The 115,343-nt window shown below is 40.5% G+C and carries 97 protein-coding genes and 2 tRNA genes (1 of these 99 cut by a window edge); 52 read left to right on the top strand and 47 right to left on the bottom strand.

What is annotated here, in order from left to right; translation table 11 throughout:
- Together secD and secF are read left to right on the top strand one after the other, a co-directional pair.
- Positions 1 to 1,543, top strand: partial view of a protein translocase subunit SecD gene (gene secD / locus ATS75_RS03425; protein ID WP_058559007.1) — the 3' portion only. Its footprint begins 293 nt before the window's first position; 1,543 of the gene's 1,836 nt are visible here — the last part of the coding sequence; the start codon falls outside the window, past its left edge; it ends in the stop codon at positions 1,541 to 1,543.
- Positions 1,540 to 2,457 (top strand): protein translocase subunit SecF, encoded by a 918-nt coding sequence (gene secF, locus ATS75_RS03420; RefSeq protein WP_058559006.1) that lies wholly within the window; start codon positions 1,540 to 1,542, stop codon positions 2,455 to 2,457. The genes secD and secF overlap by 4 nt, the downstream gene beginning before the upstream one ends.
- A 68-nt stretch (positions 2,458 to 2,525) precedes the next feature.
- Here the strand turns inward: secF and ttcA are convergent, their stop codons facing one another.
- The 11 genes from ttcA to ccoN form a co-directional block, all read right to left on the bottom strand.
- Positions 2,526 to 3,434 (bottom strand): tRNA 2-thiocytidine(32) synthetase TtcA, encoded by a 909-nt coding sequence (gene ttcA / locus ATS75_RS03415; RefSeq protein WP_058559005.1) that lies wholly within the window; start codon positions 3,432 to 3,434, stop codon positions 2,526 to 2,528.
- An 87-nt stretch (positions 3,435 to 3,521) separates the two neighbouring features.
- Positions 3,522 to 4,445, bottom strand: coding sequence for a universal stress protein UspE (gene uspE / locus ATS75_RS03410; protein ID WP_058559004.1), 924 nt, complete (start codon positions 4,443 to 4,445; stop codon positions 3,522 to 3,524).
- Positions 4,446 to 4,536: 91 nt separating this feature from the next.
- Positions 4,537 to 5,271 (bottom strand): FNR family transcription factor, encoded by a 735-nt coding sequence (locus tag ATS75_RS03405; RefSeq protein WP_058559003.1) that lies wholly within the window; start codon positions 5,269 to 5,271, stop codon positions 4,537 to 4,539.
- Positions 5,272 to 5,305: 34 nt separating this feature from the next.
- Positions 5,306 to 5,977 carry a sulfite exporter TauE/SafE family protein gene (locus ATS75_RS03400; RefSeq protein ID WP_058559002.1) on the bottom strand — a complete coding sequence of 224 codons (672 nt, stop codon included), beginning with the start codon at positions 5,975 to 5,977 and terminating at the stop codon, positions 5,306 to 5,308.
- Positions 5,970 to 6,137: a cbb3-type cytochrome oxidase assembly protein CcoS gene (ccoS, locus tag ATS75_RS03395; RefSeq protein ID WP_058559001.1), complete on the bottom strand. Its 168-nt coding sequence runs from the start codon at positions 6,135 to 6,137 to the stop codon at positions 5,970 to 5,972. Before ccoS ends, ATS75_RS03400 begins: the two co-directional genes overlap by 8 nt.
- Positions 6,134 to 8,509 (bottom strand): heavy metal translocating P-type ATPase, encoded by a 2,376-nt coding sequence (locus ATS75_RS03390; RefSeq protein ID WP_058559000.1) that lies wholly within the window; start codon positions 8,507 to 8,509, stop codon positions 6,134 to 6,136. Before ATS75_RS03390 ends, ccoS begins: the two co-directional genes overlap by 4 nt.
- Positions 8,510 to 8,519: 10 nt before the next feature.
- Positions 8,520 to 9,011 (bottom strand): FixH family protein, encoded by a 492-nt coding sequence (locus ATS75_RS03385; protein ID WP_058558999.1) that lies wholly within the window; start codon positions 9,009 to 9,011, stop codon positions 8,520 to 8,522.
- A gap of 148 nt (positions 9,012 to 9,159) precedes the next feature.
- On the bottom strand, positions 9,160 to 10,125 hold the full coding sequence (gene ccoP / locus ATS75_RS03380) for a cytochrome-c oxidase, cbb3-type subunit III (protein WP_058558998.1): 966 nt from the start codon (positions 10,123 to 10,125) through the stop codon (positions 9,160 to 9,162).
- Complete coding sequence (locus tag ATS75_RS03375; protein WP_058558997.1) at positions 10,122 to 10,307, bottom strand: cbb3-type cytochrome oxidase subunit 3; 186 nt, start codon at positions 10,305 to 10,307, stop codon at positions 10,122 to 10,124. Before ATS75_RS03375 ends, ccoP begins: the two co-directional genes overlap by 4 nt.
- A 6-nt stretch (positions 10,308 to 10,313) precedes the next feature.
- Positions 10,314 to 10,988: a cytochrome-c oxidase, cbb3-type subunit II gene (gene ccoO, locus ATS75_RS03370; RefSeq protein ID WP_058558996.1), complete on the bottom strand. Its 675-nt coding sequence runs from the start codon at positions 10,986 to 10,988 to the stop codon at positions 10,314 to 10,316.
- A gap of 12 nt (positions 10,989 to 11,000) precedes the next feature.
- Positions 11,001 to 12,434, bottom strand: coding sequence for a cytochrome-c oxidase, cbb3-type subunit I (ccoN, locus tag ATS75_RS03365; protein WP_058558995.1), 1,434 nt, complete (start codon positions 12,432 to 12,434; stop codon positions 11,001 to 11,003).
- Positions 12,435 to 12,776: 342 nt separating this feature from the next.
- On the opposite strand from ccoN, the gene ATS75_RS03360 reads away from it, so the two are divergent.
- The 3 genes from ATS75_RS03360 (at position 12,777) to ATS75_RS03350 (ending at position 17,903) form a co-directional block, all read left to right on the top strand.
- Complete coding sequence (locus tag ATS75_RS03360; protein WP_058558994.1) at positions 12,777 to 13,202, top strand: hypothetical protein; 426 nt, start codon at positions 12,777 to 12,779, stop codon at positions 13,200 to 13,202.
- Between the two features lie 511 nt (positions 13,203 to 13,713).
- Positions 13,714 to 16,434 carry a TonB-dependent receptor plug domain-containing protein gene (locus ATS75_RS03355; RefSeq protein WP_058558993.1) on the top strand — a complete coding sequence of 907 codons (2,721 nt, stop codon included), beginning with the start codon at positions 13,714 to 13,716 and terminating at the stop codon, positions 16,432 to 16,434.
- A gap of 113 nt (positions 16,435 to 16,547) precedes the next feature.
- Positions 16,548 to 17,903 (top strand): hypothetical protein, encoded by a 1,356-nt coding sequence (locus ATS75_RS03350; RefSeq protein ID WP_058558992.1) that lies wholly within the window; start codon positions 16,548 to 16,550, stop codon positions 17,901 to 17,903.
- An 85-nt stretch (positions 17,904 to 17,988) separates the two neighbouring features.
- Here the strand turns inward: ATS75_RS03350 and ATS75_RS03345 are convergent, their stop codons facing one another.
- The 8 genes from ATS75_RS03345 to ATS75_RS03310 all read right to left on the bottom strand — a co-directional run bounded on the left by ATS75_RS03345 (position 17,989) and on the right by ATS75_RS03310 (position 29,739).
- The gene (locus ATS75_RS03345; protein WP_058558991.1) at positions 17,989 to 18,240 is read right to left on the bottom strand and encodes a hypothetical protein; all 252 of its coding nucleotides are present in this window, start codon (positions 18,238 to 18,240) and stop codon (positions 17,989 to 17,991) included.
- 14 nt (positions 18,241 to 18,254) lie between these two features.
- Positions 18,255 to 19,079, bottom strand: coding sequence for a peptidoglycan binding protein CsiV (locus tag ATS75_RS03340; RefSeq protein WP_058558990.1), 825 nt, complete (start codon positions 19,077 to 19,079; stop codon positions 18,255 to 18,257).
- The gene (mfd, locus tag ATS75_RS03335; protein WP_058558989.1) at positions 19,079 to 22,552 is read right to left on the bottom strand and encodes a transcription-repair coupling factor; all 3,474 of its coding nucleotides are present in this window, start codon (positions 22,550 to 22,552) and stop codon (positions 19,079 to 19,081) included. The genes ATS75_RS03340 and mfd overlap by 1 nt, the downstream gene beginning before the upstream one ends.
- A gap of 43 nt (positions 22,553 to 22,595) precedes the next feature.
- Positions 22,596 to 23,489, bottom strand: coding sequence for a carbon-nitrogen hydrolase (locus ATS75_RS03330; RefSeq protein WP_058558988.1), 894 nt, complete (start codon positions 23,487 to 23,489; stop codon positions 22,596 to 22,598).
- Positions 23,489 to 24,541: an agmatine/peptidylarginine deiminase gene (locus tag ATS75_RS03325; RefSeq protein WP_058558987.1), complete on the bottom strand. Its 1,053-nt coding sequence runs from the start codon at positions 24,539 to 24,541 to the stop codon at positions 23,489 to 23,491. Before ATS75_RS03325 ends, ATS75_RS03330 begins: the two co-directional genes overlap by 1 nt.
- 67 nt (positions 24,542 to 24,608) lie before the next feature.
- Positions 24,609 to 25,229 carry a hypothetical protein gene (locus ATS75_RS03320; RefSeq protein WP_058558986.1) on the bottom strand — a complete coding sequence of 207 codons (621 nt, stop codon included), beginning with the start codon at positions 25,227 to 25,229 and terminating at the stop codon, positions 24,609 to 24,611.
- A gap of 122 nt (positions 25,230 to 25,351) precedes the next feature.
- Positions 25,352 to 28,525 (bottom strand): efflux RND transporter permease subunit, encoded by a 3,174-nt coding sequence (locus ATS75_RS03315; protein ID WP_058558985.1) that lies wholly within the window; start codon positions 28,523 to 28,525, stop codon positions 25,352 to 25,354.
- A 14-nt stretch (positions 28,526 to 28,539) separates the two neighbouring features.
- A complete protein-coding gene (locus ATS75_RS03310; RefSeq protein WP_058558984.1) occupies positions 28,540 to 29,739 on the bottom strand; it encodes an efflux RND transporter periplasmic adaptor subunit in 1,200 nt (399 codons plus the stop codon).
- A gap of 214 nt (positions 29,740 to 29,953) precedes the next feature.
- Between ATS75_RS03310 and ATS75_RS03305 the strand changes: the two genes are divergently transcribed.
- Positions 29,954 to 30,547, top strand: a complete 594-nt coding sequence (locus ATS75_RS03305; protein ID WP_058558983.1) for a TetR/AcrR family transcriptional regulator — start codon at positions 29,954 to 29,956, stop codon at positions 30,545 to 30,547.
- A 49-nt stretch (positions 30,548 to 30,596) separates the two neighbouring features.
- On the opposite strand, the gene ATS75_RS03300 is transcribed toward ATS75_RS03305, so the two are convergent.
- Positions 30,597 to 31,361: a haloacid dehalogenase type II gene (locus tag ATS75_RS03300; RefSeq protein WP_082665379.1), complete on the bottom strand. Its 765-nt coding sequence runs from the start codon at positions 31,359 to 31,361 to the stop codon at positions 30,597 to 30,599.
- A 169-nt stretch (positions 31,362 to 31,530) separates the two neighbouring features.
- Here ATS75_RS03300 and ATS75_RS03295 point away from each other — a divergent pair, with 169 nt between their 5' ends.
- From ATS75_RS03295 to ATS75_RS03280, 4 genes are all read left to right on the top strand, one after another.
- Entirely contained in the window at positions 31,531 to 32,421 is an 891-nt protein-coding gene (locus ATS75_RS03295) for a LysR family transcriptional regulator (RefSeq protein ID WP_058558982.1), read from the top strand.
- A gap of 117 nt (positions 32,422 to 32,538) precedes the next feature.
- Entirely contained in the window at positions 32,539 to 33,093 is a 555-nt protein-coding gene (locus ATS75_RS03290; RefSeq protein ID WP_058558981.1) for an RNA polymerase sigma factor, read from the top strand.
- On the top strand, positions 33,090 to 34,160 hold the full coding sequence (locus ATS75_RS03285) for a FecR family protein (RefSeq protein WP_058558980.1): 1,071 nt from the start codon (positions 33,090 to 33,092) through the stop codon (positions 34,158 to 34,160). The genes ATS75_RS03290 and ATS75_RS03285 overlap by 4 nt, the downstream gene beginning before the upstream one ends.
- A gap of 40 nt (positions 34,161 to 34,200) precedes the next feature.
- Positions 34,201 to 37,200, top strand: a complete 3,000-nt coding sequence (locus ATS75_RS03280) for a TonB-dependent receptor plug domain-containing protein (protein WP_058558979.1) — start codon at positions 34,201 to 34,203, stop codon at positions 37,198 to 37,200.
- A gap of 60 nt (positions 37,201 to 37,260) precedes the next feature.
- Here ATS75_RS03280 and ATS75_RS03275 read toward each other — a convergent pair whose 3' ends face one another.
- The 6 genes from ATS75_RS03275 to ATS75_RS03250 all read right to left on the bottom strand — a co-directional run bounded on the left by ATS75_RS03275 (position 37,261) and on the right by ATS75_RS03250 (position 43,528).
- Entirely contained in the window at positions 37,261 to 37,656 is a 396-nt protein-coding gene (locus ATS75_RS03275) for an ExbD/TolR family protein (protein WP_058558978.1), read from the bottom strand.
- A gap of 636 nt (positions 37,657 to 38,292) precedes the next feature.
- Positions 38,293 to 39,231: a LysR family transcriptional regulator gene (locus ATS75_RS03270; protein WP_058558977.1), complete on the bottom strand. Its 939-nt coding sequence runs from the start codon at positions 39,229 to 39,231 to the stop codon at positions 38,293 to 38,295.
- A gap of 15 nt (positions 39,232 to 39,246) precedes the next feature.
- A complete protein-coding gene (gene aceK / locus ATS75_RS03265) occupies positions 39,247 to 40,971 on the bottom strand; it encodes a bifunctional isocitrate dehydrogenase kinase/phosphatase (protein ID WP_058558976.1) in 1,725 nt (574 codons plus the stop codon).
- A gap of 86 nt (positions 40,972 to 41,057) precedes the next feature.
- Positions 41,058 to 41,546 carry a DUF4124 domain-containing protein gene (locus ATS75_RS03260; RefSeq protein ID WP_235591112.1) on the bottom strand — a complete coding sequence of 163 codons (489 nt, stop codon included), beginning with the start codon at positions 41,544 to 41,546 and terminating at the stop codon, positions 41,058 to 41,060.
- A gap of 258 nt (positions 41,547 to 41,804) precedes the next feature.
- Positions 41,805 to 43,310: a DUF3413 domain-containing protein gene (locus ATS75_RS03255; protein WP_058558975.1), complete on the bottom strand. Its 1,506-nt coding sequence runs from the start codon at positions 43,308 to 43,310 to the stop codon at positions 41,805 to 41,807.
- A gap of 5 nt (positions 43,311 to 43,315) precedes the next feature.
- Complete coding sequence (locus ATS75_RS03250) at positions 43,316 to 43,528, bottom strand: DUF1414 domain-containing protein (RefSeq protein ID WP_058558974.1); 213 nt, start codon at positions 43,526 to 43,528, stop codon at positions 43,316 to 43,318.
- Positions 43,529 to 43,590: 62 nt separating this feature from the next.
- On the opposite strand from ATS75_RS03250, the gene yejK reads away from it, so the two are divergent.
- Positions 43,591 to 44,604: a nucleoid-associated protein YejK gene (gene yejK / locus ATS75_RS03245; RefSeq protein ID WP_058558973.1), complete on the top strand. Its 1,014-nt coding sequence runs from the start codon at positions 43,591 to 43,593 to the stop codon at positions 44,602 to 44,604.
- Between the two features lie 154 nt (positions 44,605 to 44,758).
- On the opposite strand, the gene rne is transcribed toward yejK, so the two are convergent.
- Positions 44,759 to 47,983: a ribonuclease E gene (gene rne / locus ATS75_RS03240; RefSeq protein WP_058558972.1), complete on the bottom strand. Its 3,225-nt coding sequence runs from the start codon at positions 47,981 to 47,983 to the stop codon at positions 44,759 to 44,761.
- Between the two features lie 670 nt (positions 47,984 to 48,653).
- On the opposite strand from rne, the gene rluC reads away from it, so the two are divergent.
- Together rluC and ATS75_RS03230 are read left to right on the top strand one after the other, a co-directional pair.
- Entirely contained in the window at positions 48,654 to 49,619 is a 966-nt protein-coding gene (gene rluC, locus ATS75_RS03235) for a 23S rRNA pseudouridine(955/2504/2580) synthase RluC (protein WP_058558971.1), read from the top strand.
- Complete coding sequence (locus tag ATS75_RS03230; RefSeq protein ID WP_058558970.1) at positions 49,616 to 50,263, top strand: HAD-IA family hydrolase; 648 nt, start codon at positions 49,616 to 49,618, stop codon at positions 50,261 to 50,263. Before rluC ends, ATS75_RS03230 begins: the two co-directional genes overlap by 4 nt.
- Here ATS75_RS03230 and ATS75_RS03225 read toward each other — a convergent pair.
- The gene (locus ATS75_RS03225) at positions 50,256 to 50,858 is read right to left on the bottom strand and encodes a Maf family protein (RefSeq protein ID WP_058558969.1); all 603 of its coding nucleotides are present in this window, start codon (positions 50,856 to 50,858) and stop codon (positions 50,256 to 50,258) included. The two genes, ATS75_RS03230 and ATS75_RS03225, sit on opposite strands and share 8 nt — an antisense overlap.
- Positions 50,859 to 51,000: 142 nt before the next feature.
- On the opposite strand from ATS75_RS03225, the gene yceD reads away from it, so the two are divergent.
- The 14 genes from yceD (at position 51,001) to ATS75_RS03155 (ending at position 62,748) form a co-directional block, all read left to right on the top strand.
- The gene (gene yceD, locus ATS75_RS03220) at positions 51,001 to 51,525 is read left to right on the top strand and encodes a 23S rRNA accumulation protein YceD (RefSeq protein WP_058558968.1); all 525 of its coding nucleotides are present in this window, start codon (positions 51,001 to 51,003) and stop codon (positions 51,523 to 51,525) included.
- Between the two features lie 9 nt (positions 51,526 to 51,534).
- Positions 51,535 to 51,705 carry a 50S ribosomal protein L32 gene (gene rpmF, locus ATS75_RS03215; protein ID WP_008109865.1) on the top strand — a complete coding sequence of 57 codons (171 nt, stop codon included), beginning with the start codon at positions 51,535 to 51,537 and terminating at the stop codon, positions 51,703 to 51,705.
- 11 nt (positions 51,706 to 51,716) lie between these two features.
- Positions 51,717 to 52,760, top strand: coding sequence for a phosphate acyltransferase PlsX (gene plsX / locus ATS75_RS03210; protein ID WP_058558967.1), 1,044 nt, complete (start codon positions 51,717 to 51,719; stop codon positions 52,758 to 52,760).
- Positions 52,761 to 52,820: 60 nt separating this feature from the next.
- On the top strand, positions 52,821 to 53,747 hold the full coding sequence (gene fabD, locus ATS75_RS03205; protein WP_058558966.1) for an ACP S-malonyltransferase: 927 nt from the start codon (positions 52,821 to 52,823) through the stop codon (positions 53,745 to 53,747).
- 13 nt (positions 53,748 to 53,760) lie between these two features.
- Positions 53,761 to 54,507, top strand: a complete 747-nt coding sequence (gene fabG, locus ATS75_RS03200) for a 3-oxoacyl-ACP reductase FabG (protein WP_058558965.1) — start codon at positions 53,761 to 53,763, stop codon at positions 54,505 to 54,507.
- Positions 54,508 to 54,747: 240 nt separating this feature from the next.
- Positions 54,748 to 54,984 carry an acyl carrier protein gene (gene acpP / locus ATS75_RS03195; protein WP_016707440.1) on the top strand — a complete coding sequence of 79 codons (237 nt, stop codon included), beginning with the start codon at positions 54,748 to 54,750 and terminating at the stop codon, positions 54,982 to 54,984.
- 113 nt (positions 54,985 to 55,097) lie between these two features.
- A complete protein-coding gene (fabF, locus tag ATS75_RS03190) occupies positions 55,098 to 56,336 on the top strand; it encodes a beta-ketoacyl-ACP synthase II (protein ID WP_058558964.1) in 1,239 nt (412 codons plus the stop codon).
- Positions 56,337 to 56,390: 54 nt separating this feature from the next.
- Positions 56,391 to 57,218, top strand: coding sequence for an aminodeoxychorismate lyase (gene pabC / locus ATS75_RS03185; protein ID WP_058558963.1), 828 nt, complete (start codon positions 56,391 to 56,393; stop codon positions 57,216 to 57,218).
- Entirely contained in the window at positions 57,206 to 58,201 is a 996-nt protein-coding gene (gene mltG, locus ATS75_RS03180) for an endolytic transglycosylase MltG (RefSeq protein ID WP_058558962.1), read from the top strand. Before pabC ends, mltG begins: the two co-directional genes overlap by 13 nt.
- Before the next feature lie 34 nt (positions 58,202 to 58,235).
- The gene (tmk, locus tag ATS75_RS03175) at positions 58,236 to 58,862 is read left to right on the top strand and encodes a dTMP kinase (protein ID WP_058558961.1); all 627 of its coding nucleotides are present in this window, start codon (positions 58,236 to 58,238) and stop codon (positions 58,860 to 58,862) included.
- A gap of 1 nt (position 58,863) precedes the next feature.
- A complete protein-coding gene (gene holB, locus ATS75_RS03170) occupies positions 58,864 to 59,751 on the top strand; it encodes a DNA polymerase III subunit delta' (protein ID WP_058558960.1) in 888 nt (295 codons plus the stop codon).
- 18 nt (positions 59,752 to 59,769) lie between these two features.
- Positions 59,770 to 60,096, top strand: a complete 327-nt coding sequence (locus ATS75_RS03165; protein WP_058558959.1) for a PilZ domain-containing protein — start codon at positions 59,770 to 59,772, stop codon at positions 60,094 to 60,096.
- 12 nt (positions 60,097 to 60,108) lie between these two features.
- Complete coding sequence (locus ATS75_RS03160) at positions 60,109 to 60,888, top strand: TatD family hydrolase (protein WP_058558958.1); 780 nt, start codon at positions 60,109 to 60,111, stop codon at positions 60,886 to 60,888.
- Positions 60,889 to 60,894: 6 nt separating this feature from the next.
- Positions 60,895 to 62,748, top strand: a complete 1,854-nt coding sequence (locus ATS75_RS03155) for a metallophosphatase (RefSeq protein ID WP_058558957.1) — start codon at positions 60,895 to 60,897, stop codon at positions 62,746 to 62,748.
- On the opposite strand, the gene ATS75_RS03150 is transcribed toward ATS75_RS03155, so the two are convergent.
- Both ATS75_RS03150 and rsmF read right to left on the bottom strand, forming a co-directional pair.
- Positions 62,745 to 63,557 (bottom strand): polysaccharide deacetylase family protein, encoded by an 813-nt coding sequence (locus tag ATS75_RS03150; protein WP_058558956.1) that lies wholly within the window; start codon positions 63,555 to 63,557, stop codon positions 62,745 to 62,747. The genes ATS75_RS03155 and ATS75_RS03150 overlap by 4 nt on opposite strands.
- Before the next feature lie 311 nt (positions 63,558 to 63,868).
- Positions 63,869 to 65,311: a 16S rRNA (cytosine(1407)-C(5))-methyltransferase RsmF gene (gene rsmF / locus ATS75_RS03145; RefSeq protein ID WP_058559081.1), complete on the bottom strand. Its 1,443-nt coding sequence runs from the start codon at positions 65,309 to 65,311 to the stop codon at positions 63,869 to 63,871.
- 255 nt (positions 65,312 to 65,566) lie between these two features.
- Here rsmF and ATS75_RS03140 point away from each other — a divergent pair, with 255 nt between their 5' ends.
- From ATS75_RS03140 to ATS75_RS03105, 8 genes are all read left to right on the top strand, one after another.
- A complete protein-coding gene (locus ATS75_RS03140) occupies positions 65,567 to 66,253 on the top strand; it encodes a GntR family transcriptional regulator (RefSeq protein ID WP_058558955.1) in 687 nt (228 codons plus the stop codon).
- Positions 66,254 to 66,369: 116 nt separating this feature from the next.
- Positions 66,370 to 67,248 carry a methylisocitrate lyase gene (gene prpB / locus ATS75_RS03135; protein ID WP_058558954.1) on the top strand — a complete coding sequence of 293 codons (879 nt, stop codon included), beginning with the start codon at positions 66,370 to 66,372 and terminating at the stop codon, positions 67,246 to 67,248.
- Positions 67,249 to 67,273: 25 nt separating this feature from the next.
- Complete coding sequence (prpC, locus tag ATS75_RS03130; protein WP_058558953.1) at positions 67,274 to 68,398, top strand: 2-methylcitrate synthase; 1,125 nt, start codon at positions 67,274 to 67,276, stop codon at positions 68,396 to 68,398.
- A 127-nt stretch (positions 68,399 to 68,525) separates the two neighbouring features.
- Positions 68,526 to 71,132, top strand: a complete 2,607-nt coding sequence (gene acnD / locus ATS75_RS03125; RefSeq protein ID WP_058558952.1) for a Fe/S-dependent 2-methylisocitrate dehydratase AcnD — start codon at positions 68,526 to 68,528, stop codon at positions 71,130 to 71,132.
- A gap of 10 nt (positions 71,133 to 71,142) precedes the next feature.
- Positions 71,143 to 72,312, top strand: a complete 1,170-nt coding sequence (prpF, locus tag ATS75_RS03120; RefSeq protein WP_058558951.1) for a 2-methylaconitate cis-trans isomerase PrpF — start codon at positions 71,143 to 71,145, stop codon at positions 72,310 to 72,312.
- A gap of 401 nt (positions 72,313 to 72,713) precedes the next feature.
- Positions 72,714 to 75,851 (top strand): hypothetical protein, encoded by a 3,138-nt coding sequence (locus ATS75_RS03115; protein WP_058558950.1) that lies wholly within the window; start codon positions 72,714 to 72,716, stop codon positions 75,849 to 75,851.
- A gap of 56 nt (positions 75,852 to 75,907) precedes the next feature.
- Positions 75,908 to 76,999 carry a hypothetical protein gene (locus tag ATS75_RS03110; protein ID WP_058558949.1) on the top strand — a complete coding sequence of 364 codons (1,092 nt, stop codon included), beginning with the start codon at positions 75,908 to 75,910 and terminating at the stop codon, positions 76,997 to 76,999.
- 9 nt (positions 77,000 to 77,008) lie between these two features.
- Positions 77,009 to 78,880, top strand: coding sequence for a hypothetical protein (locus ATS75_RS03105; protein WP_058558948.1), 1,872 nt, complete (start codon positions 77,009 to 77,011; stop codon positions 78,878 to 78,880).
- A 293-nt stretch (positions 78,881 to 79,173) separates the two neighbouring features.
- Here ATS75_RS03105 and ATS75_RS03100 read toward each other — a convergent pair whose 3' ends face one another.
- The 5 genes from ATS75_RS03100 to ATS75_RS03080 form a co-directional block, all read right to left on the bottom strand.
- Positions 79,174 to 80,064, bottom strand: coding sequence for a substrate-binding periplasmic protein (locus tag ATS75_RS03100; RefSeq protein WP_058558947.1), 891 nt, complete (start codon positions 80,062 to 80,064; stop codon positions 79,174 to 79,176).
- Positions 80,065 to 80,232: 168 nt separating this feature from the next.
- A tRNA-Val gene (locus ATS75_RS03095) sits at positions 80,233 to 80,309 on the bottom strand.
- 46 nt (positions 80,310 to 80,355) lie between these two features.
- Positions 80,356 to 80,432: transfer RNA gene (locus tag ATS75_RS03090), tRNA-Val, on the bottom strand.
- Positions 80,433 to 80,550: 118 nt separating this feature from the next.
- Positions 80,551 to 81,615 carry a DUF3080 family protein gene (locus tag ATS75_RS03085; RefSeq protein ID WP_058558946.1) on the bottom strand — a complete coding sequence of 355 codons (1,065 nt, stop codon included), beginning with the start codon at positions 81,613 to 81,615 and terminating at the stop codon, positions 80,551 to 80,553.
- Positions 81,596 to 82,948, bottom strand: a complete 1,353-nt coding sequence (locus ATS75_RS03080; protein WP_058558945.1) for an MATE family efflux transporter — start codon at positions 82,946 to 82,948, stop codon at positions 81,596 to 81,598. The genes ATS75_RS03085 and ATS75_RS03080 overlap by 20 nt, the downstream gene beginning before the upstream one ends.
- Before the next feature lie 147 nt (positions 82,949 to 83,095).
- Between ATS75_RS03080 and ATS75_RS03075 the strand changes: the two genes are divergently transcribed.
- Positions 83,096 to 83,722 (top strand): riboflavin synthase, encoded by a 627-nt coding sequence (locus ATS75_RS03075; RefSeq protein WP_058558944.1) that lies wholly within the window; start codon positions 83,096 to 83,098, stop codon positions 83,720 to 83,722.
- Here the strand turns inward: ATS75_RS03075 and ATS75_RS03070 are convergent.
- On the bottom strand, positions 83,719 to 83,922 hold the full coding sequence (locus ATS75_RS03070; protein WP_058558943.1) for a CPXCG motif-containing cysteine-rich protein: 204 nt from the start codon (positions 83,920 to 83,922) through the stop codon (positions 83,719 to 83,721). The genes ATS75_RS03075 and ATS75_RS03070 overlap by 4 nt on opposite strands.
- Before the next feature lie 152 nt (positions 83,923 to 84,074).
- Positions 84,075 to 84,935: a fructosamine kinase family protein gene (locus ATS75_RS03065; RefSeq protein WP_058558942.1), complete on the bottom strand. Its 861-nt coding sequence runs from the start codon at positions 84,933 to 84,935 to the stop codon at positions 84,075 to 84,077.
- A gap of 124 nt (positions 84,936 to 85,059) precedes the next feature.
- On the opposite strand from ATS75_RS03065, the gene ATS75_RS03060 reads away from it, so the two are divergent.
- A complete protein-coding gene (locus ATS75_RS03060) occupies positions 85,060 to 85,755 on the top strand; it encodes a hypothetical protein (RefSeq protein WP_058558941.1) in 696 nt (231 codons plus the stop codon).
- A gap of 60 nt (positions 85,756 to 85,815) precedes the next feature.
- Here the strand turns inward: ATS75_RS03060 and ATS75_RS03055 are convergent, their stop codons facing one another.
- Positions 85,816 to 86,181, bottom strand: coding sequence for a DUF3718 domain-containing protein (locus tag ATS75_RS03055; RefSeq protein ID WP_058558940.1), 366 nt, complete (start codon positions 86,179 to 86,181; stop codon positions 85,816 to 85,818).
- Positions 86,182 to 86,523: 342 nt separating this feature from the next.
- Here ATS75_RS03055 and ATS75_RS03050 point away from each other — a divergent pair, with 342 nt between their 5' ends.
- The 3 genes from ATS75_RS03050 (at position 86,524) to ATS75_RS03040 (ending at position 90,098) form a co-directional block, all read left to right on the top strand.
- Positions 86,524 to 87,309 (top strand): hypothetical protein, encoded by a 786-nt coding sequence (locus tag ATS75_RS03050; RefSeq protein WP_058558939.1) that lies wholly within the window; start codon positions 86,524 to 86,526, stop codon positions 87,307 to 87,309.
- 152 nt (positions 87,310 to 87,461) lie between these two features.
- The gene (locus tag ATS75_RS03045) at positions 87,462 to 88,844 is read left to right on the top strand and encodes an amidohydrolase (protein WP_058559080.1); all 1,383 of its coding nucleotides are present in this window, start codon (positions 87,462 to 87,464) and stop codon (positions 88,842 to 88,844) included.
- A 12-nt stretch (positions 88,845 to 88,856) separates the two neighbouring features.
- A complete protein-coding gene (locus tag ATS75_RS03040; RefSeq protein ID WP_058558938.1) occupies positions 88,857 to 90,098 on the top strand; it encodes an amidohydrolase family protein in 1,242 nt (413 codons plus the stop codon).
- A gap of 106 nt (positions 90,099 to 90,204) precedes the next feature.
- Here ATS75_RS03040 and ATS75_RS03035 read toward each other — a convergent pair whose 3' ends face one another.
- The gene (locus ATS75_RS03035) at positions 90,205 to 92,427 is read right to left on the bottom strand and encodes an NADP-dependent isocitrate dehydrogenase (RefSeq protein WP_058558937.1); all 2,223 of its coding nucleotides are present in this window, start codon (positions 92,425 to 92,427) and stop codon (positions 90,205 to 90,207) included.
- 439 nt (positions 92,428 to 92,866) lie between these two features.
- Complete coding sequence (gene cspD / locus ATS75_RS03030) at positions 92,867 to 93,082, bottom strand: cold shock domain-containing protein CspD (protein WP_058558936.1); 216 nt, start codon at positions 93,080 to 93,082, stop codon at positions 92,867 to 92,869.
- Positions 93,083 to 93,291: 209 nt separating this feature from the next.
- Here cspD and clpS point away from each other — a divergent pair, with 209 nt between their 5' ends.
- Positions 93,292 to 93,600, top strand: a complete 309-nt coding sequence (clpS, locus tag ATS75_RS03025) for an ATP-dependent Clp protease adapter ClpS (protein WP_180270382.1) — start codon at positions 93,292 to 93,294, stop codon at positions 93,598 to 93,600.
- Positions 93,601 to 93,669: 69 nt separating this feature from the next.
- The gene (clpA, locus tag ATS75_RS03020; protein WP_058558934.1) at positions 93,670 to 95,934 is read left to right on the top strand and encodes an ATP-dependent Clp protease ATP-binding subunit ClpA; all 2,265 of its coding nucleotides are present in this window, start codon (positions 93,670 to 93,672) and stop codon (positions 95,932 to 95,934) included.
- A 178-nt stretch (positions 95,935 to 96,112) separates the two neighbouring features.
- On the opposite strand, the gene infA is transcribed toward clpA, so the two are convergent.
- From infA to trxB, 5 genes are all read right to left on the bottom strand, one after another.
- Positions 96,113 to 96,331 (bottom strand): translation initiation factor IF-1, encoded by a 219-nt coding sequence (gene infA, locus ATS75_RS03015; protein WP_002962494.1) that lies wholly within the window; start codon positions 96,329 to 96,331, stop codon positions 96,113 to 96,115.
- A gap of 90 nt (positions 96,332 to 96,421) precedes the next feature.
- Complete coding sequence (locus tag ATS75_RS03010; protein ID WP_058558933.1) at positions 96,422 to 97,126, bottom strand: arginyltransferase; 705 nt, start codon at positions 97,124 to 97,126, stop codon at positions 96,422 to 96,424.
- Entirely contained in the window at positions 97,119 to 97,835 is a 717-nt protein-coding gene (gene aat / locus ATS75_RS03005; protein WP_058558932.1) for a leucyl/phenylalanyl-tRNA--protein transferase, read from the bottom strand. The genes ATS75_RS03010 and aat overlap by 8 nt, the downstream gene beginning before the upstream one ends.
- A 131-nt stretch (positions 97,836 to 97,966) precedes the next feature.
- A complete protein-coding gene (locus ATS75_RS03000) occupies positions 97,967 to 100,780 on the bottom strand; it encodes a bifunctional aconitate hydratase 2/2-methylisocitrate dehydratase (RefSeq protein ID WP_082665377.1) in 2,814 nt (937 codons plus the stop codon).
- 386 nt (positions 100,781 to 101,166) lie between these two features.
- Entirely contained in the window at positions 101,167 to 102,117 is a 951-nt protein-coding gene (gene trxB, locus ATS75_RS02995) for a thioredoxin-disulfide reductase (RefSeq protein ID WP_058558930.1), read from the bottom strand.
- Between the two features lie 288 nt (positions 102,118 to 102,405).
- Between trxB and pssA the strand changes: the two genes are divergently transcribed.
- Positions 102,406 to 103,731, top strand: a complete 1,326-nt coding sequence (gene pssA, locus ATS75_RS02990) for a CDP-diacylglycerol--serine O-phosphatidyltransferase (protein WP_058558929.1) — start codon at positions 102,406 to 102,408, stop codon at positions 103,729 to 103,731.
- A gap of 98 nt (positions 103,732 to 103,829) precedes the next feature.
- Here the strand turns inward: pssA and ald are convergent, their stop codons facing one another.
- On the bottom strand, positions 103,830 to 104,951 hold the full coding sequence (ald, locus tag ATS75_RS02985) for an alanine dehydrogenase (protein ID WP_058558928.1): 1,122 nt from the start codon (positions 104,949 to 104,951) through the stop codon (positions 103,830 to 103,832).
- A gap of 141 nt (positions 104,952 to 105,092) precedes the next feature.
- Here ald and lrp point away from each other — a divergent pair, with 141 nt between their 5' ends.
- The 6 genes from lrp to serS all read left to right on the top strand — a co-directional run bounded on the left by lrp (position 105,093) and on the right by serS (position 111,845).
- Entirely contained in the window at positions 105,093 to 105,572 is a 480-nt protein-coding gene (lrp, locus tag ATS75_RS02980) for a leucine-responsive transcriptional regulator Lrp (protein WP_058558927.1), read from the top strand.
- 135 nt (positions 105,573 to 105,707) lie between these two features.
- A complete protein-coding gene (locus ATS75_RS02975; RefSeq protein WP_058558926.1) occupies positions 105,708 to 108,188 on the top strand; it encodes a DNA translocase FtsK in 2,481 nt (826 codons plus the stop codon).
- Positions 108,189 to 108,815, top strand: coding sequence for an outer membrane lipoprotein chaperone LolA (lolA, locus tag ATS75_RS02970; protein WP_058558925.1), 627 nt, complete (start codon positions 108,189 to 108,191; stop codon positions 108,813 to 108,815).
- A gap of 5 nt (positions 108,816 to 108,820) precedes the next feature.
- Positions 108,821 to 110,164, top strand: a complete 1,344-nt coding sequence (locus ATS75_RS02965; protein ID WP_058558924.1) for a replication-associated recombination protein A — start codon at positions 108,821 to 108,823, stop codon at positions 110,162 to 110,164.
- Positions 110,151 to 110,537, top strand: coding sequence for a fluoride efflux transporter CrcB (crcB, locus tag ATS75_RS02960; protein WP_058558923.1), 387 nt, complete (start codon positions 110,151 to 110,153; stop codon positions 110,535 to 110,537). Before ATS75_RS02965 ends, crcB begins: the two co-directional genes overlap by 14 nt.
- Before the next feature lie 9 nt (positions 110,538 to 110,546).
- On the top strand, positions 110,547 to 111,845 hold the full coding sequence (gene serS, locus ATS75_RS02955) for a serine--tRNA ligase (RefSeq protein ID WP_058558922.1): 1,299 nt from the start codon (positions 110,547 to 110,549) through the stop codon (positions 111,843 to 111,845).
- 601 nt (positions 111,846 to 112,446) lie between these two features.
- On the opposite strand, the gene ATS75_RS02950 is transcribed toward serS, so the two are convergent.
- Positions 112,447 to 113,403, bottom strand: a complete 957-nt coding sequence (locus ATS75_RS02950) for an integron integrase (protein WP_058558921.1) — start codon at positions 113,401 to 113,403, stop codon at positions 112,447 to 112,449.
- Between the two features lie 353 nt (positions 113,404 to 113,756).
- On the opposite strand from ATS75_RS02950, the gene ATS75_RS02945 reads away from it, so the two are divergent.
- The 3 genes from ATS75_RS02945 to ATS75_RS02935 all read left to right on the top strand — a co-directional run.
- Positions 113,757 to 114,227 carry a hypothetical protein gene (locus ATS75_RS02945; RefSeq protein WP_058558920.1) on the top strand — a complete coding sequence of 157 codons (471 nt, stop codon included), beginning with the start codon at positions 113,757 to 113,759 and terminating at the stop codon, positions 114,225 to 114,227.
- 101 nt (positions 114,228 to 114,328) lie between these two features.
- A complete protein-coding gene (locus tag ATS75_RS02940) occupies positions 114,329 to 114,610 on the top strand; it encodes a hypothetical protein (RefSeq protein ID WP_152996170.1) in 282 nt (93 codons plus the stop codon).
- A 222-nt stretch (positions 114,611 to 114,832) separates the two neighbouring features.
- Positions 114,833 to 115,343: transposase (locus tag ATS75_RS02935; RefSeq protein WP_161936882.1), on the top strand; the 511-nt coding region annotated here is incomplete at its 3' end.

Genomic DNA, 115,343 nt, shown 5'->3' with positions numbered 1-115,343 from the left:
CAGCGCACAACAATTACTTAAACATCATTTTGCCGAACTGACGAGTAAAATTGTTAGTCACCAAACCAGCCCTCAATGGTTACAGAGTTTAGGACTCGCGCCTATAAAATTAGGGTTAGATCTGAATGGTGGCGTACTGTTTGTGTTAGATGTTGACCTTGCCAAAGCAGAGCAAGAGCAGGTAGATAATGCATTTGAGCAAACCAAAAGATTGATCCGTGAGAACAAAGCGCGAGGTGTGCGGGTACAAAAGAGCAGTGTAGGTTTTGAGCTTCATTCTCAAGACAAAGCGAGTGCGCTAGTAATAGAAAAAGAAGTACTCAGCCATTTTGAGTATTTACAAGCGGTTAGTCACAACCAAGGTAGTTTTATAGCGGTATCGTTTAGCTTTAGTGAACAGGGCTCCAATGAATTTGCAAAAGATATAATGAGTCAAACACTGACCACTCTCAGGGGCAGAATTGAGGAGTTGGGTATTACTGAGGCCGTTACGCAGCGCCAAGGAAAGCAACGGATCCGCATTGAGTTGCCTGGAGTTCAAGATCCTAGCGAGGCAAAACGGATTATTGGAGCCACAGCGTCATTAGAGTTTTACCAGATCAAAGAAGTGGGAGGGAAAACATTTAATTTGCAAGATGGTGGCACAATTCACTTAGATCCAGTGGCTATATTTTCAGGACAGCACATCAATAATGCTCAATCAGGACGTGATGAGTGGGGTAAACCCCTTGTGCAATTAAGCTTGGATAGTCAAGGTGGCGAAGCTATGTCTGCGTTTTCTAAACGTAACATAGGTAAGCCTATGGCAACGGTTTATTCTGAATATTATATAAATGAACAAGGTGATACGGTTAAAAAAAGTGAAGTAATAAACGTCGCAAATATCCTTGGGCATTTGAGTAGTCGGTTTAGTATAACCAATATGCAAAGTGCTCAAGCAGCCCAAGATTTAGCGCTATTACTGCGTGCAGGATCGTTGACAGCGCCGGTGACCATTGTTCAAGAGCAAACGATTGGCCCAAGTTTAGGGGCTGATAACATAAATAATGGCTTAGCTGCTTTGATGCTGGGTATGGGCATGACACTGCTGTTTATGGCGCTGTGGTACCGACAATTAGGGCTCATTGCTAATATTGCTTTATTATTAAACTTAACCGCATTGGTGGGTTTAATGTCGTTATTACCCGGTGTTGTCCTGACCCTCCCTGGTATTGCTGGGCTTGTATTAACCATAGGTATGGCAGTTGATACAAATGTGATTATTTTTGAGCGAATAAAAGAGGAGCGCTTGAAGGGGCGGGCACCCTATCAGGCAATCGAACAGGGATATAATCAAGCATTTAGCACTATTTTTGATGCCAATATAACAACCATGATAACAGCAATTATTTTGTATAGTATAGGGTACGGGCCTATAAAAGGTTTTGCGATCACCTTGGCGTTAGGTCTTATTACCAGTGTGTTTACCGGTGTATTTGTGGCAAAAGCCTTAAGCCAAACGCTCTATTTAAAACTGGCTAACAAACAAGGAGCAAATGTATGATATCTCGTGACTCTTTTTTAAAAAATGGGACACAAATCCGGTATATAGGACTAGTAATTTCAGTCTTATTTGTTTTGTTATCAGGTTTTAGTGTGGTGAATAAGGGCCTTAATATTGGCTTTGATTTTACCGGTGGGTATTTAACTGAGTTTACGACCGCAGTTGCAGTGAGTGATTCGCAGATGCAGCAAAAAATTGCAGCAACAGGGACTGAAAACTATGTATTAACTGCGCAGTCTGCGCAACACTTTCAAATAAAAGAAAGTGCTGAGCAATCAATGTGGTTACAAGCACTTAAGCAAGATCCCACGTTAGGGCTTGAGGTTATTTCGTCATCTTACTTAGGTAGTCAAGTGGGTGATGAGTTACTTGAACAGGGCGTTTTAGCCTTATTTACAGCGATGGTAGCGGTGATGCTTTATCTCGCTGTACGTTTTGAGTGGCGCTTGGCAATCGGCGCGGTAGCGGCTCTGTTTCACGATATAATAATTGTGCTGGGATTATTCTCATGGCTTCAGCTGGAATTTAATTTAACAGTGCTGGCAAGCTTGCTCGCTATTATTGGTTATTCTCTTAATGACTCGATAATTGTTGGTGATAGAGTGCGTGAATTATTACGGCATGATAACGCAGCGCAGCTAACAGTAAATAATGTTATTAATAATGCGATTAGCAGCACGTTAACGCGTACTTTAATTACCTCAGGCACGACTTTGGCCACTGTCGGCAGTGTTTGGCTTTTTGCAGGTGCACCTTTGCAGGGATTTTCAATAGCATTATTTGCAGGAATAGTTTTTGGTACTGTATCGTCAATCTGTATTGCGGTTACATTGCCGCAGTTGTTAGGCTTAAGTGCAGAAAACTACAAATTAAAGTTAGATGAAAAAAGCCAAGCATTAATGGATATGCCATAAAGAAATTAGATATTTTACAAACTAAAATGCCGCTATAAAAGCGGCATTTTTTAAACTTTTAACTTAAACTAGCTTAAGTTGATGGTAACAACTTCAGCAGATTCTTGTTCAGGAGCAGTTGCTGGTTGCTTTGGTATATCGGGTTTATCAAGTGCAATATCACCGCCATCAACCACTTCACCCGTTTTTAAGTGTTTAAAGTCAAACAACTCATTATCAGCTAAATGCGAAGGTACCACGTTTTGCATCGCTGTAAAGATGCTTTCAATGCGCCCTGGGTGTTCTTCATTCCACTTCGCAAGCATTGCTTTTGTGTGCTTTCGTTGAAGGTTCTCTTGCGAGCCACACAAATTACATGGAATGATTGGATAAGCTTGGTGAATTGCATATTGTTCAATATCCGCTTCTTTACAATACGCAAGTGGGCGAATTACCATGTGCTCACCGTTATCACTCATTAACTTTGCAGGCATGCTTTTGAGTTTGCCGCCGTAAAACATATTTAAGAATAGTGTCTCAATCATATCATCGCGGTGGTGACCAAGCGCAATTTTCGTTGCGCCAAGTTCTTTTGCTGTGCGGTACAAAATACCACGACGTAATCGTGAACAAAGAGAACAGGTTGTTTTACCTTCTGGAATGATATCAGTAACGATGCTGTAGGTATCTTCTTCAACTATTTTGTATTCTACGTCTTGTCTGTCTAAGTACTCAGGCAATACATGTTCTGGGAATCCAGGCTGTTTTTGATCAAGGTTGACAACAAAAAGTTCAAACTTAATAGGCGCAACACGTTGTAAATGCTTCAGCATTTCTAAAAGGGTATAGCTGTCTTTGCCACCAGATAAACAGACCATGATGCGATCGCCTTCTTCAATCATATTGAAGTCCATCACTGCTTGACCAGTTTGGCGACGTAAGCGCTTTTGTAACTTATTGAAGTTAAATTGAGCTTTGGCTTGAACAGAATGCGACATTACGGCCCCTTGAAATACTATACGTAAAAATAAGGGCCGTATTATATGCTGAAAGTGGCAATGCTCAAAACTTATTTATTGGCTAATTTATTTTGCCAATGGAGAAACATAACCATCGGGTTTAAGTGCGAGAACATCACAGTTCAAACTATCAATAACATGCTCTGCGGTGTTCCCGACTAACGCAGCGCTTAAACCGGTTCGACCTACCGTACCAATAACCACAAGTTCACTGTTTAAGCGTGCTGCAACGTCAGGGATAACGTCTTCAGGCAATCCTTCTTCAATGGCGCAATCTGAATGAGGGATAGTGTACTTATTTGCTAATTCATGTGTAGATTCAACATGGTGCTTTTTAACCGATTCATTATAGATACTGGGATTGAACTCAGGTATTTCAATGGCAATATTTACTGGCGTTGCTGGGTAAGCATTCACTAAATTAAGCTTTGCATTGGCAAGTTCACATAAAAACTGTGCATCTTTGATAATGCGGTTATTGAGTGCAAGGTGCTGGTCGTTTTCGCTGACTGAGTTGACCGCAGCTAATATGTTTCCTCGCTCTGGCCAAGCTTGTTCTTTAACTAGCAACACTGGGGCAGGGCATTTGCGAATTAAATGCCAGTCAGTTGGCGTGAAAATAACCGATTTTAGCGTGTCGTGTTGATGCGTGCCTTTTACTACCAAGTCAAAATTTTGCTCAATAACGGCATCTATAATGGCCTCGTAAGTGCGGTTATGCCAGACAACTTGGCTTTTTATTTCTATATCAGGGTATTGAGCAAGGATATCATCAAGCCATGCTTGACGGTCTTTGACAACGGCATTTCTCATTGCTTCACGCTCATCACTTGAAAGCATGGTGGTCATTTCGTATGAAAAATCATAAATACTCATAAAGGCAGTGATGCTGGCCCCTGATTTTTTTGCGAGATCGATTGAACGAGATAGACCATGCTGTGAATCAACAGTTGGGTCAATGACGGCAAGAATTTGTTGGATGGTATTCATTAGCTGCTCCTTTAACTACTTTTTATACAGTGTAACGTATAATGTGTGGAGTTAAAGGCACAGCTGAGTAAGTTTTGTTTTAGATCAAAATTTATTTTGCGGAAATAGCCGCGGTATCGCGTAAACCATCATTATCTAAAATAGTGATGAACTTACCTTCTACTTTTATAAGGTCTGCTTTTTGAAAGCGGCTCAATAAACGGCTAATCGTTTCAACAGTGAGACCTAAATAATTACCTATTTCGCCTCGCGTCATAGTAAATCTGAACTCTTTACGAGAAAAACCACGTTCACCAAAGCGATCAGACAGGTTATAAATAAAGCTGGCCAGTCGTTCTTCTGCTGATTTTTTATTCAATAACAAGAGCATTTCTTGATCGTAATTAATTTCGTTACTCATTAAACGCATTATTTGCTGGCGCAGTTTAGGTAATTTGCCAGATAACTCATCTAAGGTATCAAAAGGGATTTCGCATACCATTGATGTTTCAAGCGCTTGAGAAAAGCTTTGATGTTGCATTTTATTAATAGCGTCAAAACCCACTAAATCTCCGGCAAGATGAAACCCTGTAATTTGTTCATCTCCTTGCTCTGACAAGGTATAAGACTTAAACGATCCTGAACGAACGGCAAAAATAGCATTTAAAGGGGCACCCGATTCGAATAAAAAGTCACCTTTGTGTAAAGGTTTTTTGCGCTCGATGATTTCGTCAAGCTTATCCATTTCTTGGCCGTTGAGGGTAAAAGGCAAGCACAGCTGGCTGATACTGCAGTCGTTACAGCTAATTGTACAGTTGCTTTTTGCTTTGTTGTTAGAAAAATCCATCAGTTAAATCCATTAAAGTGCTTTTTTAGTTAGACTAATGCACTAATTTGTCAGTTGCAATAATAAGTAAGTATATACCGTACCAAATAAGAATGCTGCCCATCGCAATGCGCGCCCATGGGTGGTTCAATAGTTTATGTAAAACCTGTGCCCCCATGCCAATACTTAACATGGCTGGAAATGTGCCTAAGGCGAAAAAGAGCATGACGCCAGCACCTTCTAATGCTGTTTCTCCCGTCATGGCCCATGTAAGCGCTGTATAAACTAAACCACAGGGGAGCCATCCCCACAATGCACCATACGCCACTGCTTTAGGAATCGAGTTTATTGGCATAAGAAATCGATTTAATTTGACCAAATGTTGCCAAATAAGTGTTTTACCCAGCGATTCGAGCCATTGTAAGCTTGCGCCTAGACGCATGATATACAAACCGACTAATAACATAAACACGCCACTAAAAAAACTTAGACCCAATGAAAACCAATGGCTTTGACTTGCAAATTGGCTGCTAATGCCAGCAACGAATGCACCTGCGAGTATATAACTGGTGGCACGGCCAACATTATAGGCCGTTGTATACGCCAAAGGGCTTTTTTTATCAGTCGCTAATTGCAGTGAGCTGGCAATCCCACCACACATTGCTATGCAGTGGCCACTGCCGATGAGCCCCATAATAAATGCGCTAATGTAAAGAGGGTCAATCATTGCTTTTATTATGTTGCTCTTTGTCGTCTTCAAACAAAATGCTGTGACCTTGTTTGTTTAAATCTGAAAACTGTTCGCCACGTACTGCCCAAAAGAACACGCCAATGGCGATAATGACAAACAAAATTGCAATTGGGATTAAAATATAAATTATGCTCATAACTTTAATAGCCTCAATGAATTACTGATAACAATAATTGAACTTGCGGACATACCAATCACAGCCATCCAAGGCGCTACAAGCCCTAAAGCGGCAAGTGGGAGGATAGAGCCGTTGTAGATTAACGAGATGGCTAAATTCTGTTTAATTATACGACGTGTTTTTTTAGACACAGTCATTAGATGTGAAACCGCAGACAAATCGCTGTTCAGTAATACCACATCCGCTGTATTTTTAGAAATATCAGCCCCTGTTTCCATGGCAATCGATAAATGAGCACTGTTAAACACGGGGCTGTCATTTACACCATCACCTACCATTGCAACAACATCACCTTGGGCTGACCATTTTTCCACTTCAGTTTGTTTATCTTGTGGTAAACAGCCTGATTTATAACTGTTAAGATTCAGTTTTTCTGCAATTTTTTGCCCTGCGCTTGAGGCATCACCCGTTAGCATATGACAGGTTAAGTTTTGCTGTTGCAAAGTGGCGATTAAACCTTGTGCGTTAGGTTTAACTTCATCAATCAAGTAAAAGTGGGCAACAGGTTGATGATCAACATAAAAGGTGGCTTGCGCATTGCTTTTTGGTGTGTTGAACCATCCACTTTTACCAATGGCATAATGGCGCTGCTCATCTTCACCTGTTATGCCTTCACCGGGAACAATGGTGATGTTAGTTAAATCACGTAGGTGAGGGGTAAACTCATTAAATGCCGATGCAATAGGGTGTTCAGAATAGCTCTCTAATTGGGCTGCAAGCGATAAAATGTGCTCTTTTTGATACTGGCTATCAATAATGTCGATTTTTTCGAAGCTAAAACGCCCTTGTGTTAGCGTGCCTGTTTTATCAAACGCAATACGCGTTAGTTGCGGTAATGTTTCAAGCACATGGGCCTGTTTGATGAGTACACCTTTACGCGTAAGTGTGGCAACAGCACACGTTAGAGCAGTGGGGATCGCGAGACTTAATGCACACGGACAGGTAGCAACAAGTACCGCGATAGTAATCCAAAAAGCATGTTCAGGGTCTATTTGATACCAGCCAATCGCGGTTAATGATGCAAAAACTAACAAGCAAGCTACGAACCATTGTGCCACTTTGTCAGTTACTTCCACTAGTTTAGGCCGAGTAGCAAGTGCACTGTGTTGTAGTTTTATTATTTGATTTAACAGTGTATTTTGACCAAGCTTATTAATGCGAATTTCAATTACACCATCGTGATTAACGGTGCCTGCAAAGACTTGGTGTTCAATATACTTATTAACAGGAAGGTGTTCACCCGTCATCATTGATTCATCTACTGTAGTCGTACCCGCACACACAATGCCATCTGCAGGGATTGTTTCGCCAGCTTTAACCAATACACGGTCATCTAATTTGAGTTTTTTAGCTGCGATAATACGCTCATGCCCATTCTCATCAAGTGTACGCGCAGTCAACGGCAGAAGTTTTTGCAAGTTAGCGGTAAATTCGCTTGCTTTGAGGCGTGCTCTAAATTCTAAATATTTACCTAATAAGAGTAAAAAAGTGAACATGCAGATAGATTCAAAGTAAACTTCTCCGACCTCCATGACAGTGGCGTAACCACTGGCTGCATATGCACCAAATATGGCTAAAGAGACCGGTAAGTCCATATTTAACTGTTTAGCCTTAAGCCCATTGATTGCATTCGTTAAAAACGGCAGTGCACTGTATAAAATAACCGGCGATGCTAGGATTAAGCTGATCCAACGAAAGTACTGTTCAAAATCGTCTTCCATCCCAGAGAACATGCCAAAATACATGGCAAATGCAAACATCATTACTTGCATCGTCATCAAGCCTGCAACACCGAGACGGCGAATATATGCTTTTGCTACGAGTTGTTTCTGACTGGCTTCGATATCGGCTTGAAATGGGTAGGCTTTGTAGCCGATTTCAAGCAGGGATTTTATAATTTCACTAAGAGGAAGGGCGTCTTTGTGCCATTGGATCATGGCACGATTCGTTGACGTATTTACGTCGACTCGTTTCACGGCAGGCATATTCAGTAACTGTTTTTCAATTAGCCATGCGCACGCCGCACACGTTATACCTTCAACGGTTAAAAGGACTTCGCTAACGTCATTGTTTTGCGAAATAAACTCTTCTTGTATATCAGGATTATCATAGCTAGTAATAAATGCGAGCTGTTCAGGCACCAGCTGTTCAACTTTCCCAGCGCGCACTGTTCTAAATTTATAATAATCAGTCATACCTTGCGCCACAATTGTTTCAGCAACTGTTTGACACCCAATGCAACACATAGATTGAGGGCTACCGTCAATTTCGACGGTTGCACTAAACCCAGAGGGAACACTTTCAAGACAGTGAAAGCAATTATTAGCCATGATGATACAACTACTTATATTCAGGGTTAATCGCGATACTTTGCTGATTTGGCAAAGTAATGTTTTCTTTTAGCTTCCAACTTGCGTCAGTTGGCTCAAGAAACACCGTGTAAGTACCTTCACTGTATGGCTCAACTATCGCAGTAAATTCACCATTGGCATTGGGTGTCAAATGAACATTAAAGTCATGTTCTCCAATAGTACGATGATAAAAAGAGACTTTTAACGAATGAATATTACTGGTGTCGCCTTTTGTGAATTTAAAGCTGATTTTGTCATCTTCAGCTGTTAGGTTGCCGTGAAGGTAAAGTGCTTTGGCTTTGTCAAACTTGCTAAGCTCTAAGTTAATTGCTTTACCTTTTTTATAGTAGTCGTCAACGACCATGTCAGGTCCATTTCCGATCGCAGTGATAAACAACGATATACAGCCAACAATGGCAACAAGAGGAAAAAAGATTAAGAACCAAGGCCAGAAATTTTTATACCAAGGAGTAGGGCTCATAAATACACTTCATTAGTTTGTGATAGGGACATTTTATAGGATTTGTTTTAAAAAGACTAAAAAAAAGCCTCCGAATGGAGGCTTTTTTGATCTTAATTAATCTATTGAAATAAAAGATTAAAGTTTCAACATTTCATTAACGTTATGATTATTTATCTTGCGATAAACTGTAAACATAAGCCGTTAATAAGTGTACTTTGTCTTCACCTAAAATATCTTTCCAAGCTGGCATAACACCTGCGCGGCCATTAAGCAGTGTTTCTTCAACAGCACGTTGAGAACCACCATATAACCAGATATTGTCAGTAAGGTTAGGTGCGCCAAACGGTAAGTTATGAGCAACCGACCCTTTACCATCGGCACCGTGACACGCTGCACACATCGCAAACTTAGCTTCACCCGCTTTCGCGTCTTTCTGATTAACAGTTCGACCAGAAAGGCTAAGTACATGAGCTGTCATTTCTTTAATGCCTTGCTCACCTAAAGCAGCACCCCATGGTGGCATTGCAGCAACACGACCATAAAGAAGTGTTTCTTTGATCTTGTCAGGTGTACCGCCATATAACCAATCTTTATCAGTCAGGTTAGGGAAGCCCATACCACCACGTGCATCAGACCCGTGGCACTGTGAACAGTTTTGTGCGTATAAACGCTGACCAATTTCTAGGGCTTTTTCGTCTGCAACAAGTGATTCAATATCTTGTTTTGCAAAACCTTCGAAAATAGGACCAAAGCGTTCGTCTGCAGCTTCGTATTCCTTGTCAAGTTTAACGTATTCACCGTTTGCTTTGGCTTCTTCAGTTGCTTTTTTAGATTCAGCTAAAGAAGTAATACCTTGGTTCGAACTTGTCCATTTAGCCAAGCCTTCCCAATTACCAAGTCCTGGGTATGCTGCTAAATAATAAACTGCCCATACGAATGTTGCGAAAAACATGTACGTCCACCATTTTGGTAGTGGGTTGTTTAGTTCTTCAATGCCATCAAACTCATGCCCACAACTTTCACCTTCTTTAACACCAGTGTAGTTTGTTAAATTCCACACTAATAAGCCAAAGATAATAAGTAAGCATGCAAGGGTTAATACAATAACCCATATACTCCAAAAGCTAGTCATTTCTCAGACTCCTTTTCCTCGTTAGAGAGTGTTTTGTTGTGTTTACTCTCGTCTTCAAAGATAGCGTTAGCGGCGTCTTTAAAACGCGTTTTGCTACGTTTGCTATAAGCCCACACAACAATCACAATAAACAATACTAAAATTACCAGAGTCAATATGCCTCTGTATGTTCCGTAATCCATAATTAATTACTTCAAATGTGTGCCAAGCTGTTGCAAGTAGGCGATAAGGGCTTGCATTTCTGTTGCACCTTTACCGTCGTTCATTGCATCAACTTTAGCAATATCAGCGATTAGTTCTTCATCACTACCGTAACCTAAACCAGGGTGAGCTGGGTTTTCAGGGTTAATAGCAAATGTGTCACGGAAAATTTTCAGTTTTTTCAGAGTCAGGCTAGTATCAACGTGATTCTCAGCTAACCAAGGGTATCCTGGCATATTCGATTCAGGCACTACATCACGAGGATTAACTAAGTGCGCATAGTGCCAATCATCTGAATAACGTTTACCTACACGAGCTAAGTCTGGACCAGTACGCTTAGAACCCCATTGGAATGGGTGATCCCATACGGATTCACCAGCAACAGAGTAGTGACCATAACGCTCAACTTCGTCACGGAATGGGCGAATCATTTGCGAGTGACAGTTGTAACAACCTTCACGAACGTAAATATCACGGCCTTCCATTTCAAGTGCGTTTAATGGGCGTAACCCATCAACAGGCTTTGTTGTATCGTCTTGGAACATTAGCGGAGTGATCTCTACTAACGCACCAAAACTAATAGCAAAAACAGTTAAGATAGCCATCAGGCCGATATTCTTTTCAACTATTTCATGTTTGTTTTGTGAATTATTATTGCTCATCATCTCGCTCCGTTATGCTAACTGTGCTTGCGCGTCTAATTTCAACGAATCGTTCTTCGCTGCAATTGTACGGTAAACGTTATAAGCCATAACCAACATACCTGCTACGATGAACACACCGCCTAGGAAGCGCATAACATAGAAAGGATAAGATGCTTGTAGTGACTGAACAAAGCTGTACATCAATGTACCGTCAGAGTTAACTGCACGCCACATTAGACCTTGCATTACACCTGAGATCCACATTGCAACAATATAAAGTACAACACCAACGGTATGTAACCAGAAATGCGTATTTACAAGTTTCACACTGTACATGCGACCTTGTGAGAACAATGCTGGAATAAGGTGGTAAATAGCACCGATTGATATCATAGCAACCCAACCTAATGCACCAGAGTGAACGTGACCAACAGTCCAATCAGTGTAGTGAGATAATGCATTTACAGATTTAATTGCCATCATTGGTCCTTCGAAGGTAGACATACCATAGAAAGAAAGTGAAACAACTAAGAAACGAAGTACTGGATCAGTACGTAGCTTATGCCATGCCCCAGAAAGAGTCATGATACCATTGATCATACCACCCCATGAAGGAACGAATAAGATAATAGACATAACCATACCTAGACTTTGCGTCCAATCAGGAAGCGCAGTGTAGTGTAAGTGGTGAGGACCAGCCCAAATATAAAGCGAAACAAGCGCCCAAAAGTGAACAACTGATAAACGGTAAGAGTAGACAGGGCGACCTGCTTGTTTTGGTACAAAGTAATACATCATACCAAGGAAACCTGCAGTTAATAAGAAGCCAACCGCGTTGTGACCGTACCACCATTGAACCATTGCATCTACAGCACCAGCATAGATTGAGTATGACTTAGTAAGTGATACTGGAACAGCCATGCTATTAACAATGTGTAATACAGCAACAGTAACAATGAAGCCAGCATAGAACCAGTTTGCAACATAGATATGTGATACTTTACGTTTTGCAATAGTACCCATAAATACGATAGCGTAGGTTACCCATACAACCGCAATTAAAATATCGATTGGCCATTCAAGCTCTGCATACTCTTTAGATGTTGTGATACCTAAAGGTAATGTTATAGCTGCAAGGACAATAACTAATTGCCAGCCCCAGAAGGTGAAAGCAGCTAATTTGTCTGAAAGAAGGCGCGTTTGACAAGTACGTTGCACAACATAATATGATGTTGCAAAAAGTGCACTTGTACCAAATGCGAAAATAACTGCGTTCGTGTGTAACGGACGAAGTCGAGAGTATGTTAACCATGGTGTATCAAAGTTAAGTGCTGGCCAAGCTAATTGGGCAGCAATCAGAACCCCAATACCCATGCCAACGATGCCCCAAATCACTGTCATAATAGCGAATTGGCGTACAACTTTATAATTGTACTCAGTTTGTGATGCTACTGTTTGGCTCATTTTCTGGCTTCCGCTGCAATATATGCGTTTAGAAATGAATTACCCACTTAATAAAAAGCGGGGCCTACTATTACTCCACAAGCGTGTTATCTAAAACCTTCAAAGCTTTGAGTGCTTCAGAAAACAAACTCGAGAAACCCTTATTTTTGCGGGGGAAATGATAAAATTTTTGGCCTAAAAAAGATAGGTCAATTGCATAAAATTATGACATCAATCAATTTTTATCATGTAGTTGATTAATTTTTGACATACTTTTTAATTTTATGTGAGTATTTATTCTTCAGTTGTTGTCTTTTATCGCTGTGCTTATTAGTATCCCTCGTCTATACAATAGGAGTTACGATGCATTTTAAAAAAAGATCACTGCTTTTACTTTCAGTCATTAGCCTGACTGCATGCAAGCCTCAAGAGACAAGTATAGAAGAGCAGGCAACAGTAGCAAGTTGCCATTCAAATGAGCCATGTATCTATGATAAACAAGTAAAAGTGTGGTTATCAGAGTCGATAGTCACGCCAGAAACTCCTTTTAATATAAACTTATCATTACCCGAAGGTTTAAAAGTCATAAATGCAAAGCTTGAAGGCGTCACCATGTATATGGGTTACATTCCTGTATTTTTTAAATCAACGAAGGGCATCTTACAAGCGGATACAATGGTGGGTGTTTGTTCTGAAAAAAACATGAAATGGAAACTAATAATAGAACTAGAAGATCAGCAGGCTAAAACCTCTCAGGTTACGTATTATTTTATTGTGAAGCAGTCTTAATTTAATTACTCCTGCGTTTTTAATTCCTTCCCCTCAATTGTTCTCTAGATATTAGCTTTAAGCTTCATATTGACGTTTTTTACGATCTGCTCCCCTTTGTTTGTTTATTTACGCACTGATTTTGCATAATTATGGTTAGTATTTAGCAGTTAGTTTTGCGGTTTCTATAAAACCATGTGATCAAGATGTGAACTTTTCTAATTTAGGTATTTATGCACCTTAATTACATTTAATTACAAACTCTGCCTGTTTGATTTCATTCGTTTTTTTACTGTGTTTGCTTTTATTTATCTGATTGAAATTAAAATGTTTTATGGTGTTAACAATGAAACATCAATTAACGTACGTACCCTTAATGAGTACGTTAAAAGTGGGTTGTTTGAAATGTGGCTTTGCATTCAGTTTTCGTTCAGTTAATTACCCCTAAGTTGCCCGCCGTTGACTCGTCATTCTTATAATACCGAGCAGCAATACCTAATAAGGGTACTTTTTCCAACAAGTAGGGTTTCACATGAAAAAATCAATTCTTGGTTTAGCTGTTGTATCAGCAATTCCTATGTTCTCAACAAATGTTATTGCTGCAGACGAAGCAGCTCAGTCAATTGAAAAAATCCAAGTAACGGGTTCTCGCATTAAGCGTTCAGACATGGAAAACGCTAGCCCAGTTACGCTTATCGGTGCTGACGACATTAAAGCAATGGGCGCCACAAGCATCGATAGTGTGCTTCAAAAGATGACTGCCACAGGCGGTGCAATGACTAACCCGGGTGTTAATAATGGCTCAGGTGGTAATGCACGAATCGACCTTCGTGGTTTAGGTGCCAATCGAACTTTAGTACTTGTTAATGGCCGTCGTATGATCGCATCAGGTACCGGTGCAGCTTCAACAGTTGATTTAAATACAATTCCAGTTTCAATGATTAAATCTGTTGAAGTATTAAAAGATGGCGCGTCAGCTGTTTATGGTACTGATGCGGTTGCAGGTGTTGTGAACATCATCTTAAAAGATGATTTCGAAGGCTTGGACATGAATGTGAACTCTGCAATCACGGGTGAAGGTGATGCATCAGAAACGTCATTTGACTTTACAGTAGGTACTAGCTTTGACAAAGGTAACATCGTGATTGGTATGCAGTATACCGACCGTGGTGAAGCTTCTCAGGGAGACCGTGACTTTTCAAACTGTCCAATTGCAGAAGACGCAAACGGTTTAAACTGCAATGGCGGTTCTGTTTACGCTGAAGGTGGCCATATTTGGCAAGATAGCTCAACAACTGCGCTCAATGATAAAGGCGAAGAGATCAGTGTTGGTCTTGCTCAAGGTGATAAAGGTTTAAGTGGATTAGGTGGCTTACACCCATTTACAGATGCTGACCGTTTTAACTTTGCGCCATCAAGCTACCTGTATACCCCGATGGAACGTTTAAACCTTACCGGTTTAGCAACATATGAAATCAGTGATGAAACACGTGTATTCACTGAATTTACTTACACAAAACGTTGGTCACAGCAACAAATGGCTCCTCAGCCAGTGTGGTTTGGTTTTAAGTATGATGAGTCAATGGGCGATTCATTACTAGATCAATCATACACGAGCAAAGTTGATTTAGATGGTGACGGGTATGCAGACAAAGATGCTGACGGAAAATACATCACTCAATCAGCTAATTACAAATATGGTGATGACATTTTCTACGGTCGTCGTATGTCAGACACTGGCGCACGTTTTTTCGAGCAGTCAGTTGATACTGTGCGTGCAGTAATCGGCGCAGACGGTTATGTAGGTGATTACTCTTGGGATGTGTCAGCTAACTTTGGTCGTAACGACTCTGTTGATAAACTAAGCAATCTACATAACATGGGTGCTATCGGTGACAGCATTATGTACACCAACGATGAGAATGAAGTTGTTGGTACATTCAATCCATTGGATCAAGCTGCTTGGACAAGCGAAGGTTTCCGTCGTAATGTTTATACTGAAGTAAACAATGGCGGTAGCCAACTGTTTATTTTAGCGGCATCTGTGTCTGGCGAAATGTTTGAATTGCCTGCAGGCTATGCTGCATTTGCTGCGGGTGTTGAACGTCGTCAAGAGAAAGCATGGTACACGCCTGATTCATTAACAGCGCAAGGCCTAGCAAATGACCCTATGGTTGAACCGACAGCAGGTGGCTTTGACGTAAACGAAGCGTATGTTGAATTTGCACTACCATTACTTGCGGATGCACCACTTGCACAAAATGTTGAATTAAGCGCAGCAATCCGTGCATTTGATTACAGCACATTTGGCTCAGATGAAACGTGGAAACTAGGTTTAACATGGAAAGTGAATGATGAACTCATGCTTCGTAGCGTTGTTTCAACTGCGTTCCGCGCACCAACAGTATCAGAGCTGTATTCAGGTAATTCGCCGTCGTTTGAACAGGTTGAATTCCCAGGTGCACAAGACCAAGCTGAAGTCACTGTGGGTGGTAATGATCAATTAACGCCAGAACAAGCAGATACGTTAACTGCAGGTATTGTGTATGAGCCACAATGGTTTGAAGGTTTCAGCATGACACTTGATTACTACGATATCGAGATCGAAAATGCAATTGCGACTGTAGATAATCAATACATTGTTGATCAATGTTTAGTGACTTCAGACAATGCAGGTTCAGCACTGTGCCAATCAAGTAACGTGAAATTAGACTCTACTGGCCGTATTACTTTTAATAACCAACTACAGAATATTGGTTCTGAAAAAACGTCAGGTATCGATTTAAACCTTAGCTATTCATTTGAAGCTGCAGGTCTAAATTGGAAAGCAGGCTTAGATACAACATACTTAGATGAATATGTTGTAGAGGTTACAGGCGACCCAGTTGACTACGCAGGTGTCATTACATCTGGCTCAGGTGGTTATGCTGACTTTAAATCTAACCTGACAATCAATGTAGCGGGCGACAACTGGGATGCTCAGTATCAAGCACGTTATATTGCCGGTATGGATAGCTACGCATGTATCGGAAAAGAAGATTCTTGTTACGCACCAACAACGCCAACAGTGGTATATCATGATATCAGTGGTTCATACTTAGTTAACGAAACGATTTCGTTATCAGCAGGCGTGAATAACTTATTTGATAAGCAACCGCCTTATTATACTGGTAATAATGACTCAAACACTGACCCGTACACGTATGATGTATTAGGACGTCGTTTCTTTGCTGGTGTGAATGTTAAATTCTAATTAGCAACGAGTGAGTACAATTTTAAAAGGCCTAGTTTACTAGGCCTTTTTTATTGAACATTTTATGGTGTGACAGTACACTAATGTTGATTTAAATCTATGAGGAGAATTGATTGTTAAAACAGGATGAAAATTTATCCTTTATTATAGAACCCGAGCTAAGCCCACGCTCAGAACAACGTATTGACCTATATTTTTCTATTCCGAACGAAATGGGTATTAACCCTCAAACACTCAGTGAAGAGGCGTATTTCAATAACCATTTTAAGTCTCATTTAGCGTATAACGCCAAGAATATTCACCTGCCATTAGTCCGCAGCCGCTTTGTAAGTAAAAATAAAGGTGAACAACAGGATTACCGACAAAACCTGAATTTATATTGCTACCAGGTTAGGCTCGCGATTGATACCGATGTGAAAGACGCGCTTAAAATAACAGATAAAGATGCCTTTTATATTCGCGCGACTGAGTTAGCTGAGCAGAGTAAAGGGTTGTTAAAAAAACTGCGTCGTTATACCCCAGATAATGAAAAATTGGTGTCTTTTTATACCAATGCTGATAACTATTTGAGCTGGCAAATTGAGCAATCGTTTTTAAAATTACTCGATGAAGGACCAAGAAGCAGTGATCATGCTAAAGAGCGCAGTGATTTATTGAACTTTTGTAAAGATGAGCAAGCGTATAGGCAAGAGCAACAGTATAACTCGGAATCCACGTTAAAAGATGCAAACCGCATCACTAACAAAATGCGCTTATTGCAGCGACTTATTGAGCACGGAGTGGTGCTTAACCGCCATACTCGACATTTGAATAGTTACTTAAAAAGACTTGTAAAAGGATCAGTTACGGCTGTGATCATGGCATTTGTTATGGTTGTTGTGCTCAATGCGAGAAGTAATTTTACTGAAATAACGGCCACCTTAGTTATTATTCTTGGTGCGATTTACGGTATGCGCGAAATATTTAAAGAAGACATTACTCGGGTTATATGGCGTACGATTGTCAAAGGGCGCCCGAAATGGCGCTTTCAGTTTAGGAACAGTGTTACGAAAGACAAAATTGCTACACAGTACATATGGCTTGAATATACACGGTTTAAACGAATCCCCGAGAATGTTCGCAATATTTTTTCAAAACGTCGGCAGCAAAACAGATTGGCTGCACAGTGGTTTCATTTTGCCAGTGAAACGCGTGTTGGGGCGAAAGAGTTTTTGCCTGGTTATGACACATTACAGCAAACATTGCGTTTTAGTTTAGCGCCATTTACTCGTTATCTCAAAAAAGGGGAGGGTAAGCTTTACCATTTAGATAGTAGTAAAATTTCAAAGCAAAGTGTTGAACGTCGGTATCAATTAAATGTGGTCGTGGTTTATCAAAATCAACAACAGATTATACATCAACGATACAAAATAACGCTAAATCGCAGTAAAATCGTAAACATAGAGCTGATCTCAAGTAAAAAAGAATAGCGCTAAATTATTAAATCGTATGCTGGTGATGTACCGCTACCATACGATTTAATAGACTATTTTAAATGCTAAACGCCACTTAGCCTTATTTTTCTAAGCCTTTTTTGCTGTAAAGTGACACTTTGTCAGAGACTAAAGTAATTTCAATATTCTTTGCATCATCACCCCAAACACAATTGGTGTGCAGTGTTTTTTCAACACAATTATCAGCAGAGCCTAAAATAGCTTCAACTTCGGTTTTATCCATACCTATTGAGATCTTTTCATAATTCTCAAGGCTTACTTTTGAGCAGGCCGCTAGCGATAACGTTGCTGCAATAATAAGTATTTTTTTCATGTTGATTTTCCTTGTTAATGTTTAAATTTTCTTATTTGTACGATCATGCCCATTTTGGGGTGGTCAAAATAGTGAATTTCACCACTGATCACGCGTTTAAATTGTGCAAAACGCGCATTCTGAAGTTCGCCGTTTTCAAGTTTTTCACTAAAATCAAATTCGCTATTAATATAGAGGTAATGGCGTAAGTAAATATTAAAGAAGCCATCTAACTCCCACTTTTTTTGAACTGCAGGAGCGAATGTTTGCACGGGGTTGATAACGCTAATAAAGCTATTACTAAAGTGCGTGTCAGCAGCTATCGGTTGTGTTTGAAGGTGTTTGCCGCCATACAGTTTTAGGCTTTGTGAGCGAGACTTTCTTTCACCTTTGAACCGCCATCCTGTGTGTAAAATAGGTGTGAGTCCTTTACGAGCAAGTTCACTTTGTTGCTCAGTAAATTGTAATTGCTCTGGGTTCAGCAAGTAGGTATCGAGCATATCATCTCTTAGCTCAGCATTTGGACTTAGGGGTAAGGTGTCATAACTGGCAATGTAATCAATAGTTTCATCACATAAGTTAGAGCGACTTGCTCCAATGACCGAGTCTGTCAATGATGTAGAGTTAAAGCGCGGATCACCATTAATACAGTCTTCTTTTGCTTGTGCTACGTACGAAGGCGTCAGTAAATCACGGGTATTTTTTGCTTTAATAGGCCCCTTCTTTAAGCTAAAGTCTTCTTGTAGAAATGGAGCAGGGCGTTGTTTAAAAATCAGTACTTCCACTTCAAACCATCGCTCAGCAAATGCCGTGCTACTAAACGCACAACATAAAACGAATAACATACTTTTATACAACATTAATGGCTAACCTTTTTAGAAAAATCTGCAATCATTGCAGTGACCATTTTTAAGCGTTCACGGGCATTTGCCTCACTGATCGCAAAACGTAATTTGTTTGCGCCATCCATTTTATACACATTAGGTGCACTTTGTATCAAACCAATAATGAAGCTGGGATTAACCTTGGTATCCTGACTAAACTCAAAGTAACCGCCTTTAGGGTTTGCTTCAATCTTTTTAATACCTAACTCACAGGCCTTAAGTTTTAGCTGCTGTAAGCTAAATAAATTTTTAGTGGCATCAGGTAATAAACCGAACCGGTCTATTAATTCAACTTGAAGTTCGTCCATGTCCTCTACAGTAGCACAGCTGGCGACACGTTTGTAAATACCTAATCTGGCATTTACATCGTGAATATAATCATCGGGCAATAAGGCCGCAAGTTTCAAATCGACTTCGCTTTGTTGTTGTAACAAGTTGTCAAGTGTTGGTTCTTTTCCTTCACGAAGAGATTTTACAGCTTGCTCCAGCATTTCCATATACAAATTAAAGCCAATAGTTTGCATTTGTCCTGATTGATCGTCACCCAGTAGTTCACCGGCTCCTCGAATCTCCAAGTCGTGTGTTGCTAACGCAAAACCAGCGCCTAAATCCTCTAGTGACTCAATGGCTTCTAAACGCTTTACAGCATCTTTAGATAATGACTTCGGGTGACCTGTTAATAAATAAGCGTACGCTTGATGATGGCTACGACCCACACGACCACGAAGTTGGTGTAGTTGGGCAAGGCCTAACTTGTCAGCTCTATCCATGATGATGGTATTTGCGGTTGGAATATCAATCCCAGTTTCGATGATTGTTGTACACACTAAAACATTATATTTTTGATGGTAAAACTCACTCATTAATTGCTCAAGCTCGCGCTCACGCATTTGACCATGGGCAGAAGCCACGCTTGCTTCAGGTACCCACTCGCTGATCTCTTGTGCCACACGGTCAATGGTATCTACATTGTTGTGTAAAAAGTAGACTTGGCCACCGCGCTTAATTTCGCGTAAGACTGCCTCGCGGATCAGCTCTTCATCGCGTTGACGAACAAACGTTTTGACAGCCAATCGTTTTGCAGGGGGGGTGGCGATGATAGATAAATCACGCATACCACTCATTGCCATATTTAGCGTACGTGGTATCGGTGTTGCGGTTAGTGTTAAAATATCGACATCGGCACGCAGTGATTTGATTTTTTCTTTTTGACGAACCCCAAAACGGTGCTCTTCATCGACGATTAAAAGGCCCAAATCCCTAAAGTTGATATCTTGTTGAATCAGTTTATGCGTCCCAATAACGATATCAAGTTTGCCTTGAGCCATTTTTTCAAGCGTTTCTTTTTGTTCTTTAGGTGAATTAAAACGAGACAATACACCGACTTCTATAGGAAAATCCGCAAACCGGTCTTTAAAGTTTTCATAATGCTGTTGGGCAAGTAGGGTGGTTGGCACTAATACTGCGACTTGTTTATCGTCATTGACGGCTATAAACGCAGCGCGCATTGCTACTTCTGTTTTACCAAAACCAACATCTCCGCAAACAAGTCTATCCATCGCTTGCTTGCTCTGCATGTCGCCTAGAACTGCCTCAATCGCGTTACGCTGATCATCCGTTTCTTCAAACGGGAAACCATCACTAAATAAACGGTATGCACTCGTGTCTAAAGCAAACGCATTTCCTGGCTTTGCTTGTCGCTGCGCATAAATATCGAGTAATTCAGCGGCCACATCACGTACTTTTTCAGCTGCGCGTTTTTTGGCTTTTTCCCATGCATCTGAGCCTAATTTATGCAGTGGAGCACTGGCTTCTTCGCCTCCCGAGTATCGACTTAACATGTGTAAGGCTGATACGGGTACGTATAGCTTTGCCTCACCGGCATAAGTTATGGTTACAAACTCTGTAACAAGTCCGGCTGCATCAATAGTTTGCAGCCCTTGATAACGTCCAACACCATGGTCTAAATGCACAATAGGTTGGCCCACTTTAAGCTCTGCTAAATTACGTATTAATGCATCTTGGCTAGCTTCGTACTTGTGTTTACGCCGGCGACGTTGTGATACTTTTATACCCAGTAATTCTTGTTCAGTGATAATACTTAGTGCTGGCTTTGAACTTAAAAAAACACTCTGCTCAAGCGGACTAACTATTAACCCTACATCACTGTTGCTTGTTGTAAAGTCATCGAACGATTCAAATTCTTTGAGCTTTAGGCCACTGGGTTTGAGTAATGCTAGTAGTGACTCTCGTCGACCATCTGACTCGACGGAAATTAATACCCGGCCTTTTTGTTTCTTTTGAGCGGCAACATAGTCTATAAATGCTTGATAAGGAGCTTGTTGTTTATGATCAATTCGTACAGCAGGCAGTTCTGCAGTTGCTAAATTATTGTTACCTGATTTTGTTGGTAGTTTTGCTTGGCTTAAACGAATACGTGCAAAATTACCTAAGTTGGAAAACAACTCATTGAGTGGCTGATAGAGCTCGTTTGGGTCAAGTAAAGGTCTTAAAGGGTCAACACGGCGATTTTCAAACCGTACATTAACATCGTGCCAAAATTGATCGGCTGCGTGTTCTAAATCGCCCAGTTGCAATACCGTTGTTGATGCTGGCAAGTACTCAAAAATGGTAGCCAATTGCTCGAAAAACAACGGCATATAATACTCAATACCTGCAGGCCAGTTGCCTTTGGTAACTTGCATATAAACCGAGTCTTGCTCTGAGCTCGCACCAAACTTTTCACGATAGTTTATTCTAAATCGCTCAATATCACCTTCATTGGTTGGAAACTCATGAGCGGGCAGCAATTCAATTTTATCTACTTTTTCATCTGAACGTTGTGTTTCAACATCAAATAAACGAATGGTGTCCAGTTCATCATCAAAAAAGTCTAACCTAAATGGGTGCGGACTTCCCATAGGGTATAAATCAACGATTGACCCACGTATTGCGTATTCGCCATGTTCCATCACTTGTTGAACATGAAGGTAACCCGCTTGCTCTAGGTTATCACGCAAGCTGTGCGTGTCTAAAGTATCGCCTACTTTAAAGTTAAGCGTAGAACCATAAATAAACGAGGCAGGGGCAGTGCGCAGCATCAATGTAGATACAGGAACAATTAATACGCTTTGTTGTTCTTTCTTGAGCGTGTTTAGGGTCGCCAAACGTGACGAAATAATATCTTGGTGTGGCGAGAAGTGATCATACGGCAGGGTTTCCCAATCGGGGAATACCATCACCGGGTGATCAGGTAATAAATAATCAAGTTCCGTCTCTAAGCGCAGCGCACTAGGTGTATCAGGGGTAACAATAAGGACTAAGCTGTCTTGTTGTTTTACCCCTTGTGCAATAGCGATACTTAAACCACTACCGCTGAGTTGCCCCCATTGAATTTTATCTTTTTGAGATTTTACCCAAGGCAAGGCTGCCCATTGCGCAAACGCCATTTATTACTCCTTAAATGCGCCTCAACTGAGGCGCTAATTTATTCTAATCGCGGTAAATTTTAGTGAGGTCTTGATAGTGATCAATTCGGCGATCACGTAAATAAGGCCATATACGTCTTACGTTTTCAGAGCGTTTTTGATCAAGCTCTACCACTAAAATTTGCTCGTCAGTATTATTTGCTTCGCTGAGCATTTCACCTTGAGGGCCTGCAATAAATGAATTGCCCCAAAATTGAATACCGTCACTTTGCTCGCTTGGATCACGCTCATGGCCTACACGGTTGGCACTGATAACGGGCACACCATTGGCAACTGCGTGGGCGCGTTGCGAAATAACCCATGCATCTTTTTGTCGTGTCTTTTCGCCGTCATCGTCACGTGGGTCCCAACCAATCGCGGTTGGGTAAATCAATAACTCAGCACCTGCCATCGCCATCAAGCGTGCAGCTTCAGGAAACCATTGATCCCAACACACGAGTACACCTAATTTGCCTACTGAGGTTTGAATGGGCTCAAAGCCTAAATCACCTGGGGTAAAATAAAACTTTTCATAAAACCCAGGATCATCAGGAATATGCATTTTGCGGTATTTACCCGCAATCGTGCCGTCTTTTTCTAACACAATAGCTGTGTTGTGATAAAGCCCTGTTGCTCGCTTTTCAAATAATGACGCTACGATGACAATATTTAACTCTTTTGCTAATTCACCCAATGCGTCACTACTGGGCCCCGGGATAGTTTCAGCTAAATCAAAAACATTAACGTCTTCGGTTTGGCAAAAGTACAGGCTACGATGTAGCTCTTGTAGTACTACAAGCTGAGCGCCTTGGTTTGCAGCGTCACGTATGCTTAAAATTGATTTTGCCATGTTTTGCTCGGCGCTATCACTATTACTTTGCTGCACTAAGGCAACTGTTAATTTATTTGACGAACTCATTATGGGGCTCCAACTAAAATTCCGCGAGGTAACTGCATCGTGATGCAATGTAAGCTGCCAAATTGATGAATAATAGGTAAACAGTTTACGCCAATTATTGAATGTTCAGGGTAGGCTCGCTGAATTTGCTCAAGTGCTTTAGCATCATTTTCATCATTATAAGTGGGGACTAAGACCGCATCATTGATAATTAAGTAATTTGCGTAGGTTGCCGGCAGTCTATCGCCATCAGTGTTAAACACTGCTTTTGGCCAAGGCAAATCAATCAAGGTATAAGGGTGACTTGATGGCGTTTTAAAACCTTTTAATTGTGTTTGCATTTTATCGAGCGCGTTAAAATGCTCATCGGTGGTGTCATCACACTTTACATAAACTAGCGTGTTATTTGGTGCAAAGCGCACAAGGGTGTCAATATGGCTGTCTGTATCGTCACCGGCTAAATAACCATGATCAACCCATAAAAATGAGCTGACACCTAATTGCTGCTGTAATTGTGCTTCAATTTGTTCAGCACTAAGTGTTGGGTTACGATTTGGATTGAGTAAACATTCTCTGGTGGTAAGCAGTACACCGTGCTCGTTTATTTCAACTGCGCCGCCTTCTAATACTAAATCAATTTTTTGATATTGATTTGCAGGAGCCGCAAGCTGGTCAACAAGCACAGTGTTAATTTGATTATCAAGGGTGCTTTCAAACTTATTACCCCAGCCGTTGAAGGTGTAATCGAGAATAGCTAATTGGCTGGCATCATTTATGTTTGCACAGGTCAAGGGACCGTGATCGCGTGCCCAGGTATCATTACAGGGTGTAACTACAAACTGTACGCGGGCAAGGTCAATCTCATTGCTGGTTAATAATTGGCTTATATGTGCTTTTAATGCATAACTATGTGCAACAATAACAATGAGTTGACGTTGGCATATATGTTTGCAAAGCGCAATATAAACAGGCTCTACAGCGTTTAGATTATCACGCCAATCAGTATCTTGGTGTGGCCAAGTGAGCATCACAGCATCTTGCTTAGCCCATTCAGGTAAAAGTCTAAAGTTCATGAAGTTAATAAACAAATAAAGGTGTGCCTAGTTTAGCATTTCAAACAGATATGTCAGCTTTTTATGCTTATAGTTCAGGGTCTACGAGGTGATCTTCGTCTGCTTTGTTCGCTTGCAGTTGCTGACGTTTTTTCAATTGCCGTGTTTGTGCGTGTAAGCTGGCTCTCACGACGAGCTCTTGGTCAGAATCGCGTATTGCATTAAATAATAATGTGTACTGAGATTGTTCGTTTTCTAGTTTATCTATTGCAACAACTTCTGTGTAGCAGTAAACAGCAGAGGCTTCATGTTGCAGAAATAGCTTAGTTCGAAATGCTTGACCCAGTGAGTACACGTCATTTGTTGTAAATTTAACTCCGCCCCCGCCATAGCTATCGCAATACAACGCGTTATCTTCAGGTTGTTCGGAGGCAAGGATATGGCTCATTATAAGGTCAATTTTACGAGACTGGGCTTGTAAAAATACGGCAAGTTCTTGTGCTATGTCGCCTAAATTACGCAGCGGTCTTAATGAGCTCTGTTCTAACTCACTCACTTCGTTAGCAAGTTTAAATAGTGGAGGAATATCGGCTTCTAGCTGGGCAGGGCTTCGTGGAACACTCTGTTTATCAACGGCAAAAAGGTTGACCCTGTTACTCTCAGCAATTTGAAAGTATTGCTCAAATTCAGTTAACTTTTCATTATTCATTATTAGACCCCACAACGCGCGTTTACTAATAGTAGCGTTGCTACGTGTAAATTGCTAGTGGCGAAATTCCAATAAAAAAAGGGCAAACCTATGTTTGCCCTTACTATTTTATACAAAAATGGTTATAAATTACCTTCTATCGTATCAACATTTTCACGTTTATGATGCTCAGATATTTCCTTTGCTAATTCACTGCGAGAACGTTTTTCACTGAGTTTGCGTTCAGTCAACCAATAAAAGAACAGGGGGACAAAGAAGACGGCTAAGAACGTTGCTGCCATCATTCCGCCCATAACACCTGTGCCTACACTATGGCGTGCGCCAGCTCCCGCACCTGAACTAAGTACAAGTGGCACTACCCCAAGAATAAATGCTAATGATGTCATAATGATGGGTCTGAATCTTAACCTAGCTGCTTCAAGTGCAGCAGCACTTGCACTCCAGCCTTGTTGGTGCTTCATTAGGGCATATTCAACGATTAATATGGCGTTTTTACTGGCAAGGCCAAGTAAAGTCACCAAGCCAATTTGGAAATATACATCGTTTGTCATACCCACTAACCAAATAGACACAAGTGCACCAAAGGTGCCAAATGGCAGCGCAAGCATCACAGATAAAGGCAATGACCAGCGCTCATAAAGGGCTGCAAGAATCAAAAATACCATTATTACGGCCAGCCCAAGCGCAAGCCCGGTTGTGCCTGAGCTGCGCTTTTCTTGATAGGCAGAGCCAGTCCAATCGTATGTCATATCAGGTGGCAATACAGCTTTTGCAATACGTTCGATTTCAGCAATCGCTTGCCCAGAGCTGTAACCTGGAGCTGCATTACCCAATAACTTAACCGCAGAAAGATTGTTATAACGGTTTAAACTTTCAGGGCCTCGGCTAAATTCTATATTAGTAAACGCAGACATCGGTAACATGGTACCTTGGCTGTTTTTAACGTAAATACGGCCAATGTCATCAGGCTTCATTCTAAATTCGGCTTCAGCAGACATGAGCACTTGCCAAGCGCGGCCAAACTTATTGAAATCATTAACATAGTAAGTACCCAGTGTTCCAGCAAGTGCAGTAAATGCGTCATCAATGTTAATGCCCATTGCACGAGCTTGTTCTCGATCTACATCCACTTTAAGCTGAGGAGCATTGGGGCGCCAAAGCGTTTGTAAGCCACTTAAAATTGGACTTTTTTGTGCTTCGGCCATCATTAAACCCATGGCTTGTTGTAGCTTTTCAGGACCGCCAGCCCCTTTGTTTTGAATATAAAACTCAAACCCACCGGTATTGCCTAAACCAAATATAGCTGGTGGATTAAACGCCAATACCAGTGCCTCGTTTATATGAGCGGTTTTCATAAATAACTCATTAACCAAGCTTTTAGTATCTATTTCGCGCTCATCCCAGTGCTTTTGCGTGACAAATAACGTTGCCGCACTATTTTTGTAACCACCACCAATAAAATCGAAGCCGGTAAATGCGACCACATTTTCATTTGCAGGGTTTGACTGTACTGCTGCAACAACTTGCTTTACGACATCCTCAGTGCGCTCTAAAGAAGAGCCATCAGGTAAGAAAATAGCTGAAATATAATAGCCTTGGTCTTCATCTGGTACGAGTGAACTTGGCGTGTTCTTCCACAGGCCAATGGTAATAGACACCATACCTATCATTAGCACGAGGCCAAGTGCACCGCGGCGAACCATAAAGCCAACGGTGCCAACATATTTACTGGTGATTTGCGTAAAGACGCGGTTGAACCACAAGAAAAATCGCGCTGTTTGTTTGTGCTCTTGTTTTAAAATAAGTACACACAGAGCAGGGGTCATCGTTAGAGCAACAACGCCAGATAAACTTACCGCGATTGAAATAGTAATGGCAAACTGTCTGAATAATTCACCGGTCAATCCACCCAAAAACGCGATAGGTACAAACACAGAACAAAGTACTAAAACAATTGCTACCACAGGGCCAGATACTTCTTTCATTGCTTTAATAGCTGCTTCATGAGCACTAACGTGCTCTTCATGCATGATACGTTCAACGTTTTCAAGTACAACAATGGCATCATCGACCACAATACCAATAGATAACACCATACCAAACAAAGTCAGAGAGTTGATTGAATAGCCTAGCATATACATACCAGCAAAGGTGCCCAGTAATGAGACGGGCACAGCTAAGGTTGGAATCAGCGTTGCTCGCCAATTTTGTAAAAATAAATACACGACTAAAAATACCAATACCATGGCTTCAATTAGCGTGATAACAACTTCGCGAATAGAAACTTCAACGAATCGAGTGGTGTCGTATGAGTTTACGTGTGCTAGCCCTGTGGGAAATTGTTGCTTAATTTCAGCAAGTACACCGTTTACTTCTTCGGCCACATCTAATGCATTGGCACCGGGTTGTAAAAATATCCCCAGTAGAACGGCCTCTTTACCATTGATTGTGCCACTAAAGTTATAATCCTTTGAGCCAAGTTCAACGCGAGCAATGTCTTTTAAACGTAAGCTGCTGCCATCTAGGTTTGAGCGAATAATAATTTCTTCAAACTGTGCAGGCTCTGATAAACGACCTTGCGCGGTGACGCTATAAACAAGTTCTTGTGCAGACTGAGATGTTGGCGTAGCACCAATTTTACCCGCTGCATACTGCGAGTTTTGACTGCGTATCGCACCGGCAACCTCTTCAACTGTTACACCTAACTGGCTCATAACATCTGGACGCAACCAGATACGCATGGCGTAGTCTTTTGCGCCAAATATTTGGACGCTGGTGGTGCCAGGAATGCGTTTAATGCGGTCAAGTATATTCAACGTAACGTAATTTGACGTCCATAAACTATCCCTGCTGCCGTCAGGTGAATAAAAGGCATGCACTTGTAAAAAGCTCGATGAGCCTTTTTGCACAACAACACCTTGACGGCGGGTTTCTTCAGGTAAGCGTGCTTCAACTTGCTTAACTCTATTATTCACATTGACTGCGGCTTGATCGATATCAGTGCCTATTTCAAACGTGATTTCTATCGTTGTGGCACCGGAGCTGGTCGAAGTAGATGCCATATACATCATGCCTTCAACACCTGTGATTGCATTTTCAATTGGTGCAGCCACTGTTTGCTCAAGTACTTCGGCAGAGGCGCCTGGGTAAGCGGCTGTCACCTGAACAACAGGGGGGGCAATTTCTGGATATTGCGCAATAGGCAAGCTGCGCATTGCAGCTAAACCGGCTAAAACGATAACGATAGATATGACAAACGCAAAAATGGGTCTGTCTATAAAGTAACGAGAAAACATAAGACTCCCTTCGCTTATTCAGCGTTATTGCTGTGATTTGCATTGTTAATTGTGACAGGCATACCAGGGAAGAAAATTTTAGCCATGCCGTCAATGATTACCTCATCACCTTCGTTTAGCCCTGATTTTATTAACCAAAAGTTTTTATCACCTTGATTATTGGGCTTTTGAATCCATTCACCAACTTCAATAGGCGCTGGGCGAGCAATGGTGCCACCTTGCTCGTTATGTGTCGCAATGTAGACAAATTTTCCCATGCCATTATCAAGTACAGCGCGTTGTGGAATCACAAAGGCATTTTTACGTACCGCGCCTTTTAAACTCACGCGAACAAATTGACCTGGACGTAATTTAAAATCAGGATTAGGCATGATGGCTTGTAATTCGCTGGTACCCGTGTTTGGGTTTATTCTCACATCTGAGAAGTTAACCTCCCCAGTTTGCTCGTAAATTGAACCATCTTGTAATGTAATACTGGTTTGCCAGTGGCCATCATTAGGCAATGTAAGGGTACCTTTGTCTACATCTTGACGCATAGCGAGTTGTTCACGTTCCGAAATACCAAAACGTAATCGAATGGGGTCAAGTTGAGTTATTTGTGTTAACAGTAATTCAGGACCAGCAACATAAGTGCCTTCTGAAACAAACTCTCGGCCCATAACACCGGCAACAGGCGCTTTGACTTGTGCGTATTCAAGATTTAACTTCGCTTCTTTTAATGCGACCTTTGCTGCAGATAAACTGGTTTTAGCAATATCCTCAGTGGAGCTTGCATTATCATAATCGCGCTGTGAAACTGATTTATCAGCTCGCAGCTTCGCTAAGCGTTTGACATCACGCTGTGCTTGAATTAATGACGCATTCGCACCATCAAGCGCAGCTTGTGCGCGTTCAACAGCTAATTGGTATGGTTCTAAGTTTATAGTAAACAGAGATTGGTCTTTATTTACGGTTTGTCCTTCATCAAAATTACGTGATTCCAGAATGCCGGTTACACGTGCCCTCACTTCAACTTCTTTCGATCCAGAAAGTGTCGCAGGTAATTCTATTGTAAATGGCGCATCTTCTGTTACGGCCTTAATAGTCGACACCGTCGCTGGCGGCATTGCGCCTTGTTGTTGTGATTCAGGAGCTTCACTGCACCCTTGTATAAAGAGTGACGCGGTAGTGATAAATAATAGTGACAATGTCGATGGTATGAAAGACTGACGCATGGTTACTCCACAGTTCCAGTTGTATAAGTATAAAGTTAAGCAATACTGAGCAGATTGAGTATGGCTGATAGTGAGATTTTACCCAATAGTAATGATTGATATTTAAACTAAGTAAACGCAAGTGTATACCTAATTTCAAAATAGGTATACACTTGCGTTTACTTTTTTACGATTCTGCCTAAAATAAAACAGGTTGATTAATATTGGGGGCGATATGGAATCAAGTAATAGAAAACAAAATGATGTGCTTTGTGCAGCAATACAAGAATTTGCGCAATATGGTTTGTTAGGCACAACAATGGAAGCAATCGCAAAGCGTGCCAATGTTTCTAAACGTACCTTGTATAAACATTACTCTAATAAAAATGCATTGTTCGATGATGTTGTTGCACTGCTACTGGAGCGATTTTCGCAATTACATAAATATCCCTATCAACCAAATGTAAGTATTGATAAGCAATTAAAAGAGCTAGCGCGTGTTTGCTTGTCGCTCGGCAGTGACGAGAATTATTTAACACTATCGCGCATTGTTATTATCGAATCTATGCGTGATAAAGAACAAGCAGCGCGTTTAGAAGAGCAATTTTTAGACTGTGAGAAAGGCTTGCTGACTTGGTTTGAGCAAGCACATCAAGCGGGAATATTAAATGATATACCAGCAGATATTGCGGCTTCAATCTTCTATGGCGGTTTAAAGGATTTAGGCTATTGGGAGCAGGTAATTATGTGGCGTCCAGTATTAGATGAAACTCGGTTAGAACAATTAATTGATGTTATGTCGCGGTTTTTTATTAGAGGTATTAAATAATAAAGGGTGAACCAGTTGAAAAGTTCAACCCTTGATACGGCATCTCGTGTTATTTGAGTTGGCTTACTAACTGCGTTAAATTTTTCACGTTATAATCGGGTTCTTGTACAAGCGGGTAAAGTGCCTTACCAGGTCTCGCTATAAATGCTGTTTGTAACCCAGCTGCTTTTGCACCGGCAACATCCCACCCATGCGCTGCAACCATTAAAGCATCTTCCGCTTTTATATTAAGTTGCTTAAGTGCCCATTCATAGGCGCGTAGGTCTGGTTTATATATTTTGATATCTTCAATACTGTACCTGGCTTCAAAGTAATCAGTGAGCCCAGCACTTTCGAATTGGGCTTTTACGCCGTTATTCGATGAGTTAGTAAGGCTGACCAATCTATAGCCTTGATCTTTTAGAGCTTGTAAACCTGCTTTAACGTCTGCATGAGTAGGTAAACTTAATAGTGGCGTAACAATAGCGGTTTTGGCTTGTTCAGCATTAATTTTAATATCATTGTTTTGAGCAACCATGAGTAATGATGCAACACCAATTTTACCGAAGTCTTGGTAATCACCAATCGCCGTACTGACTAATGAGTGATGTAACATCGTAGAAAACCAAAGTGGCAGTAAATCATCTCGTCCGCCAAGAGCTTTACCAATTGAGTCGCGCATGGAGTCTAAGTCGAGTAATGTTTCATTTACATCAAAAATGATGACCTTTGGTTTATTCTTTTGTGATTCAGTTGCCATAACACTCCCTACACATAATTGGTTAAACAGCACTACAAATAAGCTTAGTTTTGTAAGCGTTTTAAAGATAGCCATAAAGTTTAATATCCTTTGTTAATGTAAATGATTAGCTAGAGAAAGTAACAAATCGATTTAATTCTCTATTAAAGTACGTGTGGGCCAGTATAGTGTTTGAATTAGTTAAATAAAGACTGCATTAGTGAAAGCTAAGTTCGAAAATATTAAATATAATTGGTGGGTGTTTATGTACAGTGTAAGTGATCTCGAAACGTTTATAGCGATCGTTGAAAATAAGGGGGTATTGGCAGCTGCCAGTTCGCAAGGACTCTCAGCTGCCACTGTTAGTCATAGGCTGGCAAAGCTTGAACGTGAACTAGCAACCGTATTAGTTTTTAGAGATAGCCGGCGTATTAGATTATCGCCAGCAGGTGAAGTATTTTATCGTAAAGTAGGTAGTATACTTGAGGCTTTGCATGATGCTGAATTCAGCATTGGCGCACGAGGTTCATCGGTAAGTGGTTTATTAAGAGTAACGATGCCGCCTTGGATCTTCTCAAAATTTGTTATGCCTAAGTTGATTGCGTTTGAGCAGCAATACCCAGAATTGCAGTTGGACTTTTCCATTTCTGATAACTTTGTCAATGTGGTAAATGATGCACAGGATATTGCAATTAGAGTCGGTAAGTTAACAGACTCAGCTCTACTGTCGCGTAAAATAGTGAATAACCAACGGATATTATGTGTCGCTCCTAGCTATATTGAGAAATACGGGATGCCAACTTCTTTTGAACAACTACAAACACATTTTTGGGTATGTTTGCCTTGGCAAAGACAACTTAAATTAATAGACGAAAATGGAAAACCTGTTAATTTTAATGCGAAAACGCGTTTTACGATATCTAACTCCGATAATATGACTCAAGCAGCTATTGCGGGGCACGGCATTGCGATTAAATCTAATCTTGCTATTAAAGATGAATTGCAAAGGGGTTCACTACTTGAGGTATTACCAGGTATTTTAGCGGATGATGACTCACCCGTTTGGTTTTTAAGGCCACAAAATAGTTTGACCACTCGTAAAACAGAGGTTTTTTATGACTTTATGAGATCATTATTTGATTCCCCAGAGACCTAAACAGACCTGATGAATAAAATGTAAACCTAAAATAACGACAATTTAACATTTTACCTTGTAATTAGCGCCAAAACTCGTAGTCTTAGCGTAACAATAACTATGAAGGGGCTGTTAAGGATGACACAGAGCAAAGTAACCAATACGTTTGTTGAGCTTTCCGCACAAATCAGGCGTTTCGTATCCCGTATCGTATTACCCGATGATGTCGAGGATATTGTGCAAGAGACCTTTGTAAAAAGTTACGAGGCTGATTTAAAGCAAGATATTAAATATACCCATAGTTACATGTTAAAAACAGCGAAAAACCTAGCGCTTAATCACGTTGCTAAGTGGGATAATAAGCATAATGACTCACTCGATACTTCAGATGATTATCATCAAAATTTAAAATCAATGCAGCTTGAAGATGAAGTTACTTCTAAAGAGCGTTTTTTACTTTTTTGCCGTGCTACAGAGCAACTCAGTCAACCGGTAAGAAAATGTTTTATACTGAAAAAAGTGTATGGCATGAGTCAGAAAGAAATTGCAGAACAAATGTGCCTAAGTGAAAGTACAGTTGAAAAACACATTGCGAAAGGTTTATTAAAATCAATGCAATATATGCAACAGCAAGAACAAGACACCCATGCTATTGAGAAAACAGTGACCGCTACCAGGAGGGTGGGGAAATGAGCAACATTCATCAATTTTCATCTAAAGAATTGATTCAGTCACAAGCAAGTCGTTGGATAAGCGCGATGGATCGGGGATTATCTGACCACGAAAAAGAACAGTTTAGCCAATGGGTAAAACAGAGTAAAGCGCATCAAGATGCAGTCTTCGACTTAGCAAAGTTATGGGATGAATTAAGTGTTCTAAATGAACTAAGTGCATTATTTCCTAATAAACAAGTACCTGCTAAAAACACAGTAATGCCTTATACAGTTGCAGCGAGTTTTATTGCTGTAGTATTAATGGCTACTTTTATGTATGCCAGTATTAACTTTTACCCAGATACAGTAGAAGAACAAGCGAAGTACAGTAAAATTTACCGTACAAAGGTTGGCGAACAAGCAACGTATGTATTACCTGATAGCACCATAGTTCAGCTCAATACTAACAGTTTACTCGAAGTTGCTTACACTCAAGGTCGCAGACAACTTATTTTAAGCCGAGGTGAAGGGCGTTTTAATGTTGCAAAAGACGCTTCCAGGCCTTTTTCTGTGATGGCAGGGGATAAGTCTTTTACGGCACTGGGCACCATATTTAATGTTCAGCGTAATGCAGCATCAGATTTAGAGCTGGTGGTAACCGAAGGTAAAGTGATGATCACTGATCCTACGGTTGAAGTGAACGCAGAAGATTTTATTAAACTGCAAGCAGCAAGTAATGACACAGCTCGTGTTAAAGAGTTTAATGCAAATATTGTTATTTCAGGCGAAAAAGCACTTATTAAAGAAAGCATTACTAAACCCATAAAACAACTATCACTGGATGATGTACAGCAAGATTTAGCATGGCAACAAGGTATGCTTATATTTAATGGTGAGCCCTTGAGTGAAGCGTTGCAAGAAGTTAGTCGATACACGGCAACACGATTTGAATTAACCGATCCTGCTTTAGCTTCATTAAAAGTGGCTGGGGTTTTTAAAGCAGGTGATATCATCGGGTTATTAGACAGCTTACAAGTTAACCTAGCGATTAAACATCAGCGATTGGGCGAACATATTGTAAGGCTTACCCAAGACAACAATAGTTAAGCTTTTTATATTTTTTAAATAAAAAGCATTAGAAGTAACGATGTTGAAAATAAAAAGTAAAAAAATAAAGGCAAAAAATAGACGCATCTATGGCGGATTCCTCTTCCTCAACTGTTTATATAAGTTGCGTGGTAACCATCAGCACCCAATGTCAGGGTTAATTGCATTAGCACCTTTAGTTTGTAGTCTAACGGTTCAAGCCAATGCAATCGATTCACATATGGTGCAATTTGATATTAAATCGCAGCGAGCAGACTTAGCACTGATAGAATTTGCCAAACAAACAGAACAAACGGTTGTTTTTTCTTTTGAATTAGCAAAAAAGTACCAAGCTCAATCAGTGTTTGGCTATTACACCCAGTTAGATGCACTTAAAACAATGTTGCAACATACTGAACTCGATGCAGTTGTCGATCAAAATGGTTTACTGAGCGTAAAACTCAAACAAATCAATAGGAATGATAACAACATGATGAAGCTCTCAGGGGTCAGTGCCGCCGTTTTACCACTTTTAATGGCAACCAATAGCCAAGCCGTTAATGCACAAGAACAAGCGGCTGAAATAAACATTGAAAAAATTGCTATCGTGGGTAGTCGTGTAGCGGGTCGTTCAGTAGAAGATTTACCTGTGCCTGTTGATATTTTAAGTGCAGAAGCGCTTGAGAATACAGGACAAACAGAAGTAGGGCGTATGCTTCAAGCCATTGCGCCTTCTTTTAACTTTTCAAGTTCATCAATCAGTGATGGCACAGATGCACTTCGTCCAGCAACATTACGTGGCTTAGGGCCCGATCAAACATTAGTTCTGATCAATGGCAAACGTCGTCACCAAGCCAGTATTATTCATATTAACACGTCTGTAGGACGTGGTACGGCAGGTACAGATATGAATGCTATTCCTGCAGCATCAATTAAGCGAATCGAAGTACTGCGCGACGGTGCCGCTGCACAATATGGCTCAGATGCAATTGCGGGTGTAATTAATATTGTTTTAAAAGATGCTGAAGAAGGGGGTAAAGCGGCGATTAATTATGGCCAATATTCAGAGGGTGATGGTGAAACGATAAATATCGATTTTAACAAAGGGTTTGCTCTTGGTGATGAAGGGTACTTAAACACAACAATTAATTACCGTGATCGTGCACCAACAAATCGCGCTGGTTTACATGGCTCTTGTCAGTTTTATGGATGTACACAGCTTGATAACGGTACTTTATTGGCCGGTGATCCAAGAGAGTTAACGGCACCACGTGATACTTTTCGAATCGGCGATGCTGACTCTCAGCAATTTGCGTTGACAGTAAATACAGGTTATGAATTAGCGGGCGGCGAGCTGTATGGCTTTGTTACTTATTCAACACGTGATAATGAGTCTGCTGCGTTCTTCCGCCACAATGCTAATGCAGGTGGTAACCCAGTCCTGCAAGATGGCGATGCGGTAATTCCAATGGGGTTTTTACCGAAGATAAACACCACGATTGACGACATTTCATATAACTTTGGTTTTAAGAAAGAATTTGATAATGACTCAAGTCTCGACTTTTCATATACGTATGGTGAAAATAGCATCGATTACACCACCAGTGACACTATCAATGGCTCATACGCTAATTTACTTCGTTATGAGCAAGGTTTAAGCGCTGATGATATTCGCTCGACTATCCCACGCGAGGCTTACGCTTATGGCATGGAGCTTTCATTACAAACGCTCAATTTAGACTATACAAAAGATTATGATGATTACTCTTTGGCTATGGGGGCAGAGCTTCGTACTGACGAATACCGCATACTTGAAGGCAGTGAATACGCATACCGAGATTATGACACTAATAACGGTGTTAATATTTACGATGGCATGAGCGCGGGTGTTGGTAGCGAAAATGCATCGGGTGGAACGCAAGGCTTTGGTGGCTCTTCGCCTGATTCGTCAGTGGATGAATCGCGCGACGTTATTTCGTTTTATGTAGATGCAGAAACTTACGTGATTGATGATGTGATTATTTCCGGTGCGCTGCGTTACGATAATTATAAAGGTTTTGGTGACACGGTAAACTTTAAACTTGCCGGTAATTGGTCCGTGACGGACGATGTGTCACTTCGTGGTGCGGTTAGCACGGGTTTTAGAGCACCTTCTATGCAGCAGTTGTACTTCAATAATATCAGTACACAATTTGTTGTGGGTCCAAATGGTGATTTAGTTGCAGAGGAAGTGGGTACTTTTAGAAATGACAGTACATTGGCACAAAGCATTGGTATTCCAAAGCTTAAAGAAGAAAAGTCAGAAAACCTCAGCCTTGGTATTGTTTATAACGTAACAGATAATGTTAATGTCACTATTGATTACTACTCAATTGATATCGATGACCGTATTGTGATCAGCAACCGCTTAGGCAAAGGTCTGTCATCAACGCTTGATGCAGCTTTAGTTAGCTCTGGAGCGGGAGCTGGGCAGTTTTTCTTAAATGGTGCAGATACTGAAACGCAGGGTGTAGACTTTGTTGCAACGTGGAACACAGAAGGCCTTGGCGGAGCTCTTGATTTTACTTTAGCAGCTAACTTTACCGAAACGGATGTGGTTGATTTATTCACGCCAGCTGGTAGTGGTCTTGAAACTATCCCTGTAGAAGATGTATTTTCAGCGCAAGAAACGTCCATTATCGAAGAGTGGCAACCGCAAGACAGAGTCAATTTAAGTGCGCTATATCGTTTAGAAGATTTGACTGTGAATTTATCACTTAACCGTTATGGTGAATACACAGTGGAAGATGGTGGCCGGCAAACCTATGGGGCAGAAGTGCTTACAGATGTAAAAATAAACTATTACGTGACCGATAACCTATCGTTAAATATTGGTGCAAATAATTTGTTTGACGTTTACCCAGATAAAAATACCATTGGTAACTCACGCTCTGGCACAATTGTAGACGCATCAGGGAATACAATTGTCAGTTCAACAGGCGTGTTTGAATACTCTCGTCGTTCTGCACCATTTGGCTTTAATGGTGCTTACTACTACTTAGGTGCTGAGTACAGATTTTAATTACATTATTCTCCTATGTAATTTAGCTTAAAAGGGCCTTATGGCCCTTTTTTCGTCTCTCTAATCTGATATTAGAGCAATAGGGTAATTATCGTACTCTTTTATATTATTCATCACACTCATCAAAGTTTGGTGCTGACTGTTTGAGTCTGCCTTAATTTGAACTGAGCTAATTGAATACTTTGCAGCAAACATTGCTAAATTAGTCGCAACGCGCTCAAGATCTATTTGCCTGCCAGAAAAATAAATTGCATTATTTTGATCAATACTAAATAGTGCATTCTTAGTGGGTTTATCAATACTAGGTTTATCTAAAGGCCTAAATAATTCAATTGCTACAGGTTTAACGAACGACGTTGTAACAATAAAGAATATTAATAATATGAACACAATATCAAGCATTGGTGTCATATCAGCGTCAGCATTACTATGTTGTGCATTTTGTTTATTTTTCATAATGGAACCTTGCCTATTTTAAAAGTGCTGCGGCGCCACAGCGGTTATTATTAGGTACCTAATAATAAGACTAGCAGAGGCTAAAAAAGGCATGGTTAAATAAATATTTTATTTTTATTAATTTTTTGAATTAAGTTGTTACGAAAGTGATTTTTATAATTTTAAAAGAATAAAAAAACCAGTGTTTAGACTTGGTTTATTGTAATTACCTTGTTTTTTGATATTACGGATTTCTGCCAGACAGTGTTACAAAGTAAGCAATAGGTTTGATAACGCAGCTTCACGGTCTAGTGGTTGTGCTTCCTTATAGCCGACTGAATATCAGCGAGGGGTTTTATCCTTATTCCTTCTAACACATTGGCATATGTCTGATCATTATTAATACCAAATTTGGTAACTAAGCGGGTGTAAGTATGTCGTGCCTTAATAGCAAATAATATATTGCCCTTGATGGAGACGCACAATTTATGGGCTTTTTAAGTTTAATGATCAATAACCCAGTTAAGCATGACTAAAGGCTATTTTATATTTATATAATGTAAGATGTTGATATAGGGTAACTATATCAACATTGTATTTTTTAAGAGGGTATTTTCTTAGGTGTTAGTAAAATTTACAAACCTGTATGCAACTGTGCTATTTCAATTCTTCGGCCACCTCAGCCACTTTTTGTCTTAACCAAATATGGCTGGCGTCACGATGGAGTAATGGACTCCAAATCATATCTAACTCAAAAGGTGGAATCGGAAAAGGTGGATCTAGAATTTTTAACCCTTTATCATCCAGGTAAATATTTGCGGCTTTAGAAGGAAGTGTAGCCACTAAATTTTGCTCTTTAGCTAAGTGAATCGCGACATGGTAATTACGCGTAAAAGTGGCAATGTTTCTATGTTTGCCAAAATGAGCAAGGGCTTCATCTACCCACCCTAGCTTTTGCACATCTTTTGGATCCATTCCCACACCCACACCAAAGCCTGTTTTACTCACCCAAATATGACGAGCTTTTAAATAGCTATCTAAGCTGAAACTATCAATAATAGGATTGTCTGCTTTGACTAAACAACAAAAGCTGTCTTTCCAAATCCGTTTATGATGAAACGATTGCGGTAAATTTTCGAAGCGGTTGATAGCCATATCGACTTTACCATTTTCTACGTCATGGAAAGTAACATCGCTTGGTGTGAGAATATCCAATGTTGTGTCTGGTGCTTCTTCATGAAGTTTACTCAATAATTTAGGCGCAAGTGTACTGGCAGCATAATCACTGGCCATTATGCGAAAAACACGCTTGCTTTGGCTAGCTTCAAATTCTCTGTTAGGGGCAAGTGTTTCCTCAAGTGTCATCAATATACCACGTATTACAGGCTGCAACTCAATAGCTCTTTCGGTTGGCACCATTCCTTCACTTGTACGTACTAAAATAGGATCATTGAATAAGTTACGTAAACGTTTTAGACCATTACTCATTGCTGGTTGAGTAATACTCAGTTGGTTGGCAGCACGCGTAACATTACATTCACGTAAGAGCGTGTCTAAATAAACGAGTAAGTTTAAATCTATCTTGCTGATATTCATTATGTGTCCTTGCGTTTACCAGTGCTTAGTAAACCGTTGTATGCTTGGATAAGGGTAAATATGGCTAACAACACCGTTCTTTATATTTTTTTGCGCTTGCTGCCAAAAATTCACATCTAATAATTCTGGATGTGTCTGTGTAAAAATAGCTTTATACTTTGGATTTGGCATGACAAACGTGCATAGCTGTTCGGGAAATACATCCTGTGGTGCAACGGAGTAACTCTGCTCATTTGTTAGATAGTCGTCATACGTTTTAGCTTTTGGTAAGGCTCTAAAATTCATATCTGTTAAGTATTGCACTTCATCGTAATCATAAAAGATGATCCGCTTATGATTACTCACGCCGAAGTTTTTTAGCAGCATATCACCAGGGAAGATATTCACCGCAATCATCTCCTTAAGAGCTTGGCCATATTCGGTAATAGCCGTAACGGCTTCCTCCTCAGTGGCTGATTCTAAAAATAAGTTTAGCGGTGTCATTCGACGCTCTATATATAAGTGCTTAATAACCACCAAATCACCATCAATGACCATTGAACCACCGATGGTTTTCTTAAGTTGTGCGAGTAAGTTATCGTCAAATCGCGATAAAGGAAATACGACGTTAGAATACTCTATCGTATCAGCCATACGACCAACCCTGTCATGACTCTTCACTAATTGATAGCGTTTCAAAACAGTGTCTCTACCAAATGGCTTACTTTCACCAAACTTATCTTTGATTACTTTAAATACATAGCCAAATGAAGGGAGGGTAAATACCATCATTACCATACCTGGGGTACCAGGGGCGATAATAAAATTATCTTCTGAGCACGTTAAATGAGTAAGAAACTCGCGGTAGAACTCTGTTTTACCTTGTTTATGAAACCCAATTGCATTGTATAGTTCTGCCAGGGTCTTATTTGGCATTAACTGATTTAAAAAGCGCACTAGCGCTGAAGGGGCATGGGTTTCAACCATAAAGTAAGCTCGCGCAAAGCCAAAAATAACACGCATCTGTGAAGAGTTTGTCAGTAGTGCGTCTAGGTATAGACCGTGGCATTTATGATGTAAAACAGGAATTATAAACGGCTGTATTCCACTACTTGATACAACGCGTCCAACGATATAGGCGGCCTTATTCCTATAAAATGGCGTTTGTAATATATCAAAGCGCATTTGCCATGCACTATGATGAGTATCAGGCGCTTGCTTATAAAAGGCCTTAACGAGTAGCCGTATATCGCGTTCTAAATTTTCAAAATCGGCTTTAAAATCAAACTGATTAATGATTTTTTTGATGGTTGGTTTGAGGCCATCAATTACAGGGAAAAAACTTCGGTATTCCGCTTCTATGGGTAATGCCGGTGCGTCGGCTAATGACGTTTCTACAAATATGAAATTATTATTAAAGTATCTGCGGTGGAAAAGTCGGCAAAATACAGAGTTGTAAAACGTTTCAGCTAGTTCAGCTTGCGGGTGAAATTGCAAAAACTGTTGATAATGTTGTTTGCTTGCAAGCCATAAGGATTCATCAAGTTGATTTGTGTGGGTTAAGTGAGCTTCTTTTAACTGTTTAATGGTTTCATTTACGCGCTCATCGTAGTGACTGATTCTGAGCTGGCTAATTTTATGCATCTGTGGCCAGTTTTGTTCAGCAAATGCAAGCGGGGCTTGAGCTGTAATTTTTTGGAATAACTGATAATGCTTTCTAAAGCCCTTAAGAATAAATTCAGCGATAGTGTGAGCGTACATGGGGGAATATACTCCTAAAAAACGACTGTAGAGTTATTGCTCTATATTTGTTAAGAGTATGCTAAAAAATAGTAAAACCCAATAGTTTATTCATAACGTTTAAGCTTTTTTTCAAGTTTTTCAATCTGTTTTTCTACTTTTTTAACATCTCTCGCGTATTGTTTATTAATTGCTTTAAGCTGTTTTTTTATATCTTTAGCAATCCGTTTAGTTTCGCTAGCGCTTAATATTCGTTTTAATCTTTGTTGTTGGTTAAACTCTGCGCGGTCTCTGTCGCGGGAAAGTATAGTGAGTGAATGTTCTTTACTGCGTATTTCAGCAGTGAAATTCCGTATTATTTGCTGCCTTTCAAGCTCATTGAGAGTTTTGACATGGTTCGTGTTTGGATCAGAGAAGGCAACGTTGGTTTGTTTAATTTTATGCTCGGTCGCATTTGAACCACAGGGAAACTGGCTAAATACAGTACCTCTGTCTGTGATGCATTTATAATAGTCGGTCTTAGCAGCAATACATGGTGAAGATATCACAATAAACGCGAGTAAATAAGTTGGTAGGTGGGTCATATATTTTTTCATAATGGCTTCCTTGCACCATGACAGTTTAATGAAATATAACCTACTTTAATTAAATCACAAGTGTGTAGGTTTGACTGGTAGCATTTATTACATGAAACTAGGGTCTATTGACTTAGACAGAACCCGAAGGGTACCGTCGGTTTGGGTATTGATGCTGTGTTATCACCTATTTATGGGGAATAGCCACACCATACAGACACTGCCTTACCTAAATACCAAACAGGCTACTGCAAATTTAACCTTGGAAGGTCATAGGCTCTAGTCAGTAAATGCTTTTAATTTTTTGATACTACTGACCAAAAACGGAATATCCAACCCTTGCTCAATTGAAAAGCCCTGAGCAGCAGAGACATTCTTATAATTACCATCAGAATCAATTAATGTGATCCGGTCTTTTTTGTAAGCAATTAAAACACCTTGAGAGTAAGTAACGCCGGTATCATCTTTTTTATCGTATAAGTTTACACCCAACATGCTTTGCGCTGCAATTTGTGGGCAATTTAAGTACTTACCCACACTAGTAGCAATTATATCGCTTGGCTGAATTAATCCTTCTATACGGGTTATTTTCTTATCCGAACTGTAAAGCCTTGAAGTGGTAACAATATCACTGCTTTGTTTCGCGAGACTAAACGCATAAATATGAGTCCCTTCAATGAGGGCTAGGTTGCTTAGATCAGCATTTTCTATACTAATAATCTGTACTGCTGGTGTTTTTTGCGCGACTTCATTTATGTAGTCAAATTCATTAAAGCCGGTCATGTGTAACACGCGTTGTTTGCTAGACCATGCAGGCATAATGTGCGCTTTAAATAATGCCGGCTTGTAGTAAGCGGGTAAACCATATACCAAGCTAAATAACGTATCTTGGTTATTTACTGGCTGAAGAAATTGCTCCGTTTGAAAAAGTTTACCGTGTTGTTGCGCAAAAGATTCTAGTAAGTCATTGTCATTAAAGACTAATATAGCAACGTTTGTTTGTGTATTTGATTCGCAACGAGTTAAAGGGGCTGCGAGTGCATAGTTAATGTTTTGATTCGTCAGTTTGACGTTATGTGCTTGCTTATAGCTTTCTATATCCAGTAAATCATTTTTAGCAAGTAAACTTTTTGCAGTTGTAGGGTATGACAAAGGTAAAACATTATCTTGCTTGGTAATATCAAACTTCAGGTTTGCATCTGCCCAAATATGGATACTGTGACTTAACGCAAAGCAAGTGACTAATACAGACGTGGCATAACGGCCAAACTTATACTGTTTTAATCGTGCTAAATGGTGCCACGTATAATTACTTGCCAATAGTTGAAAGGCAAGAATAAGCATCACAATACCGCCTGCAAGTAAGGTTGTGAGCGCTGGAGAACTTGTTAGTCTATGCCACAGCAATGAAACTATTTCTGGTAACGCAGAGCTACTTAAATGGTACCCTAAATTAAAATAAACATAAGCATCTAACGTAAGTAACGAGGCACCAAGAGTAGCGAGAATTGCAGCCATTCCACGTATATGCCGCGGATAGGGAAAAATTAAACTAAGTGGAAATATCGTCAGCACAAATGCAATGAACGTGATAAAGCTAGTATGGCTAAGCCATGTTACTAACATATACACATAGCCCATTGTTGTTGTCGGTGCGGAGTCGGCAAATAAGTAACTTAAACTAATAAGTAACACTAACCCAATATTAGCAAAGGTAAACCAATGGCCCCAGCTTAATAATTGGCTCGCTTTCGACGAAAACTGATTGTGCTGCGATAAATTCATATAATTTATTTAACCGATTGCGCTAATGCTTTTGCAAAGTTATCCGCAACGGCTTGTCTTTTCCCTGTTGGCACATGCTCTTTTAAGATATGCGTGATAGAATTTCCTAAACACATAAGACTTAAATCAACCGGCGCATTGTGCTCAGTTAACACATCAATGAGCTGATCGACGATTTGTTCTACTTCATCATTAGAATATTTTGATAAGATTGGCATCAGTTGGTTCAATAAAAGAGTTATATTCTCGTATTTTAACACCAGAGGCGTGAAAAACAAAGATGACAATAGATGTTAAAAAATTAGTCGTTCATTATGTAGACAAAAAAGACGACGATACGCAAATTCATTTACGAAACGATGAGATGATGGTGAATGAAAAGGTAGCTGTATTCATCGAGCAATTACATCACGCATACAATGGTAAACCTGGTAAAGGGTTTTGCGCATTCAGTGGTGATAAAAATAGTGTGGTTGCATCAGCAATGCAGAGTTACCGTAATAATGAGCTTGGTTTTTGGCACATGACGGAACAGGCTACAACAGTATTAAAAGAAGAGTTGAATAAATACGCATTTAATGAAACAGGCTATTTAATTTTTTGCCACTATCAGTATGTTGCCACTGATTATATGTTGATTGCTATGATTAATATTAAAGAGCATTACTCAATTACCTCTGAGCTTGATTTAGCGTCATCACGTCACTTAGATATTTCACGTATGCAGTTAGCAGCGAGGATTGATTTAACCGGTTGGGATACTCAGGCTGAAGATAACCGCTATATTTCATTTATTAAAGGGCGTGCAGGGCGAAAAGTTGCTGATTTCTTTTTAGACTTTTTAGGGTGTGAAGAAGGCATTGATCCAAAACAGCAAAGCCAAGCTATGCTCAACGCTGTTGAAGATTACCTATCTGAGCAGCAATTCGAAAAATCAGAGAAAGACGACCTACGCAAACAAGTGTTTGATTACTGTAATGACTGCGTAACCACAGGGGAAGATGCCAATGTCAGTGAACTATCACAAGCGCTCACAAAAGGTGACGACAACCCATTTGACAGCTTTTGCAAAGAGCAGAGCTACGATTTAGAGGAGTCATTCCCAGTTGATAAAAAAACCGTCACCAGCATGGTGAAATTCTCCGGACTCGGTGGTGGCGTGAGCATCAGCTTTGAGCGTAAACACTTAGGTGAGCGTGTAATGTATAACGAAGCGACAGATACACTTGTGATTAAGGGTATACCGCCTAACCTAAAAGATCAGCTACAGCGTTTTATGGAAAGTGAAGACTAACCTATTAGTTTTAAGCTGGTTTGAGTGGGTTGAAAGCGAGGCGCATGCACCTCGCTTTTTTGTGAGTTCAAATTTTTGTGAAACAAACAGTAAAAAGCCGCGTTAATTTTTATTAACGCGGCTTTTTATTTTGCTTTTGGCTAAAGCCAGAGTGTTAGTCAACACTCATGGTTTTAGTCATTGCCGCGCTTGCGCGACCAGCAGGCTTTATAGAACCAGCACGCAAACCGCTATCAGGAATAGCTTCACGTTGGTCATGAGCCATCGCTTGTGGCGTATGAGTTACATCGCTGTCTGCAATAGGTGTAGGTTGTGCCATAGGTGCACTCGCATGACCTGCTGTAATTACTGTTTTGGTATTTGCCGAAGCGGTTTGTGCAACAGGTGTTGCTTTAGCATCAACTGGTGTTTCAACAGCTGACACTGGTGCTACTTCGGCTTCAACCTTTACTGCTTCAGTTACCACAGGTGCTGCTTCAGTTACCGCAGGTGCTGCTTCAGTTACCGCAGGTGCTGCTTCAGTTACCACAGGTGCTGCTTCAGTTACCACAGGTGCTGTTTCAGTTACCGCAGGTGCTGCTTCAGTTACCGCAGGTGCTGCTTCAATTGCCGCAGGTGCTGCTTCAGTTACCTCAGGTGCTGCTTCAGTTACCTCAGGTGCTGCTTCAGTTACCTCGGGTGCTGCTTCAGTTACCTCAGGTGCTGCTTCAGTTACCTCGGGTGCTGCTTCAGTTACCTCAGGAGTTACCTCAGGTGCTGCTTCAGTTACCTCGGGTGCTGCTTCAGTTACCTCAGGAGTTACCTCAGGTGCTGCTTCAGTTACCGCAGTTTGTGCATTTGCTTCTTCAGATTTAGCTTTTAGCTCAGCTTCGTATTCAGCAGCAGCTTGATCTGCGACAGGAATAAATGCAGGCGGCTGAGTATTATTTTGTGTCTCATTGCCTTCTTCGCCTTGTTCAGGGCGACGGCGACGCTGACCAGCAGCTCGAAGGTGACGAGGAGAACGACGTGAACGAGTACGTGTCTGGCCTTGTTCTTCATCAGTTGATGCATCTTGCTCAGGAGCAGCATTTTGCACTGGCTCAGATTTTGCTGCATCAGGTGCTTTTTTAGCACTTGTATTTACTTGTGTTTCAACGTTTTCAGTTTCAACAACAGGTTTAGCCTCAGGCTTTTCTTCAGCGGTTTTAACAGGCTGTTGTACTTTAGGCTGATCAGTTGCTGTTGACTCTAAAGCGGTAGCTTCGTCATTCTGCACACGAACTTTTTTGCGAATGTTACGACGTTGACGACGCGCTTTTGGCTTTTGCTCAGTTTTTTCAACGTTAGTGTCCTTATTCTCTACAGACTCTTTAACATCAGTTGCTGGCTTTTTATCGTCGTTACGATTTTCATTGCGCTTACGAGAATTAGGGTTACGACGGCGCTTATTGCGATTCTCGTTTCTATTCTCTTTTTGCTCGGTAGTTGCATTGTCAACGTTAGCTGTTTCCTCTGTTGAGCGCTCATTTCGCTCATTTTGAGGTTTGTTACGTGAATTATTACGGCGGCGTTGATTATTACGGCGACGATTATCACCGTCATTATTGCGGCTACGGTTATTACGCGTATTTGTTTTATTAGTCTCTTCTTTCTTTTCCGTCTCTTTATTTTCATTAGAGTCAGCAAATAAAGATTTAAACCAATTACCAATGCTGGCTAACAGGCCAACTTGTGCAGTAGCTTGAGGGGCTGCTGCTTGTTGCGTTGGCGCTGGCTTTTCGGCTGCTTGAGGTGCTGGCGTTGAAGGCATAACAACACCTTTCAATCGAGGCTCTTCACGTACTGCAACAGCGGGTGTTTTAGATGTTTCAAACACTTCAGGCTCAGGCGCTACAACTTGGTCATAACTCACTGTTTCAAGTGTTTCATCTTTACGTAAGCGCATAACTTCGTAGTGTGGTGTTTCCATGTGCTGATTTGGAATGATCACTACATCACAGCTATGACGTTTTTCGATACGGTGAACGCTACGGCGCTGCTCGTTTAGTAAGTAAGCGGCAACAGCAACAGGCACTTGCGCATTAACTTGGGCTGTATTGTCTTTAATTGCTTCTTCTTCGATTAGACGTAAGATTGATAACGCAATTGACTCGTTCGAACGTATAGTTCCTTGGCCACTACAACGTGGGCATGGGCCTTGGCTTGCTTCACCTAATGAAGGGCGCAGGCGTTGACGCGACATTTCAAGTAAGCCGAAACGTGAGATTTTACCAATTTGTACACGGGCACGATCTGGGCGAACAGCGTCTTTCAAGCGGTTTTCTACTTCACGTTGATGGCGCGGTGGTGTCATATCGATAAAGTCGATAACAATCAGGCCACCTAAATCGCGTAAACGTAATTGGCGAGCAATCTCGTCTGCAGCTTCTAAGTTTGTGTTTAGTGCTGTTTCTTCGATATCACCGCCTTTAGTGGCTTTTGATGAGTTGATATCGATCGATGTCAGTGCTTCAGTAGGGTCAATTACAATTGAACCACCAGAAGGCAAGCGTACTTCACGTTGGAACGCAGATTCGATTTGGCTTTCAATTTGATAGTGTGTAAATAACGGCACTTCACCAGAATATAGTTTCACACGACTCATGAAGTCAGGACGAAAACGTTCAATGTGCGCTTTTGCTTCTTCAAATACGCGCGGTTTATCAATTAAGATTTCACCAATATCTCGACGTAAATAGTCACGAATAGCACGGAAAATCACATTGCTTTCTTGGTGGATCAAAAACGGGGCTTTACCGCTGTTAGATGCTTGCTGAATTGCATCCCAGTGTACAAGGAGTGCTTTTAAATCGTAGTTTAATTCTTCAAAAGATTTACCAACACCGGCGGTACGAACGATTAAACCCATACCTTTAGGCAGTTCTAAACGACTCAATGCTTCTTTTAGTTCAGTACGTTCATCACCTTCGATACGGCGTGAAATACCGCCTGCACGAGGGTTATTAGGCATTAGAACTAAATAGCTGCCTGCTACGCTGATAAAAGTAGTAAGTGCTGCGCCTTTTTGGCCTCGCTCTTCTTTATCAACTTGTACGATAACTTCTTGGCCTTCTTTAATTACGTCACGAATGTTCGGACGACCTTGGAAGGTGTAACCTTGCGGGAAGTAAGTACGAGCAATTTCTTTTAAAGGTAGGAAACCGTGACGCTCAGCGCCGTAATCAACAAAAGCTGTTTCTAATGACGGTTCAATACGTGTGATTTTGCCTTTATAAATATTGGCTTTTTTTTGTTCGTGACCCGGGCTTTCGATATCTAAATCATACAGGCGCTGGCCATCAACCAGTGCTACGCGCATTTCTTCTTGCTGCGTCGCATTGATTAGCATACGTTTCATATTGTTACTCTACTGTGTTATGTCGCTGACATGACGAAATCTTTCGCCTGTTCAGTTGCTCCTATCGCTTATTTTTATGCAGTCTCACGACTGGAACTGTGGAGGAGCTTAATGCTGTGAAATTTACAAGTATCTTTATGGTACTGGCTGACAATAACGTGTTGTCACGTTATTAGATTCTTTAATAGCGACAAAACTATCGGCTGGTTTACAGCATCGTAATAGCGTCTTGTCCAGAGTCGTCCATTTTTAAAATTAACTTGCAAGTCATACATATAAAAACGATAGATACTATGTAGTAGTACCTACTTTGCGCTCTTATTTGCAGCACATCTGCTGAACGGCGTTTAATCGCCGTCACGGTCAGACAAATTATCTGTTCAAATTGCTTTTATTTTCATTCATTAAAGCTGTTCATGCTCAAACTTAACCTACGATATATTACGCGCACCGCAGTTAATTGAACGCACGTGTAAACTAGGTCTGTATAAAAGCTTTGGAAAACTTATCTCGGATCTGTATGATCAATTACCTAGAATGTGCATCACGAATGTCTTAATGTGTTAAAAAGCACCGTTGTTATTGCAAATTTTAATTTGCGACGATGATTATCCCATTATTATAACCGTGTTAGCAACTAAATTATTTTACTTAAATCAGTGATTAGGCAATGTCAGAAAAAACCGGCTTACAAGTATCTTTCGTCACGATTACCGAAGACCATTTAGGTCAACGGATTGATAACTTTCTTATTACCCATTTAAAAGGGGTGCCTAAAAGCGCTGTTTATAAAATTCTTCGTAAAGGTGAAGTGCGTGTAAACAAAAAGCGCATTAAGCCAGTGTATAAATTGCAGTTAGATGATGTAGTACGTATCCCGCCAATAAAAATTGCAGAGCGTCAAGATGATTTCGTACCAAGTAAACTAGAAAAAGTTAAGCAGTTAGAAGACGCGATTCTTTTTGAAGACAAATACCTAATCGTGATTAATAAGCCATCTGGAATGGCTGTTCATGGTGGGAGTGGTTTAAGTTATGGCTTGATTGAAGCTTTACGTTCACTCCGCCCAGAAGAGCGTAGCCTTGAACTCGTTCATCGATTAGATCGCGATACTTCGGGGTGCTTATTAATTGCAAAACGGCGTTCAGTGCTGACAAGTTTACATGAGCAACTGCGTGAAAAAACAATGGAAAAAAACTATTGGGCACTTGTTGACGGCCAGTGGGACTCTAAAACTAAAAATGTTAAAGAAGGCTTACGCAAAAACACGTTGCAGTCAGGTGAGCGCATTGTTCGCATAGATAATAGCGATGAAGGAAAGCCATCACATACACGTTTTAAAGTGTTAGAGCGTTTTGATGAATGTTCATTAGTGCAAGCTTCACCTGTTACTGGTCGCACGCATCAAATTCGTGTTCATAGTCAATGCCAAGGTCACCCAATAGCCTGCGATGATAAGTATGGCGACCAAGCGTTTGATGCTGGTATGCGAAAAGTTGGGTTGAATCGACTATTTTTGCATGCCCACGATTTGAGCTTTTATCACCCAAAGAATGAAACAACAATGCGAGTCGAAGCGCCTCTAGATAAAACGCTAGCAAATTGTATAAAAACATTACGCGCTGCAAAATCGTGAAAAACTATAAATTAGTTATTTTCGATTGGGACGGTACCGTAATGGACTCTGTTTCTAAAATAGTGAACTGCATGGGTCAATCAGCACGAAAGTGTGGTTTAGCAGTACCGAGTGATGAGTCAATTAAAAATATTATTGGCTTATCATTAGATTGTGCCGTTGCCACCTTGTTCCCAGAAAATGAAAGTGAATATGCGGATTTAATCGCAGGGTATAAACATCAATATAAATATGTTGATGAAACACCCACACCTTTATTCGCAGATGCACAGAGCACTTTTGCTAAATTAAAAGCGCAGGGCGTAACCCTTGCTATTGCGACAGGTAAGAGCAGAGTCGGTCTCGAGCGCTTATTAATTGAAACTCAATTGGGTGCGTATTTTTCAGCAACACGGACAGGGGATGATGCACAGTCAAAGCCCTCGCCAGACATGCTATTACAAATACTGGCTCAATTAGACATAAGTGCTTCAGAGGCATTAATGATTGGTGATACACGCATTGATATGGCAATGGCGCACTCAGCAGGGATTGATCGTATTGGGGTGACCATGGGTGTACACAACGCACAGCAACTCAATGAGTTTGCACCTATTGCAACTGTCGATTCATATCAACAGTTGCAGGCACTGCTAATTAAGTAGACTCAGCTTGATTACTCAGTACATCTAAACCAAATTCGCTAAGCAGTTTACTGAGTTTGATTAACGGCAAACCAATTAAGCTATTCGGATCATCACCGTTTAGCTTTTCAAATAAACAAATGCCTAATCCTTCACTTTTAAAACTTCCTGCACAGTTATAAGGTTGCTCTGCATCACAATAAGCGATTATTTGGTCTCTACTTAGTGTTTTAAATGTCACGCTAAATGGTTCAATAAGGGTTTTTGTTGTGTTTGTGATAATATCGAAAACACATAAACCCGTTAAAAATGTGACTGTATTACCACTAAATAAGCTAAGTTGTTTAATTGCGTTATTTTTATTATGTGGCTTCCCTAAAATCTGCTTATTAAACACAGCGACTTGATCCGAGCCAATGACGAGGCCTTTACTGAAATGCTTTTGAGCTGCATGGGCTTTTAATATACTTAAACGTATGACTAACTCCTCTGGTGACTCTTCTTTTAATGGTGTTTCGTCGACATCTGGAGAAAAACTGTCAAAAGGTAGATTAAATTTTTGTAATAAAGACTGACGAAACTCTGAGCTAGAGGCTAATATAAGCGGGTGATGCATGGGTTATTTCCCTAATGAAAATCAGATTGAGTTAGGATAAATCAGATCCGTATGCAAAACAAAGAAATGAATCGGGAAAAACCAGTTAAAAATGGTTTTTTACTTTGACTAACCAAGTAACTATCTATATGATGCAGCCCCTATGCAAAAGGTGAAAATTCCCATCACTCTTCATCCAGGTAAAGCAGCGCAACACCGTTTAAGTTATGACGGCATTGTTCAGCTTGAAAAACTTGTCCGTTTACGGGAAGTTATCCAGGAAGAAGTAGGTGAAATAGCGGTAAAAATTCATTGCAAGAATGATGAGCAAGGTTTAGTTGTGATTCGTGGCAATTTGTCCACACACGTAACTGTAACTTGTCAACGTTGTAATGGTGATTTAGGGTTGGATTTGGATCAAGACTTTGTGTATTCGCCAGTCGGTTTGGATGCAGAGTCAGATGATCTTCCAGAAGACTACGATGAAGTAGCACTTGATGAAAATGGTGAAATAGACGTTTACGAGTTAATCGAAGACGAATTGCTATTAGCTGTGCCATTAGTGCCTACGCACAACGAAGCTTCATGCAGTTATTCAGCAAAGCCTGCCAGCTTTGGTGTTTTAAAAGCGGAAGATGATAAACCAAATCCATTTGATATTTTGAAACAACTTAAGAAAGATTCTTAGGAGAAGACTATGGCTGTACAAAAAAGCAAAAAGTCTCGTGCAAGACGCGGCATGCGCCGTTCACACGATGCGATCAGTGGTCCAACTTTAACTGTAGACCAAACATCTGGTGAGACTCATCGTCGTCACCACGTGACTGCAGATGGTTACTACAAAGGCGTTCAAGTAATTTCTAACTAAGAGATTGCTTTATGCTGACTAATCTAACCATTGCGTTAGATATGATGGGGGGCGATTATGGCCCCCGTTCATCTATCCCCGCAGCCGTTAACGCGGTAAATGCTAGTGCCAACTTAAGACTCATCTTATGTGGTAACGAGCAAGTAATAACTAATGAACTAGAATCGCTCGATTCTTTGTCTCACCCTCGATTAATCATCCGTCATTGTAGTGAAGTCGTTACCAATTCCTGTGAACCAGCTTCAGCTGTCCGATCAAAAAAAGATTCTTCTATGCGTGTAGCGCTTGATTTAGTTAAGTCAGGTGAAGCGCAAGCATGTGTAAGCGCTGGTAATACAGGTGCGTTGCTCTTTATGGCGCATTACGTACTAAAAATGTTGCCTGGCGTTAAACGCCCTGCATTAATTTCAGCTGTTCCTACGGAACAAAAGAATCCGGTTTATCTTTTAGATCTAGGTGCAAATGTGCACTGCGATGCACACACTCTTTATCAGTTTGGAATTATGGGTTCAGTTGTTGCAGGACAAGCACTTGGCTGTGAAAAGCCTAAAGTGAGTTTACTTAATATTGGATCAGAAGACATAAAAGGTCATGAAGATATTAAGCAGGCGGCTCTATTAATGCAACAATGTGACTTTATTAACTACACAGGTTACAGTGAAGGAAGCGATATTTTTACTGGGAAATCCGATGTTATTGTTTGCGAAGGTTTTGTAGGCAATGTAGCGCTCAAGACCTGTGAGGGCATTGCTAAACTAATTATGTTTAAGTTAACAAAAGCGTTAAGAAAGCATTTCTTCTATAAATGTTTAGCGTTTATGTTACGTCCAGTAATAAAAAAACTCTATAAAAGGGTGAACCCCGACCAGTATAACGGCGCAAGTCTGGTAGGATTGCGCGGTATTGTCGTAAAAAGTCATGGAAATGCATCAGCGAAAGCATTTCATGCTGCTATCGATGAAGCTGCAAGAGAAGTCGAACGTCAACTTCCAGAAAAAATAGCAGCTATTTTCGAAAAAACACATTCGACTAAAAAAGTATCGGCTGACGAGTAATTTAAATTGTCAGACGCTTACGTAAACATTTATTTATTTGTTTAATTATAAGAGCAAAGTATGGCACAAAAAATCGCACTTGTTTTTCCAGGTCAAGGCTCACAATCTGTGGGTATGTTAAGTGAGCTACTTACTGAATCAGACATTGTAAAAGCAACATTTGCAGAGGCATCAGACGCCCTAGGTTATGATCTTGCGGCATTAGTATTGAATGGCCCAGAACAAGAATTAAATCAAACTCATCGTACTCAGCCTGCACTCCTTACTGCTTCAGTTGCTATTTATCGTCAATGGTTAGCTGCAAATCCAGATACTGATGTAACAATGGCAGGACACAGTTTAGGTGAATACTCTGCATTAGTGTGTGCAGAAGTATTAAGCTTAGCGCAAGCGGTTAAGCTCGTTGAAAATCGCGGCTTATACATGCAAGAAGCAGTGCCAGCTGGCGTAGGTTCTATGGCTGCAATTATCGGTTTAGGTGATGAAGAGATTAAAGCAGCATGTGCGTCGTCAGCTCAAGGTGAAGTCGTTGCCCCAGTAAATTATAACTCACCGGGTCAAGTGGTAATAGCTGGGCACAAAGCGGCCGTTGATAGAGCGTCAGAAGCGTGTAAAGAAGCGGGTGCTAAGCGTGCATTGCCTTTATCGGTCAGCGTGCCTTCACATTGTGAACTAATGAAACCAGCAGCAGATAAACTTGCTGCTGATTTAGCCGCCTTAACATTTAATACACCTAAATGTGATGTAATTAATAATGTTGATGTTAGTGCAGCAAATGCAGCTGATGCAATTAAAGATGCATTGGTGCGTCAACTGTATAGTCCAGTTCGTTGGACCGAAACAGTTCAAGCATTGGTAGCACAGGGTATTACCCAAAGCTACGAATTTGGCCCAGGTAAAGTATTGACGGGTTTAGCAAAACGTATTGATAAAGCAATGGTATGTGGTTCGGTGAATAGCCAAGCTGCCATTGATGAAGCTAAATAAGAGTAGGATTATAATGGCAAATTTATTTTCACTAGAGGGCAAGGTCGTCCTTATTACTGGTGCAAGTCGTGGTATTGGTAAAGCAATTGCAACAACGTTAGTGGCACAAGGTGCAAAAGTAGCTGGCACTGCAACTAGCGAGTCAGGAGCTGCGAAAATCAGTGAATATTTAGGTGATAATGGTAAAGGCTATGCGTTAAACGTAACCGATCCTGCATCGATTGAGGCGACTCTTGCTGCAATAAAAGCAGATTTAGGCGATATTGATGTACTGGTTAACAACGCCGGAATTACACGTGATAACTTGTTAATGCGAATGAAAGACGGTGAGTGGAATGATATCATTGATACCAACTTAAGCTCTATTTTCCGCCTGTCTAAAGCAGTATTACGTCCGATGATGAAGAAAAAGAATGGCCGTATCATTAATATAGGGTCAGTTGTGGGCACTATGGGTAATGCTGGTCAAGCAAACTATGCTGCAGCAAAAGCCGGCGTTATTGGTTTTTCAAAATCTTTAGCGCGTGAGGTTGCATCCCGTGGTATTACTGTTAACGTAGTTGCACCTGGTTTTATTCAAACGGATATGACAGACGAACTGACTGACGAACAAAAAGCAGCCACACTTGCTAACGTGCCTGCGGGACGTTTGGGTCAGCCCGACGAAATTGCCGCCGCTGTTTGTTATTTAGCATCAGATGCTGCTGCTTACGTGTCTGGTGAAACGCTGCACGTTAACGGCGCAATGTACATGGTTTAAGGAACTTTGTTCCTGATTTAATTTAAGGCAGAATCACAAAAAATGTTGAATTTTTTGTGAACTTGCTTTAAACATACTTGAATTCGCTGTGAAAATAAGCGATAAAAGATAAAAATAACGTTCAAGAGGTTTGACCAGATAAATAATTATCAGCAAATCCTTGAATCACAGAATTATGCGCCGTAAACTACGCCGCAATCTGAAAATAACGCATTGGCGTTTTTAATAAAGGAAAGAAGAATGAGCGACATCCAAGAACGCGTAAAGAAAATCATCATTGAGCAACTAGGTGTTAAAGAAGAAGAAGTAAAGCACGAAGCTTCTTTCGTTGATGACTTAGGCGCAGATTCACTTGATACTGTTGAATTAGTAATGGCTCTTGAAGAAGAGTTTGATACTGAGATTCCAGACGAAGAAGCTGAAAAGATCACAACAGTTCAAGCTGCAATCGATTACGTTACAGCTCACGCTGAGTAATCAATCGCATATTAAGGGCAGCATTCGCTGCCCTTAATCTATCTATACAATGATACAAATTATATTTGTATACACCCCACCTAAAATAATAATTTCCTTATTGGAGGCAACCTGTGGCTAAACGTCGAGTCGTCGTAACTGGCTTAGGAATGTTGACACCCCTTGGTAACAATGTTGAATCAACCTGGCAAGGTCTATTAAATAGCAAAAGTGGTATTCAAACTATCACGCATTTTGATACCTCAAGCTTTGGCACCAAATTCGCGGGTTTACTAAATGATTTTGATGCGTCAGATTATATGTCACCAAAAGACGCTAAGAAAATGGATTTGTTTATCCAATATGGCATTGCAGCGGGTGTACAAGCACTACAAGATTCTGGCCTTGAGATAACAGAGCAAAATGCCCAACGCGTTGGTGTAGCTGTTGGCTCAGGCATTGGTGGTTTAACGTTAATCGAAGAAAACCACATAAAACTATTGAACAGTGGTCCGCGTAAGCTATCTCCTTTTTACGTGCCTTCTACTATTATCAACATGATCTCTGGTCACTTGTCGATAATGCACGGTTTACGTGGTCCAAATATTTCAATTGTGACAGCCTGTACTACTGGTCTTCATAATATTGGTCATGCTGCACGTATGATTGCATACGGTGATGCTGATGCAATGGTCGCTGGCGGTGCAGAGAAAGCGTCAACACCAATCGGTATGGGTGGTTTTAATGCTGCTCGTGCATTATCTACACGTAACGATGATCCGCAAGCGGCGTCTCGCCCTTGGGATAAAGACCGTGATGGTTTTGTTCTTTCTGATGGTGCAGGTGTTATTGTATTAGAAGAATACGAACACGCTAAAGCACGTGGTGCGAAGATTTACTCTGAGCTTGTAGGTTTTGGTATGAGCGGCGATGCGTATCACATGACTTCACCTCCGGCTGATGGAGCAGGTGCAGCCCTTGCAATGGAAAATGCGTTAAACGATGCAGGTGTTAATGCTGAACAAGTGGGTTACATTAACGCCCACGGTACCTCGACTAACGCAGGTGATAAGGCTGAAACCTCAGCGGTTAAATCTATCTTTGGCAATGCTGCAAAAGATGTGATGGTGAGTTCATCTAAATCTATGATGGGTCACTTACTCGGTGCTGCAGGTTCAGTTGAATCAATCATTACTATTTTGTCGTTACAAGATCAAAAAGTAAGCCCAACAATCAACCTTGATAACCCTGACGAAGGCTGTGATCTGGATTATGTTCCTCACACTGCACGTGATGCGAAATTAGACTACGCGTTATGTAACTCGTTTGGTTTTGGTGGTACTAATGGCTCGTTGCTATTTAAAAAGGTATAATATTTTTAAACAACGAGACAGAATAATAGCCCAGTTGTGACTGGGCTTTTTTATATGCAGAATAAACAGCTAATACAACAAAAGATAATCACTGAACAGCCTAGCGTTGTTAGCAGCCGTGATCGCGGCATAAACTATGGCGATGGCTTTTTTACTACAGCAAAGATTGTTGACGGCAATGTTGAGCATTGGTCACTGCATCGAGCGCGATTAAGTGAGTGCGCAAGCCGTTTAGCATTTCCTGAAATAGAGTTTATTGAACTCGAAGCCGTAATCAGCCAACTTATTGCAACACAGAAATGTGCTGTTCTTAAAGTGCTTGTTACGCGTGGCGAAGGCGGGCGAGGGTACGGTTTACCAGAACAGCCGTTACTAAACATTGTGCTCAGTGTGGTTGATTTTCCATCTCATTACGAAGCATTGGGTTCAAAAGGCCTTAGCTTAGCTGTTAGCCCCATTAAATTAGCATCTCAACCATTATTTGCGGGGCTAAAAACATTAAACAGGTTAGAGCAAGTAATGATCAAGCAAGCCATGCAAAGACAAGATAGTGATGATGTATTGGTTCTTGATTATCAAAACAATGTCATAGAAACCTCTGCGGCCAATGTATTTGCAATTAAAGGTGGGCGGGTCTTTACCCCTTTACTTAATGAGTGTGGAATTAAAGGAGTTTACCTGCAATCGTTATGTGCTAAATTGCCTATTGAGTTTATGAACTTAACATTAGAGCAATTAAAACAAATGGATGCAGTGTTTGTCTGTAATAGTTTAATGGGTGTGTTGCCAGTCAAAGAAATTGACACAGTGTGCTTCGATATAAATAAAAGTTCAAATGTATTAAGTGGTTTAATGGCCAAGGAGTTTGCGTGCTTAAGGTAATTGTCGGTATTTTATTTGCGGCCCTTGTCACAACGGCGGTGGGTTATCATCAATTACAAATAACTATTTCCAGTACGTTGTTAGTGCCTGCAAATACCCAGTTTGAAGTTAAAAAAGGGATGGGTTTTAATCAACTTTGTCAGCAATGGCAGGCAAATAAATGGCTTGAAAGTTGTTTAAAATTCCAATTGATAGCAAAATTAGACCCCACATTAACAGATTTGAAAGCGGGCCTTTACTTACTTGATTCGACAACTGTTTTAAATAATATTCGCCGAATAAACCAAGGTAAGCAGGTGAGTTTTAGCTTTACTATTATTGAAGGGCAAATGTTGCGTGATGTACTGACAACCGTAGCTAAGACACCACACTTAAGGCAAGATTTAAACATTGACAACCTTAGCCAGCAAATACTTAATGCTGATCAGCACCTTGAAGGCTGGTTGTACCCAGACACTTATCATTACCATGCAAATGACAGCGCAAGTGGGCTGTTAAAACGTGCTTACTCAACCATGCAAATGACGCTTGATGAAGCATGGCAACAGCGCGCTGATGATTTACCGCTCAATAGTGCGTATGAAGCATTAATATTGGCATCCATCATTGAAAAAGAAACAGGCCTTGCTAGTGAGCGCCCCATGATTGCATCTGTATTTACTAATCGTCTTAACTCAAAAATGCGTCTACAAACGGATCCTACTGTAATATATGGCTTAGGTACTGCGTATGATGGGGATATTAAAAGAAAAGATTTGACCAGTTACACACCCTATAATACTTATAGGATTCCCGGTTTGCCGCCAACTCCGATAGCAATGCCATCAAAAGCAGCAATCTTAGCAGCGGTCAATCCGCCTGAATCTGATTATGTGTATTTTGTTGCTAAAGGCGATGGTAGCCATCAGTTTTCGAAGACGTTAAAAGCACATAATAAAGCTGTACAAGATTACTTGCGATACCAACAACAGCTCAGTAATTAAGACAGCCGTAATCTGAATAACCAAAAGAGACACCATGACAGCAAAATTTATTGTGATTGAAGGACTAGAGGGCGCGGGTAAATCAACCGCAATTTCAATTTGTCAGCAGTTTTTAAACCAGCATAATGTTGATTTTGTGAATGTAAGGGAGCCCGGCGGGACGCCTCTTGCAGAGCAGCTAAGAGAACTTGTAAAGGCTAATCATAAAGAGCAAATTGCAAGTGAAACAGAACTATTGATCATGTATGCCGCCCGAGCGCAGCTCGTTAATAATGTAATTCGCCCCGCACTGGGTAACGGCCAGTGGGTACTGGGTGACCGACATGACTTATCATCGCAAGCATATCAAGGCGGTGGGCGAGAAATTGACTCATCAACTTTAACTTCTCTCTCTAACATTGTACTTAAAGGGCTTAAGGCTGATTTAACTATTTATTTGGATATAGAGCCATCGATTGGTTTAGCTAGAGCAAAAGGGCGTGGAGAACTGGATAGAATTGAGCAAGAAGCGTTGAGCTTTTTTGAACGAACTCGTGCTCGATACCGAGAACTAGCTGCTAAAGACGAATCAATTAAAACCGTGAATGCAAATCAAACGATGGAGCAAGTACATAAGGATATCATTGCGGCCTTAGAGCAGTTTTTGCAAAGTAGTAATTAAGATGATTTACCCATGGCTCAATACAATAGAACATCAACTTAGCACGAGTTTTGCTGCAGGAAGGTTCCATCACGGTCAATTATTTAGTGGTCAACAGGGTGTCGGTAAAGCAGCCTTAGTTGCTCAGCTTGCAAATGCATTATTGTGTCAACAAGCAAGCGGTGTTAAGGCTTGTGGCCAATGTAAGAGTTGCCAGTTGAATCAAGCGGGCACGCACCCCGATAAATTTAATGTAGTGGTTGATGGCCAAAGTATTGGTGTAGACGATATCAGAATGGTTAGCCATTTTATGAGTCACTCTGCGGCACAGAACGGAAATAAAGTGGTGATCATTAAAGATTGCCATAAAATGACGACTTCCGCGGCTAATGCTTTGCTTAAAACACTTGAAGAGCCAAGTCCTCAGCGCTTTTTATTGCTCACCACTAATGCAGTATCACAACTACCCGCCACAATACTGAGTCGCTGTACTAAAACAGATGTTCAAGTGAGTGATACTCTCAAGGCTCAACATTGGTTAGCGTCTCTACAAATTATTGACAGCCCTTGGCTTCATCTTTTTTATCAACAACCTTTGTTGGTGCAAATGTGGCAGCAAAAGGATCAATTAGAAACTATTGATCAACTCTATAAATTTGCAACCGAGTTAAAACAAGGTCATAATTTCAGTGTGTTAGTGGATATCATTAATAAGGATAACGATCTGGCTCGCGTTTTTTGTTTATTTTTGACTGAGCAATTAAAACAACAATTAATCGCTGGCATGGAATTTGATAAGTACCAGCATGCGCAGCAAGCCATAATCGATTTTTATCAGAATTGTACTCAAGTGTTAGGGCTCAATTTGTCTTTAGCTGTTTCTCAGCTGGCGTATTCACTTCGCAGATAACAATAATTAGGATGTTTTATGCAAGAATTACTTGTTGATTTAGAAGATTTAGATGAGCTATACCGTTGCTATATGCCTTACCTTAAGACTGGCGGTTTATTCGTACGCACAAATATGCGTTATGAAATGGGGCATTCACTTGCATTAAAAGTCACACTGCCGGATGCACTTGAAGATGATGTGGTAACGGGTAAGGTGACCTGGATCACACCCCAAGGTGCGCAAAGTTCTAATCCACCAGGTATTGGGATTAGTTTCTTAGATGATAAGACTAACCTGAATGCTAAAATCGAAAAATTACTGGGGACTATGTTAAACTCCGGTAATCCAACTTATACCATGTAGTAAGCAGTAATTGTGATTGTAGATTCCCATTGCCATTTAGACCGACTTGATTTTGATAAACTGGATTTAAATTTAGACCAAGTGCTAGATAGTGCACGTGCAAAGCAAGTTGAACATTTTTTATGCGTTAGTGTAACGCTAGATCAATTTCCTAGCATGTTAGATAAAATTAAGCATTACAACGATGTTTCTGCCTCATGTGGCGTGCATCCACTTGACCAAAAAGATGCTTTAGATAAGCAACGGTTAATTGACTTAGCCAGCCACGATAAAGTGGTTGCTATTGGCGAAACTGGCCTTGATTATTATTATGCAAAAGACACACATACGATTCAGCAAGAGAGTTTTGTTGGGCATATTGAAGTGGCAAATCAATTACAAAAGCCGTTAATTATTCATACCCGCGATGCACGTGCCGACACGATTAATTTAATGCGCGAGCACAACGCAGAAAAATGCGGTGGTGTATTACATTGTTTTACTGAAGACTGGGATATGGCCAAAAAAGCCATCGATTTAGGCTTTTATATCTCTATTTCGGGTATCGTGACATTTAAAAATGCGGTTGAGCTAAAAGATGTCGTTAAACAAATTCCACTTGATAGGTTGCTTATTGAAACCGATTCACCTTATTTAGCACCAGTACCATACCGTGGTAAAACGAATCAGCCTGCGTATGTTCAAGATGTCGCCTATTATATCAGTGAACTTAAAGGAATTAGTTACAAAGAGCTTGCAACTGCGACCACGGGTAACTTTTATTCCTTATTTAATCTAGCAAAACAGGGTTAACAGAAGATGAGCCAAGCACCACTTCCTCTACTGTTGATGGGGCCAATGGTGCGCCGCGCTGATATAAACGAGGTTTGCATTCAATTTGCAACCTCTAAAACGTTAAGTTGCCGAATTGAATTAAATGGTTACGATACTTTCTGTGAGCACGAATCAATTCGCTTAGGTGAAAAGCTGTGCCTGCATTTTGTTCATATCAAACCGATTTCAGGCGCTTTCCCAGTTGATCAATTGATTGGTTATAAGCTATTTAGTAACGACGACGAAATTCCGCTCACTGCATTTTGTTATCAGGGTAGAACCGTTCCAGAGTTTGCAGTACCTCGTAAGCTTACACAGATATTACATGGCTCATGCCGAAACCCTCATCACCCCGCGAAGGATAGTTTAGTTGCTGCAAACCAGTTTGTGCAGCAACAACGAGATGACAATAAACCTGGTGCTGATATTTTATTATTATCCGGCGACCAAGTGTATGCCGATGATGTGGCAGGCGCTATGCTCATTGCAATCAGGCGGTTAATTGATGTATTGGGTATTTATAAAGAGCTACCACTGGCTATAAATCTCCCAGAGATTGTAGAAGAGCAACTTTATCAACGGCATTTATACCTGCCCAAAGTGCCTTGGCAAAAGCGAAAGAAACTAGGTGTAGGTTATTGGTTAAAAAAAGATGTGCCCCATTTCTCTAGTTTAAAAGCGGCGAATCACTTAGTGTTTTTTGAAGAATTCATTGCACTATACTTGTTAAACTTGAGCTCATCAGTATGGCAACTAATTGATTTTGAAAGTATAAACTTTAACGCTAATAATGCCAAAGATCAGCAACTTTTTGAGAGTGAGAAAACAGCATTAATAGGCTTTAAGAATGGATTGCAAGACGCACAAGTTTTGTTCGCAAATGTGTCTAGTTTAATGATGTTTGATGATCATGACGTAACAGATGATTGGAATTTAACAGCTGGCTGGGAACAGGTTATTTATCAACACCCAGTTAGTCGACGAATTGTAAATAATGGGCTTATTAGCTATTGGTTAATGCAAGGCTATGGTAATGATGCAGGCGCAAAAACAGCAAGTCTGCTAGCGCCGTTTAAACAGTGTTTGTCTGGTGAAAAGCAATGGGCATTTAGCGCCTTTGATAAAACTATCTTGGACTTTAACCATTGGCACTATGAATTAAGTACAACGCCTAAAGTCGTGGTGCTTGATACACGGACACATCGGTGGCGCAATGAGCAAAACTTTAATGAACCATCTGGGTTATTGGATTGGGAGCGATTAACAGAGCTAGAAGATAGCCTGGTAAGTCATGAACAAGTGATCATCGTTTCACCCGCACCCGTATTTGGGGTTAAATCAATAGAGGCTATTCAAGCTTTATTTAATATTTGTGGGCAGCCCTTACTTGTTGATGTTGAAAATTGGATGGCTCATGAAGGCTCGGCGAAAAAATTATTGAATACTTTTCGTCGAGATGACACACCAAAAGAAACGCTTATATTATCTGGCGATGTGCACTATTCATTCTGTTTTTCTGTGCAAAAGCGGTTTGGTAAACACCCTAATCGTATTTGGCAGCTCACCGCTAGCGGGATAAAAAATGAATTTCCACGCAAATTAATCAATATCTTGGATAAACTTGACTCCATACTTTACGCACCAAAAAGTCCACTTAATTTCTTCACCAAGCGCTGGCAAATGGAAGTGGATAAGCATCAAACTATGGGTGATGGGCAAAAGTACTTAGTGAGCGACTCTGCGATCAGTTTAATCACATTAGATAAGGGTAACTTAACACGTTACCAGCTGATACACGGTGATGGCCATATAACAGAGTTTGACTTAGATGAGCATTAAAATGGCTTTCTACGGCGTTTAATATAATTTGCAATGTCAGAAACTGTGCCAAGCCAATAACCATTTCTTGGATCTTTAATATACTGTATTAACTCCTCAAGCATAGCCGCGTCAGTGGTGTACTGCCCTTTTTCGCCTATTTCATGACCAGCTAAAATGATCCAACTATTATTTTCACGATGTTGTTTGAGCATGGCAATGACCTCCTCAAACGTCATGTCGTCTATTCGCAGACTTGTTAGCTGAGCAAAGTCAGTAAAGTTTGGATTGTTTGCCGTTTCATCAAGCCAAGTTCGGCCAGTATCAAAGTGCTTAGCTATTAAAGGCACGTAACTTTGTGTTTCAAGGCCTCTCCCAATAAATGTATTCCCGCAGGGATACGCAAAAGCCCGTGGTGTGACGCCTAGATGTTTTATAATATACCTTTGTGCATCAAGAATATCTTTTTCCAGCCATTTTAACGAAGTCTGCTCAAGAGAAAGGGATTGCTGACGCAGCCATTCAAAGTTACCTGTGCATAAATGGCTGCTGGTATGGTTCGCAATTTCATGTCCTGTGGTTACGACCTTTTTCCAGTCATGCAGTCGTTCTTTAATGTTAAACGGTGAGACATAAAATGTGGCTTTAATATGATGTTTATTTAAGATTGCTAGGCCAGTATCAACTTGGCTATGGCGGGCATCATCGAACGTAATACTAATAGCGTTAGTCGCTTTGTTGGGGTAATCAAAGCCTTGATAATTTTGTGCAGCACTAACGTTAGAAATAACGGTAAATGTGGTGCAAAATACCAGTAAAGTTTTATACATTTTTGCTTCCTTTTTAGTCTATAGAAACAAAAGTTTGTTGCGAAGTATATACTACATAAGCATAAAAAATGCCCAGAACGAATCCGCATTGTTCTGGGCTTAGGGGTGGCTCTTATGAGCCTGCGCTAACTTTAAAAAACACCTTCCATTCGTTAAGGGAGAAGTAGAAAGTATTAATAAGTGTAGTTAACAAATGTAAAAACCCCCAATAATTGTTGTATTTTTATACTATTTTAAAAACAATAACTTGAGTGAAAAGTGAACAATTCGATGTTTTTTAATTCATAATTAATTGCCAACTTACTCACAACTTATCCATGCCAAGTAATTAATTGCGTATTTTGTACCAAGTCTCGTGGCAGTGAGTTTTTTATTTTGTTTTTTTGCCACTTTCCTAAACCAATGGGGCAACCACATAAAGTTAGCACCACTTCATCGGTTGCACTTGTTACTTCATCTAAGCGGATATCTTTACCCTGAAAATAGTCGTTAGCTTGCTGATCAGAAAGCGCATAGGTATTTTTAACACAATTTCCACCGAACACAGTGGCAAATTCATGGGTTAGCCGCACACCGTTTTTATGGATCATGCCTAACTGAATTCCTAAGCGTGAATATTTGATTTTATTTTCAATTGACTCAAAACCGTCAGGGAATAGCCAAAGCTCTTTATCACGTTGCATCAAGGTCCCAGGTAGTGAACTCATACCAAACTGCTTCTTGATAGTCGCGGTAAATTTTTGATTGGCTTTTTTATCATATGACTGAAATGGAAAAGCCCCTTTTTTGATTTTTTGATTAGGGTTATCAATACTTGCAACTTTTTTAAACTTAGCGATAAAAAAGCCTTCACTGTCGAACGTTTGCGGCCAAACGTGTAAATAACCTTCGTCAGTGGTTGCTTGCTCTGCATTTGGAAATAAGTTGGCTAAGCTTTCAGCTTCAATACAATCACGAAATTGCTCAAGTAGGTAATCACACACGTGTTGGTTTTCAAGCGGGGTTAAGGTGCAGGTTGAATACACTAATGTGCCACCGGGTTTGAGGGCGTAAAAAGCACTTTTTATTAACGCTTTTTGTACTTTAGCAATATCAATATTCGATTCAATTGACCAATTTTTTAGGGCATCAGCATCTTTACGAATCGTGCCTTCACCAGAGCAAGGCGCATCGAGCAATATGCTGTCAAAACATTCGAACATGTAATCACCAAATACGACACCATCAAAATGTGAGAGGGCACAATTGCCTACGCCCATACGTTTTAGCGTAGCACTAAGCACCTTTAAGCGAGACGAGGATAACTCATTGGCAACAAGCACACCCTGATTATTCATCAGAGCTGCTAATTGTGATGTTTTTGAGCCAGGGGCTGATGCCATATCAAGCACATGTTTGGCGTCAAGTAGTGATTCTTTAAGAGCCATGGGTGGTAGCATCGAGCTTGCTTCTTGTACATAGATTGCGCCGCTTAAATGTAAGTCGGTATTACCAAGGGAAAGGGCATTTTCTTCATCTGCTGGGCGCTCTAACCAAAAACCATCTTCACACCAAGGTATTTGCGTTAACTGCCAGCCTTTTTGTTCTGCCGCGAGTTTAAATTCTTCAACCGACATTTTTAATGTATTTACACGCACAGACTTACGCAGTGGTTTGCGACACGCATTAATAAAGTCATTTAATGTTAGGTGCGCAGGTAAGTAGCTAGCTACATCATCTATAAATTGTTGAGGAATATACGTGTTGGCGTTCAAGGCTGTGCTCACGAAGAAAAATAAAAGCATATTCTATCATTTTCGCTGTGCAGTCATAAACATAAATTTAGTGATATGACTTGTCGACACCTGATGGTTAATAATTAGTTTTTAGCTGTTTACAGTAGTGTTTACTTTGTTTATGTCGACAATAACTCGTTTTAAGCCTCGTTTTTGTTTATTTAAGGTTGACACAATTTCACATAAAGACCATAGTGTAACCACAAATTGTCGACAATCTTAAAGAAGTAACCTATGACACAAGATGCTTTTAGCAAAACGCTTATTACTACCGCATCTGATCAGGTGTTTGTTGATATGCGCCGTGAGATTGTTGAAGGCAGTATTGAGCAAGGCAGTAAAATATCAGAGCCTGAGCTGGCAAAGCGCTATGGTGTGAGTCGCGCAACGCTTCGTGAAGCGCTGAACCGCCTTGAAAGTTGCTACTTAATTGAACGAAAAGCGAACGTAGGGTGTCGAGTAGTCGCCCTTACCGCAGAGCGATTAATCGAAGTGTATCAAGTTCGTAGTGCACTTGAAGGCTTGGCATGCCGGTTGGCTGCCGACAATATGGCAGCTGATGAAGTGCAAAGCTTAAAACAATTACTCAATCAGCACTTACAAACGCAGCGAGTAAAAGAGGGCGAGTCATACTACCAAGAAGCGGGCGATTTAGACTTTCACTATCGCATTATCAAAGCCAGTAAAAACGAGCACCTTATTCATTTATTAAGTAACGGTTTATACCAGTTAATTAGGATGTACCGTGTACAAATGGGCATGGTTGGGCCGCGGGTGTCGAAAGCGTTTGATGAGCATTTAGCCATTATTAATGCCATTGAAAACCATGACGGTGAATTGGCTGAGTTATTAATGAAGCGCCATATCAGTGCCTCACAATCCAATATTCAAGCAAAATTTGATAGATACCAATCAATGTAGGTATTAAAAGCAGCACAAAAGAAGGCTGCGCAGTAATTTAAGACAGTCAAACTGTCATAGAAAGTATTTAAAAAATAAACTCTGCCTCGAGCAGTTACCGTTCAAAGGAGACAGCAATGTCAGCAGGATCAAAGTTTAAACAAGCGATAGCAAACAACCAGCCACTGCAAGTGGTAGGGACTATCAATGCTTATACAGCCATGATGGCTGAAAAAATGGGTCACCAAGCAATTTACTTGTCTGGCGCCGGTGTCGCGAATGCCTCTTACGGCATGCCAGATTTAGGTATGACCAGCCTTGATAACGTACTTGAAGATATCCGCCGTATTACCGGTGCTAGCGATTTACCTTTATTGGTTGACGCAGACACAGGTTGGGGTGGGGCGTTTAATATTGCCCGTACCGTAAAAGAAATGACAAAAGCGGGTGCTGCGGGATTTCATATTGAAGACCAAGTAGCACAAAAGCGTTGTGGTCATCGCCCAAATAAAGAGATCGTGAGCCAAAGCGAAATGGTTGACCGCATAAAAGCAGCAGTTGATGCTAAAACAGACAGCGATTTTTACATTATGGCGCGTACTGATGCGTTTCAAAAAGAAGGCCTAAATGCGGCGATTGACCGTGCTGCGGCTTGTGTTGAAGCGGGCGCTGATGCCATTTTTGCTGAAGCCGTGCATGACCTTGCTGATTATCAAGCATTTACTAAGGCGCTAAATGTACCAATTTTGGCAAACATCACCGAGTTTGGCCAAACGCCAATCTATACCAAAGAGCAGTTAAGTGATGTTGGCGTGCAAATGGTGCTTTACCCGTTAAGTGCGTTTAGAGCGATGAATAAAGCGGCGTTAAACGTGTATTCAGCTATTTTGAATGAAGGCTCTCAACAAAGTCAAATTGAGAACATGCAAACACGTGCTGAGCTTTATGACTTTTTAGATTATCACACGTATGAAAACACCCTTGATAACCTTTTTTCAGCAAAATCTGACAAATAATAAAAAATTCAACAGGAGACAAATCATGGTAGATAAAGCATTAGGTGGCGCAGGCTTACGCGGACAAGTAGCAGGACAAACAGCATTATGTACAGTAGGGCAAACCGGTTCAGGTTTAACTTACTGTGGTTACGATATTAGTGAGCTTGCAGAGAAAGCGCAGTTTGAAGAAGTGTCATTTTTACTTTCACGCGGCGAGCTGCCAACCACTACAGGGCTGGCTGATTATAAAGCTAAACTTAAAAGTTTACGCGGTTTACCTGAAGCACTAAAAACAGTGCTTGAGAACATTCCTAAAGACGCGCACCCAATGGATGTAATGCGCACAGGTTGCTCTATGCTAGGTAACCTTGAAATGGAAAACGATTTTAGTGAAGCAAACGATGCAATCGACCGTATGGTCGCTATTTTTCCAAGTATTATTTGTTATTGGTACCGCTTTACTCATGATGGTGTTCGCATTGAAACACAAACTGATGATGACTCAGTAGGCGCGCATTTCTTAACAATGTTACACGACAAAGCACCATCAGCGCTGTTTGAACAAGTAATGAATGTGTCGCTTATTTTATACGCAGAGCATGAATTTAATGCTTCTACCTTTACCGGTCGTGTATGTGCATCAACATTATCTGACATTCACTCATGTGTTACCGGCGCTATTGGTACTTTACGTGGGCCATTACATGGTGGTGCTAATGAAGCTGCAATGGATTTGATTGAGAGCTTTACTAGTGCCGATCAGGCAGAAGACGCGCTTATGGGCATGCTTGAGCGTAAAGATAAAATTATGGGCTTTGGTCACGCTATTTACCGCGAGTCAGATCCACGCAATGTAATTATTAAAAAATGGTCTGAAAAATTAGCCGCAGAAGTGGGTGACGATGTGCTTTACCCAGTATCAGTTCGCTGTGAAGAAGTAATGTGGCGTGAGAAGAAGTTATTCTGTAATGCTGACTTTTTCCATGCATCGGCTTACCACTTTATGGGTATTCCTACTAAGTTGTTTACGCCTATCTTTGTAATGAGCCGAGTAACCGGTTGGACAGCACACGTAAAAGAGCAACGTGCAAATAACCGTATTATTCGCCCAAGTGCTGACTACACAGGGCCAGATGCGCGTAGCTACACGCCAATTGAATCAAGATAAACATATAGTCCATACAAAGGTGAGTTACCAACTCACCTTTTACGGCTTTAGCAAATTTTGCAAACAATACACCTTCAAATCTAAAGCCTGTCTTGATTAACCCCGTCACCAAATTAGCGAATTTATTATGACCATTATTAATAACACCCAATACCGTAAGCCATTACCAGGCTCAAATGTAGATTACTACGACACCCAGACCGCAGTAGATGCCATTAAACCAGGTGCTTACGCTACTCTTCCTTATAGCTCGCGTGTATTTGCCGAAAACTTAGTGCGCCGCTGTGAGCCTGATATGTTAACCGATGCGCTTAGCCAAATTATTGAGCGCAAGCAAGACTTAGACTTTCCGTGGTATCCGGCACGCGTTGTATGTCATGATATTTTAGGGCAAACCGCCTTAGTTGATTTAGCAGGGTTACGTGATGCCATTGCGCAAAAGGGCGGCGATCCAGCTAAAGTAAACCCCGTTGTACCTACACAATTAATTGTTGATCACTCGTTGGCTGTAGAGCATGCAGGGTTTGACCCTGAAGCGTTTGAAAAAAATCGCGCTATTGAAGACAGACGTAACGATGACCGTTTTCATTTTATAAACTGGACAAAAACCGCGTTTAAGAATATAGATGTGATCCCGCCGGGCAATGGCATCATGCACCAAATTAACCTTGAAAAAATGTCGCCAGTGATTCAAAACCGTGACGGTATTGCATTCCCAGACACATTAGTCGGTACTGATAGCCACACGCCTCATGTAGATGCGTTAGGTGTGATAGCTGTTGGTGTTGGTGGCCTTGAAGCCGAAAGTGTAATGCTAGGGCGCGCATCGTACATTCGTTTACCAGATATTGTTGGCGTAGAGCTTACCGGTAAACGCCAACCGGGCATTACTGCAACTGATATTGTATTGGCTATTACCGAATTTTTACGTGAGCAACGTGTGGTATCGACTTACCTCGAATTTTACGGTGAAGGGGCTGATGCACTGACGCTAGGTGACAGAGCGACCATTTCTAACATGACCCCAGAATTTGGCGCAACCGCGGCTATGTTCTACATTGACGATAAAACCATTGATTACTTGCGTTTAACAGGTCGTGATGAAGAGCAAATTGCACTAGTAGAAAACTACGCTAAAACAGCAGGTTTATGGAGCGATAGCTTAAAAACAGCGCATTATGACCGTGTACTTAAATTTGATTTATCAAGTGTAGGGCGCAACATTGCAGGTCCTTCAAACCCGCATCGTCGTGTATCTACTAGCGATTTAGCTAAAGAAGGTATTTCGGGTGTTGTTGAAAACGAAGAAGGCTTAATGCCAGATGGCGCGTGTATTATTGCCGCTATTACTAGCTGTACTAATACCAGTAACCCGCGCAATGTGATTGCGGCAGGTTTATTGGCGCGTAACGCGAATGCAAAAGGTTTAATGCGTAAACCTTGGGTTAAAACTTCATTGGCTCCGGGTTCTAAAGCAGTGCAATCGTACCTTGAGGACGCAAACTTATTACCAGAACTAGAACAACTTGGTTTTGGTATTGTTGGTTTTGCCTGTACTACCTGTAACGGCATGAGTGGTGCACTAGACCCTAAAATCCAACAAGAAGTGATAGATCGCGATTTATACGCAACAGCGGTGCTTTCAGGCAATCGTAACTTTGATGGTCGTATTCATCCGTATGCTAAGCAAGCATTTTTAGCATCTCCACCGCTTGTGGTTGCTTATGCAATTGCCGGTACCATTCGTTTTGATATAGAAAAAGATATCCTCGGTAAAGATCAACAAGGTAACGATGTAACCTTAAAAGATTTATGGCCATCTGATGAAGAAATAGATGCGGTGATCAAGCAAAGTGTTAAGCCTGAGCAGTTTAGAAAAGTATATGAACCAATGTTTAACTTAACCGTAGATTACGGCGAAGATAACGACCCTTTATACGATTGGCGCCCAGAAAGTACCTATATTCGCCGCCCTCCTTATTGGGAAGGGGCATTAGCAGGTGAGCGCACTATGAAAGGGATGCGCGCATTAGCGGTACTTGGCGATAACATTACAACGGATCATTTATCTCCTTCTAATGCGATTATGGCAAGCAGCGCTGCAGGTGAATACTTAACTAAGATGAACGTGCCAGAAGAAGACTTTAACTCATACGCCACGCATCGAGGCGATCACTTAACCGCGCAACGTGCAACGTTTGCAAATCCAAAATTACTCAACGAAATGGTCATTGAAAACGGCGAAGTTAAACAAGGCTCTTACGCGCGAATAGAACCTGAAGGTCAAGTTACTCGTATGTGGGAAGCAATTGAAACCTACATGGAACGAAAGCAACCGCTGATAATTGTTGCTGGTGCAGATTATGGCCAAGGTTCGTCTAGAGACTGGGCTGCAAAGGGTGTCCGCCTGGCGGGTGTTGAAGTAATTGCGGCTGAAGGTTTCGAGCGTATTCATAGAACCAATTTAATAGGCATGGGTGTTCTTCCACTTGAATTTTTAGCCGGTACAACCCGTAAAACACTTAAGCTCGATGGAACCGAATCTTATGATGTCGCAGGCGAGCTATCGCCAGGTGGTCGTGTTGATTTAATTATCACACGAACAGAGGGGGAAGTGATAACAGTTGAAACTAAATGTCGTATAGATACACAAGAAGAGCTGTCTATTTATACTGCAGGTGGTGTATTACAACGCTTTGCGCAAGACTTCTTAGAAGCAAGCAAAAGTGTATAAGGGGTAGATTATGGCATTTAAACCGCAGATTAAAGTACCCGCAACGTATATGCGTGGCGGGACAAGTAAAGGTGTTTTTTTCAACTTGACCGATTTGCCAAAGGCTGCACAAGTTGCAGGTCCTGCACGTGATGAATTACTGCTTCGTGTTATTGGTAGCCCCGATCCCTATGCTAAACAAACAGATGGCATGGGGGGCGCTACTTCAAGTACAAGTAAAACCGTTATTTTAAGTAAAAGCTCTCACCCCGATCATGATGTAGATTATTTATTTGGCCAAGTAGCAATTGATAAACCCTTTGTTGATTGGAGTGGAAACTGCGGAAATTTAACTTCTGCAGTTGGTGCGTTTGCAATTAGTAATGGGCTAGTTGATAGTTCACGTATTCCACAAAATGGTGTTGCAGTTATTAGAGTGTGGCAAGCTAACATAAAAAAAACTATCTTAGTGCATGTACCAATTACAATGGGTGAAGTGCAAGAAACTGGAGACTTTGAACTTGACGGTGTAACCTTTCCTGCTGCAGAAATAAAACTTGAGTTTATGGATCCAGCAGACGGTGATGGGGCATTATTCCCAACAGGTAACCTAGTTGATGAGCTTGAAGTGCCAGAGTTTGGCTCACTCAAAGCGACGATGATAAATGCAGGCATTCCGACTGTGTTTGTTAATGCACAGGATATTGGTTACACAGGTACTGAATTGCAGGACGACATCAACAATGATGTGGATGCACTTATTAAACTCGAATCTATCCGCGCTCATGGTGCTGTTAAAATGGGTTTGATCAGTGATATCAGCGAGGCCGCGGGGCGTCAACACACACCCAAAATTGCATTTGTTAACAAGCCACAGTCTTACATGGCTTCGAGCAATAAAGAAATTCCACAGACACACATCGATTTAGTTGTACGAGCTATGTCAATGGGAAAATTACATCATGCAATGATGGGGACAGCGGCGGTTGCTATTGGCACTGCTGCTGCCATTGATGGCACTTTAGTTAATCTTGCAGCAGGTGGTGGAGATCTGAATGAAATTAATTTTGGTCACCCATCGGGTACTTTAAAAGTGGGTGCCCAAGCTAAAAATACCGATGGTCTATGGCAAGTAACAAAGGCGAGTATGAGCCGCAGTGCAAGAGTTATTATGCAGGGTGTAGTGCACGTTCCTGTCTGAATAAAGACCAAATGTGCCTGAGAATCCCTTAGGCACTTGTTACAACTGTTAATGAATGTAAACGAAATGGGTTGGTAATGACGCTAAAAAGCATTCTCAGTTGCTCTACTAGAACAAAAAGCAGATATTTTTATATTTATTGTTAATTATATTATTGATAAATATAGGTTTTATATATTTTAATAAGTATTTCAAATTACTGAACCATGGAGTGTAATAAAAATTACAATTTAAGGTAAATTGTCATATATTAATGTTAAGTTTATGAAACTAAAATTTTAAACAGCTCATTACATTAATATGTACAGTTTGATACAAAATATTAACTTAAACGTTAGGCCGTATTAATGTATTCTTGCTTAAGTAATGCTAATTGCTAACAAGCGCTCAAGGAGATTTACATGGCGAATAGAATAATAAAGTATACCCCAATCGCGGCTTCGGTTGCATTAACCCTAAGTTTAGCTGGTTGCGGCTCGGACAACGAAAATGTATACACAAAACCCACTCCAGTTACAGTTTACAATGCTGAAGTAACGACTAACTTCAACACCAAAGTCTCAGGGAAAGCCGTAAAAGGTTCCCTAAAAAATGCAACTGTCACAGTAACTACGCTTAATGAAGCTGGCGAAAATGTTCCAGTGGCATTTCGCTTAGCTGCTGCGGATGAAAGCTTTTCAGCAGAATCTACAACATCTCAAGCTGATGCCGATGCAAGTGCTAAAGCAAAAATTGCTGCCTCAAACCCTGAAGCGTTTATGACCGCGGCAAATGGCGGCTACACGTTATTCATTGAAGACAGCTTTACAGGTCCACTTCATATTACTGTGGCAACATCTAAAGAAGGTGATGATAGCTTTGTAAAATGTGATTCATTGGTAGGTTGTGGTTCGTATGAAACAGCACCAGCCGTTTCAGATGATGAAACGATGCTAAACAATGGCGATACTGACATCGATTTTGGCGAATGGTACAAAGACGACTTAGCTTTACAAGTCGTTAAGTTTATAAGTCCACCAGAAACAGCCGCACAGAGCAAAGGGCCAAGTCCTCGCTTTGCTGATGGTGATAATGCTTCTGCCAAATCATATGCAGCAAATGCGACATTTTATACGAGTGTTGCCGCTAAATTATTACTCGATAGTGCTGCTGATGGCACAGCCGTTTCAGACGAAGAAGTTGCGGCAGCTAGCCTTAAAACACTGATTCAAATTGTTGGCCCAAGCGCTGCATTGAAAGCCTCAGCATTGATTGGAGATATATCTTCTGGTGGTGCAGTTGATTTTACTGATATCGGCGAAGGCGATTCATTGGATGCAGGCACATTAGCTCTAATGCAAACAGCTGTTTCGCTTCAAACGCTTGCGGGAACAGGCTCAAGTGGCTCATTAAGTAATTTAATTTCTAGTCTTTCGAGTGCTGTACAAACTGGTAAAGTTGCGAATAATGATGATGATGCTATTAAAAAAATAGCAACTGAATTACAAAAAGCAGTAGAAAATACTAGCTTGATTTTTTCTGCAGTAATCAGTGGCGAAGGTGTTGATGAAGCATTTGCAAAAGTAGCAGAGAATATGGGGGTAACTGACCCTGCAGCAATAGAGAAACTTAAAGCTAATGCTACTAAAGCAGTTGAAGAAGTCCAAACCAAAGCTAAGGAAGCGGGTGTAGATAAAGATTTAAATAAAACGGCCAAAGATGTTAAAGAAGCATTGAAAGAAATTGGTTGTACGGATGACTGTGATGTTGGTGAAGAATTTGACGCTAAATTAGCCTCAGAATTAAATTCAGAGCTTATTTTGGCGCAAGCTTTTATTGATGAAGTTGCACCGCAAGTTGAAATGGCTGCCGCGGCATTAGAAACAGTTGTTACATTAGGCGATGCAGGGCTTGAAACCTCCGACCAGGTTAAAGCATTTAGTGACGCAGTATTTGATGTTTCATCAAACCTTCCTAAATATAGCGATTGGGTTGTTAATATTGAAGCTTCACTAGCTAGAGCGTCAGGTCTTGTTAAATCAGCTCAGGCTTTGGCAGCCAAAAATGCAGCGTATGCTCAGGTTTTGACTGATGCACAAAATATTGAAGCCGATCTTGAGACTGGCCTTGCTGAAGTGAATTCTATTGTAACTGGCGTTGAAGCACAGGTTGTTCGTGCAAGTGAAGCCGTTTCTGCGTTGGGCTTAGATTTAGAAATCGCAGTTGCGAACGCAATGGCTGCGACAGAAAGTTTAACAGTTGCTCAATCTGCTGCTGAGACTTCATCTATTGAATCAACTTCAGCTAAAGTAGCTGTTGAGCAAGCTGTATATGGTAATGCAGAAGAAGCGTTGGCAGCTATAGAAGTTGCAAATTCAGCGTTAGCTGCAGCTCAAATGCTTTCAAGCAACGCAGATGCTCTTGAACTTGCTGCAACAGCTGGTGTTTCAGCAGCAACTTCACTTTCTGCAATTGCAGTAGAAGATGCGGATGTTACCTTAGCATCTACTCTTAACGAATCTTCAACTTTAGCTCTTACATCTTCATCTATACTTTTAATTCAAGCTGCTGATGACTCTGCAAAAGCGCAGATATTGCTCGAAGAAGCAACAATGGCTGCTCAGAAGTTTGAATTTTTAGTTCAAGTTAAAACAGACACTGCTTCGATTAGCAATGTATCACTAGCAACAAAGACCGGTGGTAAAGCCGCGTTTAATGTGGGTGAAATGGTTTACGATGTATTAGATGAAGCTTACGATTTGGGCGATGAAGCTACAGATGTTGTGTCTACACGTTACCCTGAATGGACTTACAGCTTTAATAAAACGAATCAAGGTGAGGAGCGTTTATTCTTAACATTAACTCACGAAGATGGAGAACAATTTGTTGAGTTAAAAGGCGAATACCTGTTTGACTCAAGCAAAACAGAGGCTCCAGCGAGATTAGCGCTAGCGTATAATGGTTACCTTGCGGTTGATGTACTTGACGATAATGACGAGATGCTTCGCACCGTTATGGCTACATTAGGCAATAAAGATGACGATTTGTCTGTTGTTGCAGCTGAATGCTTAGCTGGTAACATGCAACCTGGTGATACTTGTACTGTATTTGATTTCAGTGCAGATGTTTCTTTCGATGATATCTTCGATAGCACTTTAGCGAGTGTACAGTCTTGGAATGAGGTTACATTTACTGATGGCGATACTGGCTTTACTGGTACTGTCACGCTAAGCGGTGATGATATGTCTGAGATGGGTAATATTACTGCGTCTGGCTTGGCAGGTGAGTTGGACTTCACTGCTATGCTTTGGTTAGATGATTCAACAGATGATGAGACATATGGTGTTGAAGTTAATCTTCATAATGAGATTAATTACAAAATCGAGATGTCAGCCTCTGATAGTGATGATGTTTTCAAAGGTTCAGTAACTGCAAACTATAATGAAATGATGATGCAGTTTGGTACTGTGACTGAGATAACAAATGGTATTTCAGTTACATATATCGATGGTGAAGTTATCGATTACACTGACATTAGCTTTTTAGACGAAGCTAAGTAATACAAAATTAAGAGGGGGAAGTTTCCCCCTCTTTAATAATAACAAGTGAAATAAGTATGAAAAAAAAAATTCTGACGTTAGGATTTTCTTCTCTATTAATATCTCCTCTTAGCAATGCCAATACAGATTACCAGTTTTTTTCAACCTTAGATGCCGAAGTATACGCTGAGACTCAACCAGTAAAGTCTTTTATTGACGACTTTGATGCGCCTTTAACTTCTGGTGATAGTGCTTTCACTTACAATGTATTTGAGTTAGGGGTTGCTTATAAAAATCTAAAGGTAGGTTATCAAAGTCGATTCGATTATGTGTTAAGTTTTGACCCAGATACTGCGCGCTATTTACATACAGAAAAAAATGATTTGCCTTTTGAAGAAAGGAATTACATTTACGATCTAGATGGTAAACAATCAACAACTAATGGTTTATTTGTGTCTTATGATTTTAAATTTTTAGAGTCAGATACGCTTACTATCACCCCAAAACTAACCGTATTTGCAAGTACGCATTTTCAAGATGCACATGTCCAGGGCACAGTTTATAGCGATGAAATTCAAGGTGCACTAGAAGTCGATTATTATTTTTCTAAAGATATTCTTTTCAAACGATTTACACCAGACGAAAACCCATCAGGTGTGGGTTACAGTTTAGACTTGGCTGCAAATTGGGACATCAATCAAGATCTATCGGTGAGTTTACTAATCCAAGATTTACTCTATGAAACTGAATATGAAAAAAGTGGATTCGTAAATGGCTACACCACTGAAGTGCCATTTAGTGAAACTGCAGATGGCGGAATCGTATCTCAACCAACCATTCGTTTATCTACTTCTGAGCTTGGACATGAGAAAACGCACACTTTTGAAATGGCGACGCGTTACAAAGCGTATATCGATTACAGACTGAGTGATCAATACTCAACACAAATTAGATTTAAGCGTTACGACAAGGATTCATTTGTTCAAGTGAAGGCTGCGGTTCATTTTTGGGATCATTGGTCAGCATACACAGGGTATGAAACAAATAGCGAAGCGGTGCTGTTAGGAATAGAAAACGATTACTTAGGTTTTTCTGTGCAAACAGATAATTTAGATATCGACAAAGCATATTATGCCAATGTGAGTTGGTATGTGAAGTTAGCGTTTTAAGAGGCCCTCATGATAAAAAAAATAATTCCTTTGTGTGTATTTTCAGTACTAGTAGGGTGTGGCGGTTCATCTGATGATACAGCATCAACAGATGCTATCTCATTGCCTCAAACATCGTCTCAGGTTAGTTTTTATATTGCACCTTGGCAAAGCCCTGCTGGTACACTAAAAATAACCAATGAGCAGACTGCACAAGTGAGAACGCTGGCGGTTGATGACGTCAATTCACTTACAATAGATTTAACAAGTTTAGAGTTTCATAAGGTTGAGTTTATTTCAGACTCTGTGTCACTTCCTTGCCCTAGTTTTGATGGGTGTGGGAGAACGCTTCGTGACAACCCTAATGATGAAAATGGTAATCGACGAATTGATTACCAAGAAGTCATGGATATACCTCTGGATTATGCTGCGAAATTCTTTGCTGCACCAGGGAGTAATAATGTCTATCTTTCACCTGTGAGTGCGCTGAGCAGTGCTGAAAATTTGGATGTCACACTAGCTAGTTTAAGTGCCACTCCGTTTTATCACCTTACGCATAGCCAACTCAATGATAATTTAGAAGCGGAGATGCTTACAAATGCATTAACATTTGGGGTAATTCTTCAAAAAGCGAGAGAAATAGAGAGCCAACTTAATACACAGACCACGATTGTATCTACAGAGGTTGATTTCAAGAGTGGCATTGAGAGTTATGCACCATTTGCGCAACAATATCTTGCTGAAAATTTACTAAATGTTCAAGGAAATCAATTGATACAATCTGTTGCTGGTGAAATAAAGCAACGTATTTTTTCTTTGTCTAAACAAGATAAAATAATGGCTAGTGAGCTGCCGGTACCGACACTTGACTCTCGTCAGTTATTAGATGATGTACGAAATGCACTTGCTGTAATTAGACTTCAAGAACAAAAGTACAGTGATGAGCTCACTCAAAAGTTAACTCAAGCAGAGGCATTACTTGATACTGATTCACAGCAAACAGTATTAACATTTACGAATGTTATTTTTGATGTGTTATCAAACTTCTCACCGGCATCGAACACGAATGCTGGTACTTATAAGATTGGTAATTTAGATGTTATTTATGCGGAATCGCCTTACAGATGGCAGATTTCCGGCATGTACGACGATCACCAAGTACAAATAGACATGAATGTACCTAAATGGCAAATAAGTAGTGTGCTAGGGAATCAAATTAATGGAGAGATAAGTGCAAAGATCAATCGCGGTATAACTGAGCTTACTGTAGACGTCTCTGAGCTCATTCTTGACTTTGATGGTACAGATGACCCTTTTGACTTAACACAAGAAGAGGTCACAGGTATTGCAAACATAACAACTATGATTAAGCTTGAGAAAGAAGGTAGCGAAATAGAAGGAACACTCACTGCTAATATTGATAGATTCGTGAGCCCGTTTGAGGAGTTACTAACGGTGATCTCAGGTTTCGATTTTGATGGTGTTATTTCTTCAGATATTCAGACTACAGGTATTGCAATTCAAGCAATTGAAAAAACACCTTTTATAAATGAAGATTCGGCGAACATTTCTTTCTCTTTAATGTTAGATATGCCACTGAATGGTGCACCAGGCTTTAAGTTGGCGTACGTTGGGGATATGTCAAATCTAGATGTGCTTAATAATGCAAACATTTTTATTACGCTTGACCGACAGCCACTGGATATCGCTATTCGCCAGGTAGGTGAAAATACGAATGCGGTGATAAAAGGGCAGCATGGCCGTTGGATAGATATTAAACAAAAAGGGCGTAATTTTAGTGGCGGTCTGTATTTTGGCGATACACAAATTGCTGATGTAACTGCTGTTAGAGGCGTACCTGGAATTTTATTCTCTGATGGCACGTTTGAGTCTTTGTTTTAATATATACCTAAGCCATCTCAAGATGCGAGCGTCGTTGGAATTAAAAGCGATTTAGGCAAGGCATTGACTGCAAATAGTGGCCATTCTCTTGTTAAAATTAATAACGCAGTATAAATTGCTTTTAAACCAACCCGCTGGGCGTTTCACAGGCACTTACTTTCATCGTTGTTCCTTCTTAAAAGGGATACACTCTTACTAAGTACCGCCTTGATATTAAGCCCTGTGAAACCCTGAATTCTGCATCTTGAGGTGGTAGGGGATAACAAGTAGACCACCTAAAATAATTAATTGATCTATATACACTTATGACTCGATTCTTTTATTTGTTTCTCAAACACTTCATCTATATGCATTGCCTTTATTCTTGTGTTTATAGCTTGTAATAGGGATTGCCAATGGGCATTTTTCTTACTAACAGAGTAATGCAAGTATTTATATTCTAAGCTGGGCGTTAAAGCTACAAGCGAGCTGTTAATGATTTGTTTTTGATTGGTAGAGATTGGTGACTTTTCGACACTGGCTAAAAGTGAATCAAGATCAGCCACAATTAAGGTCACTCGTTTACTTAATAATAAGTTAGCGAGCTGAAACTCATTATTTACAACAATGGTAGCAATTTGATCATTGTCAATGAGCCTGTCTAGCTCAACAGTATTTTTGTAGGCTCGAATAACGCCTATGACTTCGCTTCTTATCGAGTTTAATGTGCCGTCATACTGAACGTTGTTATCTTTTAACGCAATAAGAGATAAGTCCCCACCGGGGATAGCTTCAGATAATGCCAATAGCTCATTACGTGTTTTATATGGCACGTTATCAGATTTCAGTGAGTCATCAATAAAGTATTCAGGAAATAAGATGTCAGCTTTACCCAGCTCAGCCTCTCTTACAGCACGTGCCCAAGGATAAAACGCCACATCAACGCCATAGCCTTGTGAAATAAGCATCTCAACGGTGACCTGAAAGACCCAACCAAAATCACATAGAGATTCATCAATATACGGCGGCCAGTTTAAGGTTACTAACTGGAGTACTTCAACAGCATTTAAGTTATAGCCATAACCACTATCGGTTAGCTGCCCCTCTACGGTTACGAGATCATCTCCTTGCATATAACTAATTGGTGGGGGAGATGCACAAGCAAGGCCGCAGAAAAAAAGTCCAAACACTACACTTTTTATCACTTCAGTCCTTCATTATATTATTCACTACATAATGTAATTCTAGACTGAAATTGGCTTATAACAAGCTCATGGTTCATCGATGCGCTTAACTACAGATTAGAAAAAGTCTAGACAGAATGAAGGTTTACTGTAATAGATTATAGAAGAAAAACTAATTAGTTTTAAAGTTGGTACGACCGAGTGGATTCGAACCACCGACCTCTACCATGTCAAGGTAGCGCTCTAACCAACTGAGCTACGGTCGTACAATATGAAACTTAAACTGAATTTATTACTAGGTAGCGATAAATTTGGTACGACCGAGTGGATTCGAACCACCGACCTCTACCATGTCAAGGTAGCGCTCTAACCAACTGAGCTACGGTCGTATCATATATTTAAGTATTGTTAAGTACTTAATACTAAACAACGGGTGCTAATATATAGCGTGTTTACAGGCGAATCAAGCTCGATCGTTCAATTTTAGTTTGTTTGCCGTTTTTTTATTCATATTGGGCTGATTTCACACTGCTTATAAAAACTTTGCCACCAAACTACATGGTTTTTAGCTGATTTCTTTAGCCGGTTGAGTAAGTTTTTTTCATTCGAATTAAAAAGCTGCTCGTTTAATGCAGCCTGACTATTCATGCTATCACCCCATAATATGTGGTAGTAAGGCATTAATCGTTCAAGTGCCCCAGTAAGTTGTGATTGATATGGTTGTAGCTGTTCAAGGTAAAACTTTTTAAAAATATTACTGATTATCTGTGCTTGTTTTTTGTTTTTTAACGGGTCACAAAGTGTACTTAACTCAATATTATTTGTTAGATAATCGGTGGTTAGTTCATTTAAGTATATTTGGTTTCTACTCGCTGTTATTAATGCCTGATTAAAGTTAAACCTATTTAGTTGCTCTAATCCTTGATATATATGCTGGGTATTTATGTTCTGATAGTCACTGGCATCTATTTGTTCTTTAATTGTAGCTATACGCTTCAGTGCAAGCTCTGTTTCAACGAGGCCATTGAAGTTGGTGTCTAATTCATAATGAGTAAGCTGCCATGTTTTTTTAAGCTCCACATCATTGTATAGAAAATGTTTGAAATGGTTGGCAAGTAATGTTTTTTTATTTATTAACGATGCGCTTATTTGTTGATATGAATTAGAATTCTCATCAAGTACTTTTAAGCACGCTGGTGCAGCTTTAATAAACTCTATTTGATAAATTAGTTTACTTGCAGGCGTTGCTAGTTTTCCAAGTTGAGAATTATGCTCAGCAATTAATGTGCTTAAAGCACATTTGTTAAGCTGTACTAATTGCAATACACCCACGCTTATATTGTTTTTATTAAAGGGCGCGGGTATGGGTTGGGTAATATTACTCAGCTTTTCTACTTTTGCGAATGGTTTATCAGCTGCATTGGATAACCGCTTTTGATATTCAAAGTGAATGTCGCTGGGTTGCTCGCTGCAACCCGTCATTAAAATAAGTAAAATAAAGATAAACAGATTAGCAGCACATAAAGTGAACTTACTCTGTTTGTATTGTATTTTATGAGATAAATGGTTCACGTTTAAATCGTCTTGTTACTGTTAACATTAAAAGTATAGCTGCTACCGATAAGCCTACAATAATACCTATCCAAAAGCCATGTGGGCCCATTGCTGGCACTATTAAATCAGTACGCGCTAAAACATACCCCAAAGCAAACCCAATAAGCCAATATGATATAAAAGTAATATATGAGATAGGGGCTGTATGCTTCAAGCCACGTAAAATGCCATTGGCAGCTACTTGTAATGCGTCAGGAAGCTGATAGATGCAAGCTAAAACCAAGATAGAGGTTGCTAATGCAATCACGTGTTTATCGTCAGTATAAAGCTGACTAATGAGATCGCGACCAAAGAAAGTGATTGTTGCAAGTAATATAGCAATCAAAACGGCTAATATGTAACTGGTAGAAACGGCCTGTTTCAGTTGCTTAAAATGGTGCTGGCCATATAAATTACCTATGCGAATACTAATCGCAATAGATAAGCTCAATGGCATCATAAATAGTAAGGTGGTTACACTGGCGGCTATTTGATGCCCAGCGACAGCAACGGCCCCTAGATGCGCAATAAATAGCGGGATACATGCAAATAAGGTGACTTCAAAAAAAGTGGCTAATGAGATAGGTGTACCGACTTTAGTTATGATCCACATTGTTGAGAGCTTGGGAGCTTTAAAATCCGATAGTAATCCTTTTGCATCTATCTTTTTACTTAACTGGCAATAAACAACTTGTACAATTGCCATAGCAGTAAACACAAGGGCAGTTGCAATCCCGCAACCGGCTCCCCCTAAAGCAGGCATACCTAGTTTTCCATAGATAAAAATATAATTAGCTGGTACGTTGACAGCAAGCCCGATAAGGCTAATGTAAAAAGCGGGTTTAGTCATTCCCATACCTTCAGTGATGTTTCTATAAACACTGAAAACTAGAAACCCAACAATCCCCCATTTAACAAAATGAATATAGTCATAGGCCATTGCAGCAATTGCTTGGCTAGTATTGAGTCTTAAAATTATCATATCGGCAAAGTAAGCGATTGAGAAGCCTGCAACACTTAATAAGCCTGCAAGGTAAAGACCTTGTTGAAAATAATGGCTGATATTCGTTTTATCATTGGCCCCCGAAAATTGCGCGATGATCCCCGTCAGGGCTAACAAAATACCTTGTAAGGCAAGCATTGCAGGATTCCAAACTCCAGTTGCAATTGATAGGGCTGCTAAATCTGTCGGACTCACTTGACCTGCCATGATGGTATCAACCACTGACATCAAAACCAACGTCACTTGTGCTAAAAATACTGGTACCGCAAGCGAAACAAGGCGTTTCGCTTCCCAAATACAAAAAGTCATAGTTCGCGCAAAAAATTTAAAATAAATGAATGCCAGTTTAATTGATTTATAGCAGAATAAAAGTTAACAGCGATGATTCACTGATCCTAAAATGATAAACTTTTCTATAAACTATAGAAATATGGATTCATAAGGTCATTTAAATATATGTTTACGGGAATAGTACAAACCAAATCAACCGTTTTTTCTCACCAAGTACAGCAGGGGGTATTGCGACTAACGTTATCTGTTGGTCTAAACTTTATTTCAAAGCTCGAAATTGGTGCCAGTATTGCTATTAATGGCTGCTGTTTAACAGTTGTTAAATTTTATGAAGGCGAAGATAACTTAGCCTATGTCTGTTTTGACGTTATTGATGAAACATTAAAGCTGACGAACTTAGGAAATTTAGCCAAGGGCGACGATGTTAACTTTGAACGTTCGATGATTTTTGGCACAGAATTAGGTGGACATATAATATCTGGCCATATTCACTGTTGCGCAGTGGTTGAACAAATTATAAATGACCAGAATAACTGTAAAATTAAGCTGAACTTACCTAGCGAATGGCAAAAATACGTTTTATATAAAGGGTTTGTAGCAATAAATGGTGCTAGTTTAACTGTTGGAGAAACAGATGACACTGGCTTTTGGCTACATTTAATTCCAGAAACCCTTGCAATTACAAACCTTGGTAATGCTCAAGTTGAAGACCGACTAAATATAGAAGTAGATCAACAAACGTATACAATTATTAATACGGTTGAAAATTACTTAGCAAAACAAGCGCGTTAAAATATTTGCTCGTTATCGCTGTCAATATGTAACTCTATTTTGTTGTATGCATGGTCAATGTGCATATTAAAATGAATAGGGTTGCAACAGGCACTGCAATCTTCAAAGTAATCTTGGTCGCCTTCGCTTGCGTCAAGGGTTATATGTATATGGTGCCCACAGTGCGGACAACTGATCCGTTGTGATAGTTGATTTTTCATAAATACTCCAACCTTCAAATCAACAAAAGCAACCCTGTAAATTTCATAATACGCCTGAGTGTACTTTTGTGGTGGTGTCTTGTTCAAAAATCCTATCTTAAATATAGTCTCAATTAGCTGTTTATGACATTCACTTTACAATAAAGTAGAGGTTATTTTATGAGCTGTTCTATTTGTTGTTTTGCTTCAACTAGATAGTGACCAGCATAAATATTTGCGTTATTAAGTATGGGATACAATTGGTAGATACGCTTACGTTTTTCATAGCCAGCAGCGAGGGGGTATAGATGATTATAAGCAGTATAGAAATCGTCAGGTAATGGGCCAAACAATTCACTCATCGCTATATCTACTTCCCGATCACCATAATAACTTGCTGGATCATAAATACTGGGTACAGTATTTATGAAGCCAATATTTCCACGCCAAAAATTACCATGTAACAAAGAGGGCTTGGTTGCATGGCTATGAAGTAAATCTTTAACCAAACCTATTAAGTATTCTTTATCAGTTAAGACAATGCCTTTTTCTTCGAGTAATTGTAATTGCCAACCAATTCGTTCTTCAGCAAAAAATACATCCCATTTTTTATGCCATTGATTAGGTTGGACTGTAAGGCCTAAAAAGTTATCGTCGTCAAATCCAAACATTGCCTGTTGATGTTTAAGGTGGAGGCTGGCTAAGTGATTTCCCATTGTTTGCCAGCTTGTGTGTGGTTGTTGATCGAATGTAAGCCATTCAAGAACTAAAAATGAAAATTCAATATTTGCACCTACCGTAATACAATCTGGTACCATAAAGAGGCTTTCTTGCGTGAGTAATCGTAAGCTATGTGCTTCGCATTCAAAACGGTCGAGCTGTGAATGGTGGCCAACTTTTACTAAATATTGATGGGTACCATCGCTAATTTCATACACCTTGAGATCATTTGTATTTTGTAGTTGGCGTTTAAAGGTATGCTTAAAATCAAAGTGCATTGCTTGGCTGATCTGCTCATTAACGGTATTCCACATAATATTGCTCACCTTTTATACAGATAACTAAACTATGGCAAAAAGTAGTTAAATAAACAAACTCTTGTATGTAAAATTCAAAAATCAGTTTTTTGTTATAACTCAATAGCGCCTGGAGAGAAATATGAACAAAAGTATGCTCACTAATTTAACTGCAATAGTATTGGTGTTATTAGGCTATTTTCTAGATCACGATATTGTACTTTCAATAGGCTTATTTGCGCTCTCTGGCGCTTTCACAAATTTGCTGGCTGTCCATATGCTATTTGAAAAGGTCCCTTTTTTGTATGGTTCAGGGGTGATTCAAGTGAAGTTTGGGCGTTTCAAAGAAGCCATTAAAGACTTAGTCGTAACAGAGTTTTTCTCCAAGGATAAAATAGCTAAGTTGCTGCAAGGTAAACAACCAGACATAAATCTAAAGCCCGTTATTGAAGATGTAAATTTAGACCCAGCTTTTGATAGTTTACTAGAGGTAATTGAACAGTCTCAGTTTGGGAGTATGCTAGCAATGTTGGGGGGTCCGCAAGCTATAGAGCCAATGCGCGAATCATTTACAGTAAAAATGAAAGCCTCTTTGATAACACTGAGTGAAACTGAAGAGTTTAAGCAACTTGTGAATGAAAAGCTAACTAAAGAAGCGATGTCTTCGGATGCGTTGTACAATACCGTATTAGGGCTGGTGGATGATAGGCTGAATGAGCTAACACCTGCCATGGTGAAAGATATTATTCAAACAATGATACGGGAACATTTAGGCTGGCTTGTTGTATGGGGTGGTTTTTTTGGTGCTTTATTTGGTTTAATTGCAGCTATTATTTAACTGTAAAAATTTTAAGCAGGCTAACGACTCGCCTGCTTAATTGGTAATATAACGCATAGCTTATTTAGAGCCAGACACAACTAAAATGGTGCTGTCGTCTAGTTTAGCTAAATCTTGAATGCTTGTTTTTGTACTCGACTCTAAATTTAAAAATTTTGCAGCTTTATTAAAGCCATACTTGCCTGCAAATTGAGCCAATTCCATATCATTACAACGTAATTTATTTACGGCTGTATTTTTACTCATACGCAAGTCACGCATTGTGGTTGAAAGTGTAATAGGCTTATTTGCTATTACAGCCATACATACTTGTGTAGCAGGGGTGTTATCAGCAGCAATAAATTCAGCTGCATGTGTATTGCTTGACGCAAGAGAGGCTGCGCCGATTAAAAGAGCCGTAGTTAGTGTAGTTGTTACAGTATTCATCATCATTCTCCAGGTATTGATGTTTAGTTGACGAGTTAATTATTGGCTTAATTTTAAGAGAATGCTGTTAATGAAAATCGACAAGATGTAAGGAACTATTTCATTGAGACACAACCTTAGTAACTTACTGTAATTTAATCCTTTTAAATATGTATTTTGACACATATACACGGGGTTTTTTTTCAATTTTATATTTGAATTTGAGCGATTTTCATACTGTTTTCATTGGCTTTACACCTCATTTACTTTAGAGTAAATACACTTTATTCATTATCGTGGCTGACATATACTTTCAGACTGCTATTATTCGCGATAATTATTTAACTCCCCGATGGAGATGATGTGAGTAGTAAGTTTTCTCAATATTACCAGCACGCTTATGCATGTAATCAAAACAACTTTAACCAATGTTTTTATTGTGGTTGTGAGGCAACAGAACGTGATCATTGCCCCCCTTTGCATATGTTGCAAAGTACGATTGATCTTGGTGAGGATGCTGATTTTATAAGTATTGCAGCATGTTATGAATGCCATGCTTTATTACACAATGAGCGATTACTCACCATTGATGAACGTTTTAGTACATTAAAAAAGAAATTAGCGAATAAGTACGCAAAGCCACTGCGTGTCTATAATATGTGGCATGAAAATGAGCTTGCTGACATGAGTGATGAATTTGCACACAGTATAAAAGCAGGCATGACATTAGGTAAAGAAGCCGCTGAGCGTATGGCATTTGTAGGTTTCACTTACGCAACAGAAGAAGCGAAGGTGACTGTTCGAGAAAAAACCCCGGAGTTTGACGTCGAGGGTAGTGTATTTAACGATTTTAAAGATGCTTTAAATTATTGTATTGATACCTTAAAAGTTCAGCGAAGTGATTTTTATAAAATTTTAGTTGAAGATTACCAAGGTGATTTTAATAAAGCGCTAAGCCAATACCGCCATCGTCATGATAAAGTCACGGCGGCAAAAGATGGGAATTGCCTGATTAAAGAATTCTCAAAACAACACAAACAGAATTCAGACTTTGTCACTCGGACAGTAAAGTATTTTATTAATCAAGACCCGAGCCTTTCAACGCAAGCTGCGCTGGATAAGCTCTATACTAATTATGTAAAAAAATAATCTGTGTGTCATTTTAAAGCAACTCAATGAATTTATTTCTGATGGGTTTATTGGAATGACATTCACCTTAAATAAATGCAGCTCCAGCTTATTTTTTAGCTTTATGCTGTTTATTTATATACATTAACAAAAAAACAACAGAGACTGACATGATGCAAAAATTTGCTCCTTCATTGCTGGTCGTTGCACTTGGTGTCGCTTTAGCGGGCTGCCAAGATAACGGTCCTCAAGACGAAAAAGTGACTATAAATAAAAACCCATACCCGAGTACCTACACACCGCTTAAATCAACCAGCACTTTAATTACTAACGCGACTGTTTTAACGGGCACTGGTGAACGCTTAGAAGAAGCTGATGTGCTATTAGTCGATGGTAAAGTGCAACAGGTAGGTAAAGATTTATCTGCTAGCGCTGATGTGACAATTGATGCGCAGGGTAAATGGGTAACACCTGGTTTAATCGATGTGCATTCCCACCTTGGTGCCTACCCAAATCCATCGGTTGAGTCGCACCAAGATGGGAATGAGATGACTAGCCCTAATACCGCTGAGGTATGGGTTGAGCACTCTGTATGGCCACAAGACCCAGGTTTTAACCGTGCACGTGAAGGCGGCATAACCTCATTACAGATCCTACCTGGCTCTGCAAATTTATTCGGTGGTCGTGGTGTTACTTTAAAGAATGTACCAGCCCATACAATGCAAGGAATGAAATTTCCTGATGCACCATATGGCTTAAAGATGGCCTGTGGTGAAAACCCTAAACGGGTTTATGGCCGCAAAGGTATATTGCCAATGACTCGTATGGGTAACATGGCGGGCTATCGTACCGCATGGATTGGAGCTGCAGAATACAAGCGTGAGTGGGATAAGTATGAAGCTGACTACGCTGCAGGAAAAAACCCAGAAGTACCTCATCGCGACATTAAATACGACACTTTACGTGGTGTATTAGAAGGCGAAGTGATGATCCATAACCACTGCTATAAAGCAGAAGAAATGGCTATGATGATCGACCTATCAAAAGAGTTTGGTTACCACGCTGGTACTTTCCACCACGGTATTGAAGCATACAAAATTGCTGATTTACTAGCTGAAAATGGTTCATGTGCTGCACTTTGGCCAGACTGGTGGGGCTTTAAAATGGAAGCCTACGATATGGTCCAAGAAAACGTCGCGATTGTTGATGCAGTTAAAAACTCATGCGCGGTTGTTCACTCAGATTCAGACACAACGATTCAACGCCTAAATCAAGAAGCGGGCAAAGTAATGTTCCGCGCAAATGATAATGGTTTTAATATCTCAGAAGCGCATGCAATTAAGTGGATCACGGTAAATGCAGCAAAGTCGCTCGGTATTGATGATAAAACAGGCTCGCTTGAAGCAGGTAAACAGGGTGACGTTGTCATTTGGAATCAAAATCCTTTCAGTGTTTACGCAAAAGCTGAGCAAGTATTTGTAGATGGTGCGAAAGTGTACGACCGTGAAGATACAGCGTTCCAAGCACAAAGCGATTTCATGTTAGGTCAAAAATAAGGAGTAACTAGAATGACAAAATTAACACACTCATTTTCACTCTCGCTAGTTGCTGCTGGTTTATTGGCGAGTACTGCTGCGAATGCTGAATCTTTCGCAATTATTAATGCCACGGTGCATACATCGACAGAGCAGGGCGTTTTAAATGGCGCTAGTATTGTATTTGACGATGGCAAAATTACAGCTATTAACCCTGCAAAGGTTGAAGCTGATAATATTGTTGATGCACAAGGACAAATTGTTACAGCCGGTTTCATTGGCAGTATGAACCAGTTAGGTTTGGTTGAAGTTGGTGCTGTTGCAGGATCTCGTGATGCTGGCGATGACAAAGCAGGCATCGATTTTGATCCAAGCCTTGCGTTTAACCCTCGTTCAAGCTTGATCCCATATGCGCGTAAAGGCGGTATAACGCGTGATGTAGTTACACCTCACGGTGGTGATAGCATTTTTGCAGGTCTTGCAACTGTAGTCGATTTAAGCGGTGAGTTTGATAGCGTTAAACAAACACAGGCTGCATTGGTTGTTTATTTAGGTGAACAGCGCAAAGGTTCACGCGCAATGTCACTCAAGTCGTTAATTGAGAAGCTGAGCGAGCATCAGCAAAAATCAACGAAAAAAGACAAAAAAGATGACGCAAAGCCAAGTACAGAAGATAAAGTCTTAACTCAAGTACTTGCCGGTGAAATGCCACTGTTGGTAACGGCATCTCGTGCATCAGACATCATTGAACTTATAAAAGTTAAAGAACAGTTTTCACTTAACCTTGTTATTTCAGGTGCACAAGACGCCGTTGTTGTTAAAGAGCAATTGGCCAATGCACAAGTACCAGTGATAATGAGTGCGATGGATAACTTACCAGGCAGCTTTGATTCATTACATGCTCACTTAACCAATGCAGGTGAGCTTGAAAAAGCAGGCGTTAAAGTTTTACTGGCGATTGCAGGAGATGGCAGCCATAACGTGTATCAGTTACGTTTTGACGCCGGTAATGCTGTATCGTATGGCATGACGCAAGAAGGCGCATTAAAAGCAATTACAGCGAATGTAGCGGATGTATTTGGTATTAATGCAGGTCGTATTGCGGTTGGTAAAGCCGCCGACTTGGTGATGTGGAACGATGATCCATTTGAGCTAAACAGTCACGTGACGAAAATGTTTATCAATGGCGTCGAGGTGTCTACTGAATCGCGTCACGATAAACTTAGAGATCGTTACTTGACAGAGTCAAATATGCCCCGTGCATACACTAAGTAAACCTTAGGGTTATAATTAGGCCGCATTCGCGGCCTTTTTTGTATCTACAATTCAACGGATACAAAAAAGGCGCTCAATGAGCGCCTTTTAATTAATCACCTAAAAATTATACTAGCTTAGCTAAAATATCGTTAAATGTAGCACTTGGACGCATTGCATCAAATGCAGCAGAATCGTTAGGTTGGAAATATCCACCTACGTTCATAGAAACACCTTGTGCATCGTTAAGTTCAGAAACAATTTGCTCTTTTTGAGCTTCAAGATCACCAGCTATTTGAGTGAATTGAGCGTTTAGCTCAGCATCATCATTTTGTTTAGCAAGTTCTTGTGCCCAGAATAAAGATAAGAAGAAATGAGAACCACGGTTATCAATTTCGTTTACTTTACGAGATGGAGATTTATTTTCAGCTAGGAAAGTACCTGTTGCTTTATCAAGTGTATCTGCAAGTACTTGTGCTTTAGCGTTACCTGTTGTTGAACTAAGGTGCTCAAGCGAGGCAGCAAGTGCTAAGAATTCACCTAAAGAATCCCAACGCAAGTGGTTTTCTTTTTCGAACTGTTGCACGTGTTTAGGTGCTGAACCACCCGCGCCAGTTTCGAATAAACCACCGCCATTCATAAGCGGCACGATTGAAAGCATTTTCGCACTTGTACCAAGTTCAAGAATTGGGAATAAATCAGTTAAGTAATCACGTAACACGTTACCTGTAACTGAGATAGTGTCTTTGCCTTCTTTGATGCGTGCAAGAGAGAAAAGCGTTGCTTCTAGTGGCGCTAGAATTTGTATATCAAGACCAGCAATATCATGGTTTGGTAAATATGCATTTACTTTTTTAATGATTTGCGCATCGTGAGCACGGTTTTCGTCAAGCCAGAAGACAGCAGGATTACCGGTAGCACGTGCACGGTTTACAGCCAGCTTAACCCAATCTTGGATTGGTGCGTCTTTAACTTGGCACATGCGCCAAATATCGCCTTGCTCAACATTATGCTCAAGTAAAGTAGCGCCATTTGCATCAACAACACGAATTACACCGTCAGCAATCGCTTCGAATGTTTTGTCGTGAGAGCCATATTCTTCTGCTTTTTGAGCCATAAGGCCCACATTTGGTACGCTGCCCATTGTGGTTGGATCAAATGCACCGTGCTCTTTACAAAAATCAATCGTTGCTTGATATACGCTTGAGTAACAACGATCAGGGATAACAAAGCTCGTGTCTTGTAATTTACCGTCGTTATTCCACATCTGACCGCTAGAACGAATAGCAGCAGGCATTGAAGCATCGATAATTACATCGCTTGGAACGTGTAAGTTAGTAATACCACGGTCTGAATCAACCATTGCGATAGCAGGGCGGTTAGAATATACAGCCTGGATATCAGCTTCGATTTCAGTGCGTTTTGTTTCATCTAATGATTGGATCTTAGCGTAAACATCACCTAAACCATTATTTACATCAACACCCAGCTCTTCAAATAACTCGCCATGTTTAGCAAATACGTCTTTATAGAATACTTTTACAGCGTGACCAAAAATGATTGGGTCAGATACTTTCATCATGGTTGCTTTCATATGTAATGAAAACAGCACACCTTTGTCTTGAGCTGCTTGAATTTCAGCTTCTAAGAACGCGTGCAATTTAGATGCGCTGATAGACGATGCATCGATCACTTCACCAGCAAGTAATGGAGTGCTTGCTTTAAGCACAGACACATCACCATTTTTAGCAACGTGCTCAATACGAACATCAGTTGGTGCTTCAACAGTTACTGATTGCTCAGAACCAAAGAAATCACCTTCTGTCATGCTAGCAACGTAAGAGGCAGACTCTTTGCTCCACGCACCCATTGAATGTGGGTTGTTACGTGCATATTCTTTAACAGAGCCAGGTGCACGACGGTCAGAGTTACCTTCACGTAATACAGGGTTTACTGCGCTTCCTTTAATTTTGTCATAGGTCGCTTGAATTGCTTTTTCTTCGTCTGTTTTTGGTTCAGCTGGGTAGTCTGGAAGTGCATACCCTTTGTCTTGTAGTTCTTTGATAACAGCACGTAATTGTGGAACAGACGCACTGATATTCGGTAATTTAATGATGTTAGCTTCAGGTGTCTTAGCAAGCTCACCTAATTCTGCTAGTGCATCGCCAATGCGCTGCTCTTCAGTTAAGTAGTCAGGGAAATTAGCAATTACACGGCCAGCTAAAGAGATGTCACGTGTTTCAACTTCAACACCAGCGGCATTTGTGTATGCTTGAATGATCGGTAGCAAAGAATACGTTGCGAGTGCCGGAGCTTCGTCTGTTTTAGTATAGATAATTTTTGATGTCATCATCATTCCTAGATAGTTGGCATAAAGCCATATTCAACAATGCAAAGAATATCATCACCAATGCTGGCAATGATCAGTCTGTTAGGTGTTAATACTGCGAGTCATTGGCAAGCAATGACATGATTCAATAATCACACCTGACGAACTGGTTTTTAATTTAATGTTATGTAGCCGCTAAATAAATAAGCCATTAGCATAATTTTATCACTAATCAGCCATTTTTAGGCGGTTATAAGCACAAAGAGTGTAACAAGCTTGATGCAAAAGGGCTAATAACAAATCCTACATGGGGCCACTAAAAGGTAATTTCAAGGGTAGAACACTATTTCGAAGTTCAAAATGAAAATAAATTAGATGTATTTTAGATAGTAAAATAGAGGGAAAGTTAAGCGAGGATCTTTACAGGTCGCTCGCTTGTAGTGTTGCACTTCTTTAACAACTACACTAACTCTTCGTTAGGAGCAATATTAGTCGCGTGTAGGCCCTTTGGGCCTTGCTGTAATTCAAATGTTACATCTTGACCAGCTTTAAGTGTTTTATAACCGTCCATTACAATCGTTGAGTAATGTGCGAATATGTCATTCTCGCAGCCGTCTTCCACGATGAAACCAAAACCTTTGGCGTTATTGAACCATTTGACTTTACCACAAGCCATACTTCTACATCCTTCTATAAGTTGACTAATTTAGTTATTCTAAACCGTATAATTTGATAGACTGACTAAGGTTTAATCAATCTATAATTGACTGTAGTTTATTTATACTACCAGTCAAGTGATTTAAACTATTTTTTAACATTTTATTTATTTTTTTATTCAAGTTTGCTTGAGTTCCAAAGACAAGACTATATTTAATTATGAGTGGCATGAAAGATTCAGGTGTTTTAGACACAGTTCGCGATAGTGAAAAGCAAAAGCTACAACCACCGCGGAAATACAAAGTCATTTTAAATAATGATGATTACACGCCTATGGACTTTGTGATAGAAGTACTAGTGACGTTTTTTAATATGGATAGCGATAGAGCAACAGATGTGATGCTTCAAGTTCATCAGAATGGGCGGGCTATCTGCGGTGTTTACACCGCAGATGTTGCACAAACAAAAGTTGAACAGGTAAACCGTTATGCACGTGATAACGAGCATCCACTGCTATGTAGTTGTGAGCAGGAATAATACCAAGGTAGGGTGAACAAAATACCCATCACAACGGTATATAAATAATATCTCATTAAGGGGTTGCCAATGCTAAACAAAGATTTAGAACTAACTTTAAATGCGGCATTTCGTGAAGCACGTACTCGCCGTCATGAATTTATGACCGTGGAGCACCTGTTACTCGCACTTCTAGATAATCCTTCTGCAAGTGAAGCGCTTAATGCGTGCTCTGTTGATATGGCGGTACTTAAAACTGAACTCTCAGAATTTATTGACGAAACTACGCCTGTGATCCCTGATTTAGAAGAGGAGCGTGAGACGCAACCAACGCTGGGGTTCCAAAGAGTATTGCAACGAGCTGTATTTCATGTGCAGTCGTCAGGAAAAAATGAAGTTACCGGCGTTAATGTGCTTGTTGCGATATTTTCAGAACAAGAAAGTCAGGCTGTTTATCTACTGAAAAAGGCAGACATTTCTCGTCTAGATATCGTCAACTATATATCACATGGCGTCGGCAAAACAGACGATGAAATTGGTGGAGGAGAGTCCGACGATATTCATGAAGAAGTTCAAGAAGTGCAGGGTGAAGAACCGACAAAGCTTGATAATTTTACAACTAACTTAAATGTGCAGGCAAAAGAAGGCAACATAGACCCGCTGGTTGGTCGTGATAATGAAGTAGAGCGAACAGTTCAAGTACTATGCAGACGCAAAAAGAACAACCCACTGTTGGTGGGTGAAGCAGGCGTCGGTAAAACGGCAATCGCTGAGGGCTTGGCGTACCGCATAGTTAATGAGCAAGTACCAGACGTTATCGCGGAAGCAGTTGTTTACTCGCTTGATATGGGCGCTTTACTTGCAGGTACAAAGTACAGAGGTGATTTTGAAAAGCGCTTTAAGGCACTGTTAAAAGAGCTTCAGGCGCAACCTGGCGCGATTTTATTTATTGATGAGATACACACCATAATTGGTGCAGGGGCTGCTTCTGGTGGCGTTATGGACGCTTCTAACTTACTTAAGCCGCTTTTGTCTAGTGGTAAATTACGTTGTATGGGTTCTACAACATACAACGAGTATAAAAATATTTTTGAGAAAGACCGTGCGCTTGTTCGTCGTTTTCAAAAAATTGATGTGCTTGAGCCAAGTGTGGCTGATACCACAAAAATTCTTAATGGCTTAAAAGAGCGTTATGAAGAACATCATGGGATTCGTTACACGCAAAAAGCACTTAAAGCAGCTGCTGAACTTAGTGCTAAGTACATTAACGAACGCCATCTGCCTGATAAAGCGATCGACGTTATCGATGAAGCGGGGGCAAGTCAGCGTTTACAACCGAGTTCTAAACGTAAAAAAACGATTGGCGTTGCAGATATAGAATCCATTGTTGCTAAAATGGCGCGCATCCCGCAACAAAGTGTTTCTTCAAGTGATAAAGAAACACTTAAGAATCTTGATCGTAACCTTAAAATGCTTGTTTTTGGGCAAGATCAATCAATTGATGCATTAACTTCGGCAATTCGCTTGTCGCGTTCGGGACTATCAAACGAAGACAAACCAGTGGGGTCGTTCTTATTTGCAGGCCCTACGGGTGTTGGTAAAACAGAGGTGACTAAGCAGCTTGCTAAATGTATGGGTGTTGAATTTATACGTTTTGACATGTCTGAGTATGTAGAACGTCATGCTGTGAGTCGTTTAATTGGCGCGCCTCCTGGTTATGTTGGTTTTGAGCAGGGGGGGTTATTAACTGAGGCGGTCATTAAAAATCCGCATTCGGTTGTACTGCTAGATGAAATAGAGAAAGCACACTCTGATATCTACAATATTTTATTGCAGGTAATGGATCACGGTACATTAACCGATAATAATGGCCGCAAAGCGGACTTTAGAAATGTTGTTGTTGTTATGACCACCAATGCGGGTGTGCAAGAGACGGTTCGTAAATCAATAGGGTTTACTGAGCAAGATCATTCACATGATGCAATGAGTGAAATAAACAAAGTGTTTTCACCTGAGTTTAGAAACCGTTTAGATAACATTATTTGGTTTAACCACCTAGAACGCGATGTGATCTTATTGGTAGTCGATAAGTTTATTGTTGAGCTGCAAGCTCAGCTTGATAAAAAATCGGTTAACCTTGAACTCACATCAAAAGCGCGAGAATGGCTGGCGGACCAAGGTTATGACAAAGCAATGGGTGCACGACCAATGGGGCGTGTTATTCAAGAACAACTTAAAAAGCCACTGGCTAATGAGATTTTGTTTGGTGAGTTAATTGAAGGAGGCACAGTTAAAGTGTCACTGAAAGATAAAAAATTGCGTTTTGATTTTGAAACCGATTTAACACCAGCATAATTTCTGTAATTTGCAGACAACAAAAAGCCCAGCATATGCTGGGCTTTTTGTTTATTAAATGTAATAGTCTGCGAGTTGCTTTCTATTACATTTAATAAACGCTTAAAGCTAATGTAGCAAGTAACTAAGTTACTTAATCAACTTAGCTAAAAACTTGATATTTCGTTAACGCACTAACTTAGCGAGCACGGAATACGATGCGACCTTTCGATAAATCGTATGGGGTCATTTCTACGGTAACTTTATCGCCGGTTAAAATACGAATATAATTTTTACGCATTTTACCTGAAATGTGAGCCACTACTACGTGACCATTTTCAAGCTCAACTCGGAACATTGTATTTGGTAAAGTATCAAGGACCGTTCCTTGCATTTCGATTACGTCTTCTTTCGCCATGTTTAGCGTAACACCTCTTTAATAGTTAAACGATGCAGATTTTGCCCAAAATACACCAATAAGTAAAGCTACAGCGGCTATTTTTGTAAATTAAATGGCCAGCCAAATGTCACCAACTCTATTTTCGGCAGGTAAAAACTGTGTTTTGTATCGCATTTTAGCGCATTCGTCTATTTGATAACCTAAATAGACATATTCTTTATTAAACGTTTGGGCGAACTTTATCTGCTCTAAGATCATTAAAGTGCCTACACTGAAGTGTTCATAGTCTGGGTCAAAAAAAGTATAAATAGCAGATATAGCGTTGTTCATACAATCAGTTACAGCAACCGCAACCAGTGTATTATCATCCCAAAGTTCAATAAACGTAATGGGTAACCAGTGACAAAATAAAAAACTTTGGTATTGTGATTGTTCAGGTGGAAACATCGAACCATCCTGATGGCGCTCGGTTATGTATTTGCTATAGAGTGGATAATATTCAGGGCGCTCTTGCTCTGAATATTTTACTTTAAAGCGTGTTTTTGCTTTATTAAGTTTACGTTTTTGCGATTTTGATGGCGAAAAGTCCTGAGCTAAAACACGCACAGACTTGCAAGCACTGCATGCTGGGCAGTGAGGGCGGTAAATTTGGTCACCACTTCGGCGAAAACCTAAACCAAGTAACGATTCAAATTTACTACTGCTGTAACAACTTGGATCTAAAATAACCAGTAATTGTTCTTGGCGGTCGCCTAAATAACTGCAATCAAATTGTTGGCTCAAGCCTAAACGTGCTGGAAGATGTTCAGTCATAAATTGCCGTAAGCTCCTGAGCTTGCCACATAGTGGCCGGGATTTTGTAACTTGCTGCTTGTTCAAGTTTAGTTAAAAAATCAGCTCTAGGTACAACTTTTTCACCTAAAGACATTAAATAGGGGTTTTCTAGTTGGCAATCAATGAAATGGGCATTGTGGCGTTTAAGCCAATTTACCAGCGCCCACATCGCAAGCTTTGAACAATTTGTTTGGTGATGGAACATAGACTCGCCGCAAAACACCCCAGTTTGCATTATGCCGTACAAACCACCAACAAGGCTGTCGTCATCCCACACCTCAACACTGTGGGCTAGAGAGTCTAAATGGGCTTGTTTATAGGCATTGAGCATATCATCGGTGATCCACGTCCCTTCAGCGTCAATCCGTTGCTGCTGACAAGCTTCAATCACCTCATCAAAAGCGGTGTTAATCGTCACCGTAACGGGGTGTTTTCGTAAATGCTTACGCAAACTTTTACTGACATAAAAATCAGCAAACTCAATAATGCCACGCTCACTCGGCGACCACCACATAATAGGTTCGTATTCACTAAACCACGGAAAAACCCCCTGACTATAAGCGCTTTTTAACCGCGAAACAGATAAACAGCCACCTACAGCAAGCAGCCCATCAGGATCATCTAGAGCATGCTGCGGATCAGGAAAATTAAAATGGTTTTGGGATAATTGATAAAGTTGTTTTGTCATCACACCGTTTCTTGTTACTACGCGAGCAGATAAATTGTAACTTGTTGCTTTAAAATCACAAACAACAAATTCTAGGCATAAAAAAAGCGCGTTATAAAAACGCGCTTATTTGAACCATTAACTCAATCTAATTAGCTAACAACTTTAACTGGTACTGCTTGTGCAGCATCATATTTAGTTGTCATTGCTTCTTCAACTGGTGTGAATGATGTCAGATCAATGCCTTCAACTGAAGACTTATACTCTTCCATAGTCGGGAAACGACCAAGTACAGTAGAAAGTACTACCAATGGCGTAGAACCTAGTAGTGATTCACCTTTTTTCTCAGATGTATCGGCTACTACACGGCCTTGGAAAAGACGTGTTGAAGTAGCAATAACAGTATCGCCTGGTTCAGCTTTCTCTTGGTTACCCATACATAAGTTACAGCCTGGGCGTTCTAGGTATAAAATGTTTTCATACTTAGTACGTGCCGCTGTTTTAGGTTTTGCATCGTCAAACTCAAAACCAGCGTACTTAGCTAGGATATCCCAATCGCCTTCAGCTTTAAGCTCATCAACAATGTTATATGTTGGTGGCGCAACAACCAATGGTGCTTTGAATTCAATTGAACCATTTTTCTTTTCAAGGTTACGTAGCATGTGAGCAATGATTTTCATATCGCCCTTATGAACCATACACGAACCAACAAAGCCTAAATCAACTGGCTTGTCGTTGTAGAAAGATACCGGGCGGATCACATCGTGCGTATAACGCTTCGATACATCATCGTTATTTACGTCTGGATCGGCAATCATTGGTTCAACGATTTGGTCTAAATCAACCACAACTTCAGCGTGGTATTTAGCGTTGTCATCTGGAGATAGAGCAGGCTCTTCACCAGATTGGATGCCCGCGATACGCTTGTCAGCTAAGTCAATAAGACCTTGCAGCGTTTGTGCTTCGTTATCCATGCCTTTGTTGATCATGATTTGAATGCGTGTTTTCGCCAGTTCAATTGACTTGATCAGTGTTTCGTCATTAGAAATACAGATTGACGCTTTCGCTTTCATTTCTGCAGTCCAGTCAGTGAAGGTAAACGCTTGGTCAGCCATCAAGGTACCGATGTGTACTTCGATGATACGGCCTTGGAACACGTTCTCGCCACCAAATTGCTTAAGCATTTGCGCTTGCGTTGCATGTACAACGTCGCGGAAATCCATGTGCTTAGCCATTTTTCCTTTAAAGGTCACTTTAACTGAATCAGGAATTGGCATCGCTGATTCACCCGTTGCTAGGGCAACAGCAACAGTTCCTGAGTCGGCACCAAATGCAACACCTTTTGACATACGTGTATGCGAGTCACCACCAATGATGATTGCGCGGTCGTCTATTGTAATGTCGTTCAATACTTTATGGATAACGTCAGTCATTGCATGGTAAACGCCTTTCGGGTCACGTGCAGTGATAAGACCAAACTTATTCATAAACGCCATTAGTTTTGGAATATTTGCTTGCGCTTTGCTATCCCACACTGAAGCCGTATGACAACCTGATTGATATGCACCATCAACAAGTGGTGAAATCGTTGAAGCAGCCATTGCTTCAAGCTCTTGAGAAGTCATTGGACCGGTTGTATCTTGTGAACCAACAATGTTCACCTTAACACGCACGTTTGAACCAGCGTGCAGTGGAGAGTCAGAAAGCACACCTACCGCATTACGGTTAAAGATTTTTTCTACTGCTGTTAGGCCTTGGCCTTCATGCGAAATTTCTTTTGAAGGAGCATAGACAAGGGGTGTATCAATACCTAGCGTTTCAGCAGCAAATGTTTGAAGCTTTTTACCAAATACAACAGCGTAAGAACCGCCTGCTTTCATGAATTCAACTTTTTGTGGTGTGAATGCTGATGAAATATCCGCTAATTCTTTGTCACCGTTATAAAGCTTCTTCTCTTTCGTATTGATTGTTAATACAGTGCCCGTTGCCACAGAGTATGCTTCTTCAAGTACAGCATCGCCATTAGCATCAGTTACTGTGTTACCGTTTTCATCGGTTTTCTTCACCCAGTTTTTAAGGTCAAGACCAATACCACCCGTTACATCAACCGTGGTTAAGAAGATTGGTGCGATCCCATTTGTACCCGCAACAACAGGGGCAATGTTAATAAATGGAACGTAAGGACTTGCTTGTTTACCAGCCCAAAGTGCCACGTTATTAACACCCGACATACGAGATGAACCAACGCCCATCGTGCCTTTTTCTGCTATAAGCATAACTTTAGCTTGTGGGTGTTTTTTCTGAAGTTCAACAATCTCTTGTTGTGCTTCTTCAGTGATCATACATTTACCGTGTAATTCACGGTCAGCACGTGAATGTGCTTGATTACCTGGAGAAAGTAAATCAGTCGAGATATCACCTTCACCAGCAATGTAGGTTACCACATCGATTTTTTCTTCGATGCCAGGTAGCTTGGTGAAGAACTCAGCTTGTGCAAAGCTTTCTAACAAATCTTTAGCAACAGCGTTGCCTGCTTCATAGGCTGCTTTTAAGCGAGCCATGTCTGCATCGTATAAGAATACTTGAGTCTTCAGTACGTCAGCGGCTTGTGCAGCGATAGTTGCGTCTTCACCAAATGCCAAATCAATGAGCATTTCGATTGATGGACCACCTTTCATGTGTGAAAGTAGTTCAAATGCAAAATCGACAGTGATTTCTTCTACAGACTCTTCGCCTAGAATAATTTCTTTTAGGAACTGTGCTTTTACGCCCGCAGCACTTGTTGTACCAGGTAAGGTATTGTAGATAAAGAAATTCAAAGAATCTTTACGGTGCTCATTATTTGTGTCTTTAATTTGAGCAATGATTTCAGATAGTAACTCTGCGCTGTCGATTGGTTTTGGGTTTAATCCAAGTTCCGTTTTACGGGTTTGGATTTCTTCCATATATTGTGTATACAAACTCATAGAAAACTCTCGGTATATTTACTTGATATGAAGCTGAGCATTTTAACTGATTTTCAGTTACGAGTAATGCCCAAATGAACAAAGTGTTTTGCCTAGCTATAATAATAGCCAGTTTTACTTGCTATACTTTGACGATACTAATTGCATTACTTTAGATCCTATCGCACTTATCCCATTACTTGTATATATAAAATGAATTTTCACTATAATTACCATGAATAGTGGTTAGTATAAAGCGCACATTTAGCTATGTAATATAAGTTATAGATGAGTACGGCTAAAAAAGCAGTTCTACCTTTGTCTAGCAATTAACATTTTAATGTGTTTTTTTTAAAAATAAAAAAGGGCTGATATATCAGCCCTCAAAAATACTATTAAATTGTAACTTACAAATTATCTAAATAACGTTCAGCATCAAGAGCAGCCATACAACCCGTGCCTGCAGATGTAATTGCTTGGCGGTAGATATGGTCAGATACATCACCTGCTGCAAATACGCCTGGTACGCTTGTTTGTGTCGCATTACCATTAAGCCCAGACTCAACAACTAAATAGCCATCTTTCATTTCTAACTGGTCAACAAACATGTCTGTGTTTGGCTTATGACCAATAGCGATAAATACACCGGCTAAATCAAGTTCTTCAGTCGCGTCAGAGTGAGCATCTTTAATGCGGATACCTGTGACACCCATTTGGTCGCCAAGTACTTCATCTAAAGTACGGTTGTAATGTAATACAACATTACCATTAGCTGCTTTCTCTGCTAGACGGTCCGCTAATATTTTTTCACTGCGGAAGCTATCACGACGGTGAATAACATGTACTTCATCTGCAATGTTTGAAAGGTAAAGTGCTTCTTCAACCGCAGTATTACCACCACCAACTACTGCTACTTTTTGGCCTTTATAGAAAAAACCATCACAGGTAGCACACGCTGATACACCGCGACCTTGAAAATTTGTCTCAGACTCTAGGCCTAAATATTTAGCTGAGGCACCCGTTGCAATAATGAGCGCATCACATGTATACGTTCCCTGATCACCCGTTAAAGTAAATGGGCGCTTTGACACATCAACTTTATTAATGTGGTCAAAAACAATTTCAGTTTCAAAACGTTCAGCATGCTCTTTCATACGATCCATAAGGGCAGGACCTGTTAAACCATGAGCATCGCCTGGCCAGTTTTCAACTTCAGTTGTGGTTGTAAGTTGTCCACCTTGCTGCATACCTGTAATTAATACTGGGTTTAAATTAGCACGTGCTGCATATACCGCTGCTGTGTATCCGGCAGGGCCTGAACCTAAAATTAGTAACTTACAATGTTTTGCTTCACTCATGTTTTTTATCCTAAACGTTTTGATAGCGTATTAATGTGCCCGATTTTAAGAGAAACAAGGGGGAAGTAAATAAAAGCGCTGATTATTTTTTTGAGCAAATCACACAGCTGTCAAATATTGTGTACTAGATGTGTACAAAATGACGAATCTGTATGATATATGAACTATTAAACCACTATTAATCTAAGTACTATCGTTAATTCATGACCAAATTGATTTTTTTTGATATGTTTTAGCTAATTTTGATTTGTGGCCCTCCAGTAGGGTGACCTAAATGAATAGGCAACTATGTTATTTTGGCAGGAAAAACCCGCATTTGGGTTGACTTCAAAAGACGTTAACGTCTTAACCAATGCACAGCAGTATCGCTCACAACTACTTGCTTTAATCGCAAGCGCGCAAACACGTATTTATATCACAGCGCTTTATTTACAAGATGATGAAGCAGGTAGAGAAGTGCTTGAAGCACTTCATCAAGCATCACTAGCAAAACCAGAACTTGAAATAAAAGTACTGGTTGATTTTCATCGTGCCCAAAGAGGATTAATTGGCGCTGCAAAGTCTGACGGAAACGCCAGCTTATATTGCGATTATAAACAAAAGTTCCAATCGAACGTTCAGGTTTACGGTGTGCCAGTCAAGGCAAAAGAATTGTTTGGTGTATTGCATTTAAAAGGCTTTGTTATTGACGATACACTTTTATACAGTGGTGCAAGTTTAAATAATGTGTATCTACAGCATAGTGAACGATATAGACTCGATCGCTATTTTCTCGTGAAGCAAGCATTTTTATGTAACGCTGTTGTTGATTTTATTGAGGATCAACTTCTTAGTTCAGAGGCTGTACCACGAATAGATACGCGCCCACTCACGCAATTTAATGACATTAAGCTTGCTCAAAAGCAACTCATGCGCGCACTAAAGCAAACACGTTATGCACATGCAGCCCACGAAAACGACCAGCCTTTGGGTGTCAGACTGTTTTTGGGATTAGGACGACGTAATAACGAACTCAATAGAGCAATCAAATCATTATTTGATACCACAGAGCGAGAGCTTGTACTTTATACACCATACTTCAATTTTCCTGCTCCTTTGATGCGTTCATTAAGGCGTTTATTAAAGCAGGGGAAGGAGGTAACCATTGTAGTAGGTGATAAAACGGCGAATGACTTTTACCTTCCGCCTAGTGAGCCGTTCAGTAAAATAGGTGCCTTGCCGTATTTATACGAAACAATCCTACTTAAGTTCTTAAAATCTCACAAACGTCACATTACAAATGGCAACCTAAATGTGTACTTGTGGAAGCATGAAAGTAACTCATTTCATTTGAAAGGCATTTGTGCTGATCGACAATATCATTTACTCAGTGGGCATAATTTAAACCCAAGAGCATGGGGCTTAGATATTGAAAATGGGATTTTCTTAGATGATCCACAGCAATCTTTAATGCCTGCGATTGATAATGAAAAAGCAGAAATTCTTAAACATTGTAGACGCCTAAACGGCCCGGAAGATTTAGAGACTATGGACGACTACCCTCAAGCAGTAAAAAAACTGTTAGGGCAGGCTAAACGCGTTAAAGTTGATTTTATAATTAAGCGCTTTATCTAACTTAGGGTATAGGAACAAAAAGAAAAAGCAGCTAAATTAGCTGCTTTTTTAATGTTTATACCAAAGCGGTTACTCAGGTATAGTTATAACAATCATCTTTATGCGTTTTCTACTGCAGTGCGGGGGTCTACGTATGCCATGTTGAACGCTTCAGCTACTTCTTTATAAGTAACTTGGCCTTTGATTACGTTAAGACCTTCAAGGAAGTTTGCGTCATCTAATAATGCTTTCTTGTAACCTTTGTTTGCAAGGTTAATGATGAAAGGCAATGTAGCATTGTTAAGTGCAAATGTAGAAGTACGCGGAACAGCTCCAGGCATGTTAGCAACACAGTAGTGAACAACCTCATCAACGATGAAAGTAGGATCAGCGTGAGTGGTTGCTTTAGATGTTGCGATACAACCACCTTGGTCGATTGCAACATCAACGATTGCTGAACCAGGCTTCATTGCTTTGATGTGTTCTGCTGTAACAAGCTTAGGTGCAGCAGCACCCGGGATCAATACACCACCAATTACTAAGTCAGCGTCTAGTACGTGCTTTTCAAGTGCATCAGCTGTTGAGTAAATAGCTTTAACTTTATTACCAAACTGTGCATCAAGTGCGCGTAGTACATCAATGTTACGGTCAAGAACAACAACATCAGCACCAAGGCCTACAGCCATTTGTGCCGCACTGCGACCAACCATGCCGCCGCCAATTACAACAACTTTAGCAGGCTCAACACCAGGTACACCGCCAAGTAACATGCCACGGCCGTGGTTTGATTTTTCAAGGGCTTGTGCACCTGCTTGAATTGACATACGGCCAGCAACTTCGCTCATAGGCGCTAGAAGTGGTAATCCACCGCGCGAATCAGTCACTGTTTCATAAGCGATACAGATTGCTTTGCTCTTAACAAGGTCTTCAGTTTGTGGAAGATCCGGTGCAAGGTGCAGGTAAGTGAAAAGAATTTGGTCTTCACGTAACATTGCACGCTCAACAGCTTGTGGCTCTTTTACTTTTACGATCATATCTGCTTTTGCGAATACATCAGCCGCTGTCGGTAAAATTTCAGCACCTGCAAGTGTATAATCTTCATTCGTAAAACCAATGCCCATACCTGCATTAGTTTCAACAATCACTTGGTGGCCGTGATTAACAAGTTCACGAACACTCGCTGGAACCATACCTACACGGTATTCATGGTTTTTAATTTCTTTAGGTACACCAATAATCATAAGTTTTGCCTTGTTGGAACGGGGTAAATTTTTTCACTATTATATTCACGATTAGCCAGTGTGTCTCACCTTTTTTTAAATGTAATCTAGTGATATAATCTAAAAAACAACTTTAATTAGTGTAATAAACTGGTTGGCCCTATGCATGAATTATTAGACCGTATTGACCGTAAAATTTTGATGGAATTACAACACGATGGGCGAATTTCTAATGTGGAACTGGCCCGACGAGTTGGCCTAAGCGCTACGCCCTGCCTAGAGCGCGTAAAAAAACTTGAGCGTGAAGGTTACATTGTAGGCTACAAAGCGGTTGTTGACCCAGCCAAGTTAGGACAGGGGTTATCGGTGTATGTTGAAGTGACCATTACTAAAACCTCACCCGACGTGTTTGATGAATTTAGTGCCGCAGTAAAAAAGCACGATGAAATCATAGAATGTCATTTGGTATCAGGTAATTTCGACTTTTTACTGAAAACACGGGTTAATGATATGTCAGAGTACCGTGGCGTGCTTGGTGATATACTTTTGAAGCTACCTAATGTCAGTGAAAGCCGAACCTATGTGGTGATGGAAGAAGTGAAAGGTGAGCAAGGCGTCATCATTCGCCCATACATCGCATAAACTGTAAAATTTTGTTCATAATCGGCTAAGCAGTTAGTGTATATGATAAAGTGCAACAAAAAGTATTTCCTGCTAAGGTATTCTATTGCTGGGCAATGAAGACACTGAAATAAGAAAAATGAGGAATAGGGAATTATGCGCCTAAACGGTGTGCAAAGGCTATTAGAAACCGGGCTAATTATAAGCAGTTTTGCTGCCATATTCATATTATGTGCATTAATTAGCTTTGATCCTGCTGATCCATCATGGTCTCAAACAGGTGAGTTTCACCAAGTAAATAATGTAACAGGCGCCGCAGGTGCTTGGATAGCTGATATTTTATTACTCACCTTTGGTTGGTTGGCTTATTTAGTGCCTGCTGCAATTCAAGTATTTGGCTACCTTATATTTAAGCAACCTCACAAAATTTTTCAGTTAGATTATACCACTCTCTCTTTGAGAGTAATTGGCTTTGCCTTGTTTATTACCTCAGCCACAGCCATAAGCAGTATAAACTTTGACGATATTTATAATTTTTCATCGGGTGGTGTCGTAGGGGATGTCATTGCAGGCGCAATGATGCCTGCGTTTAATTTTACGGGTACATCTATCTTATTACTGTGCTTCTTTTTTGCAGGTTTAACACTGCTAACAGGCGTGTCATGGGTGCAGTTTGTTGACTTTTTAGGCGATTGGGTCGTTCGTATATACAAGTGCATCGTGTCAAAAGTGAGTGGATGGCTCAATCGTGAGCGAGATGCTATCCAAGTTGACGATGAAGTCGACGTTAATGAACCCACAGCACAAACTCATGCAATCACGTTTAACGATGAGCACAAAGCAGAACAACCAGCAAAGCGCTTTACGGCAGACCAAATGCAGAGCCAACCGCAGCATAATGCGTTTGATGAGCTCGATGATATTCTTGACCAAGAAATCAATTTTAGTGCCATTGATGATGAGCCAATGGATACTGCCGCGGCACTTAATGCACTCGATCAAAGTCATGTAGCTGAACCTGAAAAACCAGTAACGACGGTTGTTTCACCCGCACGGCCTATGCCTAAGCCAAAAAGTAACTATCAGCCGCCACCAACGGCAAAAGAAAAGTTTGAACAGTTGCTTGATGAGCAGCCGCCAAGTGCGCCATTGCCAACACTCGATTTATTAGATAGACCGGACAAAGCAAAAAACCCTATTTCACCCGAAGAGCTTGAAGCTGTATCACGTTTAGTAGAAACCAAATTACTTGATTTTAACGTACAAGCTGCGGTTGTTGGCGTATACCCGGGCCCTGTTGTGACACGATTTGAACTTGATTTAGCGCCAGGTATTAAGGTGTCTAAAATTACTGGGTTAGCAAAAGACTTGGCCCGTTCATTATCAGCGGTGAGCGTGCGTGTTGTTGAAGTTATCCCAGGTAAAACCTACGTAGGGATTGAACTGCCAAATAAACACCGTGAAATAGTCCGTTTATCAGAGGTTATTGACGCCCCAAAATTTGAGCAAAACCCATCGCCATTGACCATGGTATTAGGTAAAGACATTGCGGGTGAGCCAATTTGTGCTGACTTAGGAAAAATGCCTCATTTACTGGTTGCGGGCACAACAGGTTCAGGAAAGTCAGTGGGCGTTAATGTAATGATATTAAGCTTACTGTACAAATCAGGCCCTGATGATGTGCGTATGATCATGATTGACCCTAAAATGTTGGAACTTTCTGTTTACGAAGGCATCCCACATTTATTGTGTGAAGTTGTCACAGATATGAAAGAAGCCGCCAATGCATTACGTTGGTGTGTGGGCGAAATGGAGCGCCGTTATAAATTAATGTCGGCATTGGGTGTACGTAACTTAAAAGGCTACAATCAAAAAGTATTGGATGCTAAAGAAGCGGGTTACCCTATATTAGACCCTTTATTTAAAGACACCGACGGCATGAAAGACGGCCCCGATGAACTAGATAAGTTACCAAGCATTGTTGTTGTTATTGACGAATTTGCTGACATGATGATGATTGTAGGTAAAAAAGTAGAAGAGTTGATTGCGCGTATTGCGCAAAAAGCGCGTGCCGCAGGCATACACCTTGTGCTGGCTACACAGCGACCATCAGTCGATGTGATAACAGGTCTTATTAAGGCTAATATACCAACCCGTATGGCGTTTCAGGTTTCAAGTAAAATTGACTCGCGCACGATCTTAGATCAACAAGGCGCCGAGAACCTGCTTGGTATGGGGGACATGTTGTATTTACCACCGGGTACCAGCGTACCTGTGCGTGTACATGGCGCGTTTGTTGACGATCATGAAGTGCATGCCGTTGTGGATGATTGGAAAAAACGGGGTAAGCCGAACTACGTAGACGAAATTTTAAATGGTGATGCCACAGAAGATATACTACTGCCAGGTGAAGCCAGCGAGAGTGCGGATGAAGAATCAGATCCGCTTTATGATGAAGCCGTTTCATTTGTTATCGAAACTGGCAAGGTGTCAGTGTCGAGTGTGCAACGTAAGCTGCGTGTGGGATATAACCGTGCAGCACGTCTAGTCGAACAGATGGAAACGTCGGGTATTGTGAGCGCGCCAGGCCATAACGGTGCTCGCGATGTATTAGTGCCCAACAGTGGAGCAAATTAAATGAACAAGATTAAATATGTAGCATTAGCCGTAAGTTGTTTTTTATCTACCACCGCGATGGCCAGTGATAGCCAAACGTTGCAAGATAAATTAGCCGATTTAAAAAGCTTTCAAGCGCAATTTTTGCAACAAGTGAACGACGAACAAGGTCAATCGATTATGCAAGGCCAAGGTAACATTGCGTTACAACAACCTATGATGATCCGTTGGCAGCAAGCCAGCCCTGACGACACGTTATTTGTATCAAATGGTGATAAAACGTATTACTTCGACAGTTTTGCTGAACAAGTTACGATCATGAACACAAACAGCTTGATTGATTCAACACCGTTTGTATTACTCACTTCAAAAAACCCTGCGCAATGGCAAAAGTACCAAGTAAAAGCCACTGTGAATGGGTTTAGCGTGACACCAAATAAAGGTGTTGAAAGCCAAGTCGAACAATTAGATATTATTTTTGCCAAAGACCAAGTTGGGCTTGAGCTATTGCGCGTAAAAGACAGCTCAGGGCAATCTTCAACATTCACTTTTAGCGACGCTAAAGTGAATGAGCAACTGACAACCACTACCTTTGAATTTATCATTCCAGAAAACGTTGAGATAGACGACCAAAGCCAAGGCGAATAATTACCGTGAGTAATTTAGGCTTTAACTTTGCTCCTGATGTGCGCCCACTCGCGGCGCGCATGCGACCTTTGCGTTTAGAAGAATACATCGGTCAACAACATTTACTTAGTCAAGACAAACCTTTATACCAAGCAATCCTCGCAGGGCGATGTCATAGCTTAATTTTATGGGGACCACCGGGCGTAGGTAAAACCACGTTAGCACAAATTATTGCAAATCATGCCGATGCATCATTGATTCAAATGTCGGCAGTGACAGCCGGAATTAAAGATATTCGTGATGCGGTAACGCATGCACAGACTAATTTAGAGGGGCGCGGACAGCGCACTTTGTTATTTGTTGATGAAGTACACCGCTTTAATAAATCTCAGCAAGATGCTTTTTTACCCCATATTGAAGATGGCACCTTTATATTTGTTGGCGCAACCACAGAGAACCCGTCGTTTGCGTTAAATAACGCGATTCTATCTCGTGCCCGCGTATATGTGCTTAAATCCTTGCAAGAAGCCGATTTACATTTAGTTATAGAGCGCGCCCTTGCAAGCGATGATGAGCTTAGCACTAAAACCATCACTCTTGCTGATAACGCTAAAAAAGCACTGTGCCAAGCCAGCGATGGCGATGCCCGTAAAGTATTAAACTTACTTGAGCAAGCGATTGATTTAACCACAGAGCATAATGATCAATATTTAGTGGATGAACACGTATTAAGCCAAGTGCTGCCAACACATTTAGCCAAATATGATAAAGGCGGCGATGAATTTTACGATTTGATCTCCGCGTTTCATAAGTCAGTGCGTGGGAGTTCCCCCGATGGTGCGTTGTATTGGTATTGCAGAATTCTAGCAGGCGGTGGTGACCCGCTGTATGTGGCAAGGCGTTTACTTGCTATTGCCACAGAAGACATCGGCAATGCGGACCCAAGAGCAATGGACGTTGCGCTTAATGCATGGGATATATTTCAACGAGTTGGGCCAAGTGAAGGCGAGCGTGCCATAGCACAAGCAACGATTTACCTAGCCAGTGCACCTAAAAGTAATGCTGTGTATGCTGCGTTTAACAAAGCCAAAGCGGATGCACAAAATGCACCCAGTTACCCAGTGCCCGAACATTTGCGTAATGCCCCCACTAATTTAATGAAAGATTTAGGCTATGGCGCAGAGTATCGTTATGCGCATAACGAAGAAGGCGCGTTTGCAGCGGGTGAAAACTATTTCCCTGAGCAAATTGCCGACACCCAATATTATTTTCCTACAGAGCGTGGGCTTGAACAAAAAATTAAGCAAAAGCTTGATTACCTCAAAGAGCGTGATCAGCAAAGTGGCATAAAGCGTTATGACAACTCTTAAGATTTACCTGATGATTGCAGCGGGTGGGGCATCCGGTGCCTGTTTACGCTTTTTTATTAGCGAAACCATGCTAAAACTGCTGGGTAGGGGATTCCCTTTTGGCACGTTGGCGGTTAATATTCTGGGTTCATTGTTGATGGGCGTATTATACGGTTTGATAGAGCGCGAAATTATCACCGTCAGCCCCGCTAAATCCCTTATCGGAATTGGCTTTCTAGGTGCATTGACCACCTTTTCTACATTCTCAATGGATTCGTTGTTGCTTTTGCAACAAGGTCATTTTGTTAAAATGGCCCTCAATATCGTCTTAAATGTGACGGTGTGTATTTTTATGGCTTGGCTGGGCCTTCAGCTGGTAATGCAAAAAGGTTAAAAAACTAACATGTTAGATTCTAAATTATTACGTCAAGATATCGAACAAACAGCCGCGCGCTTAGCTGCCCGTGGTTACGAACTAGATACAGCGACTGTCAGCGCACTTGAAGAAAAACGTAAAACACTGCAAGTAAAAACACAAGAATTACAAAGTGAGCGTAATAGCCGTTCCAAAGCAATTGGCCAAGCAAAAGCAAAAGGCGAAGACGCACAACCATTACTTGACGCAGTAAGCAGCCTAGGTGCTGAGTTGGATAGCGTTAAAGCTGAGCAAGATGAAATATTAGAACAGCTTAAGCAAATCTCATTGGCTATTCCTAATTTACCTGATGAATCAGTACCAGCGGGTGCTGACGAGTCTGAAAATGTTGAAATTTTAACGTGGGGCGAGCCTAAAAAGTACGATTTTGAAGTTAAAGATCACGTTGACTTAGGCCAAGATTTAAACGGCCTAGATTTTGAAATGGGTGTTAAAATCACCGGCTCTCGTTTTACTGTTATGCGCGGCGCAACGGCACGCATGCACCGTGCGCTAGTGCAATTCATGCTAGATACCCACACAGACAAAAACGGCTACACAGAAATGTACGTGCCATATTTAGTTAACCGCGACAGCCTATACGGTACAGGTCAGCTACCTAAATTCGCTGAAGACTTATTCCATACCAAAGGTTTAGTAAACGATGATGGCGAAGAGCAAGAAGGCTTTAGCTTAATTCCAACAGCAGAAGTACCGCTTACTAACAGCGCCCGTGATGAAATTTACGACGAAAAAGACTTACCAATTCGTTTAACTGCGCACACGCCGTGCTTTAGAAGTGAAGCGGGCAGTTATGGCCGTGATACCCGAGGCCTTATCCGTCAGCATCAGTTTGATAAAGTAGAGCTTGTACAACTCGTAAAACCAGAAGATTCAATGCACGCACTCGAGGAGCTAACAGGTCACGCTGAGCAAATCTTACAAGCATTAGAATTACCATACCGTAAAGTGATTTTATGTATGGGCGACATGGGCTTTGGTTCAGCAAAAACTTACGATTTAGAAGTATGGTTACCAGCACAAGATACGTACCGCGAAATCTCATCATGTTCAAACATGCATGATTTCCAAGCGCGCCGTATGCAAGCACGTTTTCGCCGCGAAGGTGAGAAAAAGCCAGAGTTACTACATACATTAAATGGCTCAGGCCTAGCGGTTGGCCGTACCCTTGTAGCAATACTTGAAAACTACCAACAAGCTGACGGTTCAGTTGTAGTACCAGAAGTACTTCGCCCGTACATGGGTGGACTTGAAGTGATTAAATAAGCTTGTTAAAGCTTTAGAGCTGTAAGTTTTAAGCTTTAAGAAGAGAAGCCGCTGTTTGTAACGAACAGCGGCTTTTTTATTAATTAAGGTTTAGTTTGCAAGTTAGCAAGAGTAAAGTTATCGAGCTGTGAGATTAATTCGGTGTGATGCTCACCGCGTAGGAGTAGGCTTTAGCCATGATTTTATCAAGTTCACATGAAGGTTAAGCTTTTGGCATTAAAGCTTCTGTTCATCTGTAAGACGTGCTTTAGCGCTTTTTTGAACCAGCTTTATAACCTAGAAAAAGGACTAATTACGCCATTAGCACCTTGTTGTTTATACCCAAGTCACCTCAATACACTGAATTCAGCGTTTCACAGGGGCTTAATATCAAGGCGTTACTTTGCAAGAATGGCAGCCCCTTTTAAGAAGTATATTTAAAGTGAGTTTAAAAAGTAACAACACTTGTCTTTTTGAATAAAAAGATCAAGAAAACACAGCTGCCTGCTTGATCTGAGCTTTCTAATAAGTGACCCCTTTGGTTTCCAATCACTGCACTACGATGAATCAACTTACTTAACTGCATTGAAAAGCCACGGTTAACAGCCGTGGTTTTTTATGTTTAGGCTTTATCAATCGGGCTCATTGTATTGCTAAATCGGCTGCCAATTACATGGGTATAAAGCTCTGTTGTTTTTAAATCTGTATGACCTAATAACTCTTGTACTGTACGAATATCGCAGCCATTGACCAATAATTGTGTTGCAAATGTATGTCTAAATGTATGCGCTTTAACACTTTTAGTTAGTTTAGCTGCTAGTACCGCTTTTCTAAGCTGCTTCCTAAAAGAAGTTTCATGAAGGTGGTGACGGCAAATATAACCGTCGTAAGGGTGCACGCATCGAGTAGATGAGGGAAATAGATACTGCCATGAAAAATCTTTAGCGGCATTACCATATTTTCTTAATAGTGCAGGGGGTAATGATGTTAAACCATACCCCTGTGCTAAGTCATTGCTGTGTGTATTTTTAACGTACTCAATTTGATTATTTAAATCATCATTTAATGATTTAGGTAATAAAGTATAACGGTCTTTTTTACCTTTACCGCGAAAAACAAATAATGTGTTATTTTCAAGGTTTAGGTCTTTTACGCGTAGTTTTAACGCTTCGTTTATTCTTAGCCCGCAGCCATAAAGTATTGACGCTATTAACCGGTATTTGCCAGATAATTTGTTAATTATAGTTAATGCTTCTTCGTGAGTTAACACCGTTGGCAATGCTTTTTCCCGCTTTGTGAATGAATAAGATAACCCTTTAATCTCACGCTTAACAATGTAACGATATAAAAACATAATTGCACATAGCGCTTGATTTTGCGTTGCAGCACTTACTTGTTTGTTAACTGCCAAATTATTCAAAAACCGTTCGATGTTATAGTTTCCCATGCCATCAGGGTGCTTTTTGTCATTAAACAAAATAAAGTACTTTATCCAATAGAGATACACTTTCTCAGTTTGAATACTATAGCGTCTAGTACGCAATTCTGATCTGATCATTTCTAAATAAGGTGAACTCATAGCAAACCCCAAATACTGTTTATTTATACAGTTATAATTCATTGCAAGGATTTTGCAACTCAAATTCTCGGTATATACATGATTAGAATTCTCGTTTTACTATTTTTAATAATATTAAGTAATTGATCTTAAATATTTTTATTTAGGTTGTTCTCATTTAATAAAAATATAAGTTCTCGATTAAGTAAATTCTCGTTATGGGGATGGTGATTTTTTGTTGCCATTTTCCTGATAAGTTAGTAAGTTGATAATCTTATTATAAATTTTAAAGTGTATTTACGTAGAATAGGGCAAACACTCGCGAGTGTTTATCGGTATTCTTGGTAAAACGCTGTTAGGCGTTTAGGAAGATTATGATACAGTTTTTCAAATTTCATGTTCTTAGAGCTAAATTACAGATTTTGTCAGATGCAGAGACATGTATGCCTATCGAGATATTTTCATTGTCACGAAAAATGGCTGATTTCTATCCAAGTCCAAAAATTCAGATTCTTTATGAAGAGTTCATTGATAATGATAATGCATTTGTGCGCAGAGCCATGATGACAGCAATTCGCTTTATTGGCGGTGAATTTGCAAAATCAAATGTAGAGTCGGTGCGTTCACTACTACATGATGAGAATGGTTGGGTCGCATATGATGCAATATGGGCATTATCAGAAAATGACCTAATTAATGAAAACGATGAGAAAGTAATCAGAAAATTTGCAATACCGTACCAGGATCTCGAGCTAGAAGAATTAAGTGAGTTATCGGTTCAGGAAGCAAATGATTATCGAAATAAAATGGCGGCAGAGGTATTGTGCAAGTTCGCGAGCGCCTAACAAGGTGCAGCAACGGACTCGTCAAACTGTCACTTTTTGTGCAAAAGGCCGCACAAAAACCGCCAGTTCAACTCACCGCTGTGCACGGCGTTATATGCAAAATGAATCAATCTAGCATCTATGCAAAATTAGAGTTTTTAAGAGATCAATTTATCGCTGGTGAATTGAAACCTTGCGTTGATCAAGAATTGAAGCTTAATGGTCACATATTTACTAAAAATGTGTGGGTTGAGCCACATGAATCAGGTGAGCTCGCTGTCATCATGTTAGCTATTGATAAACTTTTCATTACTAATAAATATTGTTTAGGAGCAATCATAAATAAAAGTGGTTCTATTGAGTATTTAAGTAATGAACAACTATGGGATATAGGCATCCCGTAAATTGCATATAACAAGCTAATAAATAAGGACAAATAACAGTTGGTTTTTGCTCCTTCGTCGCGTATTTTAACCAACTGTTATTTGCCCATTATTAGGGCGTTGAGGCTGTAGAATTACTCTTTTTAGAAACATGTCCTACCATTTAAAATTGATTGTTTTTTAACCTTGAATCCGCCGGGTGACTGTGATCTAATAGATATTATTCACCCACGGTAAATTGTTATGGCCAACTACAAGCCTGATTTATCCTGCCAAAATAAATTCATTCCTATCAATTTCGCTGAGCAAATTTTGCCTGGCACCTTTGAGTATGCGCTTTGTTATATTGTCGAAAATAAACTCGACTTGTCGGGCTTTGACGCGTGGTATAACAACGATAAAACGGGTGCCGCGGCGTATCCGCCGTCGGTGATGCTAAAGATTATTTTACTTGGTTATGCACATGGTTTGATCAGCAGTCGTCGAATTGCGAAGGCGTGTGAGAATAATATTTTGTTTATGAGTGTGTCGGGGGATATTCAGCCGCATTACACATCAATAGCGGGTTTTGTGGCTAAAATGCACGAACAAATTGAACCGCTGTTTACGCAAGTGCTGATGATATGTGATGAAGAAGGCTTGATAGGCCGTAACTTATTTGCCATTGATGGGTGTAAATTGAAATCGAATGCGAGCAAAGAGTGGAGCGGCACATTCGATGAACTAGGCCGTAAAAAAGCAAAACTAGAGCGCG

The sequence above is a fragment of the Pseudoalteromonas sp. H105 genome, assembly GCF_001469215.1.
Classification (GTDB): domain Bacteria; phylum Pseudomonadota; class Gammaproteobacteria; order Enterobacterales; family Alteromonadaceae; genus Pseudoalteromonas.
Note: the sequence above shows the minus strand (reverse complement) of the source record. Positions and strands in the feature narration are given on the sequence as shown.

What these genes read in the sequence shown, in the direction of transcription:
- secF (WP_058559006.1), top strand. Translation starts at nt 1,540, where the DNA reads ATGATATCTCGTGACTCTTTTTTAAAAAATGGGACACAAATCCGGTAT.
- ttcA (WP_058559005.1), bottom strand. Translation starts at nt 3,434, where the DNA reads ATGTCGCATTCTGTTCAAGCCAAAGCTCAATTTAACTTCAATAAGTTA.
- uspE (WP_058559004.1), bottom strand. Translation starts at nt 4,445, where the DNA reads ATGAATACCATCCAACAAATTCTTGCCGTCATTGACCCAACTGTTGAT.
- ATS75_RS03405 (WP_058559003.1), bottom strand. Translation starts at nt 5,271, where the DNA reads ATGGATTTTTCTAACAACAAAGCAAAAAGCAACTGTACAATTAGCTGT.
- ATS75_RS03400 (WP_058559002.1), bottom strand. Translation starts at nt 5,977, where the DNA reads ATGATTGACCCTCTTTACATTAGCGCATTTATTATGGGGCTCATCGGC.
- ccoS (WP_058559001.1), bottom strand. Translation starts at nt 6,137, where the DNA reads ATGAGCATAATTTATATTTTAATCCCAATTGCAATTTTGTTTGTCATT.
- ATS75_RS03390 (WP_058559000.1), bottom strand. Translation starts at nt 8,509, where the DNA reads ATGGCTAATAATTGCTTTCACTGTCTTGAAAGTGTTCCCTCTGGGTTT.
- ATS75_RS03385 (WP_058558999.1), bottom strand. Translation starts at nt 9,011, where the DNA reads ATGAGCCCTACTCCTTGGTATAAAAATTTCTGGCCTTGGTTCTTAATC.
- ccoP (WP_058558998.1), bottom strand. Translation starts at nt 10,125, where the DNA reads ATGACTAGCTTTTGGAGTATATGGGTTATTGTATTAACCCTTGCATGC.
- ATS75_RS03375 (WP_058558997.1), bottom strand. Translation starts at nt 10,307, where the DNA reads ATGGATTACGGAACATACAGAGGCATATTGACTCTGGTAATTTTAGTA.
- ccoO (WP_058558996.1), bottom strand. Translation starts at nt 10,988, where the DNA reads ATGAGCAATAATAATTCACAAAACAAACATGAAATAGTTGAAAAGAAT.
- ccoN (WP_058558995.1), bottom strand. Translation starts at nt 12,434, where the DNA reads ATGAGCCAAACAGTAGCATCACAAACTGAGTACAATTATAAAGTTGTA.
- ATS75_RS03360 (WP_058558994.1), top strand. Translation starts at nt 12,777, where the DNA reads ATGCATTTTAAAAAAAGATCACTGCTTTTACTTTCAGTCATTAGCCTG.
- ATS75_RS03355 (WP_058558993.1), top strand. Translation starts at nt 13,714, where the DNA reads ATGAAAAAATCAATTCTTGGTTTAGCTGTTGTATCAGCAATTCCTATG.
- ATS75_RS03345 (WP_058558991.1), bottom strand. Translation starts at nt 18,240, where the DNA reads ATGAAAAAAATACTTATTATTGCAGCAACGTTATCGCTAGCGGCCTGC.
- ATS75_RS03340 (WP_058558990.1), bottom strand. Translation starts at nt 19,079, where the DNA reads ATGTTGTATAAAAGTATGTTATTCGTTTTATGTTGTGCGTTTAGTAGC.
- mfd (WP_058558989.1), bottom strand. Translation starts at nt 22,552, where the DNA reads ATGGCGTTTGCGCAATGGGCAGCCTTGCCTTGGGTAAAATCTCAAAAA.
- ATS75_RS03330 (WP_058558988.1), bottom strand. Translation starts at nt 23,489, where the DNA reads ATGAGTTCGTCAAATAAATTAACAGTTGCCTTAGTGCAGCAAAGTAAT.
- ATS75_RS03325 (WP_058558987.1), bottom strand. Translation starts at nt 24,541, where the DNA reads ATGAACTTTAGACTTTTACCTGAATGGGCTAAGCAAGATGCTGTGATG.
- ATS75_RS03320 (WP_058558986.1), bottom strand. Translation starts at nt 25,229, where the DNA reads ATGAATAATGAAAAGTTAACTGAATTTGAGCAATACTTTCAAATTGCT.
- ATS75_RS03315 (WP_058558985.1), bottom strand. Translation starts at nt 28,525, where the DNA reads ATGTTTTCTCGTTACTTTATAGACAGACCCATTTTTGCGTTTGTCATA.
- ATS75_RS03310 (WP_058558984.1), bottom strand. Translation starts at nt 29,739, where the DNA reads ATGCGTCAGTCTTTCATACCATCGACATTGTCACTATTATTTATCACT.
- ATS75_RS03305 (WP_058558983.1), top strand. Translation starts at nt 29,954, where the DNA reads ATGGAATCAAGTAATAGAAAACAAAATGATGTGCTTTGTGCAGCAATA.
- ATS75_RS03300 (WP_082665379.1), bottom strand. Translation starts at nt 31,361, where the DNA reads ATGGCTATCTTTAAAACGCTTACAAAACTAAGCTTATTTGTAGTGCTG.
- ATS75_RS03295 (WP_058558982.1), top strand. Translation starts at nt 31,531, where the DNA reads ATGTACAGTGTAAGTGATCTCGAAACGTTTATAGCGATCGTTGAAAAT.
- ATS75_RS03290 (WP_058558981.1), top strand. Translation starts at nt 32,539, where the DNA reads ATGACACAGAGCAAAGTAACCAATACGTTTGTTGAGCTTTCCGCACAA.
- ATS75_RS03285 (WP_058558980.1), top strand. Translation starts at nt 33,090, where the DNA reads ATGAGCAACATTCATCAATTTTCATCTAAAGAATTGATTCAGTCACAA.
- ATS75_RS03280 (WP_058558979.1), top strand. Translation starts at nt 34,201, where the DNA reads ATGTTGAAAATAAAAAGTAAAAAAATAAAGGCAAAAAATAGACGCATC.
- ATS75_RS03275 (WP_058558978.1), bottom strand. Translation starts at nt 37,656, where the DNA reads ATGAAAAATAAACAAAATGCACAACATAGTAATGCTGACGCTGATATG.
- ATS75_RS03270 (WP_058558977.1), bottom strand. Translation starts at nt 39,231, where the DNA reads ATGAATATCAGCAAGATAGATTTAAACTTACTCGTTTATTTAGACACG.
- aceK (WP_058558976.1), bottom strand. Translation starts at nt 40,971, where the DNA reads ATGTACGCTCACACTATCGCTGAATTTATTCTTAAGGGCTTTAGAAAG.
- ATS75_RS03260 (WP_235591112.1), bottom strand. Translation starts at nt 41,546, where the DNA reads ATGAAAAAATATATGACCCACCTACCAACTTATTTACTCGCGTTTATT.
- ATS75_RS03255 (WP_058558975.1), bottom strand. Translation starts at nt 43,310, where the DNA reads ATGAATTTATCGCAGCACAATCAGTTTTCGTCGAAAGCGAGCCAATTA.
- ATS75_RS03250 (WP_058558974.1), bottom strand. Translation starts at nt 43,528, where the DNA reads ATGCCAATCTTATCAAAATATTCTAATGATGAAGTAGAACAAATCGTC.
- yejK (WP_058558973.1), top strand. Translation starts at nt 43,591, where the DNA reads ATGACAATAGATGTTAAAAAATTAGTCGTTCATTATGTAGACAAAAAA.
- rne (WP_058558972.1), bottom strand. Translation starts at nt 47,983, where the DNA reads ATGAAACGTATGCTAATCAATGCGACGCAGCAAGAAGAAATGCGCGTA.
- rluC (WP_058558971.1), top strand. Translation starts at nt 48,654, where the DNA reads ATGTCAGAAAAAACCGGCTTACAAGTATCTTTCGTCACGATTACCGAA.
- ATS75_RS03225 (WP_058558969.1), bottom strand. Translation starts at nt 50,858, where the DNA reads ATGCATCACCCGCTTATATTAGCCTCTAGCTCAGAGTTTCGTCAGTCT.
- yceD (WP_058558968.1), top strand. Translation starts at nt 51,001, where the DNA reads ATGCAAAAGGTGAAAATTCCCATCACTCTTCATCCAGGTAAAGCAGCG.
- rpmF (WP_008109865.1), top strand. Translation starts at nt 51,535, where the DNA reads ATGGCTGTACAAAAAAGCAAAAAGTCTCGTGCAAGACGCGGCATGCGC.
- plsX (WP_058558967.1), top strand. Translation starts at nt 51,717, where the DNA reads ATGCTGACTAATCTAACCATTGCGTTAGATATGATGGGGGGCGATTAT.
- fabD (WP_058558966.1), top strand. Translation starts at nt 52,821, where the DNA reads ATGGCACAAAAAATCGCACTTGTTTTTCCAGGTCAAGGCTCACAATCT.
- fabG (WP_058558965.1), top strand. Translation starts at nt 53,761, where the DNA reads ATGGCAAATTTATTTTCACTAGAGGGCAAGGTCGTCCTTATTACTGGT.
- acpP (WP_016707440.1), top strand. Translation starts at nt 54,748, where the DNA reads ATGAGCGACATCCAAGAACGCGTAAAGAAAATCATCATTGAGCAACTA.
- pabC (WP_058558963.1), top strand. Translation starts at nt 56,391, where the DNA reads ATGCAGAATAAACAGCTAATACAACAAAAGATAATCACTGAACAGCCT.
- tmk (WP_058558961.1), top strand. Translation starts at nt 58,236, where the DNA reads ATGACAGCAAAATTTATTGTGATTGAAGGACTAGAGGGCGCGGGTAAA.
- holB (WP_058558960.1), top strand. Translation starts at nt 58,864, where the DNA reads ATGATTTACCCATGGCTCAATACAATAGAACATCAACTTAGCACGAGT.
- ATS75_RS03165 (WP_058558959.1), top strand. Translation starts at nt 59,770, where the DNA reads ATGCAAGAATTACTTGTTGATTTAGAAGATTTAGATGAGCTATACCGT.
- ATS75_RS03155 (WP_058558957.1), top strand. Translation starts at nt 60,895, where the DNA reads ATGAGCCAAGCACCACTTCCTCTACTGTTGATGGGGCCAATGGTGCGC.
- ATS75_RS03150 (WP_058558956.1), bottom strand. Translation starts at nt 63,557, where the DNA reads ATGTATAAAACTTTACTGGTATTTTGCACCACATTTACCGTTATTTCT.
- ATS75_RS03140 (WP_058558955.1), top strand. Translation starts at nt 65,567, where the DNA reads ATGACACAAGATGCTTTTAGCAAAACGCTTATTACTACCGCATCTGAT.
- prpB (WP_058558954.1), top strand. Translation starts at nt 66,370, where the DNA reads ATGTCAGCAGGATCAAAGTTTAAACAAGCGATAGCAAACAACCAGCCA.
- prpC (WP_058558953.1), top strand. Translation starts at nt 67,274, where the DNA reads ATGGTAGATAAAGCATTAGGTGGCGCAGGCTTACGCGGACAAGTAGCA.
- acnD (WP_058558952.1), top strand. Translation starts at nt 68,526, where the DNA reads ATGACCATTATTAATAACACCCAATACCGTAAGCCATTACCAGGCTCA.
- prpF (WP_058558951.1), top strand. Translation starts at nt 71,143, where the DNA reads ATGGCATTTAAACCGCAGATTAAAGTACCCGCAACGTATATGCGTGGC.
- ATS75_RS03115 (WP_058558950.1), top strand. Translation starts at nt 72,714, where the DNA reads ATGGCGAATAGAATAATAAAGTATACCCCAATCGCGGCTTCGGTTGCA.
- ATS75_RS03110 (WP_058558949.1), top strand. Translation starts at nt 75,908, where the DNA reads ATGAAAAAAAAAATTCTGACGTTAGGATTTTCTTCTCTATTAATATCT.
- ATS75_RS03105 (WP_058558948.1), top strand. Translation starts at nt 77,009, where the DNA reads ATGATAAAAAAAATAATTCCTTTGTGTGTATTTTCAGTACTAGTAGGG.
- ATS75_RS03080 (WP_058558945.1), bottom strand. Translation starts at nt 82,948, where the DNA reads ATGACTTTTTGTATTTGGGAAGCGAAACGCCTTGTTTCGCTTGCGGTA.
- ATS75_RS03075 (WP_058558944.1), top strand. Translation starts at nt 83,096, where the DNA reads ATGTTTACGGGAATAGTACAAACCAAATCAACCGTTTTTTCTCACCAA.
- ATS75_RS03070 (WP_058558943.1), bottom strand. Translation starts at nt 83,922, where the DNA reads ATGAAAAATCAACTATCACAACGGATCAGTTGTCCGCACTGTGGGCAC.
- ATS75_RS03065 (WP_058558942.1), bottom strand. Translation starts at nt 84,935, where the DNA reads ATGTGGAATACCGTTAATGAGCAGATCAGCCAAGCAATGCACTTTGAT.
- ATS75_RS03060 (WP_058558941.1), top strand. Translation starts at nt 85,060, where the DNA reads ATGAACAAAAGTATGCTCACTAATTTAACTGCAATAGTATTGGTGTTA.
- ATS75_RS03055 (WP_058558940.1), bottom strand. Translation starts at nt 86,181, where the DNA reads ATGAATACTGTAACAACTACACTAACTACGGCTCTTTTAATCGGCGCA.
- ATS75_RS03045 (WP_058559080.1), top strand. Translation starts at nt 87,462, where the DNA reads ATGCAAAAATTTGCTCCTTCATTGCTGGTCGTTGCACTTGGTGTCGCT.
- ATS75_RS03040 (WP_058558938.1), top strand. Translation starts at nt 88,857, where the DNA reads ATGACAAAATTAACACACTCATTTTCACTCTCGCTAGTTGCTGCTGGT.
- ATS75_RS03035 (WP_058558937.1), bottom strand. Translation starts at nt 92,427, where the DNA reads ATGACATCAAAAATTATCTATACTAAAACAGACGAAGCTCCGGCACTC.
- cspD (WP_058558936.1), bottom strand. Translation starts at nt 93,082, where the DNA reads ATGGCTTGTGGTAAAGTCAAATGGTTCAATAACGCCAAAGGTTTTGGT.
- clpS (WP_180270382.1), top strand. Translation starts at nt 93,292, where the DNA reads ATGAAAGATTCAGGTGTTTTAGACACAGTTCGCGATAGTGAAAAGCAA.
- clpA (WP_058558934.1), top strand. Translation starts at nt 93,670, where the DNA reads ATGCTAAACAAAGATTTAGAACTAACTTTAAATGCGGCATTTCGTGAA.
- infA (WP_002962494.1), bottom strand. Translation starts at nt 96,331, where the DNA reads ATGGCGAAAGAAGACGTAATCGAAATGCAAGGAACGGTCCTTGATACT.
- ATS75_RS03010 (WP_058558933.1), bottom strand. Translation starts at nt 97,126, where the DNA reads ATGACTGAACATCTTCCAGCACGTTTAGGCTTGAGCCAACAATTTGAT.
- aat (WP_058558932.1), bottom strand. Translation starts at nt 97,835, where the DNA reads ATGACAAAACAACTTTATCAATTATCCCAAAACCATTTTAATTTTCCT.
- ATS75_RS03000 (WP_082665377.1), bottom strand. Translation starts at nt 100,780, where the DNA reads ATGAGTTTGTATACACAATATATGGAAGAAATCCAAACCCGTAAAACG.
- trxB (WP_058558930.1), bottom strand. Translation starts at nt 102,117, where the DNA reads ATGAGTGAAGCAAAACATTGTAAGTTACTAATTTTAGGTTCAGGCCCT.
- pssA (WP_058558929.1), top strand. Translation starts at nt 102,406, where the DNA reads ATGTTATTTTGGCAGGAAAAACCCGCATTTGGGTTGACTTCAAAAGAC.
- ald (WP_058558928.1), bottom strand. Translation starts at nt 104,951, where the DNA reads ATGATTATTGGTGTACCTAAAGAAATTAAAAACCATGAATACCGTGTA.
- lrp (WP_058558927.1), top strand. Translation starts at nt 105,093, where the DNA reads ATGCATGAATTATTAGACCGTATTGACCGTAAAATTTTGATGGAATTA.
- ATS75_RS02975 (WP_058558926.1), top strand. Translation starts at nt 105,708, where the DNA reads ATGCGCCTAAACGGTGTGCAAAGGCTATTAGAAACCGGGCTAATTATA.
- lolA (WP_058558925.1), top strand. Translation starts at nt 108,189, where the DNA reads ATGAACAAGATTAAATATGTAGCATTAGCCGTAAGTTGTTTTTTATCT.
- crcB (WP_058558923.1), top strand. Translation starts at nt 110,151, where the DNA reads ATGACAACTCTTAAGATTTACCTGATGATTGCAGCGGGTGGGGCATCC.
- serS (WP_058558922.1), top strand. Translation starts at nt 110,547, where the DNA reads ATGTTAGATTCTAAATTATTACGTCAAGATATCGAACAAACAGCCGCG.
- ATS75_RS02950 (WP_058558921.1), bottom strand. Translation starts at nt 113,403, where the DNA reads ATGAGTTCACCTTATTTAGAAATGATCAGATCAGAATTGCGTACTAGA.
- ATS75_RS02945 (WP_058558920.1), top strand. Translation starts at nt 113,757, where the DNA reads ATGATACAGTTTTTCAAATTTCATGTTCTTAGAGCTAAATTACAGATT.
- ATS75_RS02940 (WP_152996170.1), top strand. Translation starts at nt 114,329, where the DNA reads ATGAATCAATCTAGCATCTATGCAAAATTAGAGTTTTTAAGAGATCAA.